The organism is Flavobacterium quisquiliarum (genome assembly GCF_019308285.1).
In the GTDB taxonomy this organism is placed as follows: domain Bacteria; phylum Bacteroidota; class Bacteroidia; order Flavobacteriales; family Flavobacteriaceae; genus Flavobacterium; species Flavobacterium quisquiliarum.
In genome coordinates, this window is record NZ_WWEM01000010.1 from 1 (window position 1) to 115,343 (window position 115,343).

The following is a 115,343-nucleotide window of genomic DNA, read 5'->3' on the forward strand; positions in this document are numbered from 1 at the left end:
AGTCCATAAATCAATCCGCCCATGAAAGCATCACCGCTTCCAACTCTGTCCACTACTGGAGTCACTTCTTTTACTTTTGCACTGTAAACTGTTTTCCCGTCATACAAAATTCCGCCGATTCTCTGGTGTGAAGCGCTAACTGAATAACGAAGTGTTGTTGCAGCAATTTTAAGGTTCGGAATCAATTCAAACAGTTTATCATATACTGCCGGAAGTGATTTTTCATCCTGATAATTCGGATTTACTTTCGGAATTCCCAGCATAAAATAAGCCGTATCAATATCTCCTAAAATTACATTACTATACTTTAGCATTTCCGGCATTACCTCGCTTGGCGTTTTGCCGTACTGCCAGAGTTTTGATCTGTAATTTAAGTCGCACGAAATTTTAATTCCTTTTTTGTGGGCCACTTTTATTGCTTCCAAACAGGCTTCTGCCGCAGTCTGGGAAATTGCAGGCGTAATACCGCTCCAATGGAACCATTCAGCTCCTTCCAAAACTTTATCCCATTCAACCTGTCCTTTTTCTATAGTCGACATTGCACTGTGCGCACGGTCATACACCACGTTGCTGCCGCGTGTTCCTGCACCGGTTTCCAGAAAATAAATTCCCAAACGTTCCCCTCCGTAAACAATGTTTTTAGATTTGACATTCATTTTTCTGATTTCTTTCAATGCAGAAAGACCAATTTCGTTTTCAGGCAGTCTTGTAACAAACTCAGCATTAACACCATAATTCGCTAAAGAAACGCAGACATTAAATTCTCCTCCGCCATAAGTGGCACCAAATGCCGCAGACTGTGAAAAACGCAAATGTCTTTCTGTCGATAAACGAAGCATGATTTCTCCAAATGCAACTACTTTGCTCATATTTTTATTTTTTTCTACAGGGTAAAAAACCTTTGCAACTTTTTCACTCTGTTACTTTGAACCTTTTTTTAACTAATACATCATTTTCTGCTTTAAATTTTGTTCGGTTTTAAATTCTCCCGAATTATCAATTTTATTATTGCTGTTTACTTGTTCTTTTTCTCCCCATAAAACAGCAATTGTTTTTACAGCATTGTTGCTAAAGATGTTATTTGATATTGTAACATTTACAATCCCTTGTAATTTTAATAAAGTCCCGCTTGCTTCTAATTTTCCAGAATTGATAACAGAATTATTGTCAAAAATTAAATTTCCTCCAATAGTAGATTCATCATAACCACCTCTATAATAATCTAATATATAATTAGAAATAGTACTGAATTTAGTATTGGTAATCAGTAAAAACTCGGCATTATATTCTCCTAAATCATCATTTTCTGCTGCTAGACTAATTCCGTTCTTGCAATCTTTTATTATAGAATTGTTAATAGCAATTGTGTCTGAGAAGGAATCTTTATAAGCTTTTAAAACATAATCAAACTGACTTATTTCACTGTTTTCTATTTTTAGGTTATAAGCCGAAGACATTTCCTTTTCTTTGGTAGTAAATGCATTTTGAGTATTTTTTCCTTTAAGAATTACTGCATTCAGCACTAAGTTTCCTTTTGGTAACATTAAGAAAGCGGCAGTATTGTTTGCTCCATTATATTCCAAAATGGCTTTGCTCTTTTTGTCTCTTGATTGAATTGCAATTGTTTTATCAATTTTTAGAGATTCGGTTATTTTATAAATTCCACTTTTTAGTTCAATAATGGTATTTGAAGAAGCTTCAGAAAGGGCTTTGAGAAATTCTTTCTGAGTAGAGACTTGAACCGTTTTTGGTTTTGTTATCAGCGTATCATTAGAAAACCAGCTTGTTCCAAAGTCTTTTTTATTAATTTGTCCCTTATTTTTTTCTACGGGAAGAACCATTGCCCCAATTCCGTTTTTAGGATTTCTGCCATTTCCAAATACATCCTTAGTAATGTTTTCAAAATCAAAACCATTATAAACGTCTGTTTGATTTGCTGTTGGAACATATAACCAGTCAGATTGTTTGTTTAGAGTGAAGTCGTTTCTTTGTAATTCTTTTGTTTCTGATTTGCTTTCGTAATCCGTGTTTATAATGTTGTTTTTAAATAAAATGCCATCAATCTTATCATAAGCTTTTATCGGCGCCTTAACATCTCCAGAATTATAAATTAAATTGTTAGCTATAATAGTACGTGTTGGCCTTGCCGAACGAATTTCCTGCGCTGGTAAAACAGCTGATTTATCCATGTTAGCACCTACACTCAATTGCCAAGGAGTGCCGCAATCTACAAAAGTGTTATAAGCTACAACAGCATCAGTAACTTGATTATAGCGATTTTGAGGAGATTTTGGAACTCCATTCATAACCGCTAATGCACTGCGGAATTCATTTCCTTTTATCTTATAAAAATAATTATTGGTAATCCAATGCCCTGTATTAATTAGACGAATACCGCCCATAAAATCAGAATTCTCATCTCCAATAAATATATTACTATCAATGGTACAGTAGTTTCCATGTCGCAAAACCAAAGAGCCTTCAGATTTATAAAAGATATTATCACGGTAAATATTATTGTTTGATTTATTAGAGATGATTTCAACTTCGCCATCACATCTTTCAAATAAATTATGTTCAACAATAGTGTAAGAAGAAGCCATTGAAGTGCCACTGTCTCCAATTTGAATAGTTTCGCCATGCGGTCCTCCTTTTCGTGGACGAGGCCCAAAATGGTTATTAATGATTTTATGATAATTGTTAATCTGCTCATTTCCCTCTAAAATGACCATAATTGTTGGCCCTTGATTCGATTTGCCAGATAAGTAAGAATTTGATAGTTCGTTATGTCTTCCCCAAAATTCGATCCAATGATCTGAACGGACACGGTTTAATTGGGTAAAGTCTTCAATTACACAATCTGTAACGATACAGTTATTTGCAATTTTACTTGAATCAATATGAAAATCGATTACAGATTTTGATGGTGTATAACCGTTACGAAAGTACAACCCTCTTATAACTAAATATGAGCCTCCAATTTTTAAATCGGATACCCCTTCAATGCTTACTTTTCCAGAAGTTTCAGCTCTTAGTGTTATAGGATTGTCTTTAGTTCCTTTGCTGTCAAATTTAATTTGAATATTTTTCCATGTACCATTCGATAAAATTATTTCGTCTCCAGGTTTTGCATTTGAAATGGCTGTTTTCAATTCGGCCTCGTTTTTTACTTTCAAAGTAGTTTTGCCAATCGCTGCAAATGAGAATAACAAAAAGGCTAAGTTTAGCACAAAAAAATTCTTCATCAATTTTATTATTTGGTTATTAAAAAAATATGAGTTTCTTGTAATCCAAACTACAAATAAATAATTGGTTAACCAGTTTGGAAATCCAAATATAAGTAATTTTTCTTATTCAAAACATAAATAAGTATAATTTAAAGAAATTTTTGTTCTAATTTCTTGATAAAAGATTAAGAAGTTTAATAGAGGTATCTTAATTCCTTTTTAAAATAAAGGAGATTAGTTTTTTTTTTTTCTTTTTTATTTAATGAAAACCCACTAAGCCTTTATTTTACTTCATTCTTTGTTTGTAATTATGAATCTGATAAAAACGAATTTCATTTTTATTTCAATTTTTTTTATTGAAAATCTAATTTATTCATATTAAAGTTGTTATTTTGGTTTAACCAAATTGGATTGCCAATTTAAAAAACCAATTAATTAACCTTTTTAAAAAACAATTTCTATGAAAAGAAAAACATTTAAAAAATTACATTCCTTTTTTTTAAAATCGAATAAATTAGTGGATTTTTATTCGTTTGTCTCATTCTTTTGACTGCCTGTACTAATGAAGAATTACAAAAAGGCGAAAAGGAAGCTGCAACAAATGAAGTACCAAAGACGACTGGTACGACTATGAAGTTAGTGACAACCAAACTAACTCCTGCATCAGTTTCTGACAATGGCAACGATGGAAATGTTGCCGCTAATACATTAGATGGCAATTTAAGTACACGCTGGTCTTCGGATGGCAGTACAGGAAAGTATATTACCTATGATTTAGGATCTTCTAAATCTATTTCCAGTCTTAAAATAGCGTGGCATCAAGGAGATCAAAGAAAATCGTATTTTCAAATTCGCGTTGGCGATTCAACAGGTAGTCTTACTACTGTTTATGATGCAAAAACAACGGGAAGCAGCGGTACTACAACAGCTTTAGAAACTTATACTTTATCATCTCCAGTTACAGCTAGATATGTTAGAATTTCTTGTTTTGGAAATTCATTGACGACTTGGAACAGCATTGCAGAGACAGAGATTTACAGTACTGTAGATGATGGATTACCAGATACGTACCCAACTTCGGTAATTGGCATTACGGCAAATACATGGAAGATTAATAGTTTTACTGGAACTCCGGGCTCTTCTGCGGTTTATTATGATGATATTACAACAGCAAGCGGTGTATCTTATAATACTTATAATGATCCTAATTATTTCTACACAGATGGAACTTGGACTTATTTTAAATGCTACAGAGGACTTGGTACTTCATCAAATTCTTCAAACCCTAGAGTGGAATTAAGAGAATTGAATAATGGAAGTTCAGCAAGCTGGGACGGTTCAGTAGGAACTCATACCATGACTTGGACGGTTAAAGTAGATAAGCTGCCAAAAGGAGAAAATGGAACTACTGGAGTTTTATGCTTTGGTCAAATACATGGCCCTTCTACAAATAGCAGTGGCGTGGCAGTAGATGATATTATACGTGTACAATTTGACGGAGCTGCTAATCAATCAACTGGTACAGTTAAATTAAAAATCAGTGGCTATATTACTGAAAAAGTTTTGGGTGGAAGTAAATCTTTTACCGGATATTCATTGGGTACGAGTTATACTTTTACAATAAAATATACTGGCGGAAAAGTGTATTTGTATAACGGATCAACTTTAGTTTTTTCTCAGCAAATGGACACAAGTACAGAAGGAAATTACTTTAAAGCTGGAAACTATTTGCAGTCTGTAAAAAATGTCAGCTATGATGGTTCTTATGGTTTGGTTGGAATCAGTAGCCTAACAGTTTCTCATCAATAATTTAAGTTGTTTTTTTTTAAAGTGGCTGTCTCAAAAGGACAGCTTCTTTTTTACAGTTTATTTAAAGCTGTTTTTTGAACTTAAATCAAAGTTAGATACAAAAAAAGTATGCTTTTTATTTTTTTATTATGTATTTAATCATATATTTGGAAAACCAAATTGGTAAACCAGTTTTGAAATAAACATTTTTTGATTGAAATTATGATTATTGTTTTCTGAATTGGTTTTAAAATTAAGTGATTACAAAAATTAAATAGTTTAGTGCTGAACAAAAAACAAAAAATCTGTTATTGACTAACTGAAAAAAAGATGATAATACATTTCATGAAAAATAAAGTCTTGATACTGCTTGCTTTTACAATACTGTTATTAGTATCTGAAAATGCAATTGCTCAGTCGCATCCTAGATTAGTTTTGACTAAAAAAGGTGCAGCTGAAATCAAGGCAAATTTAGGTAAAGCACCACTTTTTGATTCTTCATTACGGGAAGTTAAAAAAGAAGTCGATGCAGAAATTGCGTTAGGAATTGAGGTTCCTATTCCTAAAGATTTTTCGGGAGGTTATACACATGAGCGCCACAAAAAGAATTTTTTAATCGTGCAGAAAGCCGGTTTTTTATATCAGATTTTAGGAGATAAAAAGTATGCGGTCTATGTAAAAGAAATGTTGATGGCTTATGCTAAATTATATCCTACACTGCCTTTGCATCCGCAGGAACGTTCTTATGCAAGAGGGAAATTATTTTGGCAGGCACTCAATGATGCTAATTGGCTTGTATACACAAGTCAGGCTTATGATTGTGTTTATGATTTTATTGGTGCAGCCGACAGAGCTATTTTGGAAAAAGAATTATTCAGACCATTTGCTGACTTTATTTCGATAGGTTCTCCACAGTTTTTTAATCGAGTTCATAATCATAGCACATGGGGAAATGTGGCTGTTGGAATGATAGCTTTGGTAATGGATGATGCAGAATTGCTTGATAGGGCTTTGAATGGTTTAAAAGAAGATGGTTTACCTGCGGGTATGAAAGATAATGATGGAGGTTTAATTAAACAGGAAGGTCAGAAAACTGGATTTTTAGCCAATGTTGATGAGCCTTTTTCTCCAGATGGTTATTACAATGAAGGCCCTTATTATCAGAGATATGCTATGTATCCTTTTTTAGTTTTCGCAGAAGCATTGCAAAACACTAAACCAGATTTAAAAATTTTTGAATATAAAAAAGGAATTTTGATTAAGTCGGTGTATGCATTATTAAATCTAACCAATTCTGAAGGAGAGTTTTTTCCACTCAACGACGGACAAAAAGGAATGTCCTATTATTCAAGAGAATTGGTTTCGTCAGTTGATATTGCTTATTTATATGGAGGAAAAGATGCTTCTTTATTGTCTATTGCCGAAAAACAAGGACGTGTTCAATTGGATAATGCTGGAATGGCGGTGGCTTTAGCAGTTAAAAATAAATTGGCTAAACCTTTTATTAAAAAGTCAATTGATTTGTCTGACGGCCAAGATGGCAACCAAGGAGGTGTGGCTGTTATTAGAAACAAATCTAAGGATGATGAATTGACTTTGGTAATGAAATACACTTCTCAAGGTTCCAGCCATGGACATTTTGACAAACTATCTTTTTCTTATTATAACAATGATTCTGAGATTTTGCAGGATTATGGATTGGCGAGATTTGTCAATATTGAGCAAAAAGGCGGTGGAAATTATTTGAAAGAAAATGAGACCTGGGCAAAACAGACTATTGCCCACAATACTATTATTCAAAACGAAACCTCACATTTTAAAGGAGATTTTGAAATAGGAGATAAATTTTCATCCAAAAGATATTTCTTCGATTCGAGTAATCCTAAAATTCAAATTATAAGCGCAATTGAAGATAACGCATATCCCAATACAAAAATGCATCGCACAATGGCCTTGCTTGAGATTGATGGCTATGAAAAGCCTTTATTGCTGGATATTTTTCAAGTGAAGTCCAATACGCCTAATCAATACGATCTGCCTTTTTATTATTTAGGACAAATGATGACCGCCAGTTTTAAGTATGAAACTCCAAAAACATTAGAATCATTAGGGAAGTCTTTTGGATATCAACATTTGTGGAAAGAAGGGTTTGGAAAAGCTGGAGCTGAAAACATCAAATTTTCATGGTTGGATCATGTAAGTTTTTACACATTAACTTCAGTGACACAGCAAGATGACGAATTATTATTAGTAAGCTTGGGTGCTAATGATCCTAATTTTAATTTGCGTAGAGATGCAGGATTAATTATTCGAAAGAAAAATGTTCAACAGGCGTCATATATTAATGTTATAGAAACACATGGCAGTTATAGTACCGTTACAGAAGCCGCTATAAACGCTTCAAGCTCCATAATAACAGTGGAAAAAGTTTATGAAGATGAAAACTATATTGGAGTTTCTATCAAAAACAAAAACGGGACTTCTTTCTTGTTTGTTTTTGCTACAGCAAATAATTCAGTATCAGAGAAACATACCTTGGAAATTAAAGGAACGACCTATTCTTGGGTTGGAACCTATTTTAGTAAAGTAATTAAATAAAAAAACAATATGAAAAGTTTTGGAGCAAGCAAGGAATTTTTAATAGGAGATGAAATAGAGTGGGAGATTGTTGGCGATGGTGTAAAGCGCAAGATAATGGGATACGATGACACTATTATGTTAGTCAATGTAGATTTTAAAAAAGGAAGCATCGGGCCTTTACATGAACATTATCATGCACAAGTAACCTATGTGGTTAGCGGAGAATTTGAAGTAACGATAGGCGAGGAGAAAAAAAATCTGAAAGGTGGAGACTGTTTTTATATTCCGCCACATGTATGGCATGGCGCTTTATGTCTGGCCGATGGCGTTTTAATTGATGTATTTAGTCCTATACGTGAGGACTTTATGAAAATTTAATTGGTTTATAAAATATACTCTTTTATAAATAGTTTAAAAATAGATTATGTAAATTATTCAATAAAAAAAGCTATCATTTGTTTTTTTATTAACATAAAATGGTATTTTTGAATAATAAAAATTGGTTTACCAATTTAAAAAACCAGATCATCTGATTGACATTATTGAATCTTGCAATAAAGGCAGATTTTAAAAGGTAATGTAGTTTCTGTTTCAAAAGATTGCAGATAAAATCTTTACCATTAATTAATTTTATAATAGAACTAAAATGAATTTACAATTTTCAAAAATTTTGCTCTTTATTTCTTTGGCATTTATAACGATTAGTTATGGTCAGGATCAAAAAAACAAGAGAAATGGGGCTAATATTGATTTATCTCATTGGACGTTAACGACTCCAGCTGAAGATCCAAAGAAACCCGGAAAAACATTTGATTTAAATTATCCGGAGATATTTGATTTTGCTTCAAATGATATTGCCAAAAAATATATGTATGAGGATCCAAAAGACAAATCGATTGTTTTTTATGCTTATCCATCTGGTACTTCAACTGCCAATAGTCATTTTTCAAGATCAGAATTAAGAGAAACAATGGAAATTGGCAGTAAAAATGTAAACTGGACTTTTGCCCAAGGTGGCTATTTCAAAGGAACATACGCCATAGAAGATGTTTCAAAGGAAGCTGACGGAAAATACAGCAGAGTGATTATCGCTCAGATCCATGGAATATTAACAGACAGTCAGCAAGCTTTAATCGGTCAGAAAGATAAGAATGCAGCACCGATTTTGAAAATCTTCTGGGATCAGGGAAAAATAAGAGTAAAAACTAAGGTTCTTAAAAATCAAAATGCATCCTTAAAAGAGATGCTTCCTGCAGATGCATGGACTGATGATAAAGGAAGAGATTTTAAAGAAAAAATAGACTTCAATACTAAATTCACTCTTGAGATTAAAGTATCTGACGGAAGATTGGAAGTAATTATGAATGGTACAGAATCATTTGTTTACGAAGATATCAATATCAAAAAATGGGGTGTTTTTGAAAATTATTTCAAAGCAGGAAATTATTTCCAATCTACTAACCCAAATACATTTGCTAAAGTTAAAATCTATGACCTTCAAGTATCTCACTAAGAGATGAATAATAGGTTTTTCTAAGTGTAAATAGATTGATTTTTCACTTAGTTATTTTATCGCCAATTAAAAAAAAATAAACAATTCATCATGCTAAAAACATTGATGCAGGAAGTTCTATATTCTTTTTGAAGAGATTTTAGAACCTAAAAAAACAAATTATAATGAAAGTAAAAGGACTTAGATGGTTTATTATTGGGTTGATATTTTTAGCCACTGTTATCAATTACATTGATAGAAGTGCGCTTGCCATAATGTGGGGCAACGAAAATGTCGAAGGTTCTATTTCAAAATCTTTAGGGCTTAACAAAAATGATTATGGTAATATCCTGAACATTTTTATGGTTTTTTATGCATTAGGACAATTGTTTTCGGGAAAACTGTTTGATAAAGTCGGAACTCGAATTGGTTATGTAATCAGTATTGGGGTTTGGGGATTATCTTCTTTTCTTCATTCTACCGTAAGAGGTTTTTTATCCATCGCCTTTTTCAGAAGTACTTTAGGGATTTCTGAGGCAGGAAATTGGCCCGGCGGCGTAAAAAGCAATGCCGAATGGTTTCCAATCAAAGAAAGAGCCATTGCACAAGGTTTATTCAATGCAGGAGCATCTATTGGATCTGTAATTGCACCGCCTTTTATTGCGGCGCTTTTTGTAAGCTATGGATGGAGAATCACATTTATGATAATAGGTTCTTTCGGGATTCTATGGATTGTACCTTGGCTTTTTGTGAATAAAGCTGGCCCAAAAAAACATCCTTGGATTACTCAGGAGGAACAAAAATATATAATTGAGGGACAGAGCAAAGCGGATCAAAGTGCAACTGAGCAGACAAAAGGTCTAAGTTTAAAACAAATTCTTTCTTATAGAGAATCTTGGGCTATAGTAATTGGTCGTTTATTTCTTGAACCTATTTGGTGGTTTTTTGTTGGATGGATGCCGATTTATCTTTTTGATGTATATGGATTTAATGTTAAAGAAGTGGGAGCTTTTGCTTGGGTGCCTTATGTTGGTGCTGCCATAGGAAGTATTGCTGGAGGCTATGTTTCTGGACAGATTATATCTAAAACAAATTCAATTAATAAAGGAAGAAAAACAACCATTTTAATAGGTGGCATCATTATGCTTCTTGGATTAGTGGCCTCAGTATTTTTTGCTACGTCGCCTGAACGTTTTGTAGCCATTGTTTTTGTGGTATTGTTTGGTTTTCAGTTTGCTATTGGAAATGTGCAGACTTTGCCAAGTGACCTGTTTAGTGGAAAATCTGTTGGGTCATTGGCTGGATTAGGCGGAATGGTAGGCGTATTTTCTGTAATTATTATGAATTTTCTAGTGCCCTTAATTGCCGAAATATCATATACACCAATTTTTATTGCTATTGCGGTTTTTGTTCCATTAGGAGTAGGCGCAATCTATTATTTCGCTAGAAATATTGAATCTGTAGAAAAATAAACAAAATATAAACTTAAAAATAAATTAGAATTAAGATGAGTAAATTAAAAGGTAAAGTAGCTGTTGTAACAGGCGGCGCCAGAGATATTGGTCGCGCTGTATCATTAAAATTAGCAAAGGAAGGTGCTAATGTTGTTATTAATTATTTTGATAATGAAGATGATGCTAAAGAAACAATTAGACTAATTGAAGAAATGGGAGGAAAGGGAATTTATGTTCAAGGTGACGCTACAAGTTTGACTGATATTTCTAATCTTGTGGAGAAGACTAAAACTGCATTTGGTGAGAAAGTTGATATTTTAGTTAATGTTGCCGGAGGTTTATTTGCTCGTAAAACAATTGATGAAATAGATGTCGATTTTTATAATCTTATTATGGATGTAAACTTCAAATCGGCTGTGTTTGTAACTAAAGCTTTTGTTCCTTTAATGGGCGAGGGTAGTGCAATTGTAAATTTTGCGTCACAGGCTGGAAGAGATGGCGGCGGGCCAGGAGCATTTTTATATGCGGCTTCAAAAGGAGCAGTTTCTACTTTTACAAGAGGATTGGCTAAAGAATTAGGTCCAAAAGGAATTCGTGTAAATGCAATTAATCCAGGTATGATTGCAACAAGATTTCATGATGATTTTACAAAAGACCAAGTACGCGTAAATGTTGCAAATGCGACAGCTTTACGCCGTGAAGGACGTGCTGATGAAGTTGCCGATTTAGTAGCTTATTTAGCTTCTGAAGAGTCTTCATTTTTATCTGGAAATAATATTGATATTAATGGAGGATTAGCCTTTAGCTAAAATAAAACACCAAAAAGAGTAAAAAGGCTGTCCTATTTTGGACAGCCTTTTTTTGTTAGTTTCTGAGAAAAGCAAAATATTTATAGTAAGATGTGTACAATAGAAAGCTGGAACGGAGTAACGTTTTTTTTAACATACTAAATATATTTCGCTACATTGTTACTTTTTTATTGGTCTCAAAAAATATTCTAAAACTATTTACTTTAAGGTATTTCGATTTCAGCTTCTAAAAAAGTTTTTAACCACAAATTGCACAAATTTTCGCAAATTAATTTGTGCAATTTGTGGTTAAAATTAAGTTTCCAAACTTGAAGACTTTCAATCTGTCAGCTATACTATTGACTTTAAGTTCATAAGTGGTTTATTTGCTCGAATTGATGTTTTTAAATATTTAGCTCCGTTGGAGCTTACAATAACGAGTTTTGCATTTTTGGATGATAATGCGAATCAAAAATAGTATTGTCTTTCGAGTTAAACCTGACAGTTTTTTAAAAACTGTCAGGTTTCTGTTGGAGACTAAAAGTTGTAAATTCCGTCTTTGTACTTACAGTTGTTATATAAAAACATCCCATAATATCTTGCATCAAAGCAAGTATTATGGGATGTTCTAATAAAATAAAAATTACTATTTAATTAAAATGTTTTGAGGTATTAATAACCAGGATTCTGCTGTATTGGATTAATTGTATTGGTAACAATTTCTGAATTTGGAATCGGTAATAAATCAAATTTTGGATCTGCTGTTTTTTGTTGTAATTGTGCCGTTGTGTAAGCACCATCATATTGAGCATAGAAAGGCTGCATTACGGCAAAATGATTATTCATTACTGCTTTTGCATTAATCGTTGGCATGGTAGTAGAAAAACGTAATAAATCAAACCATCTTTGATTTTCTAGAGCGAATTCCCATCTTCTTTCATCGGCAACCGCTTTTTCGTATAATGCTTGTGTGTTAACATTTGCGCTAGTCAAGGCTGTTAATCCTGCTCTGGTATGTACTTGGTTTAAATATCCTAAAGTTGTTGGATTGTTAGCACCAACAGCTTCACAATACATCAACAATACATCGCTGTAACGCAATACTGGCCAGTCTAACTCAGAGTCATTTGCAACAGTTGTCGCGATATTGTGTTTTGCAGCCCAATATGTCCATGTTGATGATAATGACGTTGCAGTTGGTTTGTAAACCTTTATCGAATAATCTCTTCTTATATCGTTTGTAGCATACGAATTGTACAATTCTGCTGTTGGATTATTATACGAACCTCTAGTTCCTACTGGTTGTGCCAATTTAGTTTGAGAGGCCACACTTGTGTTATTTGTAGCAAACAAATTGGATAAAGAACTGCCATATCCCAATGCTCCAGATTTGAATCTTATAGCAAAAACAATTTCAGCATTCATCTCATTAGTACTTGAAAAAACATTAGCATATCCTGTAGCTCCTGTTAAAATAGAATGTCCGCTGTTGCCAATTACATCTGTTAGGAGTTGCAAAGCATCTGCTTTTTGTCCTAAGGTAAGGTACACTTTTGCCAATAAAGCTTTGGCTGCCCAAACGGTAGCTTTTCCTTGCACTGCTTTTTGTGCATCTGTTGTATTGCCATATTTGGCAGAGATACAATTTTCAGAAGCATTTTTTAAGTCCGCTAGAATAAATTTATAGATGTCTGCAACGGTAGATCTTGGAATCCTCAATGATTCTTCAGAAGTAACGACTTTGTCAATTAAAAATACCCCGCCGTATAAACGTACTAAATTAAAGTAATGATAAGCTCTCATAAAAGATGCTTCTCCGGCAATTCTTTTTCTTTCGGCTTCTGTCATCGTAATGGTAAATGGACCGTATTCAATTGCACCTGAATTTGGGTTGTAAGAAGTTTTTAAACCTTCTAATAAAGCATTTATACTTCTAATGCTTTGATACGTTGTTCCCCAGTAACTTTCAATAAAACTATCAAAAGCTGGTGCTTCAAATATATCATTACTATATATCTGTAAGTTCTGAGGAACTGTTGTAGCAGTAAGGTTCATAAAAGTATTGTCACTTCTGATTTCAGACAGCATCCACTCATAAGCGATAGGAGCTCTCAATGTGCTGTAACATCCTGACAGCGCATAATTTAATTCACTTTCGCTATTGTAAAACCCCTTAAGAGGTATGTCATTTTTGTTTTCAAGTTCTATATAATCAGAACAACCGCTTACAGATAGAACTAAAAATAAAATGAACAGCTTGCTTGTATTGAAAATTTTTTTCATAGTTATTTTTTATTTTTTTAATTATAAACCTACTTCAACTCCAAATAAAACAGTTCGCTGCATTGGGAAACCTCCTCTTTGATAACCATCTATCAAAGCACTGGTTTGTGATGTTCTGGCTTCAATATTAATACCTCTGTAGTTTTTGTTATTCCAGAATAATAGGTTTTGTCCTGAAAGGGAGAATCTCAAATTTGTTAAGCGTACTTGTTTTAATGCATTTTTCCCTAAATTATATCCAAGAGAAATCTCTCTTAGTGAAGTATAGGAAGCATCTTCAATAGCATTGTCAGTAAAAACCCAGTTGTAACCATTTGTTGTATAAGGGGTTTTTCCATCACCAGGATTGCTTGGGCTTACCCATCTGTTTGCCATGTAGTTTAAGTTTCGTTCTTTAGGCTCATTGTAGTTAACATCTCCATTGATTAATTCGCCACCTACAACACCTTGAAGTGTAAAGCTTAAATCTATATTTTTGAATGTAAACTTATTAGTGAAACCCCAGGTAAAATCAGGATATGGATTGCCTAAAATTGTTCTGTCATTATTATCCAGAACTCCATCTCCATTTAAGTCAACAATTTTTAGACCTCCTTCTTTTAATCCGTTGGTCAAGGTAGTTGTTAGACCAGACGCAGTGATTTCCTCAATACTATTCCAGATTCCATTAGTTTTAAATCCATAGAAACTGATTAAAGGTTGTCCAACAATAGCATAATTATTCAATCCATTTCGGCCATCGATAGTTGGCGAGATGATCATTGTTTTATCGCCAAGATTTGTGATTTGATTTTTAACATGAGCAATATTAAAATCAGAAGTCCAAGAGAAATTTTTACTTTTCAGATTTACTGTTGATAATTCAACTTCAAATCCTTTGTTTTTTAAGCTTCCCACGTTTGCAATAACAGAGCTTGATCCTGAAATTAACATACTAGATTGTTCTAATAATAGTTTTTCAGTATTGGACTGATATACGTCGATGTTTAAGTTAAGCCTGCTTTTAAACATAGAAAGATCAAAACCGAAGTTAGATTGAAATGTTCTTTCCCATGTAATGTCAGGGTTATTGTTGATGTTGTTTGTATTTGCTAAACCAATAGTAACAGTTCCATTTCCAGTACCGCTTACATAATTAGAAGGATTTAGGTAATATTGATACATAAAATCTCCAATACTGTTATTTCCTGTAGCTCCATAACTTGCTCTAAAAGCCATTCTGTTGATTACAGACACATCTGCCAAGAATTTTTCTTTAGAAATTACCCATCCTGCGGATACAGCAGGGAAACCTCCCCATTTATTGCCATCTCCAAATTTACTGCTGCCATCTGTTCTATAACTTCCCATTAGTAAATATTTGTCCTTATAGGCATAATTTACTCTGGTCAAAAAAGAAACAAGTCCAATTGAAACATCTGATTGAATAGGTTGTAATATAACTGTAGCATAGTTTAAGTTTTTGTTGTCATCACTAGGAAAAGTGGTTCCAGCAGTAACTAACGATTTTGTTCTGGTAGATTGTAATGAGAACCCCGCCAAAGCTCCAAATTCATGATTGCCTATACTTTTTTTATAGTTTAAAGTATTCTCTGTTAAGAAATCGAAATAATTTGCATTGGTATAAGTTGCATAATTTGGGTTTCCTATTCTGGCAGCATTTGCAGCACCAGATTGCACTCTTTGAGAATTTCTATAGTAAATGTTTTCTGTAGTTCTAAAATCCAATCCTTTTGCGATTTTATATTCTAAACCGGCACTTCCTTGAAAACGAAATTGATTGTTATTATCATCTTGCTCCAATAAAGCTCTCATCGGATTTGTATTGGATGTTGTAAACGGAACTGCATTGGCTGCAGTAGTATAAGCAACTCCGTTTGGATCAATACCAGTATACACTAAGTTTGCAAAATCTGACGCTTCTGCATAATTTCCAACAACAATTCCTCTTGACGGTTGCTGTCCATTTATAAAATCAGCTGTAGCTTGGGTATGATAAACAGGAATAAAACTTGGAAATCTCGTAAAATCAATGAAATTAATAGCCGGACGTTCCGTTTTTGTATTTGATGGATTCAAATTAATATTTAGCTTTAATTTTTCTGTCAATTGCAAATCAAATTTTGCTCTGAAGTTTAATTTTTCGAATTCACTTTTTAGCATTAAACCTTGATCATTTTGATAACCTACAGATATAAAAAACTTATTTTTATTGCTTCCGCCAGAAACATTAAATTGCATATCTTGATAATAGGCTTTACGCAAGGCCTCTTTTTGATAATCGGTTCCTTGGCCTCCTAATAAATCTTTTTCGATTGAGTATTGCGCACGCCATTTATCTAAAGATGGTAAACTCGCTCCATAAGCAGTAGTCCACAAAGGATCGGCATTTCTCATAGCTTGTTCAGCGTATAATCTTTCTACATAATCTGTTGAACTCATGATATCATAAGTATCATAAGCTTGCTTAACACCTGCTGTACTTCTAAAATAATATTTCGTTTTACCTTCTTTACCACTTTTTGTGGTTACTAATATTACTCCATTAGCTCCTCTAGATCCGTAAATCGCTGCAGAAGCGGCATCTTTAAGTACCTCCACAGATTCAACATCTGCACTATTAAGGGCAGAGAAACCATCTGGCATTGGTTGTCCATCGACTACAAGAAGGGGGCCTGAACCTGCTTTTACAGAACTAATTCCACGAATGTTTATCTGTGTATCAGCACCAGCTTCAGATGAAATGCTTTGTACACGAACTCCAGCTATTTTTCCTTGAATAGCATTGTCTAATCTTGAAACGGGAGCATCTTCGAATTTATCGCTTTTCAATTTAGCAACAGAACCTGTAACACTGGAACGTTTTTGAGTTCCGTAACCAATCACCACTACATCATCAAGAACGTTTGCAGATTCAACTAATGTAACATTTATAGATTTATTGTTTCCTACAGTAATAGTTTTGGTTGCAAATCCTATAAAAGAATATTTTATGATTGATTTTGAGTTTTTTACATTAATAACATAATTGCCATCAAAATCGGTTATGGTACTATTTTCTTCTGAAGTAATAGTAGCTCCTGGTATCGACTGTCCTGCATTATCAACAACTCTACCTGATATTTTTATTTTATCAGTTTGTGCATTGATAATACTTGAGAATACCAAAAGTAAAATCAAAATCTTTTTTTTCATAATTTAAATTTTTGTTAGGTTTTGCATTCAAATAGTTTTTCGGTTAGTTATTAATTGTGTTTTCTGTAATCCAAACTAAATAACCAAATTGGTTAACCAATTAATAAAGCAAACATAATTGTTTTTTTGCAAACAAAGAATAGTAAGTGCGTAAAAATCAAAAAAGAATGATAAAAAAATGAATTTCGTTTTTTATTTGATATTTGTGTGATAAAAAACTAATAAAATAGGTTTTGTTTAGCTTTTTTTAAACTTTTTTTAGGGAAAAATAGGAGCTAACTATATCGTTATCGTTTTAAATTAAACGACACATACAAAATCGTATCTTTTGAAAGAAAGTTTTTTCTTGTTTTTATGTCGTTTTTTTTTATAATTTTAGCAAACCAATGTGGATAACCAAAAACTAATTTAAAAATAGTAATGATGAATTTAGAGGTTCTAAGCAAGAAAGACAGTAAAGAGGTTTTGAATACTATAATCGCAAAGATTAGGGATTATATGAATTATAAAAATTTAGAACCTGGAGACAAACTCCCGTCTGAACGTATGTTGTCCGAGAAATTCGAAGTGAGCCGAAGCGCCGTTCGTGAAGCTATCCAAAAATTGGAGTTTTATGGTATTTTAAAATCGATTCCGCAAAGCGGTACTTTTGTCGCTGATATTGGACAAATTGCTATAAATGGTATTATCGAGGATATTTTAAAACTACAGGAATCAGATTTTAAGTCTTTAGTAGAAACACGAATTTTATTAGAACTAAAAACAGTTCGTTTAGCTGCAACTCGCAGAACGCAAGAAGATTTGGAAAGAATGAAAGCGGCTCTTGATGCCTATAATGAAAAAGCGTTGAATGGAAAAGATGCTGTGCAGGAAGATTTGTTATTTCATTTGGCAATAGCAAAAGCGAGTGGTAACAGTACAATTAATACTTTAATGTTAATCATTACTCCTGAGATTATCACCAATTTTGAAAAGTATCATGTATGTGATGAAAATCAGTCTCAGAAAGGAATGAAGGAACATATGGAGATTTACAAAGCAATTGAAGAGCAGAATCCACAATTAGCCAAGCAGAAAATGAAAGAACATTTTAAAGCTTTATACGAGTATTGTTATAATATCTAATGTAAAAATCGTAAGATAAAAAACAGGCTGTCTCAAAAATTTAGACAGCCTGTTTTTTTTATGTTCCTTCGGAACATCTCATCGGTAGATTGAATTTATTTGTCCAACGTGATTGTTTTTCCCACAACATTAACACGTCCAGTTTGAACATCAGCAGAACCATCAGGTTGTTTTCCTCCAACTGAAATCGTAAACCATCCCGGTTCTACAACTCTTTGTTTTTTCTTATTGATTAAGGATAATTGTCTTGGAGTCAACATAAAATCAACTGTTTTAGTTTCGCCTTTCTTTAGATTAATACGTTCAAAACCTTCTAATTGAATGATTGGGCGAGGTGTTGAGGCTTTTTCATCCTTAATATACAATTCTACTACTTCTTCGCCATCGCGATCTCCAATATTGGTTACATCTACTGAAACTTTCAAATCTTTATCTGTTGTTGGATTTGATGGAAGCTGTAAATTGCTGTATTTGAATTTAGTATAACTCAAACCAAAACCAAATGGATATAATGGTTTCTTCTCAAAATAGCGATAAGTACGGCCTTTCATATCATAATTTTCAAAAGCAGGAAGCTGATCGACCGATTTATAATACGTAACAGGTAATCGTCCAGCTGGATTGTAATCGCCAAAAAGAACATCAGTAATAGCATTTCCTCCTTGTTGCCCAGGATATCCTGCTGTTAATATCGCAGGAACATTATCATTTGCCCAGTTGATAGAAAGTGCGCTTCCGTTGATTAAAACTAAAACAACTGGTTTTCCTGTCGCAACCAAAGCTTTCATTAATTCTTCTTGATTGGCTGGTAAATTAAGGCTTGTACGATCGCCACCTTCAAAACCATCTGCTTCGACTTTCATTTCTTCGCCTTCCAGACGTTCGTTTAATCCTAAAACTAAAACTACTGCATCTGCTTTATCAGCGGTTTCAACAGCTTCTTTCAAAACATCTTGCTGCGGTTCTGCCCATAAAAGCTGTGCTATGGCATCGCCGTAGAAGTTTTGATATTTTACTTCAATTTTATATTTTTTTCCAGCTTCTAATTCAATTTTCTGAGAACGGATTCTTGGATGATGATTGTTTTTTCCTCCCGTTGATTTCCCGGTTTCAATTTCTACAGTCATAAAAGGTTTTGCCCAGTCTGATATTTCGTAAACTCCGGATTTTGGTACAGTAAGATAACCCGACCATTTTACGCTGTAATTCCCCATTTTCATTCTTGGATCAGGAGTATTAATGTCCCAGTGAAAATCTACATTATCATCATTACGGACAAAAAGAGGTTTTCCTTCCCATTTGCTGTTATCAAAATATTCGCCCATTAAACCTTGTTTTCCGTTTTCATTTTGAAAATAAACTGATGGAATAACTGTCATTTCAGGAACACCTTTGGCAAGATCAGTTCCTTTTGCGTACAATACTTTAGCATTAGGTTCTATTTTATTTTGAATGCCTTTTAAAACTGTAATTGGATTACTTGGCACGCCGCTGTAATTGCCCCATAAAGATTGCACATCATCTGCATTTGGTCCAATTACCGCAATTGTATTTATGTTCTTAGAAAGCGGTAAAGCATTATTTTGATTTTTTAGTAGAACTATACTTTTTTGTGAAGCAGTTCGTGCCAGCCAGTCATTAGCCGAATTATTATTAACGGAATACGGAATCTGTGCATAAGGAACAATTTCGTCTGGATCGAACATTCCCAATTTAAAACGAGCTGTAAAAAGGCGTTTTATAGTTAAATCGATATCGGCTTCCGAAAGCAGTTTACGATCCAGAGCTTCTTTTAAAGCTCTATAACTGCTGCCACATTCCAAGTCTAAGCCTTCTTTTACGGCAAGAGCAGAAGCAGATGCCGCGTCATTTGTAATTTTATGATATTTCCAAATGTCTGTAACAGCGCCACAGTCTGAAACAATATAACCCTGAAAACCCCAGTCATTTCTAAGAATGTTAAACAAAAACGGACTAGCACTGCAAGATTCTCCTCTAAAACGGTTATAAGCTCCCATGACAGAATAAACGCTTCCATCTTTTACAAGAGTCCGGAATGCTGGTAAATAGGTTTCATACAAATCAATATCGCTGACATTAGCATCGAATTCGTGACGGGAAGGCTCAGGGCCGGAATGTACCGCATAATGTTTTGCAGTCGCTACTACTTTTAAATATTTTGGATCAGTTCCCTGAAGACCTTTTACATAATTAAGTCCCAATTGACCAGTTAAATACGGATCTTCGCCGTAAGTTTCATGCCCGCGTCCCCAGCGTGGATCACGAAAGATGTTAACATTTGGAGACCAAAATGTCAATCCCTGATAGATACCGTGTTGCCCTCGTCGAAGATATTCATGATGTTTGGCACGAGCTTCATCTGATATCGCATTGGCAACATCAAGTACTAATTGTTTGTCCCAGGAAGAGGCAATCGAAATAGATTGCGGAAAAACAGTTGCAAATCCTGCTCTTGCAACGCCATGCAACGATTCATTCCACCAATTGTATTCTGGAATGCCAAGACGTTCAATTGCCGGTGCGGAATCCATCAGTTGACTGATTTTTTCTTCTACAGTCATTCGAGATACCAAATCATTCACGCGCTGTTCAATAGGTAAGTTAGGATTTTTAAAGGCAGGGTTTTCCTGTGCGAAAGTGGTTAATGTTGCGAAGTTTAACATTAACACCAATTTGTATACTTTTTTCATCAAATTATTTAGGTGTTTTTTGGTTTGATAGTTATTCGTTTTTTTACTGTGTTTTTTTTTGTAAGTGTTTAGAACATTTGAAAATACAAAATTAAATCTTACTATTTCTCAACTGCGTATTAATTGCTATTTAAAGGGTGTTGTAAAGCTTAGACTATATTTTTGTCAATTTCAAAAAAGCAATCAAAGGGAGATAAATTGCTATTTAAAGGAGGACATTCTGCTATTTAAGCTTCCAGTTCTAGGTTAGGCAAAGAATTTTGATATTTTTGTTATTCCTGCCAAAATGAAAAACTTACCATGTTGAAACACACTTTACTCCTTTTTTTATTTTCTTTTTTCTGCACCAAAGCTATTGCTCAGCCTCAGGGCGTTTTGACTCATTTTTCGAATGATGGTAAGTTAAGTCAATCAAGAGTTTTAGGTATTCAGCAGGATAAAAAAGGATTCATCTGGCTGGCTACTTTTAATGGACTGATTCGTTATGACGGAAATACTTTTAGAAAATTCAAAGTCGGACAAGATGATACTCCATTAAACATACAATCCAATCGTGTTTCCAAATTTATTTTTGATAACAATGGAAGAATCTGGATTCAATCGGAGAAAAATGATGTTTATTATTTTGATACCAATGAACTAAAATTTCATAATCCGATTGAAGGTAAATCAGATGAACTTGTTTTGGAGCAATTCAAAATTATGCGTTCGGGCAGAACATGGTTATTTCCAAAAGATAAAAACGAAATGATAGCTTTTGAAAGTAACGGACAAATTAAAAAAGTTAGTTTCAATAATATCAGACATTTTGGAAAAATTATAGATGTATTGGAAGATAAATTAGGAACAACCTGGTTCTTGACAAACTCCGGAATCAGCAGATTATATAAAGGAAATAAACAGCCCGAATATTTCTTTACTAATGCATCTCAAGAAACAATAAAAGCAAATTCGTTTAATATCGCTGTTGAAACAAAGGATGATCTTTGGTTTGGAGGAAATCTGGGAAAATTTATCCGATACAATAAAAAATCGGCCACTTTCTTTGATTTGGATTTAGGAATTAAAGATGATATTCTGCTTTTAAAAGCAATAGGCGATAGCAAAATTTTGATTGTAAAAAAGAAGGAAGGTTTCTGTACTTACGATATTAAAACAGGGAAAATCAATAATTACAATAGCACTACACTAGCGAGGCTTCCGCAAGAAAGCATCAATTTTTTAGGACTTACAGATTCACGCCGATTTTGGTTTGATACCCCAAATTCAGGAATATTTATGTTTGATCTGATGACCGAAAACTTGAAGAAACTAGAAGTAGATCCCAGCGAACCTTCTGCGGCAGCGGGCAGACAAAAAAGTTTTCTGCTGACTTCTCCAAATGGAACCGTTTGGCTTCAGTCTGGTAAAGGTGCTTTTTCGTATTGGGATGAAAAACAGAACAGATTGTTTTCTGTTATCAGATGTATTAAAGAATCCAAAGAAACATTTTCAGATGTAATGCATACCGCTGCGTTTGATAAATTGGGAAATCTTTGGTTTTGTTCTCATAAACAAGGTTTAGATTTAATCGTTTTTAATAACAGTAATTTTCTAAAATTAAATTTAAGTGCGTCAGGAAATCATAAAAAGCACAATGTAAGAAGTTTGATGGAAGACCGAGAGAAAAATCTCTGGGTTGCCAGTCGTGACGAGAAAATTGAAATTTTTGATTCTCAAAAAAGAAGAATAGGAAATTTAGGATCTGATGGTACTTTGTCTCCAAACAGTCCTGGCTGGGGAGCAGATATTTATAGTATGATGCAGGATGCCAAAGGCCGGATATGGATTGGAACAAGAGGGAACGGTGTTTTCTGTCTGACCCCAAAACCGCTTTCTTTCAGCTTCAGCGTCAAACAATATAAATATGATAAAGACGATAAATACAGTATTAGTTGTGATGATATTTACAAAATCTTTCAGGCATCAAACGGGCAGATTTACCTTGCAACTTGGGGAGGTGGACTTAATTTGATTAAAGAATCTGCTGGCAAAGCGAATTTTATAAGTTACAGAAATGAACTCAAAAATTATCCAATTGGCAGAGCAGATAAAGTGCGTTCGGTTGTGGAAACTAAAGATCATAGAATTTTCTTTGTTTCATCGTACCGATTATTTTCTATAGCAGGAGAAAAGCTATCAGCTGATAAAATGCAGTTTAAAGATCATTTTCAGGCTTCGGGAAATGATATTTTGGATATTATCGTGACTTCAAACGGTCGATTGGCATTATCAACAAACGGGAAAGGAATGATTCTGGTTGATGTCAATAAACAAGATCAGGTTAAAGCAGAAACATTTTGGAGCGAAAATTTCGGATTTCCATTAGAAGGTGTTGTGGGTATGGCGGAAGATAAATTTGGAAAAATATGGCTCATGGGCGATAATCAGATTGTACGTTTTGATCCTAAAAATAACAGCAGTGAAACTTTTCCGGAATTAAAATCTATTATAGGAACCGAGATATTCTCAGAAGCAACCAAATGTCGATTATCCAATGGTGAAATCGCAGCAGGTTATTCTGATGGAGTAATTTATTTTAAACCAGATGCGATTAAACCTTCAAAATTCAAACCTTATTTAGCGATTTCTGGATTTTTGGTCAACAATAAAGAATTGTTTGAAGTAAATCCTGAAACACCAAAAAATCCAGATCTTTTGAAAGAAGTTGTCTTAAAACACGATCAGAATTTTTTCAGAGTTCAGTTCTCAGCTTTAGATTATATCAAAAATGAAAATATTGTTTACCGATATAAACTAGAAGGAATCGATAAAGACTGGAATTATCTTAAAGGAGGTCAGTCGATTAATTATACCAATTTAGGAAGAGGAACTTATACCTTAATAGTATCTTCTACAAACGGACACAATTTATGGCTGGAAAATGAAAGACAAATTAAAATAACAATTAAGCCTTCTATTTGGGGAACATACTTTGCTTATTTCTGCTATTTGGTATTGGCTGTAGGTTTGTTTTTATTGGTGAGACGTGCGATTTCAACAATCTTAAAACTGCGAAATGATGTACGAGTAGAAAAAGAAGTTAGTGCCTTAAAACTAAATTTCTTTACTGATATTTCACATGAAATTCGTACACCACTTACGATGATTACCGCCCCTTTAGAAGTAATGCTTTCAGATAATAAATTAGATGAATCGTCAAAATCACAGCTTCGGATTATTGAAAAATACAGTAACAAATTATTGAATTTAGTCAATCAGATTCTGGATTTTAGAAGAATGCAGGACAGAAAACTGGAAGTTCGCGAAATTGATTTGGGAGAATTTGTTACAGAAGTTTGTGAAGGTTTTACAGAAGTAAGCCTGCGCCGAAATATACAACTAAAAGTGAGTATTGGCGGGAGCAAAACACATATTTGGGCAGATCCTGATAGTCTGGATAAAATTTTGGTCAATCTGCTTTCCAATGCTTTTAAATATTGTAAAAAAGGAAATTCTATCGAAGTTAAAGTAGAAGAAACGGAGAAAAATGTTTGTTTAAAAGTGATTGATAATGGTCCTGGAATTAGTGCTGTAGTTCAGAAGAAACTATTTGTCCGTTTTTCTAATTATAATGAAAACCCTTTTAATCCAAGTACAGGAATCGGACTTTCAATTGTAAAAGATTCAGTTGAAAAACACGGAGCGGAAATTTCAGTTGAAACCAAATTAGGAAAGGGAAGCAGTTTTGAAATTAATTTCCAAAAAGGCTATGATCATTTTTCTGATGATGTAGAAATTCATTTTGATGAAACAGACGAACATTTTATAGAAGATATTCAACCAAATGAAATAGTAACTGAAGAATCGGTTACAGAAGAAATAAGAGAAAAACCAGTTGGTTTAATAGTAGAAGATGATCCCGAATTGAGAAACTTTATTCTTTCTATTTTAAAAGAGGATTATACTATTTATACCGCTGAAAATGGAGCAGAAGGCCATGTAAAAGCTGAAGAATTATCGCCGGATTTTATAATCAGTGATATTATGATGCCTGAAATGGACGGAATCGAAATGCTTAAAATTATTCGAAACAACTTTGCGATCAGTCATGTTCCTGTGATTTTACTGAGTGCAAAAACGGCTATCGAAAGTAAATTAGCCGGAATGGAATATGGTGCAGATGATTATATTACAAAGCCTTTTAATGTGAGTTTCTTAAAAGCAAGAGTAAAGAATGTTTTGGAACAGCGCATTCGTTTACAGCAGTTATATTCAACAGGAAGTATTGCGCAAATTGCAAAAGAAGAGCCTTTACAGATTTCAGATAAAGACAATAAGTTTATGCTGAAAGTGATAGAGCTTGTAAAAGAAAACATTTCTAAAACTGATTTTTCTGTAGATGAATTAGGAAAATTAATGTGCATGTCACGGGCCAGTTTCTTTAATAAATTGAAAGATGTTACAGGAGTTTCTCCGGTTGTTTTTATAAGAGACATGAAATTGAATGAGGCGGCGAATCTTCTGAAAAATGAAGATTTATTAATTAAAGAAGTCTGCTTTGAAGTCGGTTTCAGTGATTTGAAGTATTTCGGAAAATGTTTTAAATCAAAATACAATTATACTCCTGCAGAATATCGACGACAATTTCGCTGAAAATAGTGTGATAAAATTTAAACACATAGAAATATAGAATTTTCCGCTAGATTGATTAAGTATATAAAAAAAATGACAAATCATTTAACACATAGATCTATGTGTATTGATGAAAGTGAAACGCCTTTTTTAGACAAAGAAAATCTATGTTTCTATGTGTTTAAAAATTGATTTTTGAACTCGTTACCTGTAGTAACGAGTTTTTTTATTTTTAAGAATTTCTTTGTTGTGATATGTGTTTTTATTTGTGAATATTTTTTTACATAAAATAAAAAATGACATTGATAATTAGTAAAAATATATGTTTTTAAGGTGAAATAGCGATTTAACCCTTTTCGAAAAGCAAAATTTACCCCTCATTACAATACGCTATATCTAGTTTTGCTTCATAATCGGAAATGATTTTACTAACTAACCTTAAAACCAAAATTATGAACCAAACCAAATTCTTAACTCAACTCTCAAAACCAAAATCTATACGCTGTAGTTATAGAAAGTTCGAAAAGCAAAATAGTAGTCATCTTTAAATTTTGCTATTATGAAAATCATGAAACAATTAATATTTGGAGCAGGAGTATTGCTTTCAATATTAAGTTCTTGTTCAAGTGACGATTTTAAATACGAAAGCTCTACTGTAAAACTATTAGATTTTCAATTAAATGATGTGCCTTGGAACCTGAATGTCGGAATTTCTACAAGACCGCTTTTTGTGTACAAAGACAACGGAGAGTATTTTGCCAACTACAGTTCGCTTTATCCTTTTTCTTTAGATGATGGAAAATACAAATTTGTAGCCTCAGATTATCCAGCGGAGATGATTCCGTCTCCAACAAATCTGAATGACCTTATTGTACCACAGCCGGCATTGGCCAATCAGCATGTGAATCTTTCGGACGCGATGCCTTATGCTTCGCCTTTTGATCAACCGCTTACATTGAATATTAAGACTAGAACAGGAATACTTCGTTTAAAATCTTTGGATGTAAATGCGGATAGAAGTTACACGACTATTAAAACTACCATTTCTATAAAACGAAGCGGCTACAAAGTTTTAGATGGTACTTATGTCAATGAAGATATGTTCGTAACCAGAAGCAAAGCCACAACCAGTGGTGGCGTTAATTATGCAGAAGATTTTATTCTGTTTCAAACGGGTGATCCTGCAAACAATGTCAAAATTAAAATCGAATGTTTGGATCAAAATCAGCAGGTTGTTAAAACAAAAGAGATCGAAGGAACTTTTGCGATTGAAGCCAACAAAGTCACAAATGCTGATTTTTATTTGAACGCACTTTAAAATGCTGCTTTCTAAAATACTTGCAAAATATAATTGGCCTCTTTGATGGATTTCATAAAGGCGGGAACATGCTGTACGATGTATTGTCATATTAGCTTCTTAAAGTTCCTTCTAAAATCCAATATTCTGGCCTTCAAAATAATTAAAGAAATATTCTAGTTATGAAGATAAAAAAATATATCTGGAGCATTTTAGCAGTCTTATGTCTGACATTTGGTGCTTATGCTCAGAAGCGTGTTACTGTGAGCGGTACAGTGAGGGATAACATGGGGCTTATTCCCGGCGCAACTATTATTGTAAAAAATGAAAATACCAATACCGTTACCGATTTTGACGGTAAATTTAGTATTGCTGTTAATGACCCGGCAACAGCAGTTTTGATTGTCAAATTTATTGGTTTAACGGATGAGACGGTGGCCGTAAAAGGACGTACTTCAGGAATTACGGTTCAAATGAAAGAATCGAACAGCGAATTGAATGAAGTAGTAGTTATTGGTTACGGAACTCAAAAACGTAAAAACTTAACAGGAGCCGTTGCCAGTATAAAAGGAACGGAACTGGCCAAAGTACCAACAGCAAACGTAGCCGAAGCTTTGACAGGAAGACTTCCGGGAGTTCAGGTTACTACTGTTGATGGTTCGCCTGGAGCAGAGGTGAAAATTAGAATTCGTGGAGGAGGATCTATTACAGAAGATAATTCACCATTGATTTTAGTCGATGGATTTGAAGTTGCGAATCTAAATGATATTCCACCAACTGATATTGAATCGGTAGAAGTTTTAAAAGACGCGGCGTCAACAGCGGTTTACGGTGCGCGAGGAGCAAACGGAGTTATTATAGTTACGACTAAAGTGCCAAAAGCAGGAAAAGTTCAGGTAAACATTCATAATTATACGCAAATTAAAACGCTTGCCAATCATTTGGATGTAATGGATCCATATGAATTTGTGATGTTGCAGTATGAGAATGCGCGTAAAGGAAGTTCTAATCCAACCGGATTTTATAATCAATATGGAAAAGCTAACGAATTATATATTTATAAAGGAAATAAAGGTATCGATTGGCAAGATGAAATTTTCGGAAGCAACCCAATTGCCAGATATACAGATATTAATGTGAACGGAGGAAGCGAAAAAACAAAATTCAAATTCACGTTTGTAAATCAGGATCAGCCGGGAGCTTTGGTAGGAACTGGAATGCGTCAGAATTATGTTTACCTGATTATGAATACCAAGCTGACGGATAACCTTTTGTTTGAATATCAAACGCGTTTAACCAATCAGACTATTGACGGTTCTGGTACAGATGGCGTGAGTCTGCTTAGAGCTTTACGTGAAGCGCCAACAGGAGGTTTGGAAGATTATATGACTTTACCGGATGACAACACCTATTTTGATCCGGAAGATTATCAAACAAAACCTCGTTTTAACCCATTAGAAGAAGCAGAAAAAAATTACCGTAAACGTATTACGAGAATCTTCAATACACAAGGAGCCTTGACTTGGACAATCCAAAAAGGACTGACATTACGTTCTTCTTTTGGTTACGAATACAAATATGCAGAAGACGGACGTTTCTGGGGAACCGATACGCGTACTGCAACCGATAATAACAACTTGCCTGTAGTATATTGGTCCATGACACAATCGCCACGCTGGCAGTTGAATAACGTATTAAACTACGGATTCAAAGTAAAAGAGCGCCACGATTTTCAGTTGATGATCGGACAAGAGATCAAAGATCAGGAATCTAAGGCTAAATTTTATCGTTCCCGTTATTTCCCTGATGATATTTCGGGGCCAAAAGCTTTAGATAACTTGGCATTAGGAACTCCTTTTGATAATGGTTCATTGGCTGAATCTCCAAACAGAATCGCTTCCTTTTTCGGAAGAGCCAATTATGGTTACGATGATCGTTACTTATTTACATTCACGGTTCGTACCGACGGTTCTACAAAATTCGGCCCTGATAATAGATGGGGCGTTTTCCCTGCGGGAGCTTTTGCGTGGAGAATTTCAAACGAAAGTTTCTTAAAAGAGAGTCAGACGGTTTCTAATCTTAAACTTCGTTTGAGTTATGGAGCTTCAGGAAATGACAGAATTAAAGCCGATTTATATGCGAAATATTATGGTGTTTCCAGAGATCGTTCTATAGGCTGGGGAGAGCAAAATCAATATTATTATAATTTTTACAACAGTCAGTATCTGAACAATCCAAACGTAAAATGGGAAACGACATATACAGCAAACGCAGGTCTTGATTTTGGTTTCTTCAAAGAAAGATTAACAGGAACACTTGATTTCTATTACAATAAAGTAAAAGATTTACTGGTGCCTTCTGATATTGCTTCAGTTTCGGGTTTTACCAAAATGATGACGAATGTTGGACAAACTTCTAATAAAGGAGTTGAATTGGCTCTTAACGGAAGTGTAATTAGAAAAAAAGACTTTCAGGTTGATCTGACTTTCAACATTGGTTACAACAAAAATAAAATTGACAAACTGGCAAGCGGAGAACAGGAATGGATTTTAAGTTCAGGCTGGGCAGGAACTCAATTATTAAATGACGATGATTACCGTGCGTATGTCGGCGGAACAAAAGGTTTGATTTACGGTTTCGTAAATGACGGATTCTATACAATGGATGATTTCGAATCTTTCGATGCTGTGACCAGAGTATGGAAACTAAAAGAAGGAGTTGCCAATTCGAAAAACCTTTCAGGTGATCCGGTTCCAGGAAATGCTAAGTTTAAAAAATTAACTCCTCTTGACCCTTCTGATCCAAACAGCTATGTTATTGGGGATAAAGACAGAAAAGTGATTGGAGATACAAATCCTGATTTTTCTGGTGGATTTGGTGTTAATGCAGTTTGGAAGAACTTCGATTTAACAGCATTCTTCAATTTCATGTATGGTTTTGATGTGTACAATGCCAACAAGATTATGATGACCTCTTTCTACTCCAATAACCAAAACAATTTTGGAATGGAAGTAGGACTGGATAAACGCTGGAGAAATTATGACGACATGGGGAATGATCTTCGTTATTCTCCGGAATTATTAGCAAAACAAAACGAAAATGCTACGATGTGGAATCCGGTAAGTATTGGTCGTCCTATTGCGATGTCTTATGCTGTTGAAGATGGTTCTTTCTTAAGATTAAATACGTTGAGTATTGGTTACACCATTCCAAAACAGCAAAGTAAAGCAATTGGTTTAAGCCGAGTAAGATTGTATGCTACTGGAAGTAACTTGTTTGTTTGGACAAATTATTCAGGATATGATCCGGATATCAATTTAGAAACCGGTCTTACGCCAAATATAGATTATAACGCTTATCCAAGAACACGTAATTACGCTTTTGGAGTACAGCTGTCATTTTAATTAAACGAATTAAATCACAAAATGATGAAAAATATAGTATTAAGTTTTCTGTTAATCTTTGCACTGACTTTTACAGCGTGTGAAGAGTACTTAGATGTACAGCCCGGATCAGGTTTTACTCAGGCAGAAGTTTTTAAATCAGAAAAAGACATACAGTCTGCTGTTGCAGGAGTTTATACCCTAATGCTTGCAGAAGATGCCTATTCCAATCGTATAGCTTTTGTTTTTAATACCAATACCGATGTAGAAATGGCTGGTGTTTCGACAAATACAGTAAACGGAAATGGTTCAGATATTGCCTGTTATGACCCAAAACCATATTGGACAACTTTAAACTCAACCTGGAGTGCCATGTATAAAATTATCAATATGGCGAATGATGTTATTGAAGGAATCGAAAGTTCAGATTTGTACAAAACAGACCCGAAAACACAGCCTTCTAACGTAATGCAGATGTATGGTGAAGTAAAAACTATTCGTGCAATGGTTTATCTGGATATGATTCGTATCTGGGGAGATGTTGTTTTTAGAACTAAATCTTCAACAGGAGATGAGAATTTTGCTGTGGGAGTTACCGACAGAAATACCATTTTAGAATTCCTTATTGACGATTTAAAATCAGTTGAACCTTTGATGAAAAATGCCAGCGAATTAGATTATGGCGTAGAACGTGCTTCAAGAAGTTTCAATCAGGGATTGATTGGTTTACTGGCTCTTACTCGTGGTGGATGGACACTTCGCCCGGACGAAAATAATCCAGCGAACATTGGTCATATGGAAAGAGGAAAAAACTATGAACAGTATTATGATATCGCAATCCAGTATTTAGACAAAGTAATTCAGGGCAAACAACACGATTTAAAATTAGGTTTCAGAGAATTCTGGATCAAACAAAACAATTGGGAAACTCCGGTTAATGATGATGTGATTTTCTCTATCGCCATGTTGAAAAACTCTTCCGGAGAATATGGTTATTTAGCCGGAATTCCTATTGCGTCCGGGAATCATCCTTATGGATCAGCTTCTGGAAATCTAAGTTTATGCGGTGAATATCTTTTTTCATTTGATAATAAAGATTTAAGGAGAGATGTTACTTGTGCTCCTTATGGTTACGACCTAAATTTAAATCAGGAAATGCGTTTGGGGATAGCTCGTTTAGCCGTTGGAAAATGGTCTAAATTATACATGACCAGTCCTTTAGGGGGCACTAGCGAAAAAGGAACGGGAGTCAATTATTCCTGGATGCGTTTTGCCGATGTATTGTTAATGTATGCCGAAGCTGTAAACGAACGTTTTGGCCCGCGCGAAGATGCCAAAGAATGTCTAAGACGTGTAAGAAGAAGAGCTTTCGCGCAAGCCGATTGGGGAGCTAAAGTGGATAATTATGTAAACGCTCAATCTTCACCAGAATTATTCTTTAAAGCCATTATGGACGAACGTAAATGGGAATTTGGAGGAGAAAGCAAACGTAAATTCGATTTAGCACGCTGGAATAAATACAGTGAAGTGGTTTACAACCAGTATTACAAATTATTCAACTGGGGACGTGTTGCGAATGGAGCGTATGTTCCGGGAATCGATCAGGTTCCGGGGAATGTCTACTATAAATTGGTTACAGATCCTGCTAACTCAAGCAGAAAAATTCTGGATATACAGGGAATTAATCAAATCCTGACGGCAAATCCTGCTGGTTATACTGTACATCCTTTCGCGATAAGCTGGTATTCCTTAAATAATGATACGGCGAGTTACGAACCGATAAATGAGATCAAATGGAGTTTTAGAGGATTTATAAATTATAACAATTCGTCATCGGTTTCACCAAATAATCCGTTGCGTTATTTATGTCCTTATCCATCAAAAGTGATTACAGATCATCGTGGAGCCATTCAAAATTATTATGGTTTTAATTTTTAATTGAATCAATCATGAAAAATTCAAAAAAACTAATTTACATTTTATCCCTTATCGGATTAATTGTTTTTGGAGAAATACTAAAATCCTGCGACAATGATGAATTTCGCTATAAACCTGTGGAAGATTTATTTCAGCCAAAATTTGTGCTAGCAGCGCCTTTGGTAAAAAGTAATTCAATTGCTGTGGTTTGGTACAAAGTAAACGACGCGGCGTCTTATACAGTAGAATTACATTTAGACAATTATTACAAAAGTTTGTACAAATCGTACACCACGACAGATACGCAGATTTTAATGGATGATATTCCGTATAAAACCCAGTTTTATATCAGAGTAAGATCGAATCATGTAAACGGAGCACACAATTCGCAATGGGCTTATACAAACGCCCTGACAGAAGATCGCCCGCCTTTTGATCCTATTTTAAATGCTGTCGAAAGAGTAAATATTACGGAAACAGATGTTACAGTAACTTGGGCGGTTTCTTCAAAAAATCCTGTAGACAGTATTTCGGTACAGCCGGCACAGTCATTAGAACTTCCAGCTATCGGACGAAAATTAACTGCGGATGAAATATCTAAAGGAGAAGCAACAGTTACCGGTTTAGAAAAGAATACTTTATACAACTTAAACATTTTCGATAATATTAAACCGAGACGTTATGACAAACCATACAATCAGGTTTCTTTCCGTTCTGCCGGGCCTTCAGCTTCTACTATTATTGTGGCAAAAGGAGATGATTTAGATGCTATTTTGAGAACCAATAATGATGACCCAACTATTCCCGAAGGAACAGAATATTTCTTAGAAGCGGGTTCGTTGTTTAAAATTACGCCGTTTACCATCTCCAAAGGATTTAAACTGACAGGAGGAACTCAGGGAGAACGTCCTCAGATTGAAATGAACGGAAACTGGAATATTGCCGAAGGTTCTTATTTGTCTTCTTTAGCATTTGAGAATATTCGCTTCTATCAAACCATTGATGCAAGTTATTTCTTTAACAGTGGAACGGCTTGGAAAATTGATCAGATTACTTTCTATAACTGTGTTTTCAATTATTTCAAACGTGGTTTCTGGAGACATCAGGGGAATGGTAAATACAAAGAAATCGGAAATTTTGATATGAGTTATTGCACATTCGATCAGGTTGGAGGACACACTGGGCCTTACGGAACATTTGCCTTTGGTTCTGCCGGAGCTGATAATGTGAAAAAAGCGGTTTTCTCCAATTGTACTTTCATGAGAGATTATTATCAGACAACAGATCAAAACCGAAACTTCAAAAACCTTTGGGATTACGGTACATCGGCTTATCCAATTCATTTAGAATATCAGAATATTACGATTTACGATTATGCTTATAACAGAGCGTTAATCAATATTCCGTCTGCTGTAGGATCTACGTTGATCTTTAAAAATGTATTATTAGCTTCTGCCTGCGGAAAAGTGATTCAGGCCATTGGAGCCAATACAACAAGTACATACGGCAATAATTATACAACAACAAATTATCTGTTAGGAGCTTCTGCTATTCAAGGAACAGAATTAGGAGTCAGTGCACAGAATTTATTTGTCGATCCGGCAAATGGAAATCTGATGATTAAAGATTCTAATTCTCCAATTGTGACCAACAGAGTAGGAGATACAAGATGGTTACCATAAATTTTGTTAATTAAGTTAAGTGGTTTCAGTACTCAGGAAGTATCCTTGTGGTTGGGGATACTTCTATGTACTGATTTAATTAATGAAAAGAACTGAGATGGTCTAAATACCAAAAATGTTTTTAGATCAATGAATTATTTATAAAAAGGAATACGAATGAAAATCAAACAATTACTGTTGTCTTTAGCCTTATTAGGATATCTAGGAGCAGGAGCGCAAGGCTGGAATGCCGATTTAGGAAATGGAAAATATAAGAATCCTATTTTACATGTAGATTACTCTGACCCGGATGTATGTGCTGGTAAAGATGGATATTATATGACCGCTTCAAGTTTTAACAGCATTCCCGGACTTCCGATTCTTCATTCAAATGATCTGGTTAATTGGGAGTTAGTTGGATATGCGTTGCAGGAGCAAATTCCCGTTGAGCATTATCGTACCGTTCGTCATGGTGATGGCGTTTGGGCGCCTTCCATTCGTTATCATGAAGGTGAATATTATATCTATTGGGGAGATCCTGATTTTGGCATTTATATGGTTAAAACCAAAGATCCAGCAGGAACTTGGGAGAAACCCGTATTAGTAAAAGAAGCCAAAGGAATAATCGATACTTGTCCGTTTTGGGATGAAAACGGGAAAGCCTATTTGTCTTATGCTTTTGCGGGAAGTCGTGCGAATGTAAAAACAGTTTTAATGCTCTCAGAAATGGCATTCGATGGTACAAAATTAATTAGCAATCCAGCATTGGTTTTTGACGGGCATAAGGGACACACTACGGTAGAAGGTTCTAAAATGTACAAACGCGACGGTTATTATTGGCTGATGGCTCCAGCAGGAGGTGTAAAACCGGGATGGCAGTTAGCGATGCGTTCTAAAAATGTCTGGGGACCTTATGAATTCAAAGTCGTATTGCATCAGGGAGACACTCCAATGAACGGCCCTCATCAGGGCGGTTATGTAGAAACACCAAATGGTGACGGATGGTTTATCCATTTTCAGGATAGATGGGCTTATGGTCGAGTGGTAAATCTACAGCCTGTAACATGGAAAGACAATTGGCCAATTATGGGAATTGATTCGAATAAAGATGGAATCGGCGAACCTGTTTTAGAATGGACAAAACCGAATGTAGGTAAAAGTTATCCTGCAACGCCTTTAGTGACTTCAGATGAATTCAATGGTCATCAATTGGGGTTACAATGGCAATGGCAGGCGAATCTGGATCCTGCAAAACACTGGGGATGGTCTTCGGCTAATTTGGGTTTTATGCGTTTGAATTGTGTTCCGAGAGAAGATAATGTAAAAACAATGTGGATGATGCCGAATCTTTTATTACAGAAATTCCCCGGAGCAAATTTTACTTCAACCACAAAACTAACATTTGAAAATAATCCCGAAGCAGGAATCAGCAATTCTGGTTTGATTGTCTTTGGAGAAGATTACGCTTATATCGCTATTGAACAGGATAAAACTGGATATTTAAATTTAGTTCAGCGTTCCCTGAAAAATGCCCGTACTTCTAAAGAAGGCGAAAAAGAAATTGCTGTAATCCCTATTAACAAAAAAGAGGTGTATTTGCGTGCCAAAGTAGAAATGATTCAGAACAAGGAACCCTTTGATGCCAGAGTTACTTTTTATTACAGTCTGGATGGTAAGAGTTTCAAAAAGTTAGGAGAATCGTTTAAGCCAAGCGCAGGAAGATGGGTTGGTGCTAAAATTGGACTTTTTGCTTCGGGAACAAAAGCGATTAACGACAGCAGTTATGCCGATTATGATTGGTTTAGAATAGAAGAAAACTAATAAATTATGATATATAAAATAAAATACTGCTTTCTCGTTTTGTTGGTTCATTTGGTTTCGTTTGGTCAATCCCAAATAACACCAATTGAATGGGCTAAAAAAATGGCAGATTCTGATCAAAAAAGAGTTCCAAATCCGGTTTATCTGGATGGCGTGAAATTTCCAAAATGGAATTATACCAATGGTTTGGTAACGCTTGCCAATCAGCAGTTATATGATTATACTAAAGAACAGAAATATTGGGATTACGGACTTTCGTATGCCGAACAGCTTATTGATAAAGATGGAAAAATTGGCGGAGGCTATGAACTCGATAAATACAGTTTGGATTTAATCAATTCAGGGAAAATACTTTTTGAGATTTATAATAAAACCAAAGACGAGCGCTATAAAATAGCAATGGAAATGCTTCACAAACAGCTCGAAGGTCATCCAAGAAATTCAGACGGCGGTTATTGGCACAAAAAAAGTTATCCGTGGCAAATGTGGCTCGACGGTGTTTATATGGCAGATCCTTTTTCGGCACAATATGGTTCAGTTTTTAATGATTTGAAAGCGATTGATGATGCCATTTTGCAGGCAGAATTAATTCATAAACATACTTATGAACCTAGAACAGGCTTAAACTTTCATGGTTATGATGAAAAGAAAGTTCAGTTTTGGGCGAATAAAACTACTGGAACTTCTTCGCACGTTTGGGGACGTGCGCAAGGCTGGTATTGTATGGCATTGGTTGATATTTTAGATTTTGTGACGGAGAATCATCCGAAACGAAAAGCGTTAATCCAAATTCTTCAAAAGGTTTATGGTGCTGTTTTAAAAGCGCAGGATTCTAAAACAGGCGTTTGGTGGCAGGTTATGGATCAGCCGGGACGAAAAGGAAATTATCTCGAATCGACCTGTTCTACCATGTTTGTTTATTCATTTACGAAAGCTTATAACAAAGGTTATGTAGACAAAAAGTTTTTGAAATCAGCACAAAAAGGTTTTAAAGGAATCTTGAAAGAATTCATCAAAGAAAATTCAGACAAAACCATTTCAATTACAAAATGCTGTGCGGTTGCTGGATTAGGAGGTAAAAATCCGCAGGATCGTGATGGTTCATTTGACTATTATATTTCAGAACCCATTAGAGAGGATGATGCAAAAGCGGTTGGGCCTTTTATTATGGCGGGTATCGAACTGCAAAAAACTTTAGACAAAAAATAATGTTTCCCAAACCACAATAGTTATGATAAAAATTAAAACAGCTGTCCTTGTTGGAATGGCATTATTCACAGCAGTTTCCTGTACCAATTCAAAAGTTGGAACTACTAAAATAGCATCCGAAAAGAAAGATAATCTCGCAGGTTTAAAACTTCCTTTTAAAATGCCCGAAATACAGATTCCGATTTTTAAAGCAGATACTTTAAACATCGTTGATTTTGGAGCAGTTCCCAATACAGAACAACTTTGTACAAATGCGATTAATACCGCAATAGAAAAATGCTCTCAATCAGGCGGTGGTGTTGTGGTTATTCCGTCAGGTTTATGGACAACAGGGCCAATCAAGATGAAAAGCAATGTAAATCTGCATACCCAAAATGGTGCTTTTATTTCTTTTACAAGTGATTTAAAACAATACAAACTGATTGAATCTTATTTTGAAGGCAGTAAAGTCATTCGCTGTGAATCGCCGATTATGGGAATTGATTTAGAAAATATAGCCATTACAGGCGAAGGAATTTTTGATGGAAATGGCGCTAAATGGAGACCGGTTAAAATTGGAAAAATGACTGCCGGACAATGGGATGAACTGGTAAAATCGGGTGGTGTTTTATCTAAAGACGGCAAAATCTGGTATCCGTCAAAAGGAGCTTATTTGGGTAATGAAGAAAAAGACAAACTGCCTAAAAGACAGACAGTAGAAAACATGGAGCCTTATAAAGAAGCGCTTCGTCCGGTTATGGTCAATTTTGTGAATTGTAAAAAACTGCTTTTAGATGGCGTTACGTTTCAAAATTCTCCTGCATGGAATGTCAATCCGTTAATGTGTGAACATCTTACATTGCGTAATTTGACGATTAGAAATCCGTGGTATTCACAAAATGGCGATGGATTGGATTTAGAATCCTGTCGTATCGGATCGGTAACCAATTGTCGTTTTGATGTTGGAGACGATGCAATTTGTATTAAATCAGGGAAAGATAAAGAAGGCAGAGACCGTGGAAAACCAACAGAATTCTTCGTCATTACCGATTGTGTTGTGTATCACGCACACGGCGGTTTTACGATTGGAAGTGAAATGTCGGGAGGGGTTAAAAATATTTATGCCAAAAACCTAACGTTTAACGGAACAGACTGCGGACTTCGTTTTAAATCGGTTCGAGGACGTGGCGGAGTTGTTGAAAATATTTGGATGGAAGATATTCGAATGAACAATATTCCAACAGATGCCATCAATTTCAACTTGTATTATTTTGGAAAATCACTGACAGAGGATAAAGAGACAGGAGAAGTAGCAGTGGCAAAAGAACCAGTTTCTGAAGAAACGCCAGCATTTAAGAATATGTACTTCAAAAACATTTATGTAAACGGAGCCTCTCAGGCTATGAAAATTATGGGAATTCCGGAAATGCCTGTTGCAAATATTCAGTTCGAGAATATGATTATTCGCGCAGATGTTGGTATTCAAATGAATTATGCCAGTAAAATCGACTTTAAAGGTTTGGATTTAAGACTGGATAAACCCGGAATTGCGGTGAGTTTTTCAAACAGTCAAAACGTAAATATTGAAGGCTTTAAATCAACAGGCGAAAACCAAATGTTCTGGGTCGGCGGAACTGCGACGAAAGACATCACATTAAACAGCGAAGGCAAGAAAATGATTTGGGATAAAGACGTAAAAGTTTTGGAAGCGGTTAAAAATGAAGTGAAAATTAACTAAGGGGAATAATGTTAAACACATAGAAACATAGACTTTTAGTGCAATAAAGAATGCAAGAGAGAAACATATTTCTTTCATATAACCATGTGCATTTAAACTAGTGAAACGCCTTTTTCAAGGTTGCAAAATCTATGTTTCTATGTGTTTTAAATATTTTCAAAAGAGTAATAATCAAGAATAGCAAAATGATGATTTTAAACTTTTTAGCAACGGCAGTTTTCTTTGTCAATTTTTCTTTAAATGGAAATTCTAATAAAATTCAGTATAAAGAAAAGACAGACGATGTAAAATCTAAATATGATATTGTCGTAGATGTCAATGGAACTGGAAATTTCAAAACCGTTCAGGAAGCATTTAATTCAGTTCCTTCATTGAAAACAACTGAAACCAGAATCTTCGTGAAAAATGGTATTTACAAAGAAAAGTTAGAATTGCCATTAGACAAAAACAAGATTACTCTAATTGGCGAAAGCAAAGAAAAAGTAATTCTCACTTATGATGATTATGCTTCCAAGTCAAATGGAGCAGGCGGGACAATTGGAACTTCCGGTTCGGCTAGTTTTATTATTACCGGAAATGATTTTAAAGCCCAGAATATCACTTTTGAAAATGCATCAGGCCCAGTTGGACAAGCCGTTGCAGTTCGAATTGATGGAGATCGAGTGATTTTTGATAACTGTAAATTCTTAGGTTTTCAGGATACTTTATATCCAAGAGAAAGCAACAGCAGACAATACTATAAAAATTGTTATATCGAAGGAACAACCGATTTTATTTTCGGAGGTTCGACAGTGATATTTGATCAATGCGAAATCTTCGCTAAAAAAGGAGGTTCTTATATCACGGCCGCAAACACACCAGAATCAAACCCATACGGATTTGTATTTCTAAACTGTAAGCTTACAACCAATTCAGGAGATAGTTCTTATTTCTTAGGAAGACCCTGGAGAAATTACGCCAGAACGGTATTTATAAAATGTGAAATGGGTTCACACATAAAACCTTTGGGTTGGCATAATTGGGGAAAACCTGAAGCTGAGAAAACCGCTTTTTATGCCGAATATCAATCCACAGGAAAAGGAGCAAATACAGAAGCGAGAGTCAATTGGTCGCATCAGCTTTCATCGGAACAATTTAAAAAGGATTATACAATGAAAGCGATTTTTAAAGATTGGAAACCGAATTGAGTTTTAAAAAATTTAAACACATAGAAACATAGTTATTAGGAACGTAAAAAGGCGTTTCACTAGTTTAAATGCACATAGCTATGTGAAAGAAATAGGATTCTCTTTGGTACCCTTTCCAGATAATAGAATCTATGTTTCTATGTGTTTAAAAAAAATATCCGCATCAGATTAAAAATAAAGATATGAAGTTTCAAAACAGAAAATTAAAAGCAGTAATTATTGGGGTTTTCATCTTATTGTTTCAAAAGATGGATGCACAGTATTTGAAGGGAATTACTCAAGTCAGAGATACTTCTTTCAATAATAAAAGTGCTTTCAAAAAAACATTGAAGTATTTTCCAAACACCGCTTTGGTTCCTGAAATGCATTTTGATTTTGTGGAGCAGAAAAATAATATCGTGTATCAGAGTTACGGAAAACGTAAAATGAAACTCGATGTTTTTTTCAATAAAAATAAAAAAGAAAAACAAACAGCGATTATCATTATTCATGGTGGCGGATGGCGTTCGGGCAGTAAAGAACAGCATCATCAAATGGCGCAGAAACTGGCCAGTTTAGGCTACGTCTGTTTTACACCAGAATACCGACTTTCGACAGAAGCTCTTTTTCCTGCAGGCGTTTACGACATAAAAGCCTCTATTCGCTGGGTAAGAGAAAATGCTTCGAAATACAATGTTGATCCTAACAGAATTGTTTCTTTAGGTTTTTCGGCTGGAGGAGAATTAGCTGTTTTTATGGGCGTAACTGGAAATATGCCTTTGTTTGAAGGAATTACAACCAATTCAGATTCGAAATCTCAGATCAATGCTATTGTTGATATTGATGGAACATTATCGTTTGTACATCCAGAAAGTAGTGAAGGAAATGATGAAAAGAACATTTCGGCAGGAACCTATTGGTTTGGATATTCCAGAAAAGACAATCCAAAACTTTGGGAAACGGCTTCTCCTTTGAGTTATGCAGGTAAAGCAACTCCGCCGACATTATTCATCAACAGTTCGATTGCTAGAATGCACGCAGGACGAGACGATTTCAGAAAGATTTTGACTGAAAACGGAATCTATTCAGAAGTTCATGAGTTTGAGAGTTCTCCCCATTCATTCTGTCTTTTCAATCCTTGGTTTGAACCAACTATTCAATACATCCATACATTTTTAACGAAAGTCTTTAAATAAACAATTATGAAATCAAGATTCATTATTTCCATTCTCTGTATGACTTTAGCCTTTGCTATTATGTCTTTTATAAAACCAAAAGCAAGGACTACAGTTTACTTAATTGGCGATTCGACGGTGGCTGATTATGCCAACAATTACGAAGAAGGAAAAGATTATATGAAAACCCGTTATCCTGTTACAGGCTGGGGACAAGTATTTCAACAGTTTTGGTAAAAGACAGTCTAAAGAAAATCGATAAACTAATTAAAACCGACAGCGCTTTTGTAGATGACAGGGCAAGAGGCGGTAGAAGCACACGTACATTTTTCCAGGAAGGAAGATGGCGTTCGGTTTATGAAAATCTTAAAAAAGGGGATTTAGTTCTAATGCAATTCGGTCATAATGATGGCGCTGAAGACAAAACAGAACGATACGTAAACATAGAAGGCTATAAAGAATTTCTAAGACTTTTTATAGAACAGACCAGAGCGAAAGGAGCTAAACCAATCCTGTTAACTCCGGTTGCCAGAAATTTTCCATGGAAGGAAGGAAAACTTCAGAATGTTCATGGTTTATATCCTGATGCAGTAAAAGAAATAGCCAAAGAACTAAACGTACCGCTAATTGATTTAAACCAAAAATCAATGGATTTTTTTACTAAGAAAGGTCAGCCTTATGTAAGTGAAAACTATTTTATGAATTTCCCCGCCGGCTTGTATGAAGCTTATCCAAACGGACAGAAAGACAATACGCATTTTCAAACTAAAGGCGCTGTAGAAGTAGCCAGATTAGTTTTTGAAGGAATGAAAGAATTAAATTAAAAACACACTTTGCGCAAATTGGAACACAGATGAAACAGATTCGTTATCACGAAAACACGGATTTACACTGATCTTTTAAATATTTTATAAATCTGTTTCATCCGCGTCAAAATATAGTTACAGCTTACATTTTAAAATTTTATAAAACCGTCAAAAGGTTGTGAAGATAAAAAGTCCTTTTGACAACTATTTACTAACTAAAACCAACTTTAAACCAAATGAAAAAACAATTTATTCATCTATTCCTCATACTGTTTACAGTGATGGGGTACTCTCAGACCATTGAGAGAATTGAAGCCGAAAAATTCAATCAGGCTTCAGGAGCCAGAGCCGAAACAAATGCTTCTCTTTCGGGAGGAGGAAATGTCGGGTATATTAAAAACAATACCTGGATTAAATTCAACGGCATCAATTTTACCGAATTTGTAACCCGTTTCGATATCGCCGCCGCGGGAGCAACAGGAGGAACTATCGAATTGAGGTTAGGATCAGAAACCGGAACTTTAATTGGAACAGCAACAGTTTCCGGAAGTACCAGTTTTACAGATTATAAGAAGTTTTCTGTGGCGATTCAGCCCACAACGGGAACTTTTGATTTGGTATTCCTTTTTAAACATCCCACCAATACAGGGTATTTATTTAATCTCGATTATTTTGAAAAGGTTACGGAGAATCCAAATGCGGTAACGTATAAACTGACAACGAACGTTAATCCAGCTTCATCTGGAACAATTACGCTGAATCCGGCAGGAACTACTTTTGTAAAAGGAACTGCAATTACACTGACAGCCAATAAGAATTTTGGTTATAACTTCAAACAATGGGTAGATGATAAAGGGGCTGTGGTTTCGACTGCAAATCCTTTAACTTATACTATTGAGGCAGATGCGACTTTAATTGCACAATATGAAACATTAGAAACCTATTCATTGACTGTAAATGTGAATGGAGCATTTGGCTTGGGAGATTACACCATTTCTCCTGCGGGAAAAGACGGCGCATTTTCTGTTTATGAAAAAGGCACGAATGTTACGGTTACAGCGGTAGAAAATGACATTGTAAAGTTCAGCAACTGGTCTGATGGTTCTACGTCGTTAAATACTTCTGTAGTTATGAATCAGAACCAAACGGTTACGGGAACTTATGCCAACCAGAATTTTATTGCCGGATGGACATTCAAAACCGATCAATATGCGAATCCGCGTGTAGCCGAATTATATTCTAAAATTGAAAACCGTCCGCAGTTAATGGCGTATAATGTTGCCGATAATGTTTTGGCTCCAAACGTAAGACTTCAGAACAGAGGCGGAAAGAACGGTTTTTGTGTCTGGAATACAGAGAGAGGGAATTTCTATTATTTTATGACGACACTTTCAACCGTGGGTTATAAAAACATAAATGTTGCCTCTGGACTTCTTGGTTATTATTACGGAGCAGACGAATGGACTTTCCAATATTCATTAGATGGAGTAAACTTTGTGAATGTCTCAGCTTTAACAACTATAAATACGAATACCATTACTTCTATTGGCGGAATTCTTCCTGCTGAAGCAGAAGGAAAAGAAAAAATCTATTTAAGATGGTTTCCAAATAGTAATGGACCAAAACATGGATCTGCTGTTGATGTTACCGCAACAATTATTTCTAATTTGATGATTAAAGCCGATGAGGTTTTGGTTGTTGATACGAATGCACCTGTTTTAGAATCTTCATTGCCTGCGGAATTGGCCAGTTCAGTTGGGGCAAATGGAAACATCATCTTGAATTATAATGAACAAGTTCAATTTGGTACAGGACAAGCCGTTTTAAATGGAAAAAATCTAAATGCGGAGTTTATCAATAAAACGGTAAAATTCAGCTATTTCGGATTAGAATATAATAAACAATACACGTTTACCATTCCGGCAGGATTTGTAAAAGATCTTTCAGGAAACAATGGATCTGCTTTGACTCTTTCCTTTAAAACAATGGAAAAACCAGTTCCTGTTAAACGTAATTTTGATTTAATTGTTGATGCCAATGCTACTGATGAACAGATTGCTTCAAAAAAATATGTCAAAACGATAGCAGAGGCTTTTAATTTGGCTCCAAACAATTCGGCTTCCAGATTTTTGGTTTTGATTACAAACGGAACTTATAATTTAGGTGGAGACGGAACAAATCCGCAGGATATTGTATTGAAACTTCCAACAGGAAAAAACAATGTTTCTTTAGTTGCCCAATCAAAAGATAAAGTAATTCTGCAGGGAAATCCAGGCTGGGGAATCAAAAATGCCGTTCTTTCTATTGAAGCCAATGATTTGTACATGGAAAATGTAACGATCGAGCATAAAGATGGAATTACAACATCAGGCCAAAGACCAGCGCTGAATCCAGCGGGAGATCGAAATGTGTATAACGGAGTGCGTTTAAGAAGTAAGCAAGACACTCAAGTTACAGGAGGAAAAAGAAGTTTCTATTATAAATCAACAATTGAAGGCGATGTGGATTTCATCTGCGGAGGCGGAACACATTGGTTTGAAGAATGTAAACTGGTTTCGGTTGCTTCTGGTTATATCGTAGCGCCAAATCACGACGCAGCAACGCAGTACGGTTATATTTTCAATAACAATACAATCACGGCAGCTACAAGTTATTATTTAGGCCGTCCTTGGCAGAATGCACCTAGAGCGGTTTATCTAAATACCAAAATGATTAATGAACCAAATGTCCTGGGTTGGGCAAATATGGGAACATATCCAGCACTTTTTGCAGAGTATAACAGTGTTAACGGAAACGGAATTGCTGTTAACACCGATAACAGAACCAATACCTTTACTGTTGACGGCGTTTCAAAAACAGGAAATTACAATCCAGTTTTGACAAAAGTTCAGGCTGACGAATATACTATAGAAAATGTATTAAGCGGAACTGATAAATGGGATCCGCGTACCATAGTAGAACAAGTTACAAAACCTTCTAATCTTTTAGTATCTGACAAGAATACTTTAAAATGGGATGAAAATAAATATGCGATGTGTTATGTAATCAGCAAAGATGGCAAAATCGTAGCTATTACAACAGATGCCCTTTATGCAGATACCGATACAAAAGCAGGAACTTATAACTATACAATCCAGTCGGCCAATGAATACGGCGGATTGAGCGATGTAAGCAGTATAAGTATGACGATTGGTGGTGCTGTGAAATCTACTATCGTGTATTTAAATTCAATAGACGGAACAACAATAGCTAGTTTAACTCCTGTTGAATATACAGAAGGAACAGCCTTAACTTTACCAGTGCCGACTTTAAACGGTTATACCTTTTACGGATGGTCAGCTTCTGCGACTGTTCCCAATACACTTAAAGAAATTACAGCTACAACAACAGGAAATCAGACTTTATATGCTTATTGGGGAACAGCTGGAAATAATAAACCGGATGAGGTAATACCTCCAACTAATTTCGATTATGATTTTACAGCAGCTGTAAATAAAAATTGGGATAATGCAGCCAACTTTAGTCCTGCCGAAATGCCTGCTGCAGGTAAGACCGTTTCTTGTACAAAAGAAATAGAAACGACAGCAACCGTTTTTCTAGCCGATATGACTTTTTTAAGTGGAGGAACACTTCGATTAAGAGGCGCTCATAAAGCCACAGGAAATTTAACATTCAAAGACGGAACAAGAGTTTATTATAATACAAGTGGTGCAGGAATGACTTTAGAAGCACCAATGATTGTTTCTGGAAATGTAAAATTCGAAATGATTTCAGGAATTGCCAATCAAACGATATTGACTTTAAGTGGGCCAATTTCAGGAAATGGAATAGTTTCTCCGCTAAATACAGGTCAGGGAGTAAATGCAAACACAGGAACTTTATTATTAAAGGGAGATAACAGCGAGTTTATTGGTACTTGGGATGTAACGCAGAAAAGCACCAAATTCCCAGCCTTAAATTATCCAACAGTAATTGAAGGAGCTTCGGCAAATGCTTTTGGTTCGGGAACGATAAAAATTGGTCAGGATAATTACATCATTTTCAGCAATGAACGAGCGGCTGGTTCCAATTTAAATCTGATTATTACAGAAAACGGAAAAGCATCTTTAAACACTGTTTTAAATGTTCAAAAATTAACTATTAACGGAGTAGAATTTAAAGAAGGAACTTACGATAAAACAACTAATCCGGAGTTCTTTACAGGAGAAGGAAAAATAGAAGTTAAAAAAGAGGCTACAGGTGGAGGCAGTGAAACAATTCCTGCTTTCCCAGGAGCTGAGGGTTACGGAAAATATGTAACAGGAGGACGCGGTGGAAAAGTGATTTATGTAACTAATTTAAATGATTCTGGAGCAGGTTCTCTTCGTGAAGCTATTGGTCAGGCTGGACCAAGAATTGTCGTTTTTAAAGTATCTGGAAATATCGAACTGAAAAGCGAATTAAATGTTACCGATAATATCACCATCGCTGGTCAAACAGCTCCGGGCGGTGGTATTACTTTAAAAGATTACAATGTTAAGGTTAGAGGAAATAATGTTATTCTACGTTATTTACGTTTTAGAATGGGAGACACTCATGATGTGGAAAATGATGCCTTAGGCGGACGTTTTCAGAAAAATATCATAGTAGATCACTGTTCGATGAGCTGGTCAACAGACGAATGTGTTTCTTTCTATCAAAATGAAAACTTTACACTTCAATGGTGTATCATTTCTGAAAGCCTTCGGAATTCTGTTCATGCCAAAGGAGCGCACGGTTACGGAGGTGTTTGGGGAGGTAAAAATGCTTCATTCCACCATAATTTGTTAGCACATCATGATAGTAGAAATCCAAGACTAGGAGAATATGCCAATGATATTTTTGCAAAAACCGATTTAGTTGATATTCGTAATAACGTAATCTATAACTGGGGCGGAAACAGCTGTTATGGCGGAGATGCCATGAATGTAAACTTGGTTAACAATTATTGGAAACCAGGTCCTGGAACTTCGAATTCTACCAAAGAACGTATTTTATCTACAGGAAGAAGTTTAGATACGACTTCACCATTGTATGGAGTTTGGGGTAAATATTTTGTGGATGGAAATTACGTAGTAGGTTCTGAAAGAGCTACGCAGGATAACTGGACATACGGAGTTTACAGTCAGTTTCATGGCAGTCAGCTTCCTGTGAGCGATGCCGATAAAGCAGCAATCAAAATAAGTGCATCTCATGCACCAGGCGAAATAACAACGCATAGTGCTACAAAAGCGTATCAATTGGTTCTTGATAATGCTGGAGCCAATCTTTTTAGAGATGCTGTTGACAAAAGAGCCGTAGATGACACTCGTTCTGGTACTGCAAGTATTATGAATGGAGGTAACGGAAGCACAAACGGTTATATTGATACACCATCGGCAACTGGAGGATGGCCAGTTCTTCCTACTGGCGAAGCTCCATTAGATACAGATGGAGATGGAATGCCAGATAAATGGGAAACTGAAAAAGGTTTAAATCCTGCAAGTGCGGCCGATGGAAATCTAAAAACAGTTGACGGAGTTTATACCAATATTGAAGTTTATATCAATAGTTTGGTCAATCATATTACAGCGGTTCAAAACGGAAGTTTGGATATTTATGTCAATCCGCAGAATTTTGTGGAGAAATACAATGCTGCAGAAGACGGTTCGAAGTTTATAATGGCAAGCGGTACTTATACTACAACTACAGCGCTTGCGGTTAAAAATCATAAATACACTTTCGTTCCTGACGAAAATGCGAAACCCGTTTTTGCAGGTTCATTTTCATCTGATCAAGCAGAAATTTTTTCAGGAAGTTTCAGTTTTACTGGAGTTGATTTTGATTTAACGAATACTTACTCTAATGTATTTCAGTTTAAAAATGGTTCTGGAGTATCGGCTTTTGAAATAAAAAATGCTTCCATTAAAGGAATTAAACAAAGCTTATTCGTAACGGAAGGTGCGAGTGATCATCCAATTTCTAAAATAATTTTGGAGAATTGTATTATTAATGGAACGGCTTCAGAAAGCGCGAGTTTTATTCAACCCGATTCACATATTGTAAATACGATTTCGGTTAAAAATTCAACGGTTTTTAATTACAAAAAAGGAAATAGTTTTATAATGCTTCAGAAAAAAGATGCAGTCAATGAAAACTTAAATGTTGCGATTGAAAATAATACTATTCATAATTCGGGAAGTCAAGATGGTTTTGTGTTTATCAATAATCAGTACAGCAATACTTCGACTTATACCTTTAAAAATAATATTATGCAGGACGAACGTGAAAATCCAAAACCGATTTTTATGTTCAATTCGAGTCATGCGAGTGGTGCAGGAAAAGCAGTTTTAGACAATAATCTTTTGGTTGGAGTAACTTCACAAGTAGTTAAAGGAACAGTTACGGTTACTGAAACTAATGTTAAAACAATTAATAATTTAGAATTATTATCACTGTCATTTCCAAATCCTATTTCTGGAGATTTTAGCTTCTCTAAAAATTCTCCTTTAGCGAAAGCTTCATCGGAAGGCGGAGTACTTGGAGATCCAAGATGGTTAAAAGCAGATGCTAAGTTTTCACTAATTAATTATGTGAATTCAATAGACGGAAAAGTCATTACATTATCTCCATCTGAATTTATGGAAGGAGCGGTAACCAATTTACCAGCACCAAAATTGGAAGGGTATACTTTCTTTGGTTGGTCGGCTTCTACAACTACTCCAGGATTACTTAAAACCATTCTGGCGACAGCAACGGGAAACCAAACTTTTTATGCTTTTTGGGGAGAAGGAGGTAATAATAAACCAGATCCAAAACCTGCTGTGAAATCGGGAGTTACGTACATGAATTCAATCGATGGTAAAGCTATCTCTGGATTAACTCCTGTTGAATATACAGAAGGAACTGCACTTACTTTACCGGTTCCAACTTTAAAAGATTATACTTTCTTCGGATGGTCAGCTTCTGCAACAACACCAAATTCGATTAAAGAAATTGCAATTACAGCAACAGGTAATCAAACCTTTTATGCCTTTTGGGGAGTAGATGGGAATAACAAAAAAGATGAGGTAATTCCACCGACATTCTATAGTATTTCTTATTTGAATCTGCCATCTGGAGCCGTTAATCCAAATAAAACAAGTGTACAGACCGGAACAGCTTTTGTTTTAGAAGAAGCACAAGCTACAGGTTACCGATTCTTAGGCTGGTATGCTGATGCTTTATACGGTAGAGAAGTAACGGGTTTTGGTACTACTCAAAAGGAAAATGCAACGGTTTACGGACGCTGGAAAAAGCTGGGCGAGTTTTTAGTTTTCCCAACTGTTGCCAGTGGCAAGATTACTTTAAGATCAAGCACAGAATTGGATCGTTTGGCTATTTTCAGTATGAATGGACTTTTAGTTAAACAAGTAGATGTGATTGGTTTAGAGACTGACATCTCAATTTCTGATTTAGCTTCTGGAAGTTACTTTATCAAAAGTTTAAAAACAGGAGAAACGGCTAGAATTATAGTTAAATAAGTTTATAGAATCATGGGATGAAAGTTTTCAATTTTCATCCCTGATTTAGAACACAAATTCATCAGTATAAAAAATAAATCATCATAGATATGAATAATAGTATTAAATTAATAATGCTGGTTTTCATTACTTTATTATCATCTTGTTCAAGTGATAATGAAAGTGATCAGGATGCTAATGCAAACAAAGGTTATTTGAAAATTGGAAACCAAACGGTAGAATTATCGCAAGGTTATCTTGAAAATTACGGAGTAAGGGGAAATGCTTATAACATAGATTTTTCGTTACGATCAAAATCCATTTCGGATAAGGAAGATGGAGCAGTTGTGTACTTCGAATTGTTTTCTTCATTAAAGAATAATTTAGCAAAAGGGGATTACAGTTTTGGAGGATATTCTGAAGCAACGGCTTATACTTTTACAAAATGGGGACAATCATTATTAGGGAAAAACATCAATGCAGAAAAAGGCGGTATGTCAGTAACCAATGGTGTCAGCATAAAACCAACCAGTGGTACTTTTAAAGTTAGTGAAAACGGAGATAATTATAAAGTTAGTTTTACGGGAAAAGGGACTGCAAGTTATTACAAAGACGGAGTATTAAGTTCGACTCAGAATGACGTGAGTTTTGTAATGCAGTACAAAGGAAATGTTAGTCGTTCCGAAGCAAAGAATTTTACAGCTAAAATATCTAATTCTCTGTTAAGGATAGAAAAAGATCACGCAATTATTTTTAACTAATTTTAGAATTAGTTTTTGGAAAAAATAGGCTGTCTTTTGATAGCCTATTTTTGTTTTTTACATCTAAAGAAGAATCAAGCCTTTATTAAAAAGGAAGATTATATTTTCCATACAAAGCTTTATTCTCGATACTTTTTGCAAAAAGCGGTGTTTCTTCATGATTGTGTGCATCAGAAGCTTCTTGTCGGGCTTTTGCTGCTTCCGCTAATAAAATCCCATATTCTTTAATAAATTCAAGAAATTCGGGTGTTGCAGTAGCATGAATAGTATTGGTGAACATAGAAGTCTTATCATCGATTTTTTCAGCTCTCAATTCCCAAAGCACTTGTACTTTAGATCTTCCGCTTGCGGTAATAGTATCAGAAACAGAAAGCATTCTGCAATATTCTGGTCGATATTGATCAAAAATATAATGTTGTACTACAAGAGCAGTTCCTACATATTCTACGTTGATTGACATTGGAACACCTTCAAAATTTGAAGTAATTCCAGCTGCAATGTGGTTTACAGAACAACGTTGGTATTCTGCATCAGGCAAATTTAAAAGCCAGTCTGCAATATTAATTTTTTCAATTGGCGCATTCATTACAGCTGAAACCGTTGTTGCTGATAATGCATTTTCTGAAGTTTGTATAATTTCCATGATTTTATGTTTTTTAATTATTTAAGTCAAAGTTCCGTAATAGAATTCAATCGTGGAAATGATATTTTTAGATTAAATCAATCGAAAATTTCGATTATAAAATTGTACTTTTAGAAAAAATAAGAAAGTATGGAACTTCGTCAGTTAAAATATTTCGTCCGAGCAGCAGAACTTTTAAATTTCACTCAGGCAGCAGAAGATTTATTCATTACGCAAAGCACTTTATCACATCAGATTAAAGAACTCGAAAATTCGCTGGATACACTTCTTTTTGACAGAATAGCCAAACGTGTCCGACTGACGGAAGCTGGAGAAGTTATGCTTCAATATGCTAGAAAAACGATTCACCAGGCAGAAGAAAGCAGGCAGGTTTTACTCGATTTAAACAATATGAAATCTGGGAAAATAATTATTGGTTCGACTTATGGATTGCAAGAACTCTTAATGGAATCGATTGTGGAGTACAACGAAAAATATCCTGATATAGAAATTCAGATTATATACGGTTCTACAACTGATTTGCTTCAAAAAATCCTGGATTATAAAATTGACTGTATGCTTTCTTTTATGTCGGAATTGGGACATAATGAACTTATGATAAATAAACTCTTTTCGGCTCATCTTTCCTTAATTGTTCATCAATCTCATTCTTGGGCTAAACTGAAAAAAGTAGCGCTTGAAAAAGTTACAGCATTACCTTTAGCACTTCCTTCACAGAGTTACAGTATCAGGAACTTGTTGGATAAATTACTTGATGACAAAGGAATTCCGCTTCATACAAAAATGGAAATTAACGATATTCATAGTTTGCTTCAGTTAGCGAATACCAATAAATGGTCAACTATTTTGATGCATACTTCTTTATTTGATTTTAAAGAATTAAAAGCAATTCCGTTAGAAGGAAAAAATACAGTCCGAGAAGCCACTATAGCAATTTCAAAAGGAATTTATCATAAAAAATCGCTAGTGCTTTTTCAGGAAATTTTATTGAAAAAGAGTGAAGTTTACAGAAATGAATAAAATTAAAAAACACTGAATTTGTACCTTTGCCCTCATAAATCCTCATTTGGATAAAGAAAGTAAATGACAATACAAGATTTAGTTGGCAAATATTCCATTTCCGGAAGCAATCAGGAGGAGAGTAACGAAATAACCTATAAAGGTATTTTGACTTTAAATCTGGATAAAAATAACCGAATTGTGGCGCATTGGCTTATCAATAATTCACAAGTTCAAAAAGGACATGGTTTCTTTAAAGACAATATTTTGGTTATCAATTTCAGTTATAAAGGAGATGACAATAAAACGTACAAAGGAGTTGCAGTTTATCGTTGTATTACAAAAGATGTTCTTGACGGATTTTGGTCTGAAAAACATGGAAACCCACTTTATCTTGGAGCCGAACATTGTTTAAGAATAGAAAGTTCAGAGCAATTGAATTAAAGTTACTTTTTTTAAACACATAGAAACATAGTTTTTAGGAGCCTTAAATAGGCGTTTCACTTTCATAAATGCACATAGTTTTGTGAGTTATATACTTTGTCAAAGTTCATTCCGAATCTTACGCCAAGCTATGGGTTTATTTTTTTGCCACAAATTTCACAAATTTCCGCGAATTAAAAATTTGTGAAAATTTCTGAAATTGCTTCGCCTGTTCGCTATCGCTCGGGTTGTGGCTTTTTAAAACATAATGCTATGTGTTTTATTAAAAGTGAAATGACTTTTCTTAGCGTAAAGAAAATCTATGTTTCTATGTGTTTAATTTTTTTATAATTATTCAACAATTGGGTTTAATGCTTTTTTATTTCTTCTGTTATAAATTATAATAAAGCCCACCCAGATAATCAATAAAGTTACGATTAGCGTCAATTCCGTATCATGCAAACCATTGCGGAAGAAATTGTTTAGAGAATGTACTCCTGCAACAGCTAATAACGAACCTGTAGAAGAGTATACTTTTCCGATTCCCCAGCTGCCAAAGAAGATGATGCCTAAGAAAACCATGTTGCTTGGAGTAGTTTCAAAGTTTAAATGCCATGCAAACCAAAGAACAGCAATAATTAGGATAGAAGTAAATTTAGGAAGTGATTTTAATTGTTCCTGCAAAAATCCTCGCCATCCAATTTCTTCTAATAGCCCGTAAACTAAAACCGTAAACATTAATAGAATTGGGAATTTACCCATAACGAAATAATAAGTTCCTGCAATTAAAAATGCTGGCAATAGCCAATAAACAGCTAATGGAACTATGGCATTTTTGTAAATTCCTTTTAAAGACATTGGATTTTCAAGAGAGAATATTTTTATCGCTGCCAAGGCACCCAAAGCAGGGCCAACACCACGAAGAAGAATTACCAAATATGGATTTTCAATTCCAGATAATAAATTAGTTTTTACTGCTGCATATCTGCAGATTACTGCGATTACATAATAAACTATAATAGCGCCAAAGTTGATTTTAGTTTTCATAAGTTATTTCGTTTGATTTAGTGAAGCAAACTTAGCGAGCATAAATGAAAATAAAATTGACTTTGGGTAAGAAATCATTTTTCCATAACTCTTTTTCGGATTCGGCTTAAACTTTCTGCCGTTAATCCGAGATAAGAAGCAATGATTTTTAGAGGAGTTCTCTGGAATATTTCCGGACGGCCTTCTATAAGTTTTAAATAACGTTCTTGAGGAGAAAGTGTTAAAAGATTAATTTGCTCCTGCTGCTTGCGTACATAAAGCATTTCAGAAATTGCTTTTCCAATTCGTAAACCTGTTTCAGATCTTTGGTACAATTCGTTTAAATCAGAATAAGAGATAGACCATAAAGTCAATTCTTCCAATGCTTCTGTTTTGATAACAGTGGGCTGTTGATTTAAGAAAGACATATAATCACTGATGAAACTTTTTTCATAAAGAAGATTAATGCAGATATCTCTTTTCCCATCCCAAACAAATAATCCTGCTGATCCTTTTATAACAATGTTGAGATATCTTTCTACAGCATTGTAATCTTTTATGATTTCTGATTTTTCGAATTCCCTTACTTTGATTTTTTCGGAGAACCCTTTCCAGATAGTCATATCTGCGGTAAAATAGGTTTCGAAAATTCTTTTTACATCTTCAGGAGAAGGACTTTGTGGCATTGCTAAAAGATATCAGTTTAAGAAGCCAATATAAGTTTTATCTTTCAAAGTAAAAACAACTGTGTTAACTTGTTGGGACTGTTTTTTTAAACACATAGGAACATAGATTTTTTAGTTTTAAACTTAATAAAAAGAGTTTAGAAAGAAACTAGTTTCTAACACATAGCTTTGTGTGAACTATCGGCCAACTTTGTCAAAGTTCAAAACTTTGACAAAGTTTCACGCTTAGAAAATTATGTGATTTATTCTAAATGAAATGCCTTTTTTAGCATAAAGAAAATCTATGTTTCTATGTGTTTAATAAAACTCAACAGCTTTATTTCAGTGAAAATTTACTTCAAACAAGGCAATTGTAAAACATTAGCATTTAAAGGCTGTTCCACTTTTCGTTCCAGTTTTTCATTATTAACTGTAATATAAATTTCCATAGAACCCGTTCCGACTTTTAGAGCTAGAATATGACCACCATAAGCATCAAATTTATCATCTGTTGCTACACCATGCATATGAATCGAAGGTTTTTCTCCGCTCCAAGCAATAGAACCAGTAATGCTTCCCATTTCGACCTTATTGAAAGTTTTTGGATGAAATTTCTTTTGGCTGAAATCATAAAAACCAAATGTAGCGTCTTGCGCAAAACCAATTCCAGTAAAATTAGCAGAAGGAATGTTTTGTTCTTTCGCCAGATTTTCAATTAAAGCTAACACATTATCGCCTTCGCGAAGAACCATCAAATAACCATTTGGAGTTTTGGTATAACGGCATTTTTCTTTATCGTTTTGTTGTCCGTGAGATAAATTGTAAGTCAGCAAAAATGCTAAAGCAATAAAGGTTTTATGGATTTGATTTTTCATAAGAAATTAATTAAAGTTGTAATTGATAATAAAAAGATTTTAAACACATAAAAACATAGATTTTCATTGTCTTTAAAGATTATAGAAAGAAACTAGTTTCTAACACATAGTTTGACCTAAACTCGTTAGATAACTTTGTCAAAGTTTTAAACTTTGACAAAGTTAGAGAAGCAAATAGCTATGTGTTTTATTAAAAGTGAAATGCCTTTTTTAGCACAACGAAAATCTATGTTTCTATGTGTTTAATTTAATTATATCATTATAAATAAAGAGTTTAAACAATAGAATTCGGCTGTAATTCATTGTCATATTTTTCAGGATCGGATGCGGCATATTCATTTTCAGGCTCTGGAATAACATGAATTTTAGAATCGCTAATCGAAATAACTGCTGAACAAACGTAAATACCAACTTTTCCCTCGTTGTATTTAAAATCTAGCAAGGTCAGTTTTACAATTTCATTGATTGAAAGTTCGTAGTAATTTCCATAACGGATGATCTTAAAAGAAATCTGTTTTTCTTCACTAATTTCAAACTGATTGGTCTGAATATTTTCAAAGATAAAATTATTCTTCACATCCTTTTCATTAAATCCCCAAGCTCTGAATTGAACAAAACCATTCATAAAATCGATCGAAATATAATAACCTGTTCCTTCTTTATCACATTCAATAACAAAACCTGTTTTTCCCATTCCTTCAACAGAAAAAGTGCCTTCCCAGACAAAATCGTTGGAAGGTTTTTCGAAGCCGTAAATTTCATAACCGCTTCGGCATCCAAATCGCCATTTGTTTTCATTCTCCTGAACAAATTCAGCAGAAGGGTTTCCAAGAATTGGCATGGGCTGTGGTAAATCTTTTTGAAGAATAGTTTTCTTATAGAGTTTTTCCCAGTAATAATAAGTCTTTAGCAAAAGACGGCCGCTTTTATCTATATCCAATTCTTTTGGAGGCGGAATAACGCGGTGTGTATTGACATTTCCATCGGCAAAATAAAAGTTATAGACCAAATAATGTTTTCCGTCTTTTACAACTCTCGCCGCATAATTTCCCTGTGGCATTAGCACATTATTATGAAAGGCAGAATATTCTCCTCTAAATTCTGCAGAAGACCAGTAACGAACTTTTATATCTTCGCGAATGGAACCCAGTAAATAGTGATTTCCTTTAATTTCAAAAACACAAGGACATTCCACATCATCATATACATACGGAATATGAAGCGGTTTTTGCAAAACATAACCTTCCTGTTCTCTTTTTGCAATTCCGATACAGCCGCGTCTATAAGTTGGTCCCGAAGCACTTCTGGCGCAGATTAATAAATAATCTTCTCCTTTGTATTGGTATTTAAAAGGATCTCGAAAACTGATCCATTCCCTCGGATTATTATTTTTGCTTTCATAATGCGGTGCTTCGCTTTTAAAAGGAAGTCCGTACAAATTCTCTTTTTTCCAGGTTAATAAATCGGCAGAAATGGCTCTTCCCACTTTTTGTTCAATTCCCTTATCCTGACGTTTTAAACCAGTATAATACATTTCATAACCGTCTCCTTCCGATCTTTTACTGATGTGCATTGTCCAGAGCATATCGTCGTCCCATTCTCCTGGATCGCCAACAAACAAAGCGTTTTTTACTCGTTTCCACGAAAGACCATCTTTTGATATCGCATGAGCAATATAATCGTGGTTTGGAATAATTAAGTGAAACAAATGATGAATTCCTTTTTCATCTATAAATACATCAACATCTCCGATTTCCCAGTTGCTAAATCCTGAACCTGAATACATTTTATTATTTTTTTAATCTGTTACTATTTTTCTTTAATTTTTTTTAAACACATAGAAACATAGTTATGCTTTGTTTTGAAAGGCATTTCATTTCTAATAAAAAACATAGCTTTCACTATCTTACTCTCAAACTTGTCATCCTTCCTTCGTCAGGATGACAAACTGTGTGGGCTATGTGTTAGAAACTAGTTTCTTTTTGTATTCTTTTTTTAATTCAGAATAAAAATCTATGTTTCTATGTGTTTAATTTTTTTGCCACTAATTACACGAATTAAAAATTTGTGTAATTCGTGACTTTAATTTTTACTTTATTATTTTATAATGCTTTAAACCTTCCAAAATTCCTTCTGAAGCAAATGTTTTTGCCACATAAATACTTTTGGTCGTTTCATAATCTGCCAGTTCTGCGCTTCGGTTTCCTACTATAATTCCTTTCACTGGCCCTCTAAACATATCCACATCGTTTCCTGAATCTCCCGCTGCAATTACATTCGAAAGCGGTATCGACCATTTTCGGCATAAAAATTTGATGGCATTTCCTTTAGAAGCCCTTTTCGGAATGAAATCCAGAAACTGTCCGTGGCTCGGAATAATATTTACTTTGTACCAGCCTGTTCCCAAAGCCTCAATCAATTCATCATGATTGTAATGTTCCTTTTCATAATAGTAAGAGATTTTATAAGGATTTTGCGCTTCGTCTTCCTGAAGTTTTATCCATTTAACAGCTTTTAATCGGTTTAAAATATCGTCTCTTTTCCATCTTCCAGCTAAGAATTTTGCCCAGCCTTTATCAAGAATGTAATCTTTACCGTTGGTATAATAAATCTCAGTTCCAACAGAACAGATAATGAAATCGGGTAGGGGAAATTCTTCTTCGTCGATTACTTTTTTAACCAACTCTAAATTCCTGCCTGAAGCCATTGCAAAAGCCATTTTTTCCGTTCGATTGGTAAGATGTGTTTTCAATTCTTTTAATCCAGGATTTGCCAGTTTAGGTTCGATCAAAGTCCCGTCAATATCAGAAACCAATAAATGATCGATATTTCTTTTTAGTCTGCCAATATTAATATTTGGATAATGCTGTTTTTTGATTCCAGCACCTGAAGAAAGCGAAAGATTTTCATTGACCAATTCTACATATTGATTCACATGACTAACCCAGCTGTAATGTTTTTGAATGTTAATGGCTCCATTATTCGAATAATATTTCCATTGATTTTCATCGGTTAAAATATTCCTTAGCGCTTTTTTAATCTGGCTTTCTTCCTGTGGATTTACCAATTCTCCGTTCTGACAAACTGGAATAATTTCTGAAGGTCCACCATTTTTAGTAACCACAACTGGAAGTCCCGAACTTGCCGATTCTATTACGGTCAAGCCGAAGTTTTCATGCAAAGCTAAATTCACAAAAACACCTCGTTTTTCGGCTGCATAACGGTAAATGATAGAAACTTCATTTTCGACATCATGTTTTTTAGGAATTGCCATTTTTCCGTATAAATCATATTTATCCATTAGGAGAAGCAAATCGGTTAAAACGTTTTTTTCTGACTCAGGCATTTTGGCAATATCTTTTCGAATTCCAGCAAAAATGACCAGATTGGCAATACTTTGCAGTTCTTTGTCTTTACCATAAACTTCAATAAGAGTATTTAGGTTTTTATGGCGATCTGGTCTTGAAAGTGCCAGAATAATAGGTTTGTGCGGATTGGTAAGGAATTTTGAAATGCTTTCGGCAACCCAGTATTTGCGTTGCGCTTCTTCCAAGTTTTTTTCTGTATCGTTTTCCTGAAAGTAATAAGGAACAAATTTTCTAGTGTCGATTCCCGGCGAAATAGCGTGGTATTTGGCTAATTCGAAATTCTTATAAGCTTTATAAGTTTCAATTTCTTGTTCTGTAGAAGTAACAATAAATTCGGAGAGTTCTAAAGTTCGTTCTTCGGCGGCAATTCGAGCAGAAAATTTGAATTTTTTTTCAAGTTCTTCTTCTGTTTGCCCACTTTCAAGTAGTTTTTTCTTTTTATAAAATCCTAAAGAATGTCCAGTATGTGCAAAAGGAACATTTAATATGGCCGATAATTCGGCTGCGGCGTAACCAGCGTCTCCATAATGGGAATGAATCCAGTCGGGAAAGATGTTGTGTTGTTTTATATGCTGTACAACGCCATTCACAAAAGTATCCAGACCTTCCCAAAGCTGTTCTTTGGCTTTATATTTTTTGCCTAGAAATGGAATTCGCCTAATATCCAATTTATCATTTATAATTTCAACCGGGACAGCATATTCAGGAGAAAGATGAGGATCGTCAATTAATCTTGTGAAAAGATGTACATGTTCGACATCTTCGTGTTGTGATAAAAATTCGGCTAATTCGTAGATATATTTAGTCTGTCCGCCGTTATCGGCATCACGACCGATTTCGAGTCCAGAACCTTTTAAGAGTCCGTGTATATTGATAAGAGAAATTCGTAATTTTTTCATCATTCTTCCTTAAATTATTTAGAATTCGCAAGTTACTGCACCCATAAAGATTAGGAAGAAATAATTCCATTTAAAATTTACATATTTCCCATGTTTGAAGTGTGTTTTGGATGTTTAAATTATAAAAATACAGTCACGGAAAAGATTTATTGATTTTAATTAAAAGATTTGAGGGGGTGAATTTCTCTCGCAGATTGAGCAGATTTTGCTGATTTTTTTAATTTGAAAGAATATGAAGAAAGGATTGGATATGTGGAGAAATAAAATGTCGCTCCGCTGGAGCTTTTTATCGTCTCGCAATTTGTATGTTATAAATATTCTGCTCCGCTGGAGCATTTTTATTCTCTCGCAGATTTAGTAAAAGAACAAAAAATCTGGTCAATCTGCGAGAGAATAGAAAACTTAATTCTGATTAATCAAATCATCAATTCTCGATAAAAGAATTTCAGGATTTGCTCCGGAAGATCCTGCAACCAAAGCTCCGGTTGCACAAGCAAAATTTAAAGCTTGCTGTGGTTCTTTTCCCGTTAAAAGCGAAGTTACCAAAGCACCTAAAAAAGAATCTCCCGCACCTACGGTATCTTCTACTTTTACCACATAACCCGTATTTTCATAAAGATGTTTATCCCATAATAATAAAGCGCCATCTTTTCCTCTTGTCACACAAATTGCCGTGGCATTGGTAAAAGAGCAGATAAAATTCATGTTTTCTTCTAAAGTGGTGTAAGGAGAATCGAAAGCAGCACTGATTTCCATTAATTCTTCATCATTGAACTTGATGAAATTAGCAGCGTCCATTAACTGTTTAAGAATTTCATAAGTATAATGTGGTTTTCTTAAGTTAACATCAAAAACTTTGTAAGCGTCTGTATGAAGAAGTTCTTCCAATGCTTGTCTGGAAACTTCGTCTCTGCAGACCAAACTTCCATAGATTAATACATCGGCATTTTGAACGGATTCTATAGCTGTATCATTTAAAATAATTTTGTCCCAAGCTGAAGGATAAAGAATTTCATAAGTAGCCGATTTGCTTTCGTCTAAAATCACATTGACCAATCCAGTTGGGAAATTATCTGATTTCAGGATTGTTTCTGTATTCAAACCTAATTTCTTGACTTCGTTGATAATCGCTTCGCCGTCTGAGTCATTACCAACACAGCTAATCATGTTGACATCGGCCCCTAAAGCTTTCATACGAAGCGCCACATTTAATGGGGCTCCGCCAATTTTTTTTATGTTGTCAAAAATATCCCAAAGTACTTCTCCGAAAGCGACTGCTTTAAGTTTTTTGTCGTTGTTCATTCTAAATTTGTCTTTTATAAAATTTTAATTAATAAGGCCTAAAAACCTCATGATTTTATAAAAATAGTAAAGATTGTCGGCATTGACAAAGGATTAGCAAATGAAATAACGATAAATTATTAATTAGATCATTCCGTTAAGTGTAATTTTTTTAATTATAAGTTTATTTAAACTCAAAAAGCTGAATGTCGTATTCAGCTTTTTGAGAGAGATTTAAATAGTATATTTTGCTGTGATTTTATGGCATAAATAATACGGTTCCTCCATTTGGAGAAAGATCGAAATCAAAAGTTGTATTTTGTAATTTTTGAGTGTTAAATTTAGATTCCTGATCATTGCCATCAGCTATAATAGAAATTTCTTTTCCTTTTAACATTGGCAGATTCACCGTAATTTTTTTGCGTACATTTTCTCCATTAATTGCAGCAACATACCATTTTGTGTTTTTTCTTCTTGCAATTACACAATACTTTCCAGGATAACCGTCTATATATAAAGTTTCATCCCATACCGTTGGGACATGTTTTAAGTAATCAAATAGGTAAGATGGTTTTTCTTTTAAGTTTTCGGGAGTTAAACCCCAATGCTGCACTGGGGAAAAGAATACTACAGCAGTTGCCATTTCAAAAGCATCTGTTGTTTTTCTTACAGTTCCTTTGTTCGGATCACGATGCAGACGTTTATTTAAGAAAACAGGCCCAAAATCCATTGCTGCAACTGTATTTCTAGTAAAAGGATAAATAGTAGCAGTTGAAGGATATCGATCACTGAATCCTTGTTGAAAAACTAAATTCTCAGAAGCTAAAACTGCTTCACTTGTCATGTAGTTGGGATACATTCTTTCCCATCCTCGAGGAAGTGTGGCACCATGAAAATTAATTCCTAAACCGAATTCAGCTGCATCAGTTAGTATATCATGATATAATTTCATGGTAACTTGTTTGTCACCACCAAAAAAGTCAATTTTTAAACCTTTTACTCCAATTTGCTGTAACCACTGCATTTCTTTTCTGCGGGCTTCTGAAGTATTCATTTTATCTTTTGGAGTTTGTGGCGCCGTATTCCAGTTTCCATTAGAATTGTACCATAAAATAACGCCGACCTTTTTTGATTTGGCATAATTTACCAGTTCGGTCATTTTTTCTTTTCCGATGTTTACATCCCAAAGAGCATCAATTAAAATAAACTCACATTTTAGGTTTGCCGCAAGATCGATAAAAGTTTTTTGGTCATTATAGTTACAGCTTTCGTCCTGCCATACAATCCAGCTCCAGCTTGCGCGACCTGTATCAAATATTTTTGAAGATTTAATAAGTGGTTTTACAACATCTGTCGCAACAGTCGATTCTACAATTGGTTTTAACGTTCTTCCCAAGGTAATTGTTTTCCATGATGTTTGCATTGGAAGCGTAGAAGAGGCCGTTACTGCACCATTAAAATTGTTTTCACCTTCCTGAGGAAAACGAATAGAATAAATTCCGTTTGAATCAGCATCACTTAATCTAGTTCCAGGATAATTACCACTGATTCCAGTTTCAGAAATTAATAACCAGCCTTTATTTCCTAAATGAAAAAGAGCTGGAAAAGTATAACCTAATCCATATTGTGATTTTGTTCCAATTTTTTCCTCTCTTGTATATTCTTCCTCATAAGACGGTTTTGTTTTCTGCCATCCGCTTAGTGGGGGCGCTTGTGGCGTTATAAAAGTGGTTGTTCCTGATGGAAGTTTGAAACCAGTTATTTCCTTTTCGATAATGCAGTCAGTAGTATTCTTTTTATTTTTTGGAATCCAATAGCTAAATGCAATGTCATTGTTTGAAATCCTGAAGATTATACCAATCGTGTCATTCTCTTTATTAACAAAAGTAAATTTACTTTCATTCGCCAGATAGTTTACCTGACTTACTTTTGAGCGGTTTAGTTTATAGGATTCTTGAATTTTAGAGGAAGTTTTACCAATTAATTTGAGATCTTTTGTAAAATCTCCTGCTGAACTCAAAAGTCCTAAAGGTGATTGGCTTAGAAACTCTTCTTTTTGATAGAATAAATTATAGAAGACTTTACCATCTGTAACCGATATTTTTAGTTCTATATTTTTATCTGGACTTAAGGCTGATGTAGTTTGTGCTTTTAATGCGTTAGAATAGGAGAGAAAAAGCAAGGCGAATAAAATTAATCTCATAAAGTGGTTTTTGAAGTTAATAAGTTTAAGTGTAAACTTAACACTTTAAAACGCAAAAAAATATACTTTATATAAATTTTTAATTATTTAATCAACCCCAATATTCCTTTAAAATTTTCATTTCTAGAATCCTTTACCAATTCATAAAGACACATTTCGACATTCGTTAAACTAACTCCTTTTTGTTGTATTTTTTGAAAAGCTAAATCAATGCTGTTTTTGGATCGGGAAGAGGTACAATCTGTTACAATTTCAACTTCAAAATTTTGGGTTAAAAGTCCCACGGCGGTTTGATAAACACATATATGCGCTTCGATACCACAGACTAACCATTGTTTGCGTTTGGTTTGTAAAACGGCATTTTTAAACTCATCGTTTTCAAAAGCATTAAAAGTATATTTTTCTATTGCTTTTTGATTTCCGAGTAATTGCTTTAATTCGGGTATAGTATTTCCTAATCCGTTTGGATTTTGTTCTAGATAGATTATAGGAAGCGATAAAATTTGACAACCACGGATTAGTTTTTCTAGATTGCTGATCATTTTTTCACTTTCGTGTACAATACGTGCGAGTTTGCCTTGCACATCAACGATTATTAAACCTGTGTTTTCTTGTGTCAGCATATATTTTTGTTTAATCAGATTGAGCTCTCTAATTTACTCAAAAAAGACACGTAAAAAGAACTTCTTCTGGTAGAAAACAATTCGATTTTGAATGTTGAAAATATTGATTTTTTGGTTTCACTACAAATTTTCCTCAACTCATTACAAGATGTAATTTTTACGTTGCATTTTATAAAACAAATAAATTCCAGTATGCTAAATTTGGTCAAAATGTAATAAAAAAAGGAAGTATGCAGATCAATTCAATTTGGGGAAGCAAAAAGAAAATTTCATTCTGGGATCGATTGTTTAAAAGAAATAAAACAATCGATAAAGAACTTAGTACACCAGAAATAATTGGTAAAAACTGTCAAGGGTTGTGGTTAGGGAATGAAAATTTAAAATCGTTTCTTTTTTCGACCGATATGGCTTTAATTGAAAATAATGATGCCGATGCAATTTTGGCTGTTTATCCTTTTCCGCCTTCTCCAAAAATCATAAAAACCTTAATTGATTTTTCTGGAAAACCTGTTGTTTGCGGAGTTGGAGGAGGAAAAACCAAAGGAAAAAAATCTCTCGAAATGGCAATTTATGCTGAAGAAATGGGAGCATCAGGTATAATTGTAAATATTCCGTTTGAGAATAAAGACATTAAAAAAATTAGACAAAAAGTTTCACTACCTATCATAGCAACTGTAGCGACTTCAGATTTTGACTTCCTAAAAAAGAGAATAGATGCAGGAGTAAATGTTTTTCATGTATCCGGCGGTATGCACACGAATAAAATTGTACAAGAAATAAAAGCTAAGTTTCCCAACTTTCCTATAATGGCGACTGGAGGGAAAAGTTTAACAGATATTGAAGAATCTATTAATTCGGGATCTAAAGCCATTGTACTTTCTCCGCCTTCCAACAAAGATTTATTCAAAAGTATTATGGATAAATACAGAAGCAGTTTGAATCCTTTTCAGTAATACTTATAAGCAAGAAAGGCGGTCTATTTGGACCGCCTTTATGATCAGGAAAAAGATGTTAATTATCCATGTGCTTCTACCGAAACAGCATTCCATTTTTCCCAGCTTTCAAGTCTTTGTTCATAGCTTTGTTTTACAAATGGTAAAGCCACTTTTCCAAGAAGTAATCGTAAAGGAGGATTTTCGTTTTCTACTAATTTTACAACAATAGGAGCAGTCGCTTCAACTTTGCCAAATATGTTTTCTCTTTCTGCTAATGCTTTTTTAATTTCGTCATAAGCTGGTATATTTTCACTAGAAATTCCTGTATGCCAAATGTTTGATGCATAACCGTTTGGTTCTAATAAAGTAACATTGATTCCGAATTGTTTTACTTCTGATGCCAAGGTTTCACTTAATCCTTCAATCGCAAACTTTGAAGCGCTGTATAGTCCCATTGTAGCTGGTAAAGTCGCTAATCCTAAAATAGAAGAAACCTGAATAATGTGACCACTTTTTTGCACTCTCATTATTGGAAGAACGGCTTGTGTTAACCATAAAGTTCCAAAGAAATTGGTTTCAAATTGTTCTCGTGCTTCTTTTTCGCTCGCTTCTTCAACAGCACCTGTAAGTGCGTAACCTGCATTGTTGATTAAAACATCTATGGTTCCAAAATGATTTTTGACTTTTTGAACGACCTCTAGTGATTCTTCACGATTGTTAACGTCTAATTTTAAAGGTAAAATCGCATTTCCATATTTTTCTTTAAGGTCGTTTAAAGTGTCTACATTTCGTGCCGTTGCTGCAACATTATAACCTTTAGCTAAAAAGGCTTCTGTCCAAGTTCTTCCAAATCCTTTTGATGCTCCTGTAATTAAAATTGTTTTTGACATTGTATTTGTTTTTTAAATTATGAATTATTTTTAAACATGACCAATCGGTCATTTTTATGGTAAAAAAAATTACAGCTTTTTTGCAGCTATATTTTTTTTGAGTGCTGTTGTTATGGTTTTCATTTTATCGTTGTTGCCGGACATTCTAGCCATTAAATGTCCACCTTCAAGAGAAGCAAAAAGCACAGCTGCAAATTCTGCTGCATCCCAGTTTGGGTCAAATTCTTTGTCTGCAATACCTTTTTCTATGATGGATGTTAATAATTGCTGACCGCGTTTGATCGTCGCGTTTACTTTTTCTTTTACAATTGGATTAGTATCGTCAGCTTCAGTCCCAAAATTTAATAATGGACATCCTCCAATAACGGGTGGATTTAATGGATTGCTAAAAAAATCAATGTAAGCAATAAGCTGTTCTTCGGCAGTTTTTCCCTGTCTGAGTTCTGCCTCAAGTTTAGAACTCAATATTTTCATATTATGATCTACAGCAGCAGAGGCCAGAACATCTTTATTTTCAAAATGGACATACATACTTCCTTTAGACAATTTGGTTGCCTCCATAATATCGCTCATAGAGGTTGCTGCAATTCCTTTTGTATTAAAAATGGGAGCGGCTTTTTCTATAATAAATTGTTTGGTTTCTTCCCCTTTTGTCATGGTGAATTGTATTTTATGATACAAATATATGACCGATTGGTCATATATGCAATTATTTATTGATTTATTTCATTTAGAATTGTTCGATAAAAGAGCAAACAGCTCAAAAATCCTTTAAAATAAAGAGAATTTAAGCTGTTTAATTTTATAATTATTTTTGAAATTTATCAATTCGCACGATTCCTTTCCTCTTCATTTCCAAAATCTCTTTCTTTCGATTTCACATTTTCATTACCAAACTTATAGCTTAAAGCAATTCTAAAACCTCTTGAATCTGCGTAATTTTTCATAGTATTTTTAATTCCGTTGGAGTAATAAGAAATTAATGGTTTTTGTGCATTTAGTAAATCTTCGCCGGTTAGCGTGATTGAAAGATTCTTTTTTAAAGCTAAAAGTTTAACCGAAATGTCCAGAATATTTAAAGTCGAAATATTAAAAACCTGATAACGTCCCGGCAGTTGTAAACCGTAGTTCAAACCAAGAAATACTGTTTTTGAATTATTTACCGTAAAATCATTATTACTGTAAATATAACCGTTGTAACCATCTACAGACGCAATAAGATTGGTTTTCGATTTTACGTTTTGGTAATTCAGGTTAAAGCCCATAAAACTATTCCACCAGCTGAATTTATTGAAATTATAATATGTTGAAAGACCAATTTGATATGTATTGGCATAATTAATTGGTGTACTTTTAGTGATGTTTGTTTCAGGATCGATAATCGCCAGTTCTTGTCCGAAATCTGAAACCTGAGAGAAATAGATGTTATTGACCCATTTTTGATTGTGAATGTACGAAAACTCTAAATTATCAATTATTGACGGTTTCAAAAACGGATTTCCTTCTGAATAATAATATGGACTTGTTCTAATCACAAACGGATTCAAATAATCAAAATCAGGTCTGCGGATTCTTCGGCTGTAGTTTAAAGAATAAGAATTGTTGTCATTGGCCGTATAAGTCAAATAAGCGGTTGGAAAAAGCTTTACATAATTGTTTTTGTTCGTTTGGTTCAGATTCTCTGAAAAACCTTCTGTTTGTGTGGCTTCGGCTCTTAAACCAATTTGTGTTTCCCATTTTTCATTTAGCTTTTTGCCTGCTGAAAAGTACAAAGCTTGATTGTATTCTTTATAAGTAAAAATGTTAGAGTAAGTTGTATTTAAAACCGGAGTTCCAGTTTCATTATCAAAAACATTCAAATCATTTTTGGTGTTCGTATAAAATCCTTTTCCACCAAAACTAATGTTGGCGAAAGAATAGGGAAGTGTTATATCAATTTTCGCGGAATAATTCTTCAGTTGATTGACATTCGAATTAATAGCAGAAAAGTAAGTTCCGTCTATATTTTCTTTTTCAGCGTTCATTTCATTTCCTGAAAATACTCTGGAATCCTTTTTTTGATAGTTGAAATAATCCAAATCAACAGTTATGTTTTTGCCATTGCTGTCCAGATTAAAAGAATTGTTCCAGTTTACGGAATTCATTTGTGGTTTGTTTTGCGATTTTACATCAGATAAAATATAAGAATTGATTTCTCCCGAAGTATTGTAACGAGTCGTTAATGGATTATTTGCCGATTTTCTGTCATTAAAACTTCCTAAATACTTAATTCCGGTGGTCCATTTTTCAGTTAGTTTGTAATCAAAACCCAATCCGATGCTTAATAAATCGGTTTCAGATTTTGTTTTAATGTTCTGCTTCCACAATTCATTCGTATAATAAATTCGGTTATCAGAAGTAGTTCTAAGCTGGTCTTTTCCTTTATTGACAGAAGCCTGCAAAGAAAGTTTGTTGTAATTGTAAATAAATAATCCGTTTACATTGCCGCTGGCGTAACTTCTTTGCACGAATGAAGTTCCAAGATTGGCATTCCAAGAATTGGCTTTAGCAGTTTTCAGTTTAATATTAATTAATCCGCTGTTTCCTTCGGCTTCGTATTTTGCGGGCGGAGTCGTAATCACTTCAATGCTTTTAATATTATCTGCAGGAATTGATTTTAAAAATGCGGTTAAATCTTCCTGCGTCATTTTGTTTAAACGATCGTCAATCATCACCAGAACTTCTCCTTTACCAACAATAGAAATGGTTTCGTTTTGCACTCTAACTGTTGGTGTAGATTTTAAAGCATCTAAAGCTGTTCCTCCGGTTGCAGTAACAGAATTTTCCACATTAAAAACCAGTCTGTCCACTTTTTGTTCTACAAGTTTTTTTCTGGATTTTACCGTTACACCTTCCAGCTGAATCTGTTCTTTCACTTCGATTATTCCTAAATCCTGATCTTGATTTACGCTTATTTCTTTATTCCTAAATTCAGTTCCAAATTGTTCTATTATCAATACATAATTTCCTTTTTCGGCTTTCAATGCAAAATTGCCTAAACTATCTGTAGAAGCTTGCTGGTATAATTTTTTGTCGGCTTGAAGTAAAGTTGCCGTTGCAAATTCCAAAGGTGTTTTATTCTGATTAATAATTTTTCCTTTTATAGAAAATTGTTGAGCAATGCCGTTAATTTGAAATAGAAATAAAACGGTAATAAAAATGATTCTGTTTATGGTTTTGAATTTAATTACAGGACAAAACTGTTCCAATTAAAACCGAAATACCACTTTTATCGACAAACCCCGCTGATTAATCTGCAAACCCGTAAAAAAGCTTTTTACTGAATGTATATCTTTGTTTTAAAAATATACCAAATGTATAAAGGCACTATTACCAAAAAGCTCGAATGCTTCATTCATCTTATTTATTGGGTTCTAATTTTTTATTTCACTTTCGTGAAAAATCCGATTGGTGCACATTTTTCTACACCCGGTTTATTTCTTTGGACCTATTTTATTGTCTTTGTTCTGACATTTTATTTTCATTATCTGATTGTAATGAAAAAAGTTTTTAAAGCTTTTAACTGGAAAAGATTATTGATGGGAGTTTTTGTTTCTTATCTGGTTTTTACTTTTCTCAGATTTCTTTCGGAACAAGTCATAACCAAAGTTTTATTTGATAAAGTAAATTATACCGATATTAATTTTCTGAATTATATGCTCGATAATATGCAATACAGCAGTATGACAATTATCCTTAGTTCGTTTCTCTGGTTTGTGATTTATTCGATTCGGCTTTTGGAATACAACCAGCTTATTTTGGAAGAGAATAAAAATACCGAAATCAAATTTTTGAAAGCACAGATTAATCCGCACTTTGTATTTAATACTTTAAATAACATTTACTCCATGGTTTATTTTCAGTCAGATAAATCCTTGACTGCAATTGATAAACTGAGTCAGATTATGCGTTTTACGACTTATGAATCACAGAAAGAAAAGATCAGACTTTCGGACGAAGTTGATTATATAAAAGCGTATATTGAACTCGAAGAATTAAGGCATCAGGAAAATGTTGTTGTGGATTTGAAGCTGGAATTGGAAAACGAGTTGGAGGAAATTCCGCCTTATATTTTATCGCCTTTGGTAGAAAATGCTTTAAAACACGGAGCGGTTTCAAATAATGAACCAATCGAAATTGACCTGAAAGTCTTATCAAGAAAACTAACTTTCAAAGTAAAAAACACAATTGGAACACAGAAAAAAGATAGTTTGGGCGGAATAGGCTTGGACAATTTACAAAAGCGTCTGGAGATTCATTATCCTGAAAAACACCAACTGAAAATCACAGAAGAAGAAAACCATTTTACAGCCGAACTCGAAATAGATTTAAAATGAATAAAAAAATAAACTGCATTATTCTCGACGACGAACCTTTTGCTGTAAAACTAATTGCCGATTATGCTTCTAAAGTTCCAAGATTGAATGTTTTATATGCAGACAGCGATGTATTTAAAGCAATCGAAGTTCTGAATACAGAATCGGTAGATTTGATTTTTATTGACATTCAGATGCCACAATTAACGGGAATTGAGTTGATGCAGATGTTCAATCAGAAATACAATTTTATTATTACATCGGCTTATCCGCAATATGCTCTGGAAGCTTTTCAGTTTCATGTGATTGATTATTTACTAAAACCAACTACGTTTAACCGATTTTATCAAAGTGTAGAAAAGTTCATTCGCTGGCAGGAAACTTTTCAGGTTAATGAAAAACCGGATAATGATTATCTCTTCGTAAAAGCAGACCGAAAACACTATAAAATAGCTTTAAACGATATTTTATATATTGAAGGTTTAAGAGATTACATCCGAATTCATACCAACGATGAAAAAATTATGGCATTGGAGAATATGAAAGATATTCTGGAAAAACTCCCGAGTCAGTTTATTCGAATTCATCGTTCATATATTATTCCAAAAGACAAAATTAAAGTTATTGATGGAAATCAGATTGTCATGAAAAGCGGGAATGCTTTGCCGATTGGTGAGACATACAGGAAGTTGGTTAGTGAGTGGTTGAATTAATAAATAATTAGATGAAAGCAAATAATGAATTAATTGAAATCCAAAGAGAAATCTGCGATAAATACGGTTTAAATTTTGAACCTTGTGATCTAAATTTAAAAATTGGAATTTCATTAAATATAATTGAGAATAAGTACGAAATGCCAATTTACGGATCAAGACTTCGCACTGAAAATGGTACAAACGGATGGTATATTTATGCCGGCGATTATTCTGAAGCTGATGATTTTTTTAAGCCTTTGCATGCGTCTCACTTAGAGGAAATTTGTCCGTTGCTTTTGCCTTATTTAGGATTAGCACCCGGAAGCAGATTTTTAATTGCAGAAAATGGTAATTATGTTGATGTTTGGGAGGATTTGTCGTTGTTGGGAATGTGACCCTTTGTTAATGTGAACGTAAAGTTTTATTAAAAAAAAAAATGAAAACCTGCTTTTGAAATGTATCGTTCCTACGGAACTTCTATCAAGACCGTGTTTCTTTCAACGGATTAATCCCGATAGCTATCGGGAGTTGCTACAATATTTTTCATTCCTAACGGAATTCTACGAGTAGTTATGTAATTATTTGAAATAATGAAAAAAGAGCCATAGGCTCGAAAAATATTGTAGGGCCGGATTTTAATCCGGTTACATAAATGTAAATCCCATTTAAAAAAGATCCGTAGGATCGGAACATATTAAAAAGCGCGTTTTATCTTAATCCTGTTCAAAACTTTTTAATGTTCCATCGTCATTAAATTGTATAGAATACCTTTCACGGCTTCCATTAATATTAGTCGGATACCAGTATATTTGATTTTTCCGAATAGAAATATAAATACTTTCAGGAGCTTTAGCGCCTTCTATATGCTCTGATTTTTGGTTTAAAACAGCACTTACTTTGGCAGCATTCGCAAAGTCAATCTTATTAAGGGATATTAATTGATCCTGAATATTATCTCTGATAGAAAGCTGAATCGGTTTCGGTTCTGACCATCGATTATCTTTATACTCATAAGAATCAATATATTTGGGATTTTCTGGATGCTGAAGCTTAATATTTATTCTTCCATCATCATAAAAATATACAAGAGAATAAATAAAAATCTCCTTTCCGTTGTATTGAGGCAGTTTTCTAAGTTCTTCTTCTGCTTTTTTGAGTCCGTCAACATCCGATAAAAAATGATGTTCGGAATTTTCTCTAAGCTCTTTTTGCTGTGTATTTGTTTGTGTTTTTTGAATATCAACAGGCTTGTGATCTGTTCTGTTTATTGGCGAATCATTAGTCTTAAATGTTTCGTCGATACTTTTAGAGATTTGATTGCAGCTTAGAAATAGTAAACTGCAAAAGAATAATGTTATTAATTTTTTCATATGATTAGGCTATATTATCTAAATCGCTTGCAAAGGCAATTTGTGTAGGATTTTCAGGTAAATAAAAAATATCAATTTCTTTTTGTTTGGCAATATCAAGGTCAAGTAATCCAATGACTTTCTTTAGAGTATTTTTATGAATGCGATGCTGATTATCTGTGTATTCCAGTTCAAAACGCATCATAGGCTGTTCATTAATATAAGTTCCGGTTTGGCTGACTTTAATTAATCTTGCCGGAGTTTTTATTCCTTTAAATTTAATTAAAACAGAATCGGGATTCAGACCTGTAAATTTATTAATGATGAATCTCAAAATAAAACGATAAAATAAAAGTACCATTGGGCAGATTATGAGAGGATGTCCAAAACTTATAAAGCGCCATCCCATACCCTGACTTTCTGTTTTATAAGAATAAAAATAATAGCCTATTACTGAAATTACAGTAATTAACCAGCCCAATATCCTTAAAATCAAATTCACATTATTGAGTTTCGCTTGAGTGGTTGATATAATAAAATAGGGCAGTTGTTTAGTATTTTTATTGAGTAATAAATTTAGTTTTTTCCCTGTTTCAAAACGACGTTCATGAGGTTTGCTGTCTGTAATGATTGTTTTATGGGTGATTTCGGTATCAGAAAGGTTTTTAAACAACAAATCAAGTTCGTATGTATTGAATTTAGCATTTTGTTTTGAAATGATTCTGGCGTTTATAATTTTTGCTTCCCTGCGCACTCCATTCTCTTTTATTGCTTCTAAATTCTTCTTAGTAATAAAAATTTGTACTATCCATCTTTTAAAATATCCAAATGATAGTATTGTCCAAAGTATAATTGAGAATGCTAATATACCTAGCGCCATCCACGGATTTTTATCATTTAAAGCCCTTATATCGAATTCATTGTTGATATTATAGTACAGCAGCATCGGAAATGGGATTGCAAAAAAGAGCATATAAACGGTCCAAAATGATGCAAAAAAATATTTTTTCATTCTTTGTGGTATTTATAAAATTACAGATCGATTAATGTTTTGTAAATAACATTCAAAATGCTTTTTACAAATCGACATTAATCAAATTTACAGAATATTTAATCCTTTACCTACAAGCCTTTATTAATTTTATGTGTTTTTAATTATTCATTCACTAATACAAATGTCTTATTTGTGAACGCAAAAAGTATATTTTTAAAAGAAGTAAAAAGAAATCAAATCCCACCATAACGCAGCGTAGATCCCAAAACCAGCATCGCAACTCCAATTAAAGTAACGGTTAAAATAATAAATGCCATTATCTTGATATTGTATTTATCAAGATTGGGAATAAAATAAAGTTGTGCACAAATAGCACAAACAAAAGTACAGAAAAGCAAAACTAGTTTGGTTGAAATCACAGTTTCAAAACCACCTGAAAAATCAAACCAGGTTTCGATAGTAACTCCAAAATCGTATGCCATCCAGATTCCTGTTACAATCAATAAAGCTAAAGAAGACATTCCGAGTGCTTCAAATTTCTTTTCAAAATTTAGAATAATTTTCGGGTCTTTTTTCTTTAAAGCTTTTGGAAGATAACTGATGCTTAAAAGCAAATGACCGCCAACCCAAACTGTCGCGGCCAAAAGATGAATGGTTAATATAAAATGATGTAAAGTCATAGTTGACTATTAAATTTTTCGATAGAAATCATTCCCTAAAAACAACTTTTATTTTTGAGGTAGAATAATTCTTTAATCTTATTTCTTTATGGGAATCATTTAATTTTGAAAGCGTTGGCACATTATTCATAAAATGCTGCACATAATAATTGCCTTCAAAATTTTGTGTTTCGAGGTATTCGATCATTTGAACAAAATCGGTTTCCGTAATTAAGGAAGAATGAAAAGTAGTCCGAATTTCAAACGGAATATTGGACTGAATTAAAAGTTTCAGACTTTCTTCAAATGGAGAAAATAAGCCTGACTGCGTTATTTTTTTAAAGGTATGAGGAAGACTTTTATAATCTAACGCGACATAATCAATTAATTGATCATGAATCAGGCTGTTCAGTACTTTAGGGTTAGAGCCGTTGGTGTCAATTTTAACGGCAAATCCCATTGTTTTGATTTCTTTGATAAAAGAAATGATATTTTTAGAAAGCGTACACTCTCCGCCGCTTAATACCACGCCATCCAATAGTCTTTTTCGGGTTTTAAGGAAAGAAAGGATGGAGTCAAAATCCATTTTTCCTTTTCCCAAAACAATTTCAGGATTATAGCAGTATAAACACCGCATGTTACAGCCCGCAAACCACACAATGCAGGCTGTTTTATGCGGATAATCTAATAAAGTAAAAGGCGTGAGGCTAAATATTCCTTTAGTAGATAATTGCTTCTTCGAAATGTGTACGCTGTTGGTGTTCACCTTTTTTTCCTATGTTAAAACTTTCTACGGGTCTGTGATAACCCATTACTCGCGTGTAAACAAGACATTTGCTTCTTTTACTGTTGTTCTCGGCTAATATTTTATGCGTTTTTGTTTTCATAAGCTAAGTGTTTTTGGTTGTTGGCATGAAGTAATTCTTCATCGCATTTTGGACAGTATTCGTGTTCTCCGTTTAAATACCCGTGAACAGGGCAAATACTGAAAACGGGAGTTACGGTTATATAAGGCAGTTTAAAGTTGGTTAAAACCTTTTTGACAAAGTTTTTACAGGCTTCAGGACTGCTTATTTTTTCTCTCATATAAAGATGCAAAACTGTACCACCAGTATATTTGCATTGTAATTCATCCTGAAGCAATAAGGCTTCAAAAGGATCTTCGGTATAATCTACCGGAATTTGAGAACTATTAGTATAATAAATGTTCTTGTCGTGTCCCGCTTGCAGAATCTCTGGAAAACGTTTCTTGTCTTCTTTTGCAAAACGATAGGTTGTTCCTTCGGCTGGTGTCGCTTCGAGATTATACAGATTTCCCGTTTCTTCCTGAAATTCTTTCATTCGCAATCGGATGTAATCTAGAATTTCGGTGGCAAAATGAATTCCTGAATTGTTGGTTATATTCTGTTTTCCTTCCGTGAAATTAATTACCATTTCGTTCATTCCGTTTACGCCAATGGTCGAAAAGTGATTCTTAAAATGCTTTAAGTAACGCTGCGTATAAGGATATAAACCACGATCATACATTTCTTGAATAAACTTCCTTTTTTTCTCTAAAGTCGATTTTGCAATGGCCAGCAATTCATCCAAGTGTGAAAATAAATTGATGATATTTCCTTTGTGCAAATAACCCAAACGTGCCATATTTATAGTGACAACTCCAATGCTTCCCGTCATTTCTGCACTTCCAAAAAGTCCGTTGCCACGTTTTAATAATTCCCTTAAGTCGAGTTGTAATCTACAGCACATACTTCTTACAGCGTTTGGTTTATAAGCGTCAGGATTTTCAATTCGGTTTCCGTTATCATCCAAAAGATATTGGCTACCAATGAAATTCTGAAAATAAGAAGAACCAATTTTAGCCGTGTTTTCAAACAACAAATCAACATTTTCGCCATTCCAGTCAAAATCTTCTGTGATATTAACTGTTGGAATAGGGAAGGTAAACGGCTGTCCGTTGGCGTCACCTTCAGTCATAATGGTATAATATGCTTTATTTATGAGATTCATTTCTGTTTGAAAATCAGCATATTTTAGATTTTCTAATTTAGAAACACCTCTTTTTTGAGCTACGTGAATCAGATTTTGATCCGTAACATTCAAAAACAAATGCAGATCATTTTTCGTCGGAATTTGTTCTTTTAAATCTTCAGGTACATTCCAGTCCAAAGTAATATTGGTAAAAGGCGACTGACCCCAGCGTGCTGGAACATTCAGATTATAAACAAAACTTCTAACGGCTTTTAAAACCTCATCATAGGTAAGCTGATCTTTAAAAACATAAGGAGCTAGGTAAGTATCAAAAGAACTGAAAGCCTGAGCGCCTGCCCATTCGCTTTGCAAAATTCCTAAGAAATTAGCCATTTGTCCCAATGCTTCTCTAAAATGAGAAGGAGGTCTGCTCTCGACACGGCCGCGCACGCCGTTAAATCCTTCGTTCAAGAGCACGCGCAGGCTCCACCCAGCGCAGTATCCGGTAAGACAATCCAAATCATGGATATGTATGTCGCCATTCCTATGAGCAGATCCTTCTTCTTTATTATATATTTTATCCAGCCAATAATTGGCGATTACTTTTCCCGCGGTATTACTCACAAGTCCTGCGTTTGAATACGAAATATTCGCATTGGCATTAATTCGCCAATCTGACTGGTTGATGTATTCCTCAACAGTTTGTGTGCTGTCTATATAGGTAGTGTCATCGTTTAAACCGTTAACATGTTCCCGCTGTAATTTTCTGGTATGTCGATAGATGATAAACGAACGCATGGTTTGGAAATAGCCATTTTCAAAAAGTACTCTTTCGATCATGTCCTGAATTTCTTCTACAGGCCACGAATACTTTACCTCAAGACCTGAAAGGACAATTTTATAGATTTTTTTATCAAAAGTTTTATTGACACTTTGAAAAGCTTTTTGAATCGCATCATGAATTTTATAAGCCTCAAAAGGTTTATAATCTCCATTGCGTTTAATGACGTATTTTTCCATGGTTTATTCTTAATTTAGGACACTTTTTCAAAAGTTTTTTCGAGTTCAATGGCTTTTGGGAATAAAATATTATTCTCCATGTGAATGTGTTTTTTCAAATCTTTATCAAATTCTTCGAGCATGGCAAAAGCAGCTTTGTAGGTTGTACAAGATTCAACAGGAGGCGTATAATTGTTGGTTAAAGCGGCAATTCTTTTAAAACGTTGTCCTTCGGTAATATGATCTTCTCTTAATGAAATAATTGGATTTTCGATACTGAAAAATGGTGGTAAGTCAAACGAAGTTCCTTTATTCTGAGCTGCTTTCATTTTTTTAATGAAAGGAAAAACTACCAATTCTTCCCTTTTCATATGAGCCGTTAAATCCAAAGCAGACTTTGAGAAAATCGTATGAATTTCATGCAGTTCTGGATGAATCGCACCGTGAACACCGCACAATTTGGTTAGGTATTGAATAATAATCGGCGCTTTTTCTTCAATATATCGATGATGCGTTTTGGTAATATAATCTGCAATCATATCTGCCGGCCATGATTTGTAATCAAAGGACTGGTTGGCAGAACTGTTTCTGGCTTTTTCGATATGTTCGATAAGTTCATTTTGCTCAATGTCTCTTTTTTTACAGACTTCCTCAATGGTTCGATATCCTTTACAGCAAAAATCGATGTGGTATTTTGTGAAAATTGCTGCTGTTCTAAAATCATCTGCTACAATTTCGCCAATCGTGATTTTATTTGTTAGTTTCATATTAGTGGGGGATTTATTGGTTTCAGCACATTTCTTTGTTCGACGCTTTGCATTGTTTAACAATAATTAAAGACACCGCAATCATATTTGAAAATTCTATAAACGGAATGGTAATTTCGTGTGTTTGTGTAAGTGACACGGAGTAATTATGAAGCTCTTTTATTTTTTCAAAAGCCAAATCGGCATCTCGTTCTTCGCTGGTATAAAAAGCTGTAACGAGTTTTTGTAATTCTTTTTTTAGTATTTCAAAAGCTAGATAATCATCAACTTGATGTGCTTTTGGAAACTTTGGAATTAAGATTCTGTTTGAAAATAGAAATCCAGCAATCGTTCTGTCAACATTATCCGAAGCTTGATGTGCAAATACTAAAGCTTCTAAAAGTGAATTGGAAGCCAAGCGGTTTTTACCATGAAGTCCCGTTCTAGCACATTCACCAATAGCATATAGATTTGGAATTGCGGTTGCTCCATTTTGATCTACTTTGATACCGCCACATTGGTAATGCGCCGCAGGAACAACTGGGATTAAATCTTTTTCAGGTTGTATTCCAAATTCATTGCAATGTGCTGCAATAATTGGAAAATTAGAGTAGAATTCAGCTTTGTTTAAATGCCTGCAATCCAGGTAAACATGATCTTTTCCGCTCAATAGAAGTTCTTTGCTGATGGCATTCGATACCATATCTCGTGTCGCCAGTTCACCTCGAATATCATATTTAAATAAGAATCTTTTTCCATCTTCGTTTACAATATGTGCACCAAAACCTCTTACGGCTTCAGAGATTAAAAACAATGGATTCTCTTTACTCGCATATAAAGCTGTTGGATGAAACTGTATATACTGCATATCTGCGATTTCTGCTCCTGCACGTGCTGCCATCGCAAGTCCATCGCCAGTAGCAATTTTAGGATTGGTTGTGTTTTCAAATAGCTGCCCGCATCCGCCTGTGCTTAAAACAGTGGTTCTGGTTCTGATGTATTTTATTCTATTATGTTTTTTATCATAAAAGAAAGCTCCGGTGCAAGTTGTTTTATTTTTCTTGGTTTCGGTATTCAAGTCAATAACCATATGATTTTCCCAAATTTCTATGTTTGGCATTTTCTTGATTATTTTGAGCAGTTTACGCTCAATTTCCAATCCGGAACTGTCTTTATGATGTAATATTCTATGTTGTGAATGCCCGCCTTCCAGCCCTAAATTCCATCGCCCTTTTTCATCTTTGTCAAATGAAGTTCCAATTTCGATTAATTCTTTAAGCCTTTCTGGAGCTTGCGTAATGACCATATTAACGATGTCTCTATCGCAAAGTCCGCCTCCAGAACGAAGCGTATCATGTATATGTTTGTTAAAACTATCTTTTATAAGATCTGTCACCACCGCAATACCGCCTTGTGCAAGCTGTGTATTAGTATTTCTGGCTGCTTCCTTAGTCATTATAACAATGGATAAATCTGGGCGTTTTTGAGCCGTTTTCATGGCGAAAAATAATCCCGAAATACCTGAACCGATGATTAATATATCTGTTGTAAGCATGTTATTTTGATTTAGAGTTATTGCAATTTTTTTAAGATAATTGAAGCATTTTTTCAATTGGTTTTAAGGCTTCAATTCTCAGTTCTTCTGTTACCAGCATTTCTGGACTTTCATTTTTAAGACACAAATACAGTTTTTCCAACGTATTCATTTTCATGAAAGCGCATTCACTGCAGGCACAGCTGTTATCTTCTGTGGAAGGAGCCGGAATCAGCGTCTTGTTCGGTACAGCTTTTGAAAGCTCATGCAGGATACCGGCTTCTGTAGCCACAATGTAAACGGCAGCAGGATCCGTTTTAATGAAATTAATAATACCCGATGTCGAGCCGATGAAATGCGCTGCTTTTAAAATATGACTTTCTGACTCTGGATGCGCTGCGATTTTTGCAGTCGGATTTTTGTTGTATAATTCGATTAGTTTGTCCAATGAAAAGGCTTCATGTACCACGCACGAGCCTTTCCATAAGACGAGGTCACGTTTGGTTTCCTTTTGAAGATAATTACCTAAATTTTCATCTGGAGCAAAAATGATTTTATGTTCTTCGGATATCGATTCTATTATTTTTTTGGCATTCGCCGAAGTGCAGACCAAATCGCTCATGGCTTTTATTTCGGCAGAGCAATTAATATAAGTAACCACTACATGATCAGGATATTGTTTTTTGAATTCGCTGAAATCTTTCGGGTCACAGCCATCTGCTAAAGAACATCCAGCTTCCCAATCTGGCAGCAACACTTTTTTATCTGGATTTAAAATTTTGGCCGTTTCTGCCATAAAATGAACTCCCGCAAATACAATGATGTCTGCATTTGTATTTTGTGCTTTTTTAGCCAATTCAAGACTGTCTCCAATAAAATCTGCTATTTCCTGTACGTCCTCATCCTGATAATAATGAGCCAGAATAACAGCATTTTTTTCCTGTTTCAATCGGGTTATTTCTTGTATTAGAAAGTTCTTGTCCATTTTTATAATCCTAATAAAATGTTGGTTTGGAAGTGCGTTTAAGCATATAATTTTAATAGGGTAAATGTATTATCATCATTTCTTTCAAAACATGATTCAAATCATACTGTTAAATTTTTATTTTGTTATATTACGCGGTGGGGGACTTTTTTTTATTAAGGTTGGAAAAAATGAATATATTTGATCAGGAAGCTTTAAGAAGAAGCATCTAAAAAAAAAAACGCTTATATACTATGGATCTAAAATTACTTCTGGGTTTAGTTTTAATAACACAAATCTCTTTCAGTCAAAAAAAAGTAAACGATTTAAAGAAAATGAATTTGAAAGGAGAAATTTCTTCAATCACAATTTTGGAAGAGAAAACGCCAACAGTTTCTGATGGCGGAAGTTTTAATTCTCGCAAGGAAAATAATTTTTATGTCTTTAATAAGGAAGGATTTATTACGGAAGAAAAATGCGTTGTAAATGGCCGGTTTTATTCAAAAAAGAGAAAAGAATACAATGCTTTAGGGCAGCTTTCAAAAGTACAGGAATATGATTCTGAAGAAGTTTTTGATAAGGATAAATTTTTTGAATACAAGTATGATAAAAATGGAGAAGTCAATAGTCTTAGTTATGCTTCATCGCCAACTATTTACAGAACTGAAGTGGCTAAAAAAGGGAATTTAATAAGCTATACTAAATATGAGCTAAAAGAGGATAAAACCGAAGAAAAGAAATACGTCAGAATTGAAGATCTAAACGGAAAAGTACTTGAAGAAGATTCTTTTATAAGAAATGAGCTTTATAGTAAAACCGTTAATTCTTATAATAATAAAGGGTTATTGTCTAAAACTTCGTATCTGGAATATTGGAATGGCAGAACATCAGGTAATGGAAAAGAATTTGAATATAATTTAAATAACGATATTACAAAAATTACAAATTTAGACAGTAATAATAATGTGTTGGATACCGAAGAGGTTACTTATGAGTACGATAAAAAAGGAAACTGGATTAAGAAAAACTTAAGTGGGTCTGAAACGATAATTACCGAAAGAAAAATTGTTTATAAAATTTAATTAGACCTATTTTCGTCATTAAAAAAAAGCCTGAGAAAGAGAAGATCTCTATTTTCAGGCTTTTACATTTGGAAGTGTTAGGGTTATTTTCCGTCAACTAAGATTAGGGAAACTCTTCTGTTGAGCGGTTTATTTTCTGCAGGAGTGTTTGGAACGAGTGGTTCACTTTCTCCTTTTGAGAACAGATGTATACGATTGGATTGGATTCCTTTATTCTTTAAATAATCGGCTACAGCCTGAGCTCTTTGCATTCCGATTTCAAGATTGCGTTCTTTGGTTCCAATATCACAGGTATAGCCTGTAATATTTAAATCTGTATCTTGGTTTGATTTTAAAATTTTAGCAATTTCGTCTAATCTGGAAGCCAGTTCGGGTGTTACACTGGTGTTTCCAACTTCCTGAAAAGCCAGCGGTTTTTTCTCGATATAATTTCGTTCTTCTGTGGTCAATTCAGTTTTGACAGGAACTGTTTCAACTACTTTTTGCTGAACAGGCGGTTCTTGAACTGGCACATCTTCTTTCTGAGTTACAGTTTCTGTTTTCTGTTGGACAGGCTGCGGTTTATCTTTAGCTAAAGAAAAACCTAATTTAAGCTGAACTCCTGCTGATAGATAACGAGTATCCTGAACGATTCTTTTATTCCCGATTGTGCCGTTTGCCTGAGTATTATCAATTCCATTTGGATCATAAGCCACAATATTAAGATCTGGAGTTTCTTTGGCTAAGTTGGTTAAACCGTAATCCACATAAACTCCCGTATAAAGCTGTGTTTTTTCTTTGATTTTAAAAGTAAGACCTGTTTCTAAGCTTAATAAAAATGATGGATCTAAACTTGTTTTTGTTTCGTCTTTCCAATTGTTTACCTGCCCAAAACCATGAGACGGCAGATCATCAATTAATAAATTTAAATCTGGATAATAACCGCTAAGCTGTAATTGATCAGCTGAAGCTTTTACAGTCTGTTTTCCTGGAAACAATATTTTCCCTCCAAATCCAAGATACCACTGCGTGTTGGAAGCAAAAGCAGTTCTATACTGCATAAGAAGCGGAATCGCAGCTGAAATAAAATGCTGTTCTTCTTTGTATTTGGAAGATGTCACGCGATATTCAAATGCAGAAGTCTGGTCGTCTACTTCATAACTATTGATAGTATTTCCATCATTAAGTTTGAAACTATTCTGATTGTACATTACATCAATTCCTGTAGAGATTCCCCAATTTTTACTGAAGAAGTAGGTATATCCTACGCCAATTCCTCCTCCAAATTTTAGCGTGCCGTTTCCGATGGTGCTGTCGTATAAAATTCCCGAAGGTCCTCCGTTTATTTTAACATTAAGTTCCTGGGATTTTATCGTGACATTAAACAAAATGAGTAATGCTATGGTGATTTTAATTTTCATCTTTTTCATTTTAAATTAAATCTCATTTTTACTTAACCAATAAGTTGATTGTTTTTTTCTGACCATTACTCAGTGAAAGAACAACAACATAAATAGCTGCCTGAGAAGGTGCGGTGATTTGATTTTGAGCTTTTACATTGGTAATAGTCTGTACTAATTTTCCTGTAATGTCAAAAATAGTAATCTCGGCTCCATTCAGCTGAGATTCGCTGAAGTCGCATTCTAATGTGAATTCGTTTGTTGGTCTTACTGGATTTGGATGGATTTTCAAATTTTTAGAAAAAGCCGTTCCAGTAGTTTCAATTGGACAAGATTTAATTGAACTGCCGTTTGTATTTCTAGCAATAACATAATACGTACCATTTAATGGCTGGTTTTCGCTGTAATACTGGCGTGTTGCACCAGAAACAGCATTTCCATTTTTATACCACTGGTAGCTTGTAAAACTATTAGACTTATTATCAAATAAAAGAACGTCTGCCCATTGCTGTGTGATAAGTCCTGACTGGCTTACTTCAATAGGTTTTATTACAGCGACCGCAGGATTATGATTCTGATCTCCGTTTTGAACAGCTGTAATCGTTGTGCTTCCAGAATTCAAAATGGTTAAAGTTGATTCATTTATTGTGCCGATTTCGCTATTTGCTATGGTGTATGAAACAGTTAATCCGCTGTCTGCTGTTGCGTTTAGATTAATAACAGTCGAATCATCACAGCCAAATTCTAAAGTCTGATTCCAGGTAATAGTCTGATTGGCTTTTGTGATTTCAAATTCAGCGGCAGTAAAAACAATTGTATAATCTGCACCGGCACTAATGTTTCCTTGCGTGATATTGTATTTCCCAACGTTTTCTCCAGTTTCTCTAGAAAGCTGTCCCATAATTATGGTATTGGTATCTCCGTTGGCAAATCCTGTTGCCGTATAATTGAATACAGGATCAGAAGTACCGTAAACTTTTGTATGCCCTGAAAATGCATTTATATTCAGAGTATATTTTTCTGTGGTAAAACTAACTTCATTTCCATAATTAATAAAACCATTACTATTTACAGCATAAGTCCTAACATAATAAGTTCTATTTCCTCTAAGGTTAGATAAACTGCCTGTAAAATCTCCTAATGATACAGTTACATTTATTTTAGTATCTGTTGCTGTTGGATTGGTATGTAAAGCATAAACAAAACCAACTTCTGTTAAACATTCTCCCTTATCCGTATTTATTCCATCAGAAGAAACTGTGCCTGATAGTTTAGCTCCAGAAACTGTTATTTCTGAAACACTTGCTGTATTAAGATTGACTGGGTTTTCTGGCTGTTTTATTTCAATTGATGTAGATAAAGAACAAGAATTGCTGTCCGTCAAAATGACTTCGTAAATTCCAGCCGTAAGACCAGTTGCTGATGATGCAGTTGCTCCGTTATGTGGCCATAAATACGTATATGGCGCAGTTCCTCCCGCTGCTGTTATTGCAGCTGATCCATTATTTCCATTATGACAAGTTACATCTGTAACGGTAATATTTGTGGCTAAAACATCAGGTTCTGTAATTGTAATTGTTCTAGAAATTGAACATGAATTTGAATCAGTTGCAGTTACAGTATAAATTCCTGCAGAAAGACCAGTTGCTGTTGCGGCAGTTCCGCCAGATTGAGACCAAGAATAAGTATAAGGTCCAGTTCCGCCGGATACAGTTACAGAAGCCGAACCGTTATTTCCTGAATTACAAGAAACATTGGTTTGTGAATCTATTATTGATAGGGCAGTAGGTTCTGTAATTTGCACAGTCTCTGTTACAAAACATCCATTAGAGTCGGTAACGGTAACGGAATACGTATTTGGACTTAATCCGGTTGCTGTAGCTGCAGTTCCTCCAGATGGTGACCAAGAGTAGGTGTAAGTTCCAGTTCCTCCAGAAGCAGTTACTGTAGCTGTACCATTATTGGCACTATTACATAAAACATCTGTTTTGTATATCGCCGCAGTAAGCTGATCAGGCTCCGTTATAATAACAGCGGCTGTTGTCATACATAGATTAGCATCTTTAATTGTTACAATATAATTTCCTGCGGCAAGTCCACTAGCTGTTGCATTTGTTCCACCGTATGGAGCCCAAGAATAAGTATATGTTCCAGTTCCTCCTGTAACATTTACAGTTGCAGTTCCGTTAGATCCATCTTTACAAGAAACATTTGTTTGCGACGTTGATGCTGTTAGAAGAGGTGGTTCTGTAATCGTAAAACTTTGTGTTTTGGTACAAAGATTAGCATCTTTTACAGTTAATGTATAAGTTCCGGCAGAAAGACCGTTTGCAGTTGCAGCACTTCCTCCTGAAGGGGCCCATGAATAATTGTATGCACCAGTTCCTCCAGTTACTGTAGCGCTCAAAGATCCGTTGCTTCCTCCATTACAGGTAACATTTGCTTGCGGACCAGGTGTTATGGTAAGGGCTGATGGCTCTGTAATTGTAAAATTTTTGACAATAGAACATCCATTTGCAGAGGTTATTGTTACGGCATAATTACCAGCTGTAAGATTATTTACTGTTGCAGAATTTCCTACTGAAGGTGACCATACGTAGGTAAAAGGACCTGGAGCTCCTGCCGGAATTACTGTTGCAGAACCTGTATTTGATCCATTGCACAAAACATCAGTTTTAGATTGAACTGCAGCTAAAGTATTTGTGGTATCAATCGTAAAGTTTTTTGTTAACGTACAACCATTGCCGTCGGTTATTAATACACTATGATTTCCCGCTGTTAAACCTGTTGCTATTGCTGTGGTAGCTCCAGATGGAAACCAAAGATAAGAATATGACAATGTTCCACCAGACACACTTACTGCTGCCTGTCCGCCTGTTGAACAAGTTGCATTGATCTGACTTTGTGTAGCACTTAATGCATAACTTGGTTGAGTAATTGTGAAGGATTTCGTAATTATACAATTATTTTGATCTTTAATGGTGCAAGTGTAGTTACCAGCAATTAATCCAGTAGCGGTCGCTGCTGTTCCTCCCGAAGGAGACCATGTATAGCTATAATGGCCAGTCCCGCCAGAGGCAATAACTGTTGCAGTACCTGTTGCAGAGCCATTGCACAAAACATCTGTTTGTGATTGTGTCGCGGTTAGAGCGGATGGCTGGTCAATAGTATAACTTCGTGTAGTCTGACAATTATTAGCGTCTGTAATCGTTACAGTATAGGTACCTGCAGCGAGACCAGTTGCAGTTGCTTCAGTTCCTCCAGAAGGCGACCAAGAGTATGTGTAAGTTCCAGTTCCTCCAGAAACAGTTGCCGTAGCCGTACCGTTCGTTCCTCCATTACAAGAAACATTGGTTTGACTGGGAGTTATTAAAATTGAAGGAGGTTGATTTATAGTGAAATCTAGTGTTTTTGTACATTGGTTGGCATCTTTTACAGTTACAGTATAAGTACCGGCTTTAAGTCCTGTTGCAGTAGCAGTTGTCTGGACAGGAGTTGTATTCCATGAGTAAGTGTAACCTGGTGTACCACCATTAGCCGCCACGTTTGCTGTTCCGTTACCTCCGCCATAACAAGAAGTGTTTGATATAGTACCTTGCGTTAGTGTAAGAGCACTAGAGGGTTGTCCTATCGTTACAGTCGCGGTGTTTGAGCATGAGTTTTCATCCGTCACAGTTACAGTATAAGTTCCTGCTATCAATCCTGTTATAGTAGGTGTATCTGCTCCGTTAGACCAAGAATAGGTATAGGTGCCAGTTCCTCCACTAGGAGCCGCAGTTGCTTGACCTGTTGAAGTACCAAAGCAAGCTATGTCAACTTTGCTTAGCGCTACATTAATATGATTTACATTTAATACAGCGCTATTTGACGTTGCATCTGGAGAACATGCTCCTTTTACCAAGACACGATACTTGAATCCATTCATCGTGCCTGGCACTCCTGTAATGTTTAGAGTAGCAGTATTAACACCAGAATATAGTGCATTGTTTGAAATATCTGTAAAAACATTATTTCCCTGATCTACCTGCCATTGATATCCTGTTGCATTGCTGGTAGTAACACTAAAAGTTGTATTTGCACCAGAACAGATTTCGCTTGCTGTCGGTGCTGTTGTTATAACGGGTGCCGCTGTTACAACTCCAGTTACTGCCACGTTTTGGGTAACAGCATTTGTTGAACTCACTGTAATATTACCAGAAGGATTTCCTGTCGCTGAAGAAGTTAAACGAGCATATATTGTAGTAGTATTTACTGTGCCTGCACTAGGGAAAAAAATAATTTGGCTAGAATAGCTCCCTGCTGCCGAAAGCCCTAACTCGTAACCAGTTGGAGCCAAAACATTTAAGCCTGAAGTTAATGAGCCTCCGCTTATTGTAAAAGTCTGCTGAGCTGAAACTGCTCCATTGCAAGAAGTAAATGGACTTAACGAAGTTACTGAGGCAGTTACACGAGGAGGTTGTGTTATAGTTACTGTTTGAGTAGCAGTACAACCGCCAAGACCATTTGGAGTACTATCTGTGATGGTTACGGTATAAGTTCCAGCACTTAAATTATTTGCAGTAGCAGCAGTTCCTCCAGATGACCATGAATAAAAATAAGGAGAAGTTCCATTTGATACACTTACAGTAGCAGAACCATTGTTTCCTCCATATGTGCTTACATTAGTTTGTGATGAAACAGTACTAGCAAGTGCTACTGGAACAGTCAATGTTGCAGGATTAGAATTTACAGATCCCGAGCCAGTTACCACACAACGATACTGATAACCACTCATAGTTGATGTTGCTCCTGTAATTGATAGTGTTGAACTTGTTGTGCCAGAATAAGTAGCGTTATCAGAAATATTTGTAAAGCTTCCATCTGTGCTAACCTGCCATTGGTAACTTGTGGCATTAAGGGCCGTAACTGAAAAAGAAGTATTTGCTCCAGAGCATATTGTATTACTACTTGGATGAGCAGAAATCGTTGTACCTGTATTATTGTTGTCTTTTACCCAGGTAAAGGCATCTAGTGCTAGATAAGCGTAGTCTCCACCTGCCGTAATCTGAAGCTGATCTATTATTATGTTAGAATAGTTTTGCCCATTTAAGTTGGTCATATCTATTAAAGTATACCCATTAGTACTACCTAATGAAGTCGCAAAACCAGTAGTTTTAGTTTGAGTAAATTTAGTTATGCCACTTAGTTTACCTGTAATTGTAAGTGTTCCTGTAGCATTTTGGTTAGTAAAGTTATTGGCAACGAATACCCAAAATCTATTCACTTTAAACAGGTTAGAAGTTGTCTTAATACTAAAAGAGGCACCAGTACCAACAGTCCCGGAGTTGTCAATATGTCTATTGTCATTTGCTGTTCCGCTCCAACCTGTATTAGTAAAATTTGCTATATCAAATGTTGAAGAATGAGACAAGATATTAAATATCACTCCATTATCGGTAAAACTGGTAGAACCTGGTGATTCCGTTTCAAAAGTTTCAGTTGAAGTCTGTGCCCAAGTATTATGGGATGTAATGAGTAAAATGATAAAAAGATAACACACTTTTATCAGCAAGTAGTTTTTTTTCATAGCAGGTCTTTTTTATTAGAAGATTAGTGGTAATAAAAATAGCTTCTGTAAATGTTGCAAAAGCTCCCAAAGAAGCCTGCTGGATATGAAAAAAAGAAAAAGGGCAGACGTTTTTGGGTGTATTCAAAGTTTAAAACTAAAACTTTCCTGTCTGAAAGCTGAAAGAAATGTTCTGAAACCTGTTTTTTTTGTTCTGAAAACCCTTTTCTCTTGTTACAAGAGAATGTCAGAAATTCTTAGAAATTTTAAATATTTTATCTTCGATATGCAATTTATCGTTGATGATTTTCGATACATGATAAGGGTTTACAGCGGTGCTGCGATTGATTCTTTTGAAATATTTAGGAGGGAAGACTTCCTCGAGATAAGTCATTGTAGTTCTTAAAATCTGATTTTTACCTGATTTAAGATGTATTTCAATATAGACATGATCTGCTTCGGCAAACAGAAAATCTTTGGACTGAAAGTAATAAATCTGTTTTCCTAACTCAATTTTAAAAGTCGCATCTTCATTGGCCAAAGCCAGATGAATGGCAGTTATAAGATTTACTTTTTCTACAGGTTTAGAAAGATAAGCAGACGGCCTAAGATTGGTCACCTTTTCTAAAGTACTAGGATCGGTTAAGGCTGTCGTGAATATAAAAGGTATCGAAATATTGGTATTGATAAATAATGCCAAGTCCAGTCCCGTTTTATCTCCAGAAAGGGAAATATCAATTAAAACAAGATCAAAAAGTTTATGTGACAGGAGCATTTTTGCCTCTTCATAACTATAAACGGTCTCAGCTGTAAAAATGGGTTCCAGCATTTTTTTTAAAGATAACGCAATTAAAACCTCATCTTCGACTATTAATATTCTGCTTTTATGTTCAGTCATTTGGAAATACGATTTTATAGTGGGCGTCTTCTCTAGTATAATTTCCTTTTAATTGTTTTACCATTCCTTCAATAATAATAAGTCCTAAAGAATCATTATTTTTTTCAAAATTGAAAACAGTTCCATTGTCGAAATAATGTACTATTATTTGATTTTCATCAGTCTTTTTAAGTTCCAAATTTAAAATGAGTTCTCCGACAGGATTTGCATGTTTTATGGAATTAGTCACCAGTTCGTTTAAAAGCAGTCCTAGAGAAAGTATTTTATCAACATTGAAAAGAATCTTTTCAGTATCGTTTAGGTATGTAAATACTCTTATACTGCTGTTTTGATGGGTTTCAAATATTTTTCCGAGGTAATTTTGGGTCTCTACCAGGGCATTGTCATTATAATTAACACTGTAGGTATAAAGCTCATGAGCGATCATGATGGTTTTGATTCGCTGGTACAAATCATCAAATCTATATTTATAGTCTTCATTTTTTTCCTGCTCTTTTTGAAAATCAATGAGGCTTAAAATCACGGCTAAATTATTTTTAACACGATGATTTAATTCCTGCACAAGAAATTGTTTTTCTTCGAGACTAGTTTTGAGAGCTAGATTATTTTCAAAGATTTTTCTTCTTTGTTTTTCAATTTTTCTTTTGTTCTTCATCAGCTGTCGAATAAACAAAGCCAGAACTAGAACTGAAATGATTAGTGTTGTATTGAAGATTCGGGAGTTTTTAATGTCTTTTTTAAGGGACTGTTTCTCCGTTTTTTCTTTTTCAAAATTGTATTGTGTTTCTAGTTCTTTGATCTTAAGATCTCGCTGTTCGCTGTAGAATTTTTTGTAGTATTCCGAAGCTTTTTTAAAATAATAAAGAGCAGAATCTGGCTCATTAACCTTTTCCAGTATCATACTTTTGGTTTTGTAGACATCTGCTGTATAACTCAGAACATTTGATTTTGATACAATAGCCAGTGCTGAATCTATATAGACCGTAGCAGGTTGATACTCTTTTTTATCAAAGTAGTAGTAACTCAAATTAGTGTACATAGAAATAATAGCTTCATAGTGATGCTGCCTTTTGTACAAATAAAGTGCCCGCTGATAATGCTGTAATTCTTTTTCTGAATTTATTTTCCGATTGCCAAGTGCTATAATCAACTGTACAACAGGCATGTTTAGAGTATCGTTCACCGTTTTTGCATACTTTTCTGCTTGAAGCGCCAGATTATATGCAACCTTTTTTGACCCACTTACACGATAATATGAAGATTTACGAATAAGAAAATTGGTATGGTTTTTAAACTTAAGTTGAGGATATTTGGAAATCAGCTGTTCTGCTTTATTTAATTCGTTTAGGCAGGAAGAGTAGTCGTCATTTATCTCAAAAATTAATGCTCGTTCAACATGAATTTTAAGTTGTTGCTCTGGGTTGGTTTGAGAATTACTGACTAAATTTTGGGAAAGTTTAAAAGATTCGTCATAAAGTCCCAGCTCAGTGAGAATTTTCATTTTCATAATATCCAGTTCAATTTTTGCTGAACCTTGATATAAGTCACCATTTGTATTGATAATGTCTAAAGCTTCCTTAAAATTACAGTGTATTATTTTCTGCTCAAGATCTTTTTTCAAGTGCTCAAAAGAGGACTGTCCAAAACAAATTAAGGAGGTTAGAATTAGAAAAAGGCTAATGCAAAATCTCACTGCAGGAAAGATTAAAAAGAATAGATTAAAATTGTGTAATGGTATTTTTTACGTTTCTATTCAAATTTATAAAATAGATTATAATTTCCGAGATGATTTGTTCTGAATCAGTTATTCTTTGTTCTGAATTTTTTATAGGCAATAAAAAAGATATGTTTAAAAAGGTTTTATAATTCGTATGGAATAAAAAAAAGAAAACTACAACTCAAACAGCTGTAGTTTTCTTTATATTGGGGTCTATATAATTCTCTTAGCTAGAGAAATTCAGACCTTTATTTTTAAAACTCACGTAAAGTTCTTGTCTGGCTAAACTTATTGTTTCTTCAGTTCTATAAATACTGCACCAAAATTTGATTAAAAGTTTATATTTTCCGTCAGAAATAGCACTGTAATAAATTTGTGATGGTTTTGAACTGTTTACCATTGGTAGATTTGCCAATGTTTCGTTTACTATTAAATTAATTTCTTCTGGAACCGTTTCTCCTACAATCTCAAAAGTAACTTCAACTAATTTGTAATTATCGGTATACGTCCAGTTGGTAATATTCTGCGATAATAAATTACCATTTGGAATAATGATTTCCGCACCATTTGGGGCATTGATTTTGGTTGTTCTAAGTCCCATCGATTTTACTCGGCCTGATTCTGAACTAATTTCCACCACATCGCCAATCTGAATTGGTTTATCAAAAATTAAAATAATGCCCGATACAAAGTTGTTTACAATATTCTGAAGCCCAAGTCCGACACCTACACCTAAAGCGCCTAAAAGAATACTCAATTTATCTAAAGGCATTCCAGACGCAGCAACAGCTAAAAGATAACCACTTATTAAAACGACCAATCTGGTAATTAATAATTTAGAATGCTGTCTTTTGTTGATATTTTCTTCGTTTTCTTCATCAATTTCTCCAAAGAAATACGCAACATAGTTTTGAAGTAAATGTGCTGCCCAAATGATAATAAAGAATAAAACGATATTACCTAAAGTAAAGGTAATACTTCCGATAGTATTTGGATGACTTAATAACTTTTGAAAAGCGGCACGAAGTGATTCCCAAATATTTAAGTTGGAAGCAATAACAATCAGCCACATATAACTGATTACAATGATAAATGGCTTCTTTAAAGTGTCAGATAAATTTTCGTAATCGAACATTTTTACGATGCCTCTTTTTACTCTTGTGGTGTAAATCTGTAACAGAATAATTTCAAGAATAATCTTCAATAAAACACTCAAAGCAACAATCTGCGTAAGCGAAATAAATGCTGTTAAACTTAGCATATTAGAAAGAGAAACTCTTCCGAATACATTATAAAGAATAGACAAAACATTTAAAGCAATAAAAAGGATGCTTGCCCATTTAAAGAAAGCTTTAATATATAGCTCTTCTTTTAATGTTTTGATTTGTACCAAGCCATAACGAATACCCAGAACATTAATGGCAACAAAAGCAAATCGCTGCAACAAACCAATTGTTATAAATAAATCAAGAAAGCAAAGCGCAAAGAATAATCCTAAAAGCATTAACCAGTTACGCATTGAAACTCCTGACCACTGATTTTTGAAAAGTACTGTTAAAGCTCCAAGTAAAATAAGTTGCATAAATTCCAGAAAAAGGGCAGGAGCATATAAGTTGGTTACCACAACAATATTTAAAGCAATCACAATTACGGGAACTATAGTACCACGATTTAAATATTTAAAGTTTAGCTGCGAAAGATTTTCGAAGTGCCCGTTTGTTTTAAGGTATTTAATATTTCTGGAGATATACCAAAATAATAGTCCCATGAAAAAACAAAGCGTGATTAAAGCGCCGGCTTTATAACCAACATAATAGGCTGCAACATTTTCTTCAATAATAATTTTTGCTTTAATATTATGTGTTACTTTTTTGTTTGCAGCAGAATCGCTAATCTGCCATAAAGAAGGATATTCTTTGTTGAAAATATTTATTCCAGACTTTTCAAGTTTGCTTTCAACAGTCACCAAAGCGTTTGAAACAGCTATTCGGCGTTGTACAATCAGTCTTTTTTTAGTGTTTAATACAGTCTGATTAGTAGTCATTAAACTATCTGTACCAACATAGTGTTTTTTTAGATTAGCAAATTCTTTTTTAAATTGCTTACGGCGTATAGTATCTCGTATTAAGGTAATTAAAGTTTTGTCTTTACGAAGTTCAATAACACGTTTTTTTATGTTTTCGAGATTCAGATTGTGTTCGTTTACGGCTTTATTCTGATCTTCTAATTCCTGCTGTATTTCCTGCAGTACTATGCGATACATTTGCTGGTTACGTACATTTGGATTAGCACCTTTTAAACTTGCCAGAATAAGGTTCAGCTTACTTTCAGTGCGTTTCATGTCGCCAAAAAGATGATGTGTGTCGCCTTTAAAATCAATATCATTATAGGCAGATTCCAGAACTTCTTCTGCTTTTTCAATAGACATTAAATAATCACTGTCGGTGGCAGTACTGTCATTGAAAAGTCTTCCAGGAGTTTGCTTTTTAGCTGGCTGCTGTTCTTGAGAATTACTTTGCAGGGAAAGTAAAAAAAAGAAAAATAAAGGTAAAAAATAAAGTGGTCTTTTTTGAAAAATCATAATTTAATGGCTTGTTTAGGGAGCTCAAATGTAATTTTTTTTATAAAACTTTTCATCAACAAAAAATTAAATTAGACGTATCAGACCATTTTTTCGTCAGATTTGAATTATAAAGCTGCAAACTGAATTTTTCATTTGATTATTTTTAAAATAAAAATAGAATTATAAAAAACAGCAGGAATGATGCGCTGACTAAGAAAACAATAACAATATTAATTGTTTTTTGGGCTTTAAGCAGTTCTTCCATGCTCATTTCACTTGGTTTCTTTCGTTTCATTTTCTATTTTTACATTACAATCTGTACAAAATTTAATTAAAAAAGAATCCAAAACAATAGGTCAATTTTTTTTGACTACCCTGTAAAACTATGGAAGAAGTAGAAACTTGTCCGGCACAAAGGCTTTTAAAAATGTTATCCGGAAAATGGAAAGCAGAAATTTTTCGTTTGTCAGTAGAATCGCCTTTGCGATTTAATACTTTGCTGAGACAAATTCAAGGATCAAATAAACAATCTTTGGCCACAGCTTTGAAAGAATTAGAAGAAGAAGGACTTTTGGAAAAAACAACAATTAAGTTAAAACCGCTACACATTGAATACAATCTTACAGAAAAAGGAAAAGCTTTGATTCCTGTTTTCCAGCAGTTAGAAGGGTTATCTTAGTGGGAAAATAGAGAATAGAATATAGAGAATAGATTATCTGGGAAGAAAAAGTCTATTTAAAGTAGAAAAGATCCCCAAGTACTACTCAGTGTGACCCCACGGAAACCACTGAGATTCTTTGAGAATCAAATCCTACATCCAAAAAATAAAAACGTCAGCTAAAAGGCGAGTACGGATTATTAGTCAATAAAACCAAATTTATCTTCGAAGATTTTTCCTATTACAGGAATTGGTTTCTTTTGTTCATTTGCAGCATTTATAATTCCAAAAATCCATAAAATCAAGATTACGTAACCAACGTAACTTAAAAAATATAAGGCAGGAACGATACTTACAACAATTGATAAAGCAATATTTATGGCTAATGAAACCAGAAAGATTCCAAAACCTTGCTTTAAATGGTAACTCACTAAATCACTTTTAGGAGTTAAATCTTTACTTTTAACAAACGCTACAATCCACCCAATAATAGTGATATAGCTTAAAATAGAAAGAGTTTTATTATTCATCGTTTTAGTATTTATTACGTCAAAAGTAGAAGCAATAAACCGATGCTGAAAGACTTGTTTTGTCTATGGGCGTTTTGAATTGGTATTAGGAAGATTTTGATTGTTAATGGTTGATTGTTTATGGTTTATGGTTTGTTGTTTGTTGTTTGTTGTTTACCTTAAGTACCTGAAACTTGGAATTTAATCTTTCATTAATTTAAAAAACTGTTCTTTTTTTCCTCTCGAAATTGGGACAACCGACTTATCATTCATGTGTACCATTCCTTCACGAGAGTAGCTTACAATTGAATTTACATTGATTAAATGGGATTGATGAACTCTAAAAAACATTGGAGGCTCTAACATGTCTTCGTAATTTTTCAGCGGTTTTGAAACCATTATTTTTCTGCCATCTATTAAAAAGAAAGTAGTGTACGAACCCGAAGTTTCGCATCTTAAAATTTGTTCTAATTTGACTACATACATCGCTTCCTGAGTTGGGAGAATAATTCGATCAGGCGTTTTGGAGAGATTCTGCTGTAATTCGGTCAATTGTTGTTTTTCCAAAACTCTTTCTTGTAAAAGAGCGATACGATCAATAGCTGTTTTAAGTTCGTCGGGATCAATTGGTTTTAAAAGATAATCGATCGCGCTGTATTTAAACGCGTTTATAGCATGCTGTTCGTAAGCCGTTGTAAAAATAAGATGAAACGAATTAAATGAAATTTGCTGTAAAACATCAAAACCAGTCCCATTTTGAAGCATAATGTCCATAAAAACTAAATCGGGTTTTAAACGATTAATTAATTTTACGGCTTCTTCAACACTTTCCGCATAAGCTATAATCTGAATTTGATCTTGCGCCACCATTTCAAGCATAATAGATAAAGCTTCGCGAATGCGCTGTTCGTCTTCAATAATAATAGTTTTATACATTTTTTTTACAGGATTGGAATGTTAATAATTACGATACAGCCCGTTTCACCGTTTTCGGATTCTTTTTCTAAAACCTGAAATCCCGCTGATGGATGTTCTTTTTGCATTTTAGCTAATCTTTCGTCTGTAATAGTAGTAGACAGCGATTGATGATTTTCTTTTATTTTAAGTTTACGTGAAGCGGCGAGACCAATTCCATTATCTTTAATTACACAAATTAGATTTTTCTGATCGGTTTGCTGTGTGAAATTAAGCTGCAATAATCCTTTTTCTTCTTTTGGCTTTGGCTTTAAACCGTGTTCAACTGCATTTTCTATAAAGGGCTGAATTAATAATGGTGGGATCAATATTCCATCTTCCACCGATTCATCGCATACAATGTTATATTCAAAACTATTATTTAGACGAAGCTGTTGTAACTCAATGTAATTTTTCAGAGTATTAATTTCTTCTTCCAGAGAAATAGTTTCTTTTCTCGATTGTTCCAAAATCTGTCGCGTTAGTTTGGCAAATTTATTTAAATAAGAAACCGCTGGAATGGTATCTTTTTGCAGAATCATACTTTGAATATTTCCTAAAGCATTAAAGATAAAATGCGGATCCATCTGCGAACGCAGCAATCTTCTTTCCAGTGAAAGTCTTGCAGCAAGGTTTTCAATTGTTTCTTTTTCCATTAATTGCACCTTAAGTTCGCTATTGGCCTGTTCCTGTTTTAGAGTTTCTTCTCTTTTTAAGTAATAACGTTGCCTGAAATAGTACGAACGAAACATAAATACAAGTCCAATCAATAAAACGCCAGCAATACCATAACCTAAAAGTTTATTCTGCTGTTCCAGTTCATTTTCGAGTTCAAGTTGTTTGATGCGCTCTATTTTTTTAGAAGATTCATATCGTGCATCAGCGTTCTGTAAAAGTTTCTGTGTGCTTTCATTATATTTTAACTGATTGAATTTGGTGTACAAAGTATCATAACCATAATAAGCTTTATAATCATTTCTTTTTACAGCGACCTCTTTCAAACAATTATAAAAAGTTGCTAGAAGATAATTATCAGTATAAGGAAGACTCTGCTGGTATTTAATTCCTTCAATAAATAATAATTCTGCTTTTGTGTAATCTCCTTTTTCGTTATAATATGTTCCCTGTAACCCAATAGCACTTCTGTAAATGATTTTTATGTTGTATTTCTGGGCAATCTCGGTTGCTTTTTTGAGATTATCCATCATTGACTTTTCTTCAATTGGTTTTGGGCCTTTTGAATAAAGATCAGCCAGATTGATATAAGCAATTCCAATGTTGCTTTTACTGATTATATTATGACCATGTCTTTCTGCATAAGTAACAGTTTCCTTAAAGAAGTTTAAGGTAGCTAACCATTCTTCTTTAAATCCTAGTTCTAATCTATCAGTTAAATAACCTCCAAAAGCAAGCCTTGCATACAATTGACTTTCAGGATCATTTGCTTTTGCCGCATGTTGTAAAGCTTCCCAAGAATATTTTTTAACCTTTTCTGGTGAAGAAGGAGAAAATAAATAAGAGATATCCGAAGCCACTTTAGCACATTGGTCGTGAGCCTTTATTTTAGAAAATAGTTGATAGGATTTTAAAAGATTTTCTAGTGCCTGAGGTTTATCATCTATATAAGATTTTAAAGCTCCTTGAGCTAGAGTGGCAAAGGCTTTAACTCGAATTTTGTTTGTTTTTTCGGCTAGGATATAAGCGGTGTCAGCATAACGGGCAAATTCTTTTAAATGGAGCAACCGTCTTTGTGTAAGTGCCAGATAAGAATAGCAAATCACTTCATCATCAATATTTTTTCTCTTTTTGGCTAAAGCCAATGCCTGAAGCTGTATTTTTTTGCTGGCAGAAGAATCTGAGAAACGTTTGGAATAACCATAAGCGGCTATTTTCTCGATAGAAGAAACTTCCTGAGCATTAGAATAAGAAAAGAATAAAGTAAATAGGAAAAATAACCATTTTGAATGGCTGTCCTTCATCAGATTAAAAGTATTTTTTGCGTGCATATAGTGGTAATTGTAGCCAAAGTACAAATTGAGAATTGACTGACCAAAAAAAACGAGCGTCAATTTTTAGTGCAAAATTCTTGTGAAGCCCTGTTTTTTAGGCTGTTTGCAAAGCTTCTTTTCTTGATAAAAGCATAGAATCGCCAAATAAAAATCTAAAACCTCCATTTGCCAATTCAGAATTGTAGCAGCTCGATCTTAGTAGTAATCTTGTTGTTATTAATTTTTTTTTAAACCCTTAAATTATGAATAAGAAAATTTTTACATCACTGCTTGTAGTTTGTCTTTTTTTATCTGCTTTAACTTATGGACAGCAGGAGGATAAACGTATTAAAATTGAAATTTCTCTGAAAGATGGGAATAAAGTGGTAAAAGGTGCGGTTAGATCGGCTACTTTTTCGTTTACTAAAAGTGTTATGAATGCTGAAACAAACGAAATTAAAAACAATTATTATTTTTCACTTGATTTTGAAAAGCAAGATATTGCTTTATTAACTGCATTTATGAAAAATAAAAATGGAATCGACGGGCAAATAACCATGACAGATACTTATGGAAAACAGCCAACTAGAAAATTTGATTTTACAAAAGGAAGAATCGATTCTCTAAGTGATCAGATTACAGCAGATTATAACAGTGCTTATATGTCGCTTATCTGTGATACTTTGGTTATTGATGGTGTTAAAATTGACTAGGATGACAACATTAAAGGAATTCGTGAAAGACGGAAATCAGTATGCCATGAAAAGACAATATGGTTTCGGTTTGTTGGTTGTTGGCGGTATGTTAGCGTTTACAATTGGAGGAATTTATTATAAGAACACAGCTGTAATCTGGATTTTTGGAATTCTAACAGTTCTTTGTTTTATTTCAATCTGGTCACAGCGTTTTGTTATAGATTTAGATCAAAATGAATTTAGTATAAAAAACGGATTGATTAATAAACCTGTTCAGATTCCGTTTTCTGATTTTGTGAATTTTGAATTAGTCAAAATCAAACACTATCTAATAACTACCAATGTCTGCTTAAATCTTTATTATATGAAAAACAATAAAGAAAAATGTACAGGAATTGCGCAAGCTTTTACCACAAGATCAATCCAGCGATTAATTAATGAAATCAATGAAATTGTAAAACTAAATGAACATTCGCGAAAGATATAATATCGAGGAAACTCAAAATTCATTTTCTTTGTATCCAAATAAAACAACATTAAAGTTGTCAAAGTGGTTTTTGGCTGGAATTACAGCCTGCATTATCGCTTTACTTTTTTTGGATCATTATTTTGATGATGTGATGCGAGGTGTTATTTATATACTGATAATATATTTCGTTTTACACAGTTTATATGATATTCAGATTGGATCAAAAATCCAGTATACTTTTGTAGTTACACAAAATGCAGTTTACAAACAGAGTCCGTTATTTTCGAAAAAGAAAATAATGAAACTCGATGAAGCTGTTATATTTGTGCAATCAGAAATGGGAAGCTGGTATTATGCTTTAGGAGCTAATAAAAGCCACTTTGTGAAAAATTACAGAATAAGTGAAGGATTTAGTTCTGGGCGAAAAAGTTTAGAAATTCAAGCAGCATACGAGAATTTTGTATTACAAAAAATAGATAAGCTCATAGATGCGGTACATTTAGAGCTTAAAAACTAAACCATCTAAAGATAGACTCTCATGAAAACCAAAAGCTTTTTATTTTTAATAGTTTTGATTACTGGAATTTCATGTAAACTTACAAATGATAGCCCAGACCAGATTTTTAATACAATTGGATTAAATGCCAATAAAATTCCGTCAAGTTTTGAAAGAGTCTTTAAAGAATTCCGCCAGCACAAGGCGAATGGAACCTTACAGCTTCCAACAGAAGATGGAAAAAGCATGAAAAAAGCAACCTGTGTTGAAGTGGTAAAATTTGCTTATGCCAATACTTTTAAAGAAGATATTCGAAGAATAAAAAACTTAAATTCAACAGAAGAAGCAGAACCAATTATAAAAGCTGGAATCGAATTGTTTGAATATGCAGACGAAATTCAAAATAAAGACTTTATGATGATTGCCCGAATGATTGATGAAGGCAAAAGTGATGAAGAAATAGATGCAGCAGCAAAAGAGCTTGACGAAACAAAAGGAATGAAACTGGAAGAAAAGTATACTAAAGTAATGGACTTATTACTTCCTTATGCTGATGCAAATGGAGTAGAGTACAATAAATATTAGAATATTTAAAAACGAGTTAGAATCATTAAGAGTTTAACTCGTTTTTCTTTTATCTAATAAAATAACCATCAAAATAAAATGTAATTCTATAAAAATACCTTTCAATATTTCTAAATTGTTAAAAGAAACCTTCAAACTCCTATAAATAGTGACACTTTATAGAATTTAAGTTAAATTTGCCTCGTGCGAAAACAAATTGTCTACATATTTATTTTTCTAATAGCTTCAAACAGCAGTTTTGTACAGCAGTTTTATAAACTGCCTGTATTAATTCAGCACTTTGAAGAGCACAAACAATTAATGGATTTAAGTTTTATGGATTTCTTATCCATGCACTATTGGGGAGAAGACTTAAATGACAATGATGGAGACCGTGATATGCAGCTGCCATTTAAAACAATCAGCAGCAGTTCGTTTCACTTTGTATTTATTTTAGACGACAAAGATTTATTGCCACTTCCTTTCAATCCAGAATTACCACAATTAAAAATACCAACTTACAGATCTGATCTTCATTCAGATCCAAACTTGCTTTCTTTATTCCGACCTCCGGTAGCATAAATTAATTTATAATTTTTTTGCTGTGGCTGAGACTTCACGTTTTGGTCGCTCATTTATTATTTTTTAATTAATACAATATGCTTAATAAAGTAATTCAGTTCTCAGTTAAGAACAAACTGGCAATTGGAATCTTTACACTGCTGTGGATTATCTACGGTGTGTATGAGGTTACCCAATTACCAATTGATGCAGTGCCGGACATCACAAACAATCAGGTGCAAATTATTACTACAGCGCCTTCACTTGGTGCTGAAGACGTAGAAAGACTAATCACTTTCCCAATAGAACAAGCCATTAGCAATATTCCGCATCTTAAAGAAAGCAGGAGTATTTCGCGTTTCGGACTTTCATTAGTCAGCGTAGTTTTTGAAGACGATGCCGATGTGTATTGGGCAAGACAGCAGATAACAGAAAGACTCCAGCAAGTAGAAATCGACCGAAATGCTAACAGACCCGAAATGGCTCCGGTTACAACTGGTTTAGGAGAAATCTATCAATATGTTTTAAAACCAAAACCGGGTTTTGAAGAAAAATATTCTTTAGAAGATTTAAGAACAATTCAGGATTGGACAATCAGAAGACAGCTTTTAGGAACTGCTGGAATTGCTGATGTTTCGACTTTTGGAGGGAAATTAAAACAGTATGAAATTGCTGTAAACCCTGCGAGATTGAAAGCGCAAAATCTAACCATTAGTGAAGTTTTTACTGCTTTAAACAGCAGCAACGAAAATACTGGTGGTGCGTATATTGAAAAAGGCCCAACTGTATCTTACATCAGAAGTACAGGTTTAGCGAAAAGCATTAAAGATATTGAAAACATTGTAGTGAAAAGCACTCAAGGTGGTCTTCCAATTTTAGTAAAAGATATTGCTGATGTTAAAATTTCTTCCGCCATTCGTTACGGCGCATTAACTACAGATGAGTTTGGAGAATCTGTCGGAGGTATCGTAATGATGCTAAAAGGAGAAAACGCCAATAATGTTATTGTTAATGTAAAAGACAAAATCGCCGAAATCGAAAAAATCCTTCCAGAAGGTTTAAAAATCGAACCATTTCTAGACAGAACCAAAATGGTAGACAACGCCATTGGAACTGTCGAAAAGAACTTAATTGAAGGTGCTTTGATTGTCGTTCTGATTTTAGTTTTATTCCTCGGAAATCTTAGAGCCGGATTTATTGTGGCTTCGGTTATACCATTAGCCATGCTTTTTGCCATTATTATGATGAATACTTTTGGCGTAAGCGGTAACTTAATGAGTCTTGGCGCATTGGATTTCGGATTAATAGTCGATGGAGCTGTAATTATTGTAGAAGCAATTCTGCATCATCTACATAGTTCTAAAAAGTACAAAGCAATAGATTCTATTTCGCAGGACGAAATGGATAAAGAAGTCACAGGATCTGCCACACGTATGATGAATGCCGCCGTTTTTGGGCAAATCATCATATTGATTGTTTATCTGCCGATTCTTTCGTTGCAGGGAATTGAAGGTAAAATGTTTAAACCAATGGCGCAGACAGTTGCTTTTGCCATTTTGGGAGCTTTTATTCTGTCGCTTACTTATGTGCCAATGGTCAGCGCTTTATTTCTAAGTAAAAAAATAAGTCATAAAAAGAATCTTTCAGACCGAATTATGGAAAGATTAGAAAATGCTTACGAAGGCTGGCTTACCAAAGCTTTAGGAATTAGAAAAGCTATTGTTATTTCAGCTTTTGTGCTTTTCGGAATAGCGGTTGTTTTGTTTGGAAGAATGGGAGGAGAATTCATTCCACAGTTGGAAGAAGGAGATTTTGCAGTTGAAACTCGATTGTTATTAGGAACCAACCTTTCTACGACAACTGAAACTATTGAGAAAATTTCAAGAGAATTAAAGAAAGAATTTCCCGAAGTACAGCAAGTAGTTTCCAGAATTGGAAGTGCCGAAATCCCGACCGATCCAATGCCAATTGAAGGAGGGGATATGATTATTGTTTTAAAAGATAAATCAGAATGGACAAGTGCTTCTTCGTTTCCTGAATTAGCCGATAAAATGACTAAGACTGTTAAACGAATTGCACCTGGAGTGACAACTGGTTTTCAGTTTCCTGTTCAAATGCGTTTTAACGAATTAATGACAGGAGCAAAGCAGGATTTGGTTTGTAAGATTTATGGAGAAGATTTACAGAAACTCTCAGAATATGCCGAAAAGTTAGGCGCAATTAGCAAAACTGTTCAAGGTGCAGCCGATCTTTATGTAGAAAAAGTAACCGGAATGCCACAGATCGTGATCGATTATAATTGGGCAGAAATGGCAAAATACGGTTTACGAGTTGCCGATGTAAATGCTACGATTAACGCCGCCTTTGCAGGGGCCGTTGCGGGAAGCATTTATGAAGGAGAAAAACGTTTCGATATGGTTGTACGTGTGGAAGACAATGGCAGAAAAGGAATTGAAGATGTTCGTAATCTGTTAATTGCAACTCCTTCAGGTATGCAGATTCCGCTTTATCAAGTAGCAAAAGTAGATGAAGTGGAAGGCCCAAATCAGATTCAACGTGAAAATGCAAAAAGGAGAATCATCGTTGGATTTAATGTTCGAGGTAGAGATGTCCAGTCTATTGTAGAAGAATTACAACAGAAGGTCAATAAACAGATCAAATTTGATCCAGGTTATTATATTACTTACGGTGGTGCTTTTGAGAATTTACAGCAGGCAAAAGCAAGATTGGGAGTTGCTGTTCCAGCTGCTTTATTAATGATTTTCGCTTTGTTGTATTTTGCCTTTAGATCATTTAAAGAAGGAATTATCATTTTTACCGCTATTCCGTTATCTGCAATTGGAGGTGTTTTTGCCTTAGTTATGCGAGACATGCCATTTAGTATTTCCGCAGGAGTTGGTTTTATTGCGCTTTTTGGAGTTGCGGTATTAAACGGAATTGTATTAATCTCTGAATTCAATAGAATACAAAAACAGGGCGAAATCACAAATCCTTTTGATATTATCCTTTTAGGAACCAAAAATAGATTACGTCCTGTTTTAATGACTGCGGCGGTTGCTTCGCTAGGATTTCTTCCAATGGCATTGAGCAACGGAGCAGGAGCAGAGGTACAGCGTCCGCTAGCAACTGTCGTGATCGGCGGATTGGTAACCGCTACACTTTTAACGCTTTTTGTACTTCCTGCTATTTATTTGATGACCTATCACGCTAAAGGATTTTCTAAAAAAAGAAAAAAACACATGAATAATCTAACCATTTTATTAGGCGTTCTTTTTATTGGTAACATGGCAAATGCGCAGCAATTACCAATTTCGCTTGACGAATCGATTTCGATTGCCATTCAGAATAACAGAACAGTTAAATCGGCTAAGTTGAACGAGCAGTCCAAAAGTCATTTGCAAAAAACGGGGTATAATCTTCCGCAGACACAAATCGATGCCGATTACGGTCAGTTTAATAGTGCTCAAAAAGATACTAGATTTGGAATCAGTCAGACTTTTGCTTTTCCCACTGTTTACAGCAATCAGAAAAAAGCACTTCAGGCAGATTTTAATAAAGCCAAGACAGAAGTGCAGCTGACTTCTCAGGAAATTAAAACTAGAGTCAGAAATATTTATTACGATTATTTATGGCTTCAAAGTAAAAGAGAACTTTTAGTCTATGCCGATTCGATTTACCGAATTATGGAAAAGAAATCGGATTTGAGATTTAAAGCAGGAGAAGCAAATGTTTTAGAAAAAAGTGCTTCACAATCTGCCCGACAATTTTACAGCAATCAGCTGGTAATGGTAAATCGTGATATAGAAATTGCTTTAAATTCATTTAATGCGATTCTTCAGGATAAAGTTGAATATGCTCCTAAAAATGAAAAATCAAAAGCGGTTTTAAATCAGTCTTTAGTTGAAAATCTGAAAGCAGAAAATCTACCTATTGTACAGCGTTCACAATATGAATCGGAAGCAGCAAAATGGAGATGGAAAACCGAAAGTGCCAAACTGCTTCCTGAAATCACTTTAGGTTATAATAATTTGAGTATTATCGGGACTCAAACTAATGCTTCAGGTCAGGAAGTTTATTATGATAGTTCACAAAGATTTAATTACATCAATGCTGGTTTGTCTATTCCAATTTTCTTTACGAGTCAGTCTGAACGCAAACGTGCCGCAAAAGCAGAATACGAAAGTTATGAAGCACTTTCCGAAGCCGCTAAAATTGAAGTGAAAACTGCTATTGAGAATGCGGATAGGGAAGTGAAAAAGTATCAGGAAAGTTTAGAGTATTATGAAAAAGAAGGATTAAAAAATGCTCAAACGATTATCGAAGCTTCAAGTAGTCAGCTTTACAATGGAGATATTGATTATCTGCAGTGGGTTTTGGTCGTAAATCAAGCCATTACAATTAAAAGTGAATATCTAGACGCATTGAACGCTTACAACAAAGCAGTTGTTACACTGCAGAATCTTAATAATATTTAAAATGAAAAAATATATAGCAGCGTTTGCAGGCGCATTAGTATTGTTTTCTTGCGGAAAGAAACAAAATGAAGAAAATAAAAATGCTGAAGTGAAGAGTATTAATATTATAAAATTGACCAGCGAACAAATCAAAAATGCTGATTTACAAACTGGAAATCCGACGCTTCAAAATGTAAAAGAGATTCTACAGCTTCAAGGAACGGTAACAGTGCCTCCAAAAAGTGTGGTCAGTATCAGTATTCCGTTAGGCGGATATGTAAAAAGTACGAATTTAATTGCGGGAATGAATGTGCAAAAAGGACAGGTTTTAGCCGTTTTAGAAGACATGCAGTTTATCGAATTGCAGCAGGATTATCTTATGGCAAAAGAAAAGTTTGAACTGGCTCAAAATGAATACAAAAGACAAAAAGAACTTAATGCAAGTAAGGCCAGCAGTGATAAAGTTTTAGAACAGATTACAACCGAAACACGTACACAGCGTATTACAATGTCTTCTTTGGAACATAAACTAACTTTATTAGGAATCAATGTAAAGAAACTGAATGTTTCAACAATCAGCAATACAGTTAAAGTAGTTTCGCCTATTAATGGATTGGTTTCAAAAGTAAATGTGAACGTTGGAAAATATGTAAACCCAACCGATATGCTTTTTGAATTGATTGATAAAAAGGATATTGTATTGACTTTAAATGCCTTTGAGAAAGATGTTGCTTCTTTATCAATCGGTCAAACGGTTATGGCTTTTGCAAATAATTCGGATGCAAAAAAATACCCAGCCAAAATTGCTTTTATCAATCAAAGTTTAAACGGAGATAGAGCAGCAGAAATTATTTGTAAAGTTAATACTTATAATCCAGCTCTTTTGCCAGGTTTATTTATAAATGCGGAAGTCGAAGTAGAAAATCAAAAAGCTTTAACGGTTCCTGAAGATGCTGTAGTGCGTTGGCAGGGTAAGTTTTTTGTTTTTACAGCCCTTGGAAATAATCAGTTTCAAATGGTAGAAGTAAAAGCTGGAGTTAAAAACGAAGGTTTCTGCCAGATTACTTCAAACGAGTTGGATAATTCTTCAAAAATAGTTGTAAAAAATGCCTACACTTTATTGATGTCTGCGATGAATAATGACGAACAATAATGCTTAATTTCTGATTGCAAATTTAGAGTTAAACAAGAAAACCCAGTGAAATTTTAGTTTTACTGGGTTTTTAATTTATTATTTTAGATAAATATTTATAAACAATTTAAATAAAATGATTTAATGATTAATCTTTTATTCCTTTTATCCAATCTTTAAATCGGTTAACCTGTTCCGAAAAGAAAGATTCATGTTCTTCCTTATCTTCTTCAATGGGCGGTAAAACATGTTCAAAATAAGTGCCTCGTAAAACTTTATGCAGAATGCCTTCGCCTAAAAACGCTTTTCCATCATTAAGCGTTCGCACTGCTTTCAATAAATGTCGAATATCATATTGCAGCGGATTAATATCTGGAACTTGTTTGTTTAAATTCAACAATTTGTAAACCGCAATTCTAGCCGTTCTAATCGAACTTTCCATTGTAAATACCACATCGTTATTCGTTTCTACAAATTGTCCGATTAAGCCAAGATTTTTGCATCCTTCGGGCACAACTCTCGGACGGTCGCCTTTTGCCCTCGGCATAAACATCGAAGTGATGTAAGGCATAAAAGCGGTTCGCACAATGGTGTTTTCTATAATATTATCTAGTTTATCTAAAATTCCGAGATGGAAAGATAATTCAGTTAAAATCTCATCTCCAGTACATTCGGGCATTACTTTTTTAATGTAATTCCCAGGTTTATCCATAAACAAGGCATAAACCCAAAGCACTAAAATATCATCTGGCTGATCTGGAAAATGCGGTTGTCTGTTACAGGTAAAACTCATTAACCAATTAGAATCAGTAATAGTAATAATTCCTCCTGTTACTGTTTTGCCGGAATACGGGTCGTTTACAGAATATTCTTTTAGTTTTTCTACAAAAGCAGAAGGCCTGCAAGTCAGCGTAACCGATTCCCAAGATGATTTCTCGATATTAGTGCAGAATTTTTCTGGTTTTCCAAAAATAGGAGATTTCGCGGCTAAGTTTTTCCATAACATCCATCCAGGACTTTTACCGCTGGTAGAGTTGTCAATACCAATAATAGGAGCAGTTTTATTGTCTCCATAGAAAGTATCTTCGGTCATTGAACCTGTGGTAACAATTACAAAATCATCTTTGCCAATTGGAGTTCTATTTTCTTTGCCTTCATGCTCTGTAATAATTCCTTCAACGACTTTACCTTCAGTATTACTTTGGATGACTAAATCTTTGATCAGTGTATGAAATTTGATATTGACACCTTTTTCTTCAAGGAATTTTCGCAGTGGTGTAACAAAAGTATCATACTGATTGTACTTAGGAAATACTAATGAAGAAAGATCATTTAATCCATCAATTGCATGAAGAAATCTATGCATATACAATTTTAGTTCTAATAAACTATGCCAGTTTTCAAAAGCAAACATGGTTCTCCAAAACGTCCAGAAATTGCTTTCTAAAAATGATTCACTGAAATAATCTTCTATAGTCAAGTCGTCTAGTTCGTCTTTTCTTTTCAACAGCAATTTTACAATTGCTAGTTGATCTTTTTTATTCAAACCAAATTTGCTAAAATCTTTTATTTCTCCGTTTTTATGAATTAACCTTGCTTTAGAATAATTCGAATCGTTATCATTAATCAATCGATATTCGTCTAAAACAGTGTAGGGTGGAGGCAGTTCTAAAGCTGGAATATCCTGAAAAATATCCCATAGATTTTCGTAGGTCATATCCATTTCACGACCGCCGCGAATCATATAACCCTCTTTGGGATTTCCTGAGCCATCGAGTGAACCACCATCAATATGAAGCTGTTCCAGAAAAGTGATGTTTTTGGCAGGAATTCGACCATCTCGAATAAAATAGTAGGCAGCTGCCATTCCAGCAATACCGCTTCCTACAATATAGATTTTGCTGTTTTCATGCGATTTTAAAGGAATTCCAATATTACGTTGGTAGTTTCCAATCTGATCTGAAAACGGCATTGATTTTTCGGGGGTGTTTAACTGTGTTTCTGTGCTCGAATCTGGTTCGTGATTAACATTTCCGTAGGTTGTAGAGTTGTTTAGGACTTTGTCAAATTTTGATGTAATATTCTTCATTTTCAAAGCTTTAGAAGTTAATTCAACTAATGTAAGCTTAAAATTTGAAAGATAATTCTTTTATTTTTGAGAATATATTCGTATAATTTATTGATTGTTAATTAGATATGATTTTAAATTTATCCGAATGTTATCTTATTCTTTATTGATCTGAATAACATCATTTCCTGCAATCGCATAAACTGTATCTTCTGAGCTGGGTTTTAGAAAATACTTTCCAGTAAACTCGCCAAAAGCAGGAAGAATGATTTGGTTGGGTTTGCAAAAGAAACAACGCAACTTTAAAGTTTGTAAACCCAAGCCACGCAAGACAATTCCCGGGTGGATATGTCCTGAAAAATTAAATAAGTCTTCTTTTTCTGTGGGATGATGCGTAAAAAAGAAAGCGTCAATTTCTAAAATCTCTGTGACAATTACTCCAATTTTTTTATAATGACTTTCATCAATAATATCATGATTTCCAGTAATTAAATAGGTTTCTTGTTTGTGATTAGAAAGCCATTCTTCAAATAAATTCCATTCTGCATTTTTAGTACTGTGGAATAAATCTCCCAGAAAAATTATTTTTTCAGGAAGAAAATGATCCAAAACTGCTGTGATTTTTCTAAAATTTTCTGAAACAGCATTTTGCGGAATAGCAATTCCGTGTTTTCTAAAATGCGTTACTTTTCCCAAATGCACATCAGAAATAATGACCGTTTTTTGTTTTTCCCAAAAGACGGCACCAGTTGAATGAAGTATAAAGTTTTCGTTTTTTAATTGGATATTCATAAAGATTTATTTCATATAAGATGCAGTCATTTTCTGAATTCTTTCAGCCAGAGTTTCGCTCGAAAGTTTTTCTCTCAATCGATCTGTAATGATTGGAAAACTAAAAGGCGTTGGTTTTAAACATTGTTTCCAAACAATTTTCTGACTTGCAATTCTTTCCAATGCTAAAATCAAACGTCCTTCTTCTAATTGATGTTCAAAAGTTTCTCTGTACGCCTGATGCAATAACAAATTATCAGGTTCAAAATCCCTAAAAACTTCAAATAATAATTGAGAACCACTTTGCAAATGTTTAGTTTTAACCATTTTTCCCGGAAAACCAGTAAAAACTAATCCGGAAATTACCGCTATATCTCTAAACTTTCTCCGCGCCATTTCGGTTGAATTTAAGCTTTTCTGCAAATCGTGATGGACGTATTCTGTAGAAAATAAATTATTATCTAAAACCGCTTCAATATCAATTTCCTGATCAGAAAGCAATTCAAATCCATAATCGTTATAAGCCAAAGAAAAAGTGATCGATTGTAATAAACTGATTCTGAATGCCAGTAAACTGGCTAAAGCTTCATGCACAAAACGTCCTTCAAACGGATAAAAAATAGCATGAAATCCTTCTCGGGTTTTAAAAGTTTCTATTAGAAATTCATCTGAACTTGGTACAATAGATTCTTTTCGCTGTCTTTTGAATAAAGGCTGTAAAGCTTTCAATTCTGGCGAAAGATTGTCGGTATTGGCGCGGTACAATTCCTGACGTAATAATTCACTCATTTGAGAAGACAGTGCCAAACGACCGCCCATCCAGCTTGCAATTTTAGATTCTTTCTTCGGACTCGCTTTTTTGACTAAAACCTGCATATTTCGAATACGGAATAATTCGAGTTTTTTTCCTGCAAAAATAAAAGTATCGCCAGGTTTTAATTTCGAAATGAACCATTCTTCAATCGTTCCGATATAACCACCACTCATGAATTTTACATTCATTACCGCATCGCCAACAATAGTTCCAATCTGCATTCTATGATGCATGGCAATCATTCGGCTGTTGATTTTGTAACAGCCATTTTCATCAATTTCGACTTTTTTGAATTCGTCATAAGCATGAAGACTTTGACTGCCTTGTGTGATAAAATTCAAAATCCAGTTCCAGTTTTCAGCTGTAATGGTTTGATAACTAAATGTTCCCTGAATTTCTTTGAAAATTTCGTTTGGGTAAAATCCGTCAGAAACTGCAAGTGTGTTAAGATACTGAACCAAAACATCCCAGCTGTTTAAATACGGAACGCGATCTTCTATAACACTATTTTCGACAGCCTTTTTAAGTGCAGAAGCTTCGATTAATTCAATCGCATGAGTAGCTAGGAAATAAATAACACTTTCTTTCCCAGGCTGATGTCCGCTTCGTCCTGCGCGTTGCATAAAACGAGCAACGCCTTTAGGGCCTCCAACCTGAATAATCGATTCGACAGGAGCAAAGTCAACACCCAAATCTAAACTAGAAGTACAGACTACAACTTTTAATTCTTCATTTCGAATAGCATTTTCTACCCAAAGTCTCGTTTCTCTATCAATGCTTCCGTGATGCATTGCCATTTCTCCTGCAAATTCAGGATATTTTTCTAATAATCTCTGATACCAAATTTCGCAGGCCGAACGAACATTCGTAAAAATTAAAGTGGTTTTGCTGGCTTTTATAATTTTTGCTGCTTCATCGATCAAATGTAATCCCATGTGCCCTCGCCAAGGATAAGCATCCATTTTCTCTGGAATAATAGAGACTACTTTTATCTTTTTATTGATAACCGCTTTTATTAAAACAGAATTATGGTAAGCTTGCGAATCTACTCCAAGCAAAACTTCCTGCGCTTGTTGCAGATTTCCAATTGTGGCAGAAATTCCCCAAATCCGAATGTTTTTTGCTATCGTTTTAAGTCTTGATAATGCCAGTTCCACTTGAACACCCCGTTTGGTTCCTAGTAATTCATGCCATTCGTCTATGACAATTGAACTGCAGTTTTTAAAAGTTGCCGCATATCCTTTTGAAGCCAAAAGCAATTGCAGACTTTCAGGAGTTGTAATCAGTAAATCGGGCATTTTCCCTTTTTGTTTGGCTCTTTCTGATGCAGAAGTATCTCCGGATCGAATTCCGACAGTCATTGGAATATCTAAATCTGTAAGCACTCGTTCTGCCGCTTGTTTAATTTCAACAGATAAAGATCTTAAAGGTGTGATCCAAATGGCTTTTAATCCTGAATTATGCTTGGTTTTATAATTCGGATTTTCTTTGATATAATTTAAAATGATTGGAAGCCAAAGTGCGTATGTTTTTCCGCTTCCAGTTGGAGCATTTAACAAGCCGTTTTTTCCCTGCAAAAAAGCAGTCCAGGTCTGAGTCTGAAACGGAAAAGGTTTCCATCCCTGACTTTCAAACCAGTCACTGGCAATCGTAAATAACTGCTCTCTGTTCATTTATACAATTAAATTTTTTAAATCTTCTATTGAATTAGCTTCATCGATTTTTTTATCGTGTCGCCATCTTAAAATTCGCGGAAAACGGGTTGCAACACCGCTTTTATGTCTTTTGGAAAGTGCAATGCCTTCAAAACCAATTTCAAAAACTAATTTTGGAGTTACACTTCGTACAGGCCCAAATCGTTCTAAAGTATTTTTTTTGATAAAATCGTCTACCATTCTAAATTCTGCATCGGTTAAACCAGAATATGCCTTCGCAAAAGTTACTAGTTCTCGTTCGTTATTCTCATTTTCCTGCCAAAGGGCAAAAGTATAATCAGTAAATAAATTCGATCGTCGTCCGTGACCTCGCATTGCATAGGTTAGAACAGCATCTATGGTTAAAGGTTCTATTTTCCATTTCCACCAATCGCCTTTTTTTCTTCCAACTAAATAGGGAGAATCTTTTCGTTTGAGCATTAGACCTTCGCTTTTCAATTCGCGTGATTTTAATCTTTCGTTTGTGACATCTTCCCAAGACGAGAAATTAATTCTCTCTGAAAGTTGCAACGGAATTTCTTTTCCAATCAAAGTGGTAAATAATTCTTCTAGTAACGTTCGACGTTCTTCATAAGGAAGATTCCGAATATCATTTCCCTGCCATTCTAATAAATCATAAGCTTTAATGATTACAGGAGAATTTTTTAAAACAGAAGCTGAAACATTTTTACGGCCAATTCTAGTTTGCAAATCATTAAATGTTCCAATTTGATTATCAATAAAAGGAAGAATTTCTCCGTCAATAACAGTTCCGTCTGGAATATTTCCAAGGAAAGATTGAAACTCTGGATATTTATCGGTTACTAATTCTTCGCCACGGCTCCAGACATATATTTCATTTTCCCGAATAATGGTTTGAGAACGAATTCCGTCCCATTTATGTTCGGCGCTCCAGTCTTCCGGATTTCCTAAAGAAGAAACTTCGCCTTCAATTGGATAAGCCAAATAAAACGGATACGGTTTTGATAAATAATCACTGCTTCTTTCATCCAGAATCAATTCCTGAAACGTAATCGTATTCGGATTCCAATCGCCCATTAATTTATAAGCAAGCGTGTCTTCGTCTATGTTTTCAGCTTTAGAGAGTGCACGGGTCATTAATTTATGACTTAAACCAATTCTAAAACTTCCTGTTATTAATTTAGTAAAAACGAATCTTTCGTAATAATTCAAGTTCAGCCAATTGGTTTGCAGATATTCTTTTTTTTCTGAATCGGTTTTCTTTTTTAAAGCAATGATTTCCTGTAAAAATTCGGTCAAGCTTTTATCAGAATGTTCTTTTGTTGTTGGAATAACCAAAGCAATAGTTTCGGCCAAATCGCCGACAATATGGTAACTTTCTTCAAACAACCAAAGTGGAATATTGGCCAATTCATTCGCCCATAAACGTAATAAAGTAGTATTAACAGGTCGGGGAGGACGGCGATGAGAAAGGATAGCGATTGTCCAGACTTTATCCTCATCACTTGCTTTTAGAAAATAGTTTGTCAAAGCATCTACTTTTACCGATGTTTTATTAGAACTATCTAAGGTTTTTATAAGCTCGGCAAAGTTTTTCATTTTTTTAAGTTATGGGTTATGGGTTATGGGTTATGGGTTATGGGTTATGGGTTATGGGTTATGGGTTATGGGTTATGGGTTATGGGTTATGGGTTATGGGTTATGGGTTATGGGGAGGAGTTAGACATCGAACAACGTTTAACTTATAACTTTTAAAGTATCGCATAACGTTTGACTCTTAACTTCTAACTTACCTAACTTTCCTCTATGTCATTCGTTTCTCCTTCATATTGTGTGTTTGCAGTTCTGGCATCGTAACCCAATTCTCTAAGGTATTTTGAAAATATGTCCGAATATCCGTGCGTACAAATCACTCTTTCTGCGCCGGTAGCTTTGATACTTTCTAATAAACCTGTCCAGTCACAATGATCACTTAGAACAAAACCGCGGTCAACGGCGCGTCTTCGTCTTGCGCCACGAAAAGCCATCCAGCCACTTGCAGAACCCGTTACAAAAGGAGTCATTCTTCTAATCCAGGTACTTCCGTGTGCGCTTGGCGGGGCAATTACAATGTTTCCCAATAAATCTTCTTTTTTGGTTTCTGTAGTCACTCGTATTGTTGGAGGTAAATCAATTAAGGGACGAACAATTTCAGTCATGTTTTCGATTGCACCATGCGTGTAAATTGTTCCAATATGGGGATCGATATATTTTAATAATTGTTGTGCTTTTCCTAAAGAATATCCAAAGAGAACTGAAGTTTTTCCTTCTGCGCGATTTTCAGCCCACCAATTATTTATTTCCGTCATTACATCAGCTTGTGGTTCCCATTTGAATGCGGGAAGTCCGAAAGTACATTCGGTAATAAAAGAATGACATTTTACAACTTCATACGGAACAGAAATTCCATCATCTTCTGTTTTGTAATCTCCCGTAAATACCCAGATTTCGCCTTTGTATTCTACTTTTATTTGAGCAGAACCAATAATATGTCCTGCGGGATGAAGAGAGAATTTTACTCCGTTTATAGTAAATGTTTCATTCCAGTCTTTTCCTGTAACATTAATATCGCCAAGACGGTATTTTATGATGGGCACATTGGTATGATGCGTAATGTAATTTTGATGTCCCCACCTTGCATGATCAGAATGACCGTGTGTAATAATGGCATTTTTAACAGGTCTCCAGGGATCAAGATAAACATCTGCCTGCTGACAATAAATGCCTTTATCGTTAAATTGTAGTAAAGGTGGATTCATCTTCTAGGATTACATAATTATAGTTTTACTATCTTGTGGCCATTACAAGATAAGTAATCAACGAAATACTCAAGACAAACGTAAAGACGTTTATAAAATGGAGCATTGCATACGAATATTTATATTTTGATGACATAATGATTCCTGATTTTAATGTTCGAAATTTTTGTAATTGATGCAGTTGTATTTTTCATCCTCATGATCCAGATTATAACTATCATAAGGATTGGCTTCATCATAAGTTGAAAAGGGCGTATTATCTTCTGCAATATTTAAACCGCTTTCTATGATTTCGTAAGAATCATCAGTAAACGAATTGAAATCATTTCTATAAGTACTGGTGTCAGAATTTTGTCCAGTAGTAAATTCTTCGTCCATAGCTTCATTTTCATGAGCTGTGTCAATATGATCAGGTTTACTGCATTTAAAATCATTAAATTTTGCAGCATCTAAGTTGTTGTCAATTGTTTCCATAATTGCTCTTTTAAATTAGATAATTTTCAACTTTTGATATATACAAATTTGAAAATTAGATCATTAAAAAGATTATAGGATTTAATTTTAATCTTACATGATTTGTTTATTCTTATTTTATAATAATCAAATATAATTCTGTAAAAAAGATCAAGTAGGATTGTCCAACTTTGTATATCAATAATTTAAAAAATTAAATATCATGGAAACTTCAAAAAAAGATTCGAAATCTGGAATGAAAGATTCTGGAAAAACTCAAAAATCAGCTACTGGTTCTAGAGGAAAAAGCACTACAACTAAATCAACAGATTCTAAAGGTAGAGCTGGACATTAATTTTTTTTGATACTATTTTAGAATTAAAAATAAAAGCGTGCTGTTTAGTTATAGACAGCACGCTTTTAGATTTTTTATAAGTTTAAATTTTACTTTAAAACTTCCTGAATTGTTTTTACAAAAGTTTCAATTGGCTGAGCACCAGAAACAGCATATTTACGATCAAAAACAAAAAACGGAACGCCTTGAACTCCAATTTCACCAGCTTCTTTAATATCCGATTCTACTTCTTTGATAAATAAAGTTTCGCTTTCCAGCACTTCTCTAATTTCATTTTCATCTAAACCTGCCTGAATTCCTAATTTAATTAAAGTTTGACCGTTGTTTAAATCTTCGCCATCAGTAAAATAAGCTTTGAAGAAAATTTCTTCCATTCGATCGCCCATATTTTTGGTTTTAGCCAATTGAATAATTCTGTGAGCATTTAAAGAATTAGAAATAACCGCTTTATCAAAGTTGTAATCTAAGCCGACACTTTTGGCGCGTTCTGCGACTCCTTTATGCATTTCTTTAGATTGTTCAATCGATATGCCTTTTCTTTCAGCTAAAAACGTGTAAACGTCCATGTCAGGTTGAGAAGTAATAGTAGGATCCAGCTGAAAGCTTTTCCATTCGATTTCAAATTCGTTGTTAGGAAACACTGCAAGCGCTGTTTCCAACTGTCTTTTTCCGATATAACAAAACGGACACATGATGTCCGACCAAATTTCTATTTTCATAATTCAAAGATACAAAATTTGTTGCTTCAAGTTTTTGGATTGTGCTGAATTTAAACGCAAAGAGCGCTAAGTTTTTTTTCTAAGGCTTGTGTTTACAAACGCTAAGTTCGCAAAGCTTTGTAGATAAAGCTTTGCGAACTTAGCGTTTTCTATAAACAATCTAAATCAAAAAAACCTTGCGTTCTTTGCGTTAAAAATCTGCACAAAGTATATTAACTCGAAACAAAAATGAATCCAAATAAAAAACCGCAACTCTTTATGGGAATTGCGGTTTCTAGGTATAAAAAATGGTTGGTTAATAGCGATATCTTTTTTTTACAATGATATATCTTTTATTTAAAACTAAAAAATATCCCTGTAACAGAAAGAAACTTTAATGTTAACTATTTAACATTACAGGCATTACTAACATAGTAACAGTTTCTCCTTCTTCTAAACCATCAACTGGAGTTAAAATACCAGCTCTATTTGGCAATGACATTTCAAGCATGATCATGTCAGATTGTAGGTTTGTCAACATCTCAGTTAAGAAACGAGAGTTAAAACCAATTTGAAGATCATCTCCTTGATAATCACAAGTCAATCTTTCTTCTGCTTTGTTGGAGTAATCGATGTCTTCTGCAGAAACGTTTAATTCTGCTCCGGCAATTTTCAAACGAATTTGGTGTGTAGTTTTGTTAGAGAAAATCGCAACACGCTTAACAGAACTTAAAAATAAAGAACGGTCAATCATTAATTTGTTTGGATTTTCTTTTGGAATTACCGCTTCGTAGTTAGGGTATTTCCCGTCGATTAAACGACACATTAAGATATAATTATCAAATGAGAAAGTCGCATTTGAATCGTTGTATTCAATTTTTACTTCAGCATCAGAAGAACCTAAAATACTTTTTAAAATATTTAAAGGTTTTTTAGGCATGATAAAATCAGCAACCTGAGAAGCTTTTACGTCTGTACGTGAATATTTTACCAATTTATGAGCATCTGTAGCTACGAAGATTAATCCTTCTGGTGAAAACTGGAAGAAAACCCCAGACATTACCGGACGTAAATCATCATTTCCGGCAGCAAAAATAGTTTTGCTTACCGCTGTTGCTAAAACTTCAGCAGGAACTAAAGTTACAGATGGATCTTCAAGACTTACTGCTTTTGGAAATTCTTCTCCAGCTGCGTAAGCTAATGCATATTTACCAGAGTTAGAGCTAATTTCTACTGTGTTGTTATCTTCAACAGTAAAAGTTAATGGCTGTTCAGGGAAAG

General features: G+C 34.5%; 79 protein-coding genes (1 of these 79 running past the window's edge). 37 read left to right on the forward strand and 42 right to left on the reverse strand.

Going from position 1 to position 115,343, the window contains the following annotated elements; genetic code table 11:
- Together GSY47_RS02600 and GSY47_RS02605 are read right to left on the reverse strand one after the other, a co-directional pair.
- Positions 1 to 869 (reverse strand): sugar kinase (locus GSY47_RS02600; RefSeq protein WP_219071090.1); only part of this gene is annotated, 869 nt, incomplete at its 3' end.
- Between the two features lie 72 nt (positions 870 to 941).
- Positions 942 to 3,245 (reverse strand): chondroitinase-B domain-containing protein, encoded by a 2,304-nt coding sequence (locus tag GSY47_RS02605; RefSeq protein ID WP_179006132.1) that lies wholly within the window; start codon positions 3,243 to 3,245, stop codon positions 942 to 944.
- Positions 3,246 to 3,773: 528 nt separating this feature from the next.
- Here GSY47_RS02605 and GSY47_RS02610 point away from each other — a divergent pair.
- From GSY47_RS02610 to GSY47_RS02635, 6 genes are all read left to right on the forward strand, one after another.
- On the forward strand, positions 3,774 to 5,036 hold the full coding sequence (locus GSY47_RS02610; RefSeq protein ID WP_219071091.1) for a polysaccharide lyase family 7 protein: 1,263 nt from the start codon (positions 3,774 to 3,776) through the stop codon (positions 5,034 to 5,036).
- Positions 5,037 to 5,360: 324 nt separating this feature from the next.
- Positions 5,361 to 7,613 (forward strand): heparinase II/III domain-containing protein, encoded by a 2,253-nt coding sequence (locus GSY47_RS02615; protein WP_179006136.1) that lies wholly within the window; start codon positions 5,361 to 5,363, stop codon positions 7,611 to 7,613.
- 9 nt (positions 7,614 to 7,622) lie between these two features.
- On the forward strand, positions 7,623 to 7,973 hold the full coding sequence (locus GSY47_RS02620; protein WP_179006138.1) for a cupin domain-containing protein: 351 nt from the start codon (positions 7,623 to 7,625) through the stop codon (positions 7,971 to 7,973).
- A gap of 268 nt (positions 7,974 to 8,241) precedes the next feature.
- Positions 8,242 to 9,108, forward strand: coding sequence for a polysaccharide lyase family 7 protein (locus tag GSY47_RS02625; RefSeq protein ID WP_179006140.1), 867 nt, complete (start codon positions 8,242 to 8,244; stop codon positions 9,106 to 9,108).
- A 164-nt stretch (positions 9,109 to 9,272) separates the two neighbouring features.
- Complete coding sequence (locus GSY47_RS02630) at positions 9,273 to 10,559, forward strand: MFS transporter (RefSeq protein ID WP_179006142.1); 1,287 nt, start codon at positions 9,273 to 9,275, stop codon at positions 10,557 to 10,559.
- A gap of 35 nt (positions 10,560 to 10,594) precedes the next feature.
- Complete coding sequence (locus GSY47_RS02635; protein WP_179006144.1) at positions 10,595 to 11,350, forward strand: SDR family NAD(P)-dependent oxidoreductase; 756 nt, start codon at positions 10,595 to 10,597, stop codon at positions 11,348 to 11,350.
- Positions 11,351 to 12,001: 651 nt separating this feature from the next.
- Here GSY47_RS02635 and GSY47_RS02640 read toward each other — a convergent pair.
- Positions 12,002 to 13,612 carry a RagB/SusD family nutrient uptake outer membrane protein gene (locus GSY47_RS02640; protein ID WP_179006147.1) on the reverse strand — a complete coding sequence of 537 codons (1,611 nt, stop codon included), beginning with the start codon at positions 13,610 to 13,612 and terminating at the stop codon, positions 12,002 to 12,004.
- 21 nt (positions 13,613 to 13,633) lie between these two features.
- On the reverse strand, positions 13,634 to 16,807 hold the full coding sequence (locus tag GSY47_RS02645) for a SusC/RagA family TonB-linked outer membrane protein (RefSeq protein WP_179006149.1): 3,174 nt from the start codon (positions 16,805 to 16,807) through the stop codon (positions 13,634 to 13,636).
- A 423-nt stretch (positions 16,808 to 17,230) separates the two neighbouring features.
- Here GSY47_RS02645 and GSY47_RS02650 point away from each other — a divergent pair, with 423 nt between their 5' ends.
- Positions 17,231 to 17,932 carry a FadR/GntR family transcriptional regulator gene (locus GSY47_RS02650; RefSeq protein WP_179006151.1) on the forward strand — a complete coding sequence of 234 codons (702 nt, stop codon included), beginning with the start codon at positions 17,231 to 17,233 and terminating at the stop codon, positions 17,930 to 17,932.
- A gap of 95 nt (positions 17,933 to 18,027) precedes the next feature.
- Here the strand turns inward: GSY47_RS02650 and GSY47_RS02655 are convergent, their stop codons facing one another.
- On the reverse strand, positions 18,028 to 20,643 hold the full coding sequence (locus tag GSY47_RS02655; protein ID WP_179006154.1) for a beta-glucosidase: 2,616 nt from the start codon (positions 20,641 to 20,643) through the stop codon (positions 18,028 to 18,030).
- 300 nt (positions 20,644 to 20,943) lie between these two features.
- On the opposite strand from GSY47_RS02655, the gene GSY47_RS02660 reads away from it, so the two are divergent.
- From GSY47_RS02660 to GSY47_RS02720, 14 genes are all read left to right on the forward strand, one after another.
- On the forward strand, positions 20,944 to 25,278 hold the full coding sequence (locus GSY47_RS02660; RefSeq protein ID WP_179006156.1) for a hybrid sensor histidine kinase/response regulator transcription factor: 4,335 nt from the start codon (positions 20,944 to 20,946) through the stop codon (positions 25,276 to 25,278).
- A gap of 547 nt (positions 25,279 to 25,825) precedes the next feature.
- Positions 25,826 to 26,575: a hypothetical protein gene (locus GSY47_RS02665; RefSeq protein WP_179006158.1), complete on the forward strand. Its 750-nt coding sequence runs from the start codon at positions 25,826 to 25,828 to the stop codon at positions 26,573 to 26,575.
- A gap of 161 nt (positions 26,576 to 26,736) precedes the next feature.
- Positions 26,737 to 29,958 carry a SusC/RagA family TonB-linked outer membrane protein gene (locus tag GSY47_RS02670; RefSeq protein WP_218651435.1) on the forward strand — a complete coding sequence of 1,074 codons (3,222 nt, stop codon included), beginning with the start codon at positions 26,737 to 26,739 and terminating at the stop codon, positions 29,956 to 29,958.
- Positions 29,959 to 29,982: 24 nt separating this feature from the next.
- Entirely contained in the window at positions 29,983 to 31,875 is a 1,893-nt protein-coding gene (locus tag GSY47_RS02675; protein ID WP_246611241.1) for a RagB/SusD family nutrient uptake outer membrane protein, read from the forward strand.
- 11 nt (positions 31,876 to 31,886) lie between these two features.
- A complete protein-coding gene (locus GSY47_RS02680) occupies positions 31,887 to 33,536 on the forward strand; it encodes a DUF5123 domain-containing protein (RefSeq protein WP_179006162.1) in 1,650 nt (549 codons plus the stop codon).
- A gap of 156 nt (positions 33,537 to 33,692) precedes the next feature.
- Positions 33,693 to 35,336, forward strand: a complete 1,644-nt coding sequence (locus GSY47_RS02685; protein ID WP_179006164.1) for a glycoside hydrolase family 43 protein — start codon at positions 33,693 to 33,695, stop codon at positions 35,334 to 35,336.
- A gap of 6 nt (positions 35,337 to 35,342) precedes the next feature.
- On the forward strand, positions 35,343 to 36,545 hold the full coding sequence (locus GSY47_RS02690) for a glycoside hydrolase family 88/105 protein (protein WP_218651436.1): 1,203 nt from the start codon (positions 35,343 to 35,345) through the stop codon (positions 36,543 to 36,545).
- Between the two features lie 22 nt (positions 36,546 to 36,567).
- Positions 36,568 to 38,262: a glycoside hydrolase family 28 protein gene (locus GSY47_RS02695; RefSeq protein WP_179006166.1), complete on the forward strand. Its 1,695-nt coding sequence runs from the start codon at positions 36,568 to 36,570 to the stop codon at positions 38,260 to 38,262.
- A gap of 185 nt (positions 38,263 to 38,447) precedes the next feature.
- On the forward strand, positions 38,448 to 39,449 hold the full coding sequence (locus GSY47_RS02700; RefSeq protein WP_218651437.1) for a pectinesterase family protein: 1,002 nt from the start codon (positions 38,448 to 38,450) through the stop codon (positions 39,447 to 39,449).
- 182 nt (positions 39,450 to 39,631) lie between these two features.
- Entirely contained in the window at positions 39,632 to 40,624 is a 993-nt protein-coding gene (locus tag GSY47_RS02705) for an alpha/beta hydrolase (protein ID WP_179006168.1), read from the forward strand.
- 6 nt (positions 40,625 to 40,630) lie between these two features.
- On the forward strand, positions 40,631 to 40,840 hold the full coding sequence (locus GSY47_RS26110; protein WP_246611242.1) for a hypothetical protein: 210 nt from the start codon (positions 40,631 to 40,633) through the stop codon (positions 40,838 to 40,840).
- The gene (locus GSY47_RS02710; RefSeq protein ID WP_246611243.1) at positions 40,834 to 41,427 is read left to right on the forward strand and encodes a rhamnogalacturonan acetylesterase; all 594 of its coding nucleotides are present in this window, start codon (positions 40,834 to 40,836) and stop codon (positions 41,425 to 41,427) included. The genes GSY47_RS26110 and GSY47_RS02710 overlap by 7 nt, the downstream gene beginning before the upstream one ends.
- Positions 41,428 to 41,645: 218 nt before the next feature.
- Positions 41,646 to 48,929: a pectinesterase family protein gene (locus tag GSY47_RS02715; RefSeq protein ID WP_219071092.1), complete on the forward strand. Its 7,284-nt coding sequence runs from the start codon at positions 41,646 to 41,648 to the stop codon at positions 48,927 to 48,929.
- Between the two features lie 89 nt (positions 48,930 to 49,018).
- A complete protein-coding gene (locus GSY47_RS02720; RefSeq protein WP_179006172.1) occupies positions 49,019 to 49,669 on the forward strand; it encodes a hypothetical protein in 651 nt (216 codons plus the stop codon).
- A gap of 85 nt (positions 49,670 to 49,754) precedes the next feature.
- Here GSY47_RS02720 and GSY47_RS02725 read toward each other — a convergent pair whose 3' ends face one another.
- On the reverse strand, positions 49,755 to 50,312 hold the full coding sequence (locus GSY47_RS02725; RefSeq protein ID WP_179006173.1) for a hypothetical protein: 558 nt from the start codon (positions 50,310 to 50,312) through the stop codon (positions 49,755 to 49,757).
- A 129-nt stretch (positions 50,313 to 50,441) separates the two neighbouring features.
- Here GSY47_RS02725 and GSY47_RS02730 point away from each other — a divergent pair, with 129 nt between their 5' ends.
- A complete protein-coding gene (locus tag GSY47_RS02730; protein WP_179006174.1) occupies positions 50,442 to 51,332 on the forward strand; it encodes a LysR family transcriptional regulator in 891 nt (296 codons plus the stop codon).
- Between the two features lie 63 nt (positions 51,333 to 51,395).
- Positions 51,396 to 51,755, forward strand: coding sequence for a hypothetical protein (locus tag GSY47_RS02735; RefSeq protein WP_179006175.1), 360 nt, complete (start codon positions 51,396 to 51,398; stop codon positions 51,753 to 51,755).
- Between the two features lie 330 nt (positions 51,756 to 52,085).
- Here GSY47_RS02735 and GSY47_RS02740 read toward each other — a convergent pair whose 3' ends face one another.
- The 8 genes from GSY47_RS02740 to GSY47_RS02775 form a co-directional block, all read right to left on the reverse strand.
- A complete protein-coding gene (locus GSY47_RS02740) occupies positions 52,086 to 52,781 on the reverse strand; it encodes a CPBP family intramembrane glutamic endopeptidase (protein WP_179006176.1) in 696 nt (231 codons plus the stop codon).
- Between the two features lie 74 nt (positions 52,782 to 52,855).
- Positions 52,856 to 53,446 carry a Crp/Fnr family transcriptional regulator gene (locus tag GSY47_RS02745; RefSeq protein WP_179006177.1) on the reverse strand — a complete coding sequence of 197 codons (591 nt, stop codon included), beginning with the start codon at positions 53,444 to 53,446 and terminating at the stop codon, positions 52,856 to 52,858.
- 332 nt (positions 53,447 to 53,778) lie between these two features.
- On the reverse strand, positions 53,779 to 54,300 hold the full coding sequence (locus tag GSY47_RS02750; RefSeq protein ID WP_179006178.1) for a PPC domain-containing DNA-binding protein: 522 nt from the start codon (positions 54,298 to 54,300) through the stop codon (positions 53,779 to 53,781).
- 274 nt (positions 54,301 to 54,574) lie between these two features.
- Positions 54,575 to 56,086, reverse strand: coding sequence for a glycoside hydrolase family protein (locus GSY47_RS02755; protein ID WP_179006179.1), 1,512 nt, complete (start codon positions 56,084 to 56,086; stop codon positions 54,575 to 54,577).
- A 303-nt stretch (positions 56,087 to 56,389) separates the two neighbouring features.
- Positions 56,390 to 58,570 (reverse strand): HAD-IIB family hydrolase, encoded by a 2,181-nt coding sequence (locus GSY47_RS02760; protein WP_179006180.1) that lies wholly within the window; start codon positions 58,568 to 58,570, stop codon positions 56,390 to 56,392.
- Positions 58,571 to 58,969: 399 nt separating this feature from the next.
- A complete protein-coding gene (locus GSY47_RS02765) occupies positions 58,970 to 59,869 on the reverse strand; it encodes a carbohydrate kinase family protein (RefSeq protein ID WP_179006181.1) in 900 nt (299 codons plus the stop codon).
- 238 nt (positions 59,870 to 60,107) lie between these two features.
- Positions 60,108 to 62,051, reverse strand: a complete 1,944-nt coding sequence (locus tag GSY47_RS02770) for a glycoside hydrolase family 97 protein (RefSeq protein WP_179006184.1) — start codon at positions 62,049 to 62,051, stop codon at positions 60,108 to 60,110.
- An 83-nt stretch (positions 62,052 to 62,134) separates the two neighbouring features.
- Entirely contained in the window at positions 62,135 to 62,674 is a 540-nt protein-coding gene (locus GSY47_RS02775; RefSeq protein WP_179006186.1) for a hydrolase, read from the reverse strand.
- Positions 62,675 to 62,904: 230 nt separating this feature from the next.
- Here GSY47_RS02775 and GSY47_RS02780 point away from each other — a divergent pair, with 230 nt between their 5' ends.
- A complete protein-coding gene (locus GSY47_RS02780; protein WP_179006188.1) occupies positions 62,905 to 63,627 on the forward strand; it encodes a hypothetical protein in 723 nt (240 codons plus the stop codon).
- Positions 63,628 to 63,689: 62 nt separating this feature from the next.
- Here GSY47_RS02780 and GSY47_RS02785 read toward each other — a convergent pair whose 3' ends face one another.
- The 3 genes from GSY47_RS02785 to GSY47_RS02795 form a co-directional block, all read right to left on the reverse strand.
- Positions 63,690 to 64,499, reverse strand: a complete 810-nt coding sequence (locus tag GSY47_RS02785; protein ID WP_179006190.1) for an SDR family NAD(P)-dependent oxidoreductase — start codon at positions 64,497 to 64,499, stop codon at positions 63,690 to 63,692.
- A 69-nt stretch (positions 64,500 to 64,568) separates the two neighbouring features.
- On the reverse strand, positions 64,569 to 65,156 hold the full coding sequence (locus GSY47_RS02790) for a TetR/AcrR family transcriptional regulator (RefSeq protein WP_179006192.1): 588 nt from the start codon (positions 65,154 to 65,156) through the stop codon (positions 64,569 to 64,571).
- 167 nt (positions 65,157 to 65,323) lie between these two features.
- Positions 65,324 to 67,747, reverse strand: coding sequence for an outer membrane beta-barrel family protein (locus GSY47_RS02795; protein ID WP_246611244.1), 2,424 nt, complete (start codon positions 67,745 to 67,747; stop codon positions 65,324 to 65,326).
- Between the two features lie 288 nt (positions 67,748 to 68,035).
- Here GSY47_RS02795 and GSY47_RS02800 point away from each other — a divergent pair, with 288 nt between their 5' ends.
- Genes GSY47_RS02800 through GSY47_RS02810 form a run of 3 tightly spaced genes read left to right on the forward strand, consistent with a single transcriptional unit; the run spans position 68,036 to position 69,944 of the window.
- A complete protein-coding gene (locus tag GSY47_RS02800) occupies positions 68,036 to 68,875 on the forward strand; it encodes a sensor histidine kinase (RefSeq protein ID WP_246611245.1) in 840 nt (279 codons plus the stop codon).
- Entirely contained in the window at positions 68,872 to 69,567 is a 696-nt protein-coding gene (locus tag GSY47_RS02805; protein WP_179006197.1) for a LytR/AlgR family response regulator transcription factor, read from the forward strand. The genes GSY47_RS02800 and GSY47_RS02805 overlap by 4 nt, the downstream gene beginning before the upstream one ends.
- 11 nt (positions 69,568 to 69,578) lie before the next feature.
- Complete coding sequence (locus GSY47_RS02810; protein WP_218651438.1) at positions 69,579 to 69,944, forward strand: immunity protein Imm33 domain-containing protein; 366 nt, start codon at positions 69,579 to 69,581, stop codon at positions 69,942 to 69,944.
- Between the two features lie 318 nt (positions 69,945 to 70,262).
- Here GSY47_RS02810 and GSY47_RS02815 read toward each other — a convergent pair whose 3' ends face one another.
- The 9 genes from GSY47_RS02815 to nadA form a co-directional block, all read right to left on the reverse strand.
- Complete coding sequence (locus tag GSY47_RS02815; protein WP_179006199.1) at positions 70,263 to 70,919, reverse strand: hypothetical protein; 657 nt, start codon at positions 70,917 to 70,919, stop codon at positions 70,263 to 70,265.
- A gap of 4 nt (positions 70,920 to 70,923) precedes the next feature.
- A complete protein-coding gene (locus GSY47_RS02820) occupies positions 70,924 to 71,910 on the reverse strand; it encodes a hypothetical protein (RefSeq protein WP_179006201.1) in 987 nt (328 codons plus the stop codon).
- Between the two features lie 215 nt (positions 71,911 to 72,125).
- Positions 72,126 to 72,572, reverse strand: coding sequence for a copper resistance protein CopD (locus GSY47_RS02825; protein ID WP_179006203.1), 447 nt, complete (start codon positions 72,570 to 72,572; stop codon positions 72,126 to 72,128).
- Positions 72,573 to 72,600: 28 nt separating this feature from the next.
- Positions 72,601 to 73,317, reverse strand: a complete 717-nt coding sequence (locus GSY47_RS02830) for an anaerobic ribonucleoside-triphosphate reductase activating protein (protein WP_179006205.1) — start codon at positions 73,315 to 73,317, stop codon at positions 72,601 to 72,603.
- A complete protein-coding gene (gene nrdD / locus GSY47_RS26340; protein WP_143102124.1) occupies positions 73,271 to 73,438 on the reverse strand; it encodes an anaerobic ribonucleoside-triphosphate reductase in 168 nt (55 codons plus the stop codon). Before nrdD ends, GSY47_RS02830 begins: the two co-directional genes overlap by 47 nt.
- A complete protein-coding gene (locus GSY47_RS02840) occupies positions 73,419 to 75,542 on the reverse strand; it encodes a ribonucleoside triphosphate reductase (RefSeq protein ID WP_179006207.1) in 2,124 nt (707 codons plus the stop codon). The genes nrdD and GSY47_RS02840 overlap by 20 nt, the downstream gene beginning before the upstream one ends.
- Positions 75,543 to 75,556: 14 nt before the next feature.
- A complete protein-coding gene (ric, locus tag GSY47_RS02845) occupies positions 75,557 to 76,288 on the reverse strand; it encodes an iron-sulfur cluster repair di-iron protein (protein ID WP_179006209.1) in 732 nt (243 codons plus the stop codon).
- A 22-nt stretch (positions 76,289 to 76,310) separates the two neighbouring features.
- Positions 76,311 to 77,822 carry an L-aspartate oxidase gene (nadB, locus tag GSY47_RS02850; RefSeq protein ID WP_179006211.1) on the reverse strand — a complete coding sequence of 504 codons (1,512 nt, stop codon included), beginning with the start codon at positions 77,820 to 77,822 and terminating at the stop codon, positions 76,311 to 76,313.
- 31 nt (positions 77,823 to 77,853) lie between these two features.
- On the reverse strand, positions 77,854 to 78,786 hold the full coding sequence (gene nadA / locus GSY47_RS02855) for a quinolinate synthase NadA (protein WP_179006213.1): 933 nt from the start codon (positions 78,784 to 78,786) through the stop codon (positions 77,854 to 77,856).
- A 233-nt stretch (positions 78,787 to 79,019) separates the two neighbouring features.
- On the opposite strand from nadA, the gene GSY47_RS02860 reads away from it, so the two are divergent.
- A complete protein-coding gene (locus GSY47_RS02860) occupies positions 79,020 to 79,847 on the forward strand; it encodes a hypothetical protein (RefSeq protein WP_179006215.1) in 828 nt (275 codons plus the stop codon).
- A gap of 83 nt (positions 79,848 to 79,930) precedes the next feature.
- On the opposite strand, the gene GSY47_RS02865 is transcribed toward GSY47_RS02860, so the two are convergent.
- From GSY47_RS02865 to GSY47_RS02885, 5 genes are all read right to left on the reverse strand, one after another.
- Positions 79,931 to 81,247, reverse strand: coding sequence for an OmpA family protein (locus GSY47_RS02865; RefSeq protein WP_179006217.1), 1,317 nt, complete (start codon positions 81,245 to 81,247; stop codon positions 79,931 to 79,933).
- A gap of 28 nt (positions 81,248 to 81,275) precedes the next feature.
- Positions 81,276 to 86,792, reverse strand: a complete 5,517-nt coding sequence (locus GSY47_RS02870) for an MBG domain-containing protein (protein ID WP_219071093.1) — start codon at positions 86,790 to 86,792, stop codon at positions 81,276 to 81,278.
- A gap of 226 nt (positions 86,793 to 87,018) precedes the next feature.
- The gene (locus tag GSY47_RS02875; RefSeq protein WP_179006221.1) at positions 87,019 to 87,669 is read right to left on the reverse strand and encodes a response regulator transcription factor; all 651 of its coding nucleotides are present in this window, start codon (positions 87,667 to 87,669) and stop codon (positions 87,019 to 87,021) included.
- Positions 87,662 to 89,290 carry a sensor histidine kinase gene (locus tag GSY47_RS02880; RefSeq protein WP_179006222.1) on the reverse strand — a complete coding sequence of 543 codons (1,629 nt, stop codon included), beginning with the start codon at positions 89,288 to 89,290 and terminating at the stop codon, positions 87,662 to 87,664. The genes GSY47_RS02875 and GSY47_RS02880 overlap by 8 nt, the downstream gene beginning before the upstream one ends.
- Positions 89,291 to 89,612: 322 nt before the next feature.
- Positions 89,613 to 91,967 carry a mechanosensitive ion channel family protein gene (locus GSY47_RS02885; protein WP_179006224.1) on the reverse strand — a complete coding sequence of 785 codons (2,355 nt, stop codon included), beginning with the start codon at positions 91,965 to 91,967 and terminating at the stop codon, positions 89,613 to 89,615.
- 367 nt (positions 91,968 to 92,334) lie between these two features.
- Between GSY47_RS02885 and GSY47_RS02890 the strand changes: the two genes are divergently transcribed.
- A complete protein-coding gene (locus GSY47_RS02890) occupies positions 92,335 to 92,628 on the forward strand; it encodes a winged helix-turn-helix transcriptional regulator (RefSeq protein ID WP_091498680.1) in 294 nt (97 codons plus the stop codon).
- 179 nt (positions 92,629 to 92,807) lie between these two features.
- Here the strand turns inward: GSY47_RS02890 and GSY47_RS02895 are convergent, their stop codons facing one another.
- From GSY47_RS02895 to GSY47_RS02905, 3 genes are all read right to left on the reverse strand, one after another.
- On the reverse strand, positions 92,808 to 93,137 hold the full coding sequence (locus tag GSY47_RS02895) for a DUF4870 domain-containing protein (RefSeq protein ID WP_179006226.1): 330 nt from the start codon (positions 93,135 to 93,137) through the stop codon (positions 92,808 to 92,810).
- Positions 93,138 to 93,317: 180 nt separating this feature from the next.
- Positions 93,318 to 94,052: a LytR/AlgR family response regulator transcription factor gene (locus GSY47_RS02900; RefSeq protein WP_179006228.1), complete on the reverse strand. Its 735-nt coding sequence runs from the start codon at positions 94,050 to 94,052 to the stop codon at positions 93,318 to 93,320.
- A gap of 5 nt (positions 94,053 to 94,057) precedes the next feature.
- Positions 94,058 to 96,076, reverse strand: coding sequence for a sensor histidine kinase (locus tag GSY47_RS02905; protein WP_179006230.1), 2,019 nt, complete (start codon positions 96,074 to 96,076; stop codon positions 94,058 to 94,060).
- 245 nt (positions 96,077 to 96,321) lie between these two features.
- Here GSY47_RS02905 and GSY47_RS02910 point away from each other — a divergent pair, with 245 nt between their 5' ends.
- The 7 genes from GSY47_RS02910 to GSY47_RS02940 all read left to right on the forward strand — a co-directional run bounded on the left by GSY47_RS02910 (position 96,322) and on the right by GSY47_RS02940 (position 104,450).
- Positions 96,322 to 96,771 carry a hypothetical protein gene (locus GSY47_RS02910; protein ID WP_219071094.1) on the forward strand — a complete coding sequence of 150 codons (450 nt, stop codon included), beginning with the start codon at positions 96,322 to 96,324 and terminating at the stop codon, positions 96,769 to 96,771.
- A 1-nt stretch (position 96,772) separates the two neighbouring features.
- On the forward strand, positions 96,773 to 97,240 hold the full coding sequence (locus tag GSY47_RS02915) for a hypothetical protein (protein ID WP_179006234.1): 468 nt from the start codon (positions 96,773 to 96,775) through the stop codon (positions 97,238 to 97,240).
- Positions 97,218 to 97,739, forward strand: coding sequence for a hypothetical protein (locus tag GSY47_RS02920; protein WP_179006236.1), 522 nt, complete (start codon positions 97,218 to 97,220; stop codon positions 97,737 to 97,739). Before GSY47_RS02915 ends, GSY47_RS02920 begins: the two co-directional genes overlap by 23 nt.
- A gap of 21 nt (positions 97,740 to 97,760) precedes the next feature.
- Positions 97,761 to 98,303 carry a hypothetical protein gene (locus tag GSY47_RS02925; RefSeq protein ID WP_179006238.1) on the forward strand — a complete coding sequence of 181 codons (543 nt, stop codon included), beginning with the start codon at positions 97,761 to 97,763 and terminating at the stop codon, positions 98,301 to 98,303.
- Between the two features lie 183 nt (positions 98,304 to 98,486).
- Positions 98,487 to 98,864, forward strand: a complete 378-nt coding sequence (locus GSY47_RS02930) for a hypothetical protein (protein WP_179006239.1) — start codon at positions 98,487 to 98,489, stop codon at positions 98,862 to 98,864.
- A 77-nt stretch (positions 98,865 to 98,941) separates the two neighbouring features.
- On the forward strand, positions 98,942 to 103,318 hold the full coding sequence (locus GSY47_RS02935; RefSeq protein WP_179006240.1) for a CusA/CzcA family heavy metal efflux RND transporter: 4,377 nt from the start codon (positions 98,942 to 98,944) through the stop codon (positions 103,316 to 103,318).
- Between the two features lies 1 nt (position 103,319).
- On the forward strand, positions 103,320 to 104,450 hold the full coding sequence (locus GSY47_RS02940; RefSeq protein ID WP_179006241.1) for an efflux RND transporter periplasmic adaptor subunit: 1,131 nt from the start codon (positions 103,320 to 103,322) through the stop codon (positions 104,448 to 104,450).
- Positions 104,451 to 104,577: 127 nt separating this feature from the next.
- On the opposite strand, the gene GSY47_RS02945 is transcribed toward GSY47_RS02940, so the two are convergent.
- The 6 genes from GSY47_RS02945 to GSY47_RS02970 all read right to left on the reverse strand — a co-directional run bounded on the left by GSY47_RS02945 (position 104,578) and on the right by GSY47_RS02970 (position 113,030).
- Complete coding sequence (locus GSY47_RS02945) at positions 104,578 to 106,518, reverse strand: oleate hydratase (protein ID WP_219071095.1); 1,941 nt, start codon at positions 106,516 to 106,518, stop codon at positions 104,578 to 104,580.
- A gap of 135 nt (positions 106,519 to 106,653) precedes the next feature.
- Positions 106,654 to 107,289 carry a ligase-associated DNA damage response endonuclease PdeM gene (gene pdeM / locus GSY47_RS02950; RefSeq protein WP_179006243.1) on the reverse strand — a complete coding sequence of 212 codons (636 nt, stop codon included), beginning with the start codon at positions 107,287 to 107,289 and terminating at the stop codon, positions 106,654 to 106,656.
- A 6-nt stretch (positions 107,290 to 107,295) separates the two neighbouring features.
- Positions 107,296 to 109,755, reverse strand: a complete 2,460-nt coding sequence (locus tag GSY47_RS02955) for a ligase-associated DNA damage response DEXH box helicase (RefSeq protein ID WP_179006244.1) — start codon at positions 109,753 to 109,755, stop codon at positions 107,296 to 107,298.
- On the reverse strand, positions 109,756 to 111,357 hold the full coding sequence (locus GSY47_RS02960) for an ATP-dependent DNA ligase (protein ID WP_179006245.1): 1,602 nt from the start codon (positions 111,355 to 111,357) through the stop codon (positions 109,756 to 109,758).
- Between the two features lie 194 nt (positions 111,358 to 111,551).
- Positions 111,552 to 112,556, reverse strand: a complete 1,005-nt coding sequence (locus GSY47_RS02965; protein WP_179006246.1) for a ligase-associated DNA damage response exonuclease — start codon at positions 112,554 to 112,556, stop codon at positions 111,552 to 111,554.
- Positions 112,557 to 112,706: 150 nt separating this feature from the next.
- The gene (locus GSY47_RS02970) at positions 112,707 to 113,030 is read right to left on the reverse strand and encodes a hypothetical protein (protein WP_179006247.1); all 324 of its coding nucleotides are present in this window, start codon (positions 113,028 to 113,030) and stop codon (positions 112,707 to 112,709) included.
- Positions 113,031 to 113,232: 202 nt separating this feature from the next.
- Between GSY47_RS02970 and GSY47_RS26265 the strand changes: the two genes are divergently transcribed.
- A complete protein-coding gene (locus GSY47_RS26265; RefSeq protein ID WP_256871195.1) occupies positions 113,233 to 113,364 on the forward strand; it encodes a hypothetical protein in 132 nt (43 codons plus the stop codon).
- An 89-nt stretch (positions 113,365 to 113,453) separates the two neighbouring features.
- On the opposite strand, the gene GSY47_RS02975 is transcribed toward GSY47_RS26265, so the two are convergent.
- Positions 113,454 to 114,083 carry a DsbA family oxidoreductase gene (locus GSY47_RS02975; protein WP_179006248.1) on the reverse strand — a complete coding sequence of 210 codons (630 nt, stop codon included), beginning with the start codon at positions 114,081 to 114,083 and terminating at the stop codon, positions 113,454 to 113,456.
- A gap of 379 nt (positions 114,084 to 114,462) precedes the next feature.
- Positions 114,463 to 115,343 carry the 3' portion of a DNA polymerase III subunit beta gene (dnaN, locus tag GSY47_RS02980; protein ID WP_091498742.1) on the reverse strand. 238 nt of this gene lie beyond the right edge of the window, so the window shows 881 of its 1,119 coding nt (coding positions 239-1,119); its start codon lies beyond the right edge, outside the window; it ends in the stop codon at positions 114,463 to 114,465.

Coding starts and splice junctions, on each gene's coding strand:
- GSY47_RS02780 (WP_179006188.1), top strand. CDS start 62,905: ATGCAGATCAATTCAATTTGGGGAAGCAAAAAGAAAATTTCATTCTGG.
- GSY47_RS02695 (WP_179006166.1), top strand. CDS start 36,568: ATGATAAAAATTAAAACAGCTGTCCTTGTTGGAATGGCATTATTCACA.
- GSY47_RS02805 (WP_179006197.1), top strand. CDS start 68,872: ATGAATAAAAAAATAAACTGCATTATTCTCGACGACGAACCTTTTGCT.
- GSY47_RS02905 (WP_179006230.1), bottom strand. CDS start 96,076: ATGCACGCAAAAAATACTTTTAATCTGATGAAGGACAGCCATTCAAAA.
- GSY47_RS02955 (WP_179006244.1), bottom strand. CDS start 109,755: ATGAACAGAGAGCAGTTATTTACGATTGCCAGTGACTGGTTTGAAAGT.
- GSY47_RS02815 (WP_179006199.1), bottom strand. CDS start 70,919: ATGAAAAAATTAATAACATTATTCTTTTGCAGTTTACTATTTCTAAGC.
- GSY47_RS02800 (WP_246611245.1), top strand. CDS start 68,036: ATGAAAAAAGTTTTTAAAGCTTTTAACTGGAAAAGATTATTGATGGGA.
- GSY47_RS02940 (WP_179006241.1), top strand. CDS start 103,320: ATGAAAAAATATATAGCAGCGTTTGCAGGCGCATTAGTATTGTTTTCT.
- GSY47_RS02730 (WP_179006174.1), top strand. CDS start 50,442: ATGGAACTTCGTCAGTTAAAATATTTCGTCCGAGCAGCAGAACTTTTA.
- GSY47_RS02655 (WP_179006154.1), bottom strand. CDS start 20,643: ATGAAAAAAGTATACAAATTGGTGTTAATGTTAAACTTCGCAACATTA.
- GSY47_RS02820 (WP_179006201.1), bottom strand. CDS start 71,910: ATGAAAAAATATTTTTTTGCATCATTTTGGACCGTTTATATGCTCTTT.
- GSY47_RS02860 (WP_179006215.1), top strand. CDS start 79,020: ATGGATCTAAAATTACTTCTGGGTTTAGTTTTAATAACACAAATCTCT.
- GSY47_RS02890 (WP_091498680.1), top strand. CDS start 92,335: ATGGAAGAAGTAGAAACTTGTCCGGCACAAAGGCTTTTAAAAATGTTA.
- GSY47_RS02760 (WP_179006180.1), bottom strand. CDS start 58,570: ATGATGAAAAAATTACGAATTTCTCTTATCAATATACACGGACTCTTA.
- GSY47_RS02915 (WP_179006234.1), top strand. CDS start 96,773: ATGACAACATTAAAGGAATTCGTGAAAGACGGAAATCAGTATGCCATG.
- GSY47_RS02785 (WP_179006190.1), bottom strand. CDS start 64,499: ATGTCAAAAACAATTTTAATTACAGGAGCATCAAAAGGATTTGGAAGA.
- GSY47_RS02965 (WP_179006246.1), bottom strand. CDS start 112,556: ATGAATCCACCTTTACTACAATTTAACGATAAAGGCATTTATTGTCAG.
- GSY47_RS02705 (WP_179006168.1), top strand. CDS start 39,632: ATGAAGTTTCAAAACAGAAAATTAAAAGCAGTAATTATTGGGGTTTTC.
- GSY47_RS02875 (WP_179006221.1), bottom strand. CDS start 87,669: ATGACTGAACATAAAAGCAGAATATTAATAGTCGAAGATGAGGTTTTA.
- GSY47_RS02645 (WP_179006149.1), bottom strand. CDS start 16,807: ATGAAAAAAAAGATTTTGATTTTACTTTTGGTATTCTCAAGTATTATC.
- GSY47_RS02870 (WP_219071093.1), bottom strand. CDS start 86,792: ATGAAAAAAAACTACTTGCTGATAAAAGTGTGTTATCTTTTTATCATT.
- GSY47_RS26110 (WP_246611242.1), top strand. CDS start 40,631: ATGAAATCAAGATTCATTATTTCCATTCTCTGTATGACTTTAGCCTTT.
- GSY47_RS02650 (WP_179006151.1), top strand. CDS start 17,231: ATGAATTTAGAGGTTCTAAGCAAGAAAGACAGTAAAGAGGTTTTGAAT.
- GSY47_RS02725 (WP_179006173.1), bottom strand. CDS start 50,312: ATGGAAATTATACAAACTTCAGAAAATGCATTATCAGCAACAACGGTT.
- GSY47_RS02630 (WP_179006142.1), top strand. CDS start 9,273: ATGAAAGTAAAAGGACTTAGATGGTTTATTATTGGGTTGATATTTTTA.
- GSY47_RS02900 (WP_179006228.1), bottom strand. CDS start 94,052: ATGTATAAAACTATTATTATTGAAGACGAACAGCGCATTCGCGAAGCT.
- GSY47_RS02735 (WP_179006175.1), top strand. CDS start 51,396: ATGACAATACAAGATTTAGTTGGCAAATATTCCATTTCCGGAAGCAAT.
- GSY47_RS02770 (WP_179006184.1), bottom strand. CDS start 62,051: ATGAGATTAATTTTATTCGCCTTGCTTTTTCTCTCCTATTCTAACGCA.
- GSY47_RS02625 (WP_179006140.1), top strand. CDS start 8,242: ATGAATTTACAATTTTCAAAAATTTTGCTCTTTATTTCTTTGGCATTT.
- GSY47_RS02715 (WP_219071092.1), top strand. CDS start 41,646: ATGAAAAAACAATTTATTCATCTATTCCTCATACTGTTTACAGTGATG.
- GSY47_RS02790 (WP_179006192.1), bottom strand. CDS start 65,156: ATGACAAAAGGGGAAGAAACCAAACAATTTATTATAGAAAAAGCCGCT.
- GSY47_RS02680 (WP_179006162.1), top strand. CDS start 31,887: ATGAAAAATTCAAAAAAACTAATTTACATTTTATCCCTTATCGGATTA.
- GSY47_RS02660 (WP_179006156.1), top strand. CDS start 20,944: ATGTTGAAACACACTTTACTCCTTTTTTTATTTTCTTTTTTCTGCACC.
- nadA (WP_179006213.1), bottom strand. CDS start 78,786: ATGGACAAGAACTTTCTAATACAAGAAATAACCCGATTGAAACAGGAA.
- GSY47_RS02605 (WP_179006132.1), bottom strand. CDS start 3,245: ATGAAGAATTTTTTTGTGCTAAACTTAGCCTTTTTGTTATTCTCATTT.
- GSY47_RS02720 (WP_179006172.1), top strand. CDS start 49,019: ATGAATAATAGTATTAAATTAATAATGCTGGTTTTCATTACTTTATTA.
- nrdD (WP_143102124.1), bottom strand. CDS start 73,438: ATGAAAACAAAAACGCATAAAATATTAGCCGAGAACAACAGTAAAAGA.
- GSY47_RS02910 (WP_219071094.1), top strand. CDS start 96,322: ATGAATAAGAAAATTTTTACATCACTGCTTGTAGTTTGTCTTTTTTTA.
- GSY47_RS02700 (WP_218651437.1), top strand. CDS start 38,448: ATGATGATTTTAAACTTTTTAGCAACGGCAGTTTTCTTTGTCAATTTT.
- GSY47_RS02970 (WP_179006247.1), bottom strand. CDS start 113,030: ATGGAAACAATTGACAACAACTTAGATGCTGCAAAATTTAATGATTTT.
- GSY47_RS02895 (WP_179006226.1), bottom strand. CDS start 93,137: ATGAATAATAAAACTCTTTCTATTTTAAGCTATATCACTATTATTGGG.
- GSY47_RS02765 (WP_179006181.1), bottom strand. CDS start 59,869: ATGAACAACGACAAAAAACTTAAAGCAGTCGCTTTCGGAGAAGTACTT.
- GSY47_RS02810 (WP_218651438.1), top strand. CDS start 69,579: ATGAAAGCAAATAATGAATTAATTGAAATCCAAAGAGAAATCTGCGAT.
- nadB (WP_179006211.1), bottom strand. CDS start 77,822: ATGCTTACAACAGATATATTAATCATCGGTTCAGGTATTTCGGGATTA.
- GSY47_RS02945 (WP_219071095.1), bottom strand. CDS start 106,518: ATGAAGAATATTACATCAAAATTTGACAAAGTCCTAAACAACTCTACA.
- GSY47_RS02640 (WP_179006147.1), bottom strand. CDS start 13,612: ATGAAAAAAATTTTCAATACAAGCAAGCTGTTCATTTTATTTTTAGTT.
- GSY47_RS02775 (WP_179006186.1), bottom strand. CDS start 62,674: ATGCTGACACAAGAAAACACAGGTTTAATAATCGTTGATGTGCAAGGC.
- GSY47_RS02975 (WP_179006248.1), bottom strand. CDS start 114,083: ATGAAAATAGAAATTTGGTCGGACATCATGTGTCCGTTTTGTTATATC.
- GSY47_RS02840 (WP_179006207.1), bottom strand. CDS start 75,542: ATGGAAAAATACGTCATTAAACGCAATGGAGATTATAAACCTTTTGAG.
- GSY47_RS02885 (WP_179006224.1), bottom strand. CDS start 91,967: ATGATTTTTCAAAAAAGACCACTTTATTTTTTACCTTTATTTTTCTTT.
- GSY47_RS02750 (WP_179006178.1), bottom strand. CDS start 54,300: ATGAAAAATCAAATCCATAAAACCTTTATTGCTTTAGCATTTTTGCTG.
- GSY47_RS02960 (WP_179006245.1), bottom strand. CDS start 111,357: ATGAAAAACTTTGCCGAGCTTATAAAAACCTTAGATAGTTCTAATAAA.
- ric (WP_179006209.1), bottom strand. CDS start 76,288: ATGAAACTAACAAATAAAATCACGATTGGCGAAATTGTAGCAGATGAT.
- GSY47_RS02615 (WP_179006136.1), top strand. CDS start 5,361: ATGAAAAATAAAGTCTTGATACTGCTTGCTTTTACAATACTGTTATTA.
- GSY47_RS02755 (WP_179006179.1), bottom strand. CDS start 56,086: ATGTATTCAGGTTCAGGATTTAGCAACTGGGAAATCGGAGATGTTGAT.
- GSY47_RS02675 (WP_246611241.1), top strand. CDS start 29,983: ATGAAAAATATAGTATTAAGTTTTCTGTTAATCTTTGCACTGACTTTT.
- GSY47_RS02825 (WP_179006203.1), bottom strand. CDS start 72,572: ATGACTTTACATCATTTTATATTAACCATTCATCTTTTGGCCGCGACA.
- GSY47_RS02935 (WP_179006240.1), top strand. CDS start 98,942: ATGCTTAATAAAGTAATTCAGTTCTCAGTTAAGAACAAACTGGCAATT.
- pdeM (WP_179006243.1), bottom strand. CDS start 107,289: ATGAATATCCAATTAAAAAACGAAAACTTTATACTTCATTCAACTGGT.
- GSY47_RS02620 (WP_179006138.1), top strand. CDS start 7,623: ATGAAAAGTTTTGGAGCAAGCAAGGAATTTTTAATAGGAGATGAAATA.
- GSY47_RS02685 (WP_179006164.1), top strand. CDS start 33,693: ATGAAAATCAAACAATTACTGTTGTCTTTAGCCTTATTAGGATATCTA.
- GSY47_RS02665 (WP_179006158.1), top strand. CDS start 25,826: ATGAAACAATTAATATTTGGAGCAGGAGTATTGCTTTCAATATTAAGT.
- GSY47_RS02635 (WP_179006144.1), top strand. CDS start 10,595: ATGAGTAAATTAAAAGGTAAAGTAGCTGTTGTAACAGGCGGCGCCAGA.
- GSY47_RS02740 (WP_179006176.1), bottom strand. CDS start 52,781: ATGAAAACTAAAATCAACTTTGGCGCTATTATAGTTTATTATGTAATC.
- GSY47_RS02690 (WP_218651436.1), top strand. CDS start 35,343: ATGATATATAAAATAAAATACTGCTTTCTCGTTTTGTTGGTTCATTTG.
- GSY47_RS02670 (WP_218651435.1), top strand. CDS start 26,737: ATGAAGATAAAAAAATATATCTGGAGCATTTTAGCAGTCTTATGTCTG.
- GSY47_RS02925 (WP_179006238.1), top strand. CDS start 97,761: ATGAAAACCAAAAGCTTTTTATTTTTAATAGTTTTGATTACTGGAATT.
- GSY47_RS02745 (WP_179006177.1), bottom strand. CDS start 53,446: ATGCCACAAAGTCCTTCTCCTGAAGATGTAAAAAGAATTTTCGAAACC.
- GSY47_RS02865 (WP_179006217.1), bottom strand. CDS start 81,247: ATGAAAATTAAAATCACCATAGCATTACTCATTTTGTTTAATGTCACG.
- GSY47_RS26265 (WP_256871195.1), top strand. CDS start 113,233: ATGGAAACTTCAAAAAAAGATTCGAAATCTGGAATGAAAGATTCTGGA.
- GSY47_RS02920 (WP_179006236.1), top strand. CDS start 97,218: ATGAACATTCGCGAAAGATATAATATCGAGGAAACTCAAAATTCATTT.